Source organism: Gluconobacter cerevisiae (genome assembly GCF_015244675.1).
Taxonomy (GTDB): domain Bacteria; phylum Pseudomonadota; class Alphaproteobacteria; order Acetobacterales; family Acetobacteraceae; genus Gluconobacter; species Gluconobacter cerevisiae.
This window is the reverse complement of sequence record NZ_JABCQO010000004.1, coordinates 1-111,887: the sequence shown is the minus strand read 5'-3', so window position 1 is coordinate 111,887 and position 111,887 is coordinate 1. Positions and strand designations below refer to the sequence as shown.

The window sequence follows — 111,887 nt, the reverse complement described above, 5'->3', positions numbered from 1 at the left end:
CACCAGCCCATTGCGAGGAAAATCAGCGTCGCAAGCAGGGCTCCCCATGCCGGAACGAGGTCTGTTGTCCGTGTTTCGCCTGCGACGGCCGCCGTGGTGACAGGCAACCCCATCCAGTCCGAGCCGCTCATGGCTGAACCGACGGAAACCTGTTTCAGACGTGGCGTGTGCTCCGCGACCCACGCCACAGTCCCTCCCGATGCCTGAGCGCTAGCACCCATAACGGTTGCGGTGGCGCGCAGATCCTGCCGTTCGACCGGATCGTGGGAGACGGGACTGGCGAAAGCGACCAAGCCATCCTGCCGAACACTCCAGATGCCGGGTGTCGTGGCCGCCAGCGTGGCGTGCCAGACGCCGTCAGTCTGTTTCAGGGTAACGGGCGTGCGCTTTCCGTCCGGCGCAGTGACGAAAGCTTCAGGCGAAACAGTCTGTCCCGCCGCATGGCGTTCGACATCAAGTTGGCCGTTTTCGATCCGGGCAGTGAGGCGGTTTTCCTCAAGATCCGGCTCTTTCATGAGCCAGTGTGACAGGCGCCGCAGAAGCTCGGCCTGCGGGCCGCCACCGCCTTCACCCCGCGACCACAGCCAGAGCTGGTCCGACATGAGCATGGCCACGCGCCCGCGATTCACCCGGTCCAGAAGCAGAAGCGGCGCACCGTCCGGGCCATGCATCAGGTCTTCGCCATGCGACTGGTCTGGCCGGAGGGCACGATACCAAGGGCCCCAATCCTGCGTCAGACCTGCTGTGACAGGATGGGTTTTGCCCAGATCGGTCAGGGCTGGTCGAAAAGCGCGCGTGGCCACTCCGTCCGTCCCCACATGGGCCGGAAGAATCTGTGCGAGGCTCGTATCCTGAAGCGTGCCGTCCTGCGTGAATTCCGGTCCTGCCGTCACCAGCAGGCCGCCGCCGTTACGGACATAATCGGCGATATTGGTCAGGTATTCGTCCGGAAGGATGTTGCTGTTGCGAAAACCGTCCAGAATGATGAGATCGAAGCTGCGGATCTTTTCCTGAAACAGTTCCCGGATCGGAAACGGAATCAGCGCCAGATCCGATAGCGGCGTGCCATCATCGGTGTTGGGAGAGCGCAGAATGGTGAAGTGCACGAGATCCACGGACGGATCGGCCTTCAGCAACCTGCGCCAGACGCGCTCTCCCTGATTGGGAACGCCGGAGACCAGAAGCACCCGCAGCCGGTCGCGCACGCCCCGGATCCGTACAACGTCGCTGTTGTTTTCCGTAGAGGCTTCCCCGGCTAGCGGAGAAACAGACAGGCCGACAAGCGTTTCGCCGGGATGTTGTACGGGAACCGTGATGTCCTGCGGCGTACCGGTCCGGATCGGGCGGGTCTGCGACGGGGCATCGCCCGATCGGATCGTGAGAACGGCGTCGGCGGCATCCGGAGCACCGAGATCGTCCACCTGCACGCGGAGCGTGGCGTTCTGCCCAACGATGGCATAAGGCGGCGTGCTCAGGATGCGCAGACGACGGTCCTGTTCTTCCCCGCGAGCTGTCAGCAGAAGATGCAGAGGCAGTTTCTGCCCATCCGGTCCCTGAAAGCGCGCCGGGAGATGGGCTGGAACGTCATGATCCATACCGTCCGTCACGACGATGGCACCTGCAAAACGGCCCTGCGGCAGATCGGCGTGGTCCAGCGCTTCGAACAGGCGTGTGCCGTGGCCCATGCCACCCGGAACATCGACGCGATGGAGCGTCAGGCCCGGAAGATGGGCCGCGTCCTGCATGATCTGCCGTGCGGTCTGGTCCGCGATAGCCGTGCGGGGGCCGACCTGCATCGAGGCCGAGCGATCCACGACCAGCAGCGCATCCTGCGGCACCGGGCGGAGCACCGGATGAAGCGCACGCGGTCCGGACAGCCACCCCAGAAGGGCTAGAACAGCGAGAGCGCGCCAGATCATCCCGCGCGCTCCGCGCAGTGCGCCGTAAATTGCGCCTGCAACACTGAGTGCGGCCAGCGTTGCCAGCAGCCAGATGGGAAGCATCGGAGAAAGATCGAACATCATGGCGCGTCCCCCTCGTCGGCAGTGTCGGGGCTGGTTGTGGCAGGTGTCGCATCCGGGCTGCCGAGGCGGCGGAGCATTTCAGGATACTGGGCCTGATCGTTCTTGTAGTTTCCGGTCAGGGCGTAGAGCACCATATTCACGCCGAAACGATAGGCCTGCGTGCGCTGGTCTTCGCCCCCGGGAATGACGGCAAAAGGATGGTTGCCCGACCCGTCCACGGCCCAGGCATGTGCCCAGTCGCCATTGCCGATGATGACGGGGCTGACGTCATCATTCGCCTCGTCCCCGTTGCGTGCCACATAAACCGGCTGCCCGGCAACGCGACCGGGAAAGCCGCTATGCAATAGATAGAAGGTGTGGGCCAGAACGTGCTTGTCCGTCAGCTTGGCAAGCGGCGGCACGACGAGACCATCGGTCACGCGCTGCAACGCGGCCCGGGCGGCGGCGCTTGTGCCAGAATCGGTGTCGGTGCCAGCGCCCTGTTCGTCGATCAGCAGGATCCCGCCGTGTTCCATGAACGTATTGAGCGCTTTCGTGCGTTCGGGATCAGGCTGCATGTCCGGCGTAATTGGCCAGTACAGAAGCGGATAGAACGCCAGATCGTCCTTGCCCGGAACAACGCCGTCAGGGTGGCCGAGCGTCGCGGAACTGCGGGCGCTCGTATAGTCGGAAAGGCCCTGAAGCCCTTCGCGGGAGACGGCATCGATATCGTCATGACCCGTGAGAACATAAGCCAGCCGCGTTTCGAGCGCGGCCTGCGGCACGGTTGCCGGAAGAGGAGCGGGTGTCTGCGTCTGGGCGTGAGCCATCGGCAGAAGCAGCAGACCTGCGATCGCCAGAGCGCCAAGCAGACCGCGCCGTCGTAGGGACAGGATCAGATCCAGCAGCAGCAGCAGCAGACCCGCCGCCATCAGCGCAGGACCAACCGGACGATCCGCATGCGCGCCATCGGGCAGAATCCGGGTGCCGAGCAAAGGCTCCTCCACCATCGGCGAAGCAGCATCGCCGAGATTGAGCGCGCGCGTTCCACGGGCAGGACCATAGAGCCCGGCAGGATGCGTAACGGAAACATCCATATGTGCCAGATCCGAAGCGCGGATTGAGCGCGCAGCCTGTGGCGGCATGACGAGTCCACCATCGCTCCCGACAATACGCCACGGCGCCAGTTCCGAAGGGCCACCGCCCGCCACACCAGCGGACCGTTGGATCAGACGTTCCAGCATGTCGGGAAAAAGACCCGAAAGCGGCACATTGGACCAGTCGGGCGAGGGCGTGACATGGAACAGGACGATCTCTCCATTGCCTTCGGCGCGCGCGGTCACGAGAGGGGTGCCGTCGCTCAGGGCCGCCCAGACATGATCCGTCAATCCTGTCTCGGGCTTGGCCAGAACCTGTCGCGAGACGGTGACATCGGGCGGAATCGTCAGGTCCGAAAACGGCGAGGCTTCGGGGAAGGGTGCCAGCGTCTGGGGTTTCCCCCATGACATCGGGCCGCCTAACTGACGCATCCCGCTCATGAGATGGACGGGAAGAAGCGCATCGGAGGTCGCGTCGGACGTGGCGGTCTGATCGGCCGCGAGACCGGAGCCTGCGAAGCGGACGAGCATTCCGCCATGACGCACCCAGTCCAGAACGCGATGGCGCGTCTGCTCGCCCGAAAGCGCCCCATCCGTAGCAATCAGAACCGACAGGGGCGCGCCCAGCAGGGCCGTGGCATCGCCGCTATGCAGGTCCGCAATCGGTTGCAGGGCGCGATTGAGGAAGAACGCCGAGCCGACAAGAGGCGTGGCGTCGCCGGGCGTCTGGAGAATACCGACCGGACGGCGGTGGTCAGCTTGTCCCATCAGATGCACAGCAGCAGGACCGGTCGCGCCTTCAAGTGTCAGACGATCGAGCTGGTTCCGCAGCAGAGCCGGGAGGGAGAGCGTCTGGTCTTTTCCGGTCGTGAGGGGATAGGCCGCAAGCGTGCCGCCATTGGCGTTGACAGCATGCAGCGTCACGGTCCGGGTCGGGCAGGGCAGCGTGTCGACTGTCGCATGAAGCGCGCCGTCCTGACCTGTCGCGGCATCAAGGCGCAGGATGTCACAGCCGTTCCAGCGCATATCCTGAACGGACCGCGCCTTCGCAAGCGCGCCACGCAGCGCATCGTCTCCCGTCGCAGCCAGACCGTCCGAGAGCACCATCACGCGCTGGCCGGACAGATCCCGGCCCCCGAGCAGCGCGGCCAGCGCCTGACGGTCCGTCGGCCAGGGCTGCGGACGTAAATGTGAGAGATGCTCGGACAGCGCATGGGGGTCATGCGTCGTGAAGGCTTCGGGAATCGCGCCGTCCGGCGCGCGCGCGGCATGGAGGAACGTGACGTCCTGACCGTTGCGGATCGCGGTTTCGCCAAGTGCGAGCGCTGCGGAAATACGGTCAGTCCAGTGTGGAATGGCGGCCCAGCCATCATCGAGGATGAGGGTCAGCGGTCCGTTGCCGGTTTCGGTCTGATGCGGCGTCAGGATGGGGCGGGCCAGCCCGAAAATGACGAGGGCCACGGCCACCATGCGCAGAATCAGAAGCCAGAGCGGGGAACGGGCGGCGTCCTCCCGCCGGGCCGTGAGCCGGTTCAGGATGAGCAAGGACGGAAAAGACTGTTCCTGCGGAGCAGGCGGCGTCGCCCGCACCAGCCACCACAGCGCAGGCAGTGTAAGCAGACCGAGCAGTAGGAACGGGGCAAGAAGAATCATCGGCCGCCTCCGAGCGCCATGTGCAACGCCAGAAGGGCCGGAAGCGGATTCTGTGACGTGTCATGCACGATGCAGTCGGCATGGAGCGACGCCGCACTCTGTTTGAGGGCCGCGAGATGCGCGTTCATCGCCTGCTCATAGGCCGGACCAAGGCTTTCCATGGCGGGAAGGGTCAGAACACCCCCCTCAAGCCCTTCGAACCGGATACGCCCGGAGCGTTTCAGCTCTCGTTCGGCTGGGTCGAGAACACAGAGAAGATGGGTCCGCACCGGACGGCTGGCGCAGGCTTTGAGGAACGTGTCGATCCGGTCTTCGTCCCACAGGAAATCGCTGATCACCACCAGATCGGACCGTGGCGGAACTAAAGACATGCGGGGAAATTCGGGCTCATCTGCATCCTGACGCAGAAGGGATGCCGCCAGTCTCGGGAGAACTTGACGTCCGGCAAGGGCGCGTCCGGCCTCGATTCCGGTCAGCAGACCCGCGCGTTCGCCGCCGCGCAGGGATGCGGACGCCAGCGCCAGCGTGCAGAGTTGTGCGCGTTCCGCCTTGGTCGGCAAGGCATCGGACGAGCGCCACTGCATGGAGGGCGAGGGGTCACACCACAGCATCAGCGACTGGGCGTTCTCGCGCTCGCGCTCACGGACCCAGAACGTGTCTTCAACTGGCGAACGGGCAGACTGTCGCCAGTCGATGGATGTTGCGGGCTCGCCGACATGATAGGGCCGGAACTGCCAGAAATCCTCGCCCGGTCCTGAACGTCTGCGGCCATGAACACCGCTTTGCAGGCTGGCGGCGATCTTTTCGGCTTCAAGAACAAGCGCGGGCAGGGGTAGGCTTTCCGCCTGCGCGGTCGGAGCGCCGGAGCTGGCGCCCCGGTTGCGGCGGAAAAAACTGCGCAGGGTATCGGACGGACTTTTCACGGCGATCAGAGGAGGGCCTGAGCCTGCTTGCGGATCAGGACTTCGCTGTCCGTTCCTGCGGCGCGGGCGCCAAAGCCCAGCCCGATACGATGGGACAGGACCGGGCTTGCAAGCGCCACGACGTCATCAAGGCTCGGCACCAGACGGCCATCAAGCAGCGCGCGGGCGCGGGTCGCGATCATCAGTGCCTGAGCTGCGCGAGGGCCGGGGCCGAAGGACACGGCGTCCCGGACTTCCGGCGATGCGGACGGATCTTCCGGACGCAGCGAACGCGTCAGGCTCAGGATTGCATCCACGATCTGATCGCCGACCGGCAGACGCCGGACGAGGTTCTGGGCCGCGAGCAGACTTTCGGCATTCATCAGGGCGGAGACCGTCGGCGTCGTGGCGCCTGTCGTCTGAAGCAGCATCTGCCGTTCCGCGTCCCGGTTCGGAAAACCGAGGCTGATCTGAAGCATGAACCGGTCGAGCTGGGCTTCGGGCAGGGGATAGGTGCCTTCCTGCTCGATCGGATTCTGGGTCGCGAGAACATGGAAGGGGCGCGGCAGGGCATAATCCTTGCCCCCCTGTGTGACCCGACGTTCCGCCATGGCCTGCAACAGCGCGGACTGGGTGCGGGGGCTGGCGCGGTTGATTTCGTCAGCAAGGACCAACTGGCCGAAGATCGGGCCGGGCAGGAAGCGGAAGGCGCGTCGTCCGTCAGCATCCTGATCCAGAATTTCCGCCCCGGTGATGTCCGACGGCATCAGATCGGGCGTGAACTGGATGCGCGTGGCGTCCAGACCCAGAACCTGTGAGGCCGTGTTGACCAGCAGGGTCTTGCCCAGACCGGGCGCGCCCATCAGAAGTGCGTGACCACCTGACAGGATCGTGACAAGAACCTGTTCGATGACGCTGTCCTGGCCCAGAACAATGCTGCCGATGGCCTGACGGACATGATGGAGAACCGGAGCCAGACGATCGGCTTCAGCCACGTCCGCCTCGCCCCGCAGGGTGCCGGCGGAGATGCCGGAAGAATATTGCTGCTCGCTCATAACACCAGTCTGACAGGTGTGGGGGTTTCATCAAGGCTCGATTGCACCCAAGTTGGTGTGAGAAGAGAGTTTTTATGCAGTTGGAGGGAAAATTGAGCGATCATCAGTTCCGGCAGGCGGCCCGGCCTGACGTCTTCGCGGCTCCAGATCCGCTGGTGCCACCGTCTTCCTTTCCCGACTGCTCGTCCACGAGCCCTCGAAAGCTGCCCTTCCTGATCCAGCGCGACGGCACGTGGCTGTATCGTGGCTCGGCGGTGAAGCGCAAAGCCATGCTATGCATGTTCTCGTCCATGCTGACCCGCGACCCCGAAGGAATCTACTGGCTGAAAACCCCGATGGAGCAGGGGATCATTCAGGTCGAGGACGTCCCGTTCGTAGCGGTCGAACTGGATTTTCGTGGAACCTGCGGTCGCCAACAAAATCTCTGTTTCCGCACCAATATGGACGAATTGATCTGCATTGGCCCCGAACACCCCCTGTCGTGTGACTGGGACCGGCCTTCGGAAGAGTGTGCCGGTGTGCCTTACATCCATATGCGCGACGGCGAAGGCGCCTTTCCAATCCAGGCTCGGGTGACGCGCGCGGTCCATTATGAACTCGCGGCTCTCGCCGTTCCCGGTCATGTAAAAGGAAAGCCCTGTCTCGGTGTCTGGAGTCAGGATTGCTTTTTCCCGCTTTCGCGGCCTGTATGATACAGAGCTCTGGTCTGCTGGAGCGTCTGCCGGATCGGAAAGGTCTGGACCGGATCTGGAGTGTCCTGCCTGAAGCGCGTCTTGTCGGCGGTTCGGTCCGTGATTTGCTCGCAGGGGTTCCTGTCCATGATCTGGACCTTGCGACTCCGGAGCCTCCCGAGGAAGTTCAGCGTCGGCTGGAAGGTGCGGGAATCCGTGTGATCCCGACTGGCCTGTCCCATGGAACGGTAACAGCGGTGCTGGATAGTGTTACATATGAGATCACGACCCTGCGCCGGGATGAAGAAACGGATGGACGTCACGCGGTCGTAGTCTGGACGCAGGACTGGACGGAAGACGCGGCTCGACGCGATTTCACGATCAACGCCATGTCGTTGGATCGTCATGATCGTCTCCATGACTACTTTGGAGGACAAGAGGATCTGAGAAGCCGTCAGGTCCGTTTTGTCGGAGACGCATCCCGCCGGATTGCAGAAGACGCTTTGAGAGCACTGCGTTTTTTCCGGTTCGACGCGCGTTATGGAAGTGGACGTCCTGACACGGCAGCATGTGAAGCTGTGTCCGAACAACTTGGGTTGATTGGGACGCTTTCTGCCGAACGGGTCGCGTCTGAACTCTTTAGAATCCTATCGGGGCCGCGCCTTGCGGAAACAATCGCAGCAATGGCGGCGGTTGGACTGTTGCAGGTGATCCTGCCGAACCCGGACCCTGCTGCTTTGAATCGGTTGCTGAACTGCGGTGCTCCGGGAAAGCCTTTGCTCAGGTTATTCGCTCTTTGCCACGAGAGCAGCCGGGTGTTGTTCGGACGACTAAAACTTTCCAATGCGGATGCGGCAAGAATTGCAGTCTGGGCCTCAGACAAACCGGCCTTGTCTCCGGGCATGTCTGACGATGACCTGAGACGACTGCGCGCGGAGCAGGATCTGGACCCGCTTGTGGAACGGAGCTGGCTGCAACAGGCCCGTCTTACGGGCGGACCTGACAGAATTTGGGACGGTTTTCGCTCCAGATTGCAGGCGCTGCCACAGCCGCAGTTCCCATTATCGGGCAAGGATGCCCTTGCTCACGGCATTCTGCCGGGACCGGGCATAGGGCAGTGGTTAAAAAAAGGCCGGGACTGGTGGATGGCGCAGGGATGTCTGCCGGATCGGGCGCAGTGTCTGGCCTATCTTGTCGCGCATCCGTGAGATCGCGGTTTCGTCCTTTTCGCAAGGTTTGCTAAACCCCCGGACATGACGAAAACCACAGCCCTTGATACGGATAGCCGCGTCCTGATGAAACGCATCTGGCGCGAGGAAATGCGCCAGCATGTCGGACGGATCATTTCCGTTGTTGTCCTGACCGTTCTGATGGCAGCACTGACCGCGCTTTATCCTGCCGTCATCAAACGGGCTGTGGATATGTTCGCGGCGCATGATTCCCGAATTTTGTATCAAATTCCGGCGCTTGTTGTGATCGTGACCGGACTTAAGGCCGCTTCCCAGTATGGACAGACTATTGCCGTACAGGGGCTGGTTCTGACGGTGATTCGCGGGCTGCAATCCCGCATGTTCGCCCATTCGCTTCAGGCGGATGTCTCGACGATCGAAAAGGACGCGCCCGCTAAATGGGCGGCCCGCTTCACCACGGACGCTATTTCGATCCGCGAGGCCATGATCCGTGTGGTCAACGCGCTCGGAGACGCCGTAACGGTAGTGGGGCTGGTGATTTCCATGATCGTAACGGACTGGGAACTGAGCCTGATCGCGCTCGTGCTCTACCCTATCGCGGCTGTTCCTATCCAGAAGCTGGGCAAAAAAGTGCGTCGTGCTTCGGGCGGTATGCAGGAGCAGATTGGCGAGACCTCGGCGCTGCTAAACGAAAGTTTCGCTCTGGCCCGACAGATCCGTATCTACCGCATGGAAGACCGAGAAAGCACGCGGGTCGATCATTCTCTTGATCTGCTCCATTCTGCATTTCTGCGTATTGCCAAAGGTCGTGCTCGCGTTGATCCAGTGCTTGAAGTTCTGGGTGGTGCAGCGGTGGCTGCCGTGCTGGGGTTTGCGGGATGGCGGGCAGCGCAAGGCGGCGCAACACTCGGAGACTTTACGGCTTTTATCGCAGCCCTTTTGACTGCATCCCGACCCATCCGCGCGCTGGGTTCTCTTAACACGGCTCTTCAGGAAGGTTTGGCCGGACTATCGCGTGTTTTTGCTGTGATTGACGAACCCCCGGCCGTGATGGAGCGGGCGGGGGCGAAACCTCTTCCAGCAGGCAAGGGGCACTTGGTTTTCGAACAGGCGGGGTATCGTTATGAAGACGGCCGGGTCGCGTTGCGGGGCCTGACTTTCGACGTGCAACCCGGAAAAACCGTGGCGCTTGTCGGCCCCAGCGGGGCTGGAAAATCCACGGCACTGTCTCTGATCCCGCGCCTGCATGACGTGAGTGAAGGGAGTATCCGGCTGGAAGGCGTGGATCTGCGCGATCTGACACTCTCATCCCTTCGCGATGCCATCGCCTATGTCAGTCAGGATACGACCCTGTTTGATATGTCTTTGATCGAGAATATCTGGATCGGGCGTCCTTCTGCATCGCGGGATGACGTCGAAAAAGCATGCGCCATGGCGGCGGTCGATTTTCTCGATAATCTGCCTGCGGGACTGGAAACACGGGTGGGACCGGGTGGACGTCGACTGTCGGGCGGCCAGCGTCAGCGTGTGGCACTGGCCCGTGCCCTTTTGCGCAATCCGCGGGTGCTGCTTCTTGACGAAGCAACGAGTGCTCTGGATTCTGAAAGTGAGGCGCGGGTTCAGAAGGCCTTGGCCAATCTGCGTTCAGGCCGCACGACCGTGATTGTCGCACATCGGCTCTCCACGGTGCAGGCGGCAGATCTCATCGTCGTCATGGATCACGGCGCTGTCGCCGAAGCGGGGACACATGCGGAACTGCTCAGGCAAGATGGTCTTTATGCACGGCTGGTACGAACCCAGTCTTTGGCGGCGGCCTGAAACAGGGCCGTCAGTTCTGGGATTAATGCGGCATACAGGTCTTTCTTGAAGCCCAGATCGCGTTCCAGAACATCATTCGGCTCAACCCATTCCCAACAGTCGAATTCTGCTGGCTCATGAAGATCCAGCCGAATATCGGAATCCTGTCCTTCATATCCCATCACGAACCACTTCTGGGTCTGCCCCCGGAAGCGGCCACCCAGAGCCTTGCCGATCAGGGCAGATGGCAGATCATAGGACAGCCACCCCTCACGTTCGGCAAGAATGCGGGCGTTGCTTGTGCCGATTTCTTCACCCATCTCTCGTATGGCGGCTGTTTCGGGCGTCTCGCCCTCATCAATGCCGCCCTGTGGGCACTGCCAGACACGGCCCGGAAGATCCGTCCGGCAGGCGATGAACAGCTTGCCCTCCCGATTAAAGAGCGCAATTCCGACATTCGGACGATAGGGCAGGGTCATGCAATCGCTCATAAAGGGGCAACCGGGCTGGAAGACAGCAGATTGGTGGCCTGATCATTTCCAATGCCGCTATCGACGAAACTGGACGGCGGCACCAGAACAAAGCTGCCTGCTGCCGGGCCCTTGAGCCAGTTTGCAAGACGGTCGATCATGACGGGGGTGACAGGACCGACCATCAGCAGAATTTTCGTGGGCTTTCCGTCCTGGGGCAGTAGAGCGGCAAGGCGGCTGTCTACAGTGGCAGCATCCGCATCGCCATCAATCCAGGACGTCGCGGTCATGCCGCGCGTGCGGCGACCATCCTGTGCAGAGCCAGCCAGATAAAGAAGCCCTTTATTGCTAATGATGCTGGCAATCGGAGCAAAATCCGGCGAGGTCGCGTAACCGCCGCCCGGTTGATCGTCTCCGTTTTCAGAAGCATCCGTCAGGCCTTCCGCGCCTGTGGCCCGTGAAAGACACCATTCCAGTTCACGCTGATCATCGGCGGCGGAGTTGCCATATCCCAGTGCGTGCGAGCCCTCATCCACGCGTTCGGGATGCGCGCTCTGCATCGGAAGCGTGACATAGACTTCACGATGGCTGGCATGGGCGCGGGCAGCAATGTCGCCGATATTGCTCACATAAGGCGAAATCCCGACCGCGACCGGGGCTGGAATGCGCGAAAGAACATCGTAGGTCAGCGCGTCGGAATAGCCAAAACCCTGAAGTACGATTGCAATGGCGGTTTTGTCGGCTGGAACTGCGGGTGAAGGCGGTCTGACGACGGCTGCTGAACTGGCGGCGGCAGACGACGACACCGACGGCAGGGCCTGCTGCGTCACGGCAGTTGAAGGTGCTGTCGGTGTGGGCGGAACGGCTTTGGCGGGAATAACTGTCGGTGCCGCAACCGGCGTTGCAGGTTGCGGCACCTCAGATGGACTGACAGGGCGTGCCGCCTCTTTCGGCACCGGTGTGGAGACGATTGAGGAAGCGTTTTGTGCAGAGGGCACTTCCGGTCGCGCCGAGGGAGTAATTGTTGCCAGAACGACAGGTTTCTGATGATGGAACAGGAACGCCGCTGCTCCGGCCCCTCCTGCGAGAAGGACGGCCCAGAACGCGATCAGAAGGCGTCCGATAACGGGAAGTCGTTGCCAGAGCCCTGCACGGCTGGAGGCGGGACGGTTCTGCACGATCCGGGATGTCCTTGTCAGTGATGTGCTTCAGGCGGTTTGGGGGTAGCAGGAGTGGCAGCTTTGACTTCGGTTGCCGGTGCTGTCGCCGGAGCCGGATTTGAAATACCTGCCATGGCGTTGATGACCTTGATGGCCTGCTGAAGCTGGAAATCCGTCGCAGGCTTCGTCACGTCAAATGCGGGCCAGTTGGCATCCGGCATCTTGGGAATGGATTTCGCAATCGGCGGAATATCGGTGCGCGGCGTTTCGGTTGTCCGGTTGCCGCCGATATTCGTCAGAATGTGGGACAGATCCGCTTCACGATATCCGAAAGCGTCGTCATCCTTCGTTTCGGAGACGGGAATATCGGGAGTGATCCCAAGGCCCTGAATGGAACGCCCGGATGGCGTGTAGTAGCGGGCTGTCGTCAGGCGGACTGCGCCCTGATCTCCGATCGGGATCAGGGTCTGGACCGAACCCTTACCGAAAGTCTTTTCGCCGAGGATAATGGCGCGGTGATGGTCCTTCAGTGCGCCAGCCACGATTTCACTGGCCGAGGCTGAGCCGCCATTCGTCAAAACGACGATCGGAAGGCCGTTGGTAATGTCCGTGCCTTTCGCATCCCAGCGCTGGTTATTTTCCGCATGGCGACCACGAATGGAGACGATTTCTCCGTCCTTGATGAAGTCGTCCGCAACCGCGATGGCCTGATCGAGCTTGCCGCCCGGATTGGAGCGCAGATCGAGGATGATTCCGGTCAGCTTGCCGCCGGGAGTTTTGGCGGCTTCTGCCTTGAGTTTGTCGAACGCGGCATGCATGGCGCCTTCGAGATCGTCATCGAATTCGGTCAGACGAATATAGCCTGTGCTGCCATAAAGTGCCGACTTTACGATCTGAACATGGACGATTTCACGCGTCATGTCGAAGGTCAGCGTCTTGCCGGTCTTGGGGCGCACGACTGTCAGGCTGATTTTGGTGCCCGGATCGCCACGCATCTTGCGGACGGCCTGATCCAGCGTCAGGTCGTCGATGCTCTTGTGGTCGACCATCGTGATGAAATCGCCCGGCTGGATGCCAGCGCGCGCGGCCGGGGTGCCGTCGATCGGGGAGACGACGCGGACATGACCGGATTCGCCCTGAACCTGAAGGCCTAGACCGCCGAACTTGCCCGAAATCTCGGTCTGCATGTCGTGGAACTGGGCTGCGGTCATGTAGGAGGAATGGGGGTCGAGGTTGCCGACCATGCCATCCAGCGCGTTATTGATGAGGTCTTTGTCAGACACGGGGTGGACGTATTCCGCCTTCACCACGTCCATGACCGTTCCCAGCAACGTCAGCAGGCGGACGGTTTCCGCGCTGTTGTCATGAGAAATCTCACGGGCGAAGGCTGCGCCCGGAAAGTCGCTGGAGCCAGCAAGACGCAGGGCGCCCGGTCCGACAGCCAGTCCGGCCAGAAAGGCGGTGCCCAGCAACAGGCCACTGCGAAACTTCATGTGATCTCCATCCTCGGGCACGAAGGAACCTGCTGGCCGACGGTGCTCCGTGGGGAGACTAGGCCGGTTCAGGTTGCCAAATTACTAAGATATGATCCTACAAGGTCAGACGCGCTCGGCAAACCGGCTCAGAGGAAAGGAGCCGGGCTGACCACCTGTGCGCCGTGGCGGAGCTGGACAAAAAGCATTCCTTCCGCCGCAGGCATCTGGCCGAGTGTGGCAGCTTTCCTGATGCTTTGGCCACCCGAAACAGTCAGCTGGCCTAGCCCGGACAGCACGAAACGATAGTTGCGCCCGCAATCAAGGATCAGCATCTGTCCGAAAGAGCGGAAAGGACCGGCAAATTCGACTCGGCCTGTACACGGAGCTTGCACGGGAGCGGAGGAGAGGGCGGCGTAGGTGATGCCGGTGGCCGGACCGGCTTCTGTTGCCTGCCCCCAGCGGATCGCAACATGGCCCGGAACCGGGGCGTGGCCGCCGGTGCTGGAAACGCCCTGTCCGGCGGAGGAGAGAGACTGGGCCTGCGAGCGCGCATGACGGGCACGTTCGAACTCGTGCTGGCGGGCGAGGGCTGCGGCTTCTTTTTCAAGTTCGGCGCGGGCCTGTGCTTCCTGCCGTACCAGACTGGTGATTTCCGCAGACAGATCCGCTGCGGCCTGCATGGCATCGGCAACGGCTTTGCGGGCTTTTTGCGCGCCCTGATCTGCGACGGCTTCCTGATGCGCTGCAATTCGGGTCCGGGTGGCAGCGGTATTGCGTTCATGCGTCTGTTGCGTCAGCAGGGTCGAAAGCTCCTTCTGGTGCTGTTCCAGATCGTTGCCGATGGCATGGAGTTCGTCTTCGCGGGACTGAAGGGTCTGGGCGCGCTGCCGAGTGAGCTGGGAAAAGCCGCCGAGAATGGACAGGGCGGTGACGCTTTCAGATGCCGTTTCCGGCGATGCCAGCAAGGCGGCGTCAGGTGCGATGGACAGGCGCGCTGCGATGGGGAGCAGGGGTTGCAGGGCGGCATTCTGCTGACGGATGTCTGCCTGAACGGCCGTCCGTTTGTTTTGTAGTTCTGCAATAGTGTTTCGCAGGGTTTGGATGCGGCTCTGAGTGTTGTCCAGAGCAGACTGGGCCGTATGAGTCTGGGCGGTGTAGGCGAGCGTCCGGGCTGTGTCCTGCTTGGCTTTTGCTTCGGCCTGTGCCGACGCGATCTGCTTGGCCCGCAGGGTTGCGGCTTCAGAGGCCTGTTGTTGTTCCAGCGCGCGACGCGCGGCCTGTGCGCGTGCGAGGGCTCTCTGCCCCGCGCTTGGTGCTGTCAGCGTTGATTTCGCGGCATGATGGTGTGCCGCATGATGCGCTGCCGCCCAGTGGGACGACAGGAGCAGGGCAAGCGGCAGAATGTGTCGTGAATCAGGGGCTTTCAAGCAGGGAGACACCCGTCATTGCGTCAGGCTGCCTGATGTTCATGAGGGCCAACATGGTTGGAGCGAGATCTGCCAGACGACCGTCATGAATGGTTTTGCCATGAGCATGGGCCAGAATGACTGGGACGACATTCAGTGTGTGGGACGTATGAGCGCCGCCCGTCACAGGGTCTCGCATGGTTTCGCAGTTACCATGATCCGCCGTGACGAGCAGGGCCCCGCCGGCTTCGGCAATGGCGGTATTGATGCGGCCCAGCCCCTGGTCGACCGTTTCGCAGGCCTTGATGGCGGCGGGCAGGGAGCCTGTGTGGCCGACCATGTCCGGATTGGCGAAATTCAGGACGATCATGTCGAATTTGCCGCTCTCGATGGCGGCAACAGCCTTGTCCGTCAGTTCGGGTGCGGACATTTCGGGCTGGAGATCGTAGGTCGCTACCTTGGGGGACGGGACCAGAATGCGCTCCTCACCCTCGAACTGGACTTCGCGGCCTCCGTTGAGGAAGTAGGTGACGTGCGGATATTTTTCTGTCTCCGCCATGCGAAGTTGCGTTCTGCCCGCTTTGGCTACCACATCCCCCAGTAGATCATCGAGCGGCACCTTGGAGAACAGCACACTCATGTAAGGGGCCAGATGGTCGGAATAGCGGGACATGCCGCAGACAGACGCGAACTTTATCTTCCGTCCGCTCTCATATTCTGCGAAATCCGGAAGGACCAGAACGTCCAGAAGCTGGCGGATACGGTCTGCGCGGAAGTTGCAGGAGAGGATGCCGTCTCCGTCCTTCATGCCAGCGTAGTCGCCCAGCACGGTGGGAAGCACGAACTCATCACCCTTATCGCTGTCGTAACTGGCCTGAAGCGCGGAGAGTGCATCCGTGGCGTGAGGCCCCTTCGCATCCCGAATGGCCGCGACGGCCAGCCCAACACGTTCCCAGCGGCGGTCCCGGTCCATGGCATAATAGCGGCCGCTGAGTGTGGCGATTTTTACGGTGGCTGGCAGATCCGTGAGGAATTTTCCGATGAACTGTTCACCGGAGCGCGGAGCCGTATCGCGGCCATCGCTAAAGATATGAACGGCGACGGGAACGCCTGCTGCGTTGACAATTTTGGCCAATGCAACGACATGGTCCTGATGGGCATGCACGCCGCCGGGCGAGATCAGACCCATGAGATGGCAGGTTCCGCCCGAGGCTTTCAGCGCTGCGATGTGCTCCAGCAGGACAGGGTTCTGAGCCAGGGAGCCATCCCGGGCGCTGCGGGAAATGCGAGGCAATTCCTGCATGACGACGCGACCGGCACCGATATTCAGATGTCCGACTTCGGAATTGCCCATCTGTCCGTCAGGAAGACCGACATCCTCGCCTGATGTTTTCAGAAACGCATGAGAGCTTGTGGCCCAGAGCGTGTCGAATGTTGGGGTATTGGCGAGGCGGACTGCGTTGTCTGATGCATCCTCGCGCCAGCCGAAGCCGTCGAGAATGACCAGCATGACGGGGCGGGGCGTTGAGGATGCAGACATGGCAGTCTCCTGAAGGGAAGGAAGGAGTGAACTGTCGTTCATCATGCCACCATTCCCCGCAAATGCGAACGCCCGCCGTGAAGGCGGGCGCTGCATTGTGATCGGGAGGCTGGCTTCAGAGTTTGTCGACGCCGCTCTTGACCGCATCCTTGGCGTCTCCGACGCCCTTCTGGACTTTGCCCTTGAGGTTCTGGGCAATGCCTTCAGCCTCAAGCTTCTCATCGTTCGTCACGTGGCCGACTTCTTCCTTGATCTTACCCGTCACCTGATTGGCAACGCCTTTGATCTTGTCTTCGATGGAACTCATGACCGGATCCTTCCGTCTTGATGTTGTGCAGATATTAACGGGTTTCGCCGTGCCGGGTTGCGTCGTGACAGTTTAAGATGCGTGACAAAATACGGCCGCGCTTTCATACATCCACCAAGATCCATTCCCAGAAGACGTCCCTCAGAGTTTCCGGAGAACCAGTATGACCCAGAGTTGCGACCCGAATGGGCAGACCGGCAGTGGTTGCGGCGTTGGCCTGACACCCGAGCAATGGCGTATTCTTCACGAGCACGGCACGGAACGCCCTGGTTCCAGCCCGCTCAATGACGAGAAACGCGCGGGAATCTATGCCTGTGCGGCCTGTGGACGCCCGTTGTTCTCCTCGGAGGCCAAATATGACAGCGGCAGTGGCTGGCCGTCATTTTTCCAGCCTCTCTCCGGCGGTGTCGAAACCACGCAGGACAGCCGCTATGGCATGGTCCGCACGGAAGTTCACTGTGCGAACTGCAAGGGTCATCTGGGGCATGTCTTTCCCGATGGGCCGCCGCCCACGGGGTTGCGTTATTGTATGAACGGTCTGGCGCTCGATTTCCGCCCGGCCGAAGGAGAAAAAGCATGAGCAAGGCGCTGCCGCCTATCGTTCTCGACCATCCGCTGGTGCGCCACAAGCTGACCCGTCTGCGTGACCACAACACATCCACGGCAGGTTTCCGTCGTCTGACGCGCGAACTCAGCCTGCTGCTGGCTTATGAAGCCACACGGAACCTGTCGCTGGCTCCGCGTCATATCGAAGCGCCGAGCGGACCGATGGAAGGCGAAGAGCTGGACGGCAAGAAGCTGTGTTTTGTCTCCATCCTGCGGGCAGGAAACGGTCTTTTGGACGGGATGCTGGATCTGGTTCCGTCCGCGCGTGTGGGGCATATCGGGTTGCGTCGGGATCATGAGACGCTTGAAGTGAGTGAATACTACTTCAATATGCCGAGCGATGTTCCAGGCCGGACCTGCATCGTGCTCGATCCGATGCTCGCGACAGGGCACTCTGCTGCGGCTGCGCTGACCCGCGTAAAGGCTGCCGGGGCAACGAACCCGATCTTTGCCTGCCTGCTGGCCGTTCCGGAAGGCATTGCCCATATGGCGGAACTGCATCCTGATGTGCAGATCGTGACCTGTTCGATCGACAGCCATCTGGATGAGCATGGCTATATTGTTCCGGGCCTTGGAGATGCGGGCGACCGTCTGTTCGGAACGCGCTAAAGCACGGGCACACGGTCTTGTGTGCTGAAATGTCAGGCGTTTTGTGGCGGGTATGGGGGCTCATCCTGTGGAGAGCATTTCATGCCTGCCTATGCCCTGTTCATTCGTGAAAAACTGGCCGATCCCGCTGAATTCAAGAAATATTCGGAGGTCGTGGCTGAAACCTTCAAAGGGTTTCCGGCCAAAATCCTCGCCGCCTATGGCAAGCAGGAAAAACTCGAAGGCACCGAGCCTGATGGTGTGGTGATTATCGAGTTCCCGGACGCGGCTTCGGCCCGCGCGTGGTACGAAAGCCCGGCCTACCAGAAGGCTGCAGAGCATCGCTGGAAGGCCGGGCCGTATAATGTCGTGATCGTGGACGGGGTCTGAGGATCAGTCCCGCCGGACGATGTAATGCCGCGCCAGATCGGTCTCGATCTGGTGGGCATGTTCGGTATCGCGAGCTTCTACCATCACTAGTAGTTCGGCCGTCTGAACAGACGGGGAGGCGAACAGGCGGTGATGAGAAACCTCGATGATGTTCCCGCCGTAATTGCCGATACGGGTGGAGATATCCGCCAGCATGCCCGGACGATCGGGGATCTGGAAGATCAGCCGCAGGATCCGTCCATCCCGAAGCAGGGAGCGAAGGATCGTATTGGCGAGAATGCGCGCGTTGATGTTACCGCCAGAAAGCGGCAGGGCGACGTGGCGGCCCCTGAACAGTTCAGGATAGGCCAGAACGGCAGCAAGGCCCGTGGCGCCTGCGCCTTCGCAGACCTGCTTGGCTTTTTCAGCCAGTGTCGTGACGGCGCTTTCGACCTGAAGCTCGCTGACGACGAGAACTTTGGAAATCCGGTTACGGAACGCACTCAGGCAGTGGTCGCCGAGTTTTGTAACTGCGATGCCTTCCGCAATGGTCGATCCGCCCAGTGTCGGGCCGTCTTCCTTGGGATAGCCGGACAGTGAGGCATAGGCCTCGACCTGCACGCCGATCACCTCAACGTCTGGGCGCAAGGCTGCCATGACCGTGGCAAACCCACCAATCAGGCCGCCACCACCCACGGGAACGACAACTGTGTCGATATCCGGTGCGTCCTGCAGGAGTTCAAGTGCCGCCGTACCCTGACCGGCAATGACGGCAGGGTCGTTGAACGGATGCACGAGAACGCGTCCGTCCTGCTTCTGAAGCTCGGCGGCTGTTTCGCTGGCCTGCGCGAAGTCGTCACCTGCGAGCACAACGTTCGCGCCCCAGGCCTGCGTTGCCGCGACCTTGGTGGCGGGCGTGAAGCGCGGCATGACGATGGTGGCATCAATACCGAGAAGACTGGCCTGACGGGCCACACCCTGTGCGTGATTGCCTGCCGAGACGGTAATCACGCCGCGTGCCCGCTCTTCCGGCGTCAGGAGGGCCATTTTATTGGCCGCTCCGCGCTCCTTGAAGGAACCGATCGCCTGAAGGTTTTCGAGCTTGAGCGTAATCTCCGCGCCTGTCAGTTTGGACAGGGCAGGGCAGGAAATCGTCGGTGTGCGGACCACCGTGGAGGCGATGCGCTCGTGGGCGCTCTCGATATCCGCAATGGTCACGACAGGGGTGGTGGACGTCAGGACGTCAGACATCAGCGATATGCGACCTTGAGGATTTCGTAAGTCCGGTCTCCGCCGGGAGCGGGGACAGACACGGTATCACCGACATCCTTGCCGATCAGTGCCTTGGCGAGCGGCGAGGAAATCGAAATCAGGCCCTGCTTGATGTCAGCTTCATGGACGCCGACGATCTGGTACAGGGCTTCCTTGTCGGTTTCTTCGTCCACGAGTTCGATATGTGCACCGAAACGGACGCGCGTTCCTGTCAGCGTGGACGGGTCGATGACTTCAGCACTGGAGACGATACTTTCCAGTTCCAGAACGCGCCCTTCGATGAAGGACTGGCGGTCCCGTGCTGAGTGGTATTCGGCATTTTCGGACAAATCGCCATGCTCGCGGGCTTCTGCGATGGCGCGGATGACAGCAGGGCGTTCAACGCTCTTGAGATTCCGCAGTTCGTCTTCGAGACGCTGCAGTCCCTTTGCGGTCATGGGGATTTTCTGCACTCTGCAATCCTTGGGAAAAATCATTGCGACTAAATGCGCATAAGTACCAAATAATAAGGTTTTTTAGCGATTTTTGCAAGAGTTGGAAAATTTGTTATTGAAAAGCGATAAATCTGTTATATGCGCAGAGCAGATATTCTCTTATTGAAAAACAATAATAATTTCACTTCCGCTTTTCAGCGCCGGGTTGGGATCGGACGTGATCTGGACGAAAGTCAAGAACTGGACGAGGTCCCCTGAATGCCCATTGCCATTAATCTGGACGCATTATTGCGTGAGCGCGGCATGACCCTGACGGAACTGTCGGAACGGGTTGGGCTGACACTGGCCAACCTGTCCATTCTTAAAACGGGGAAGGCCAAGGCCGTCCGGTTTTCAACGCTTGAAACGCTGTGTCGTGTGCTGGAGTGCCAGCCGGGGGATATTCTCGGATTTTCCGAAGAAGAATAGCCCCGTCGAAAGTCGCTCCGACGGGGCTGATACCGGGTTCTTCCTGTTAGAATGTGCCCTTGAAGTAGGACTGAAGCGGGGCAACACCCAGATCGTCTTCTTTGAGGACCGCAATCGCGTAGGTCGCCGCACGGGCACCTGCGATCGTGGTGTAGTGCGGGATCCCCATGGTCAGGGCGCTGCGACGGATCTCGTAGCTGTCCTGCGCGGCCTGACCACCCTGCGAGGTGTTGATGACCATCTGTACGTCGCCCGAGCGGATGGAATCCACGCAGTTCGGACGGCCCTGCATCACCTTGTTCACGCGCTTTACGGGAATGTCCGCGTCTTCCAGACGGGACGCCGTGCCGCTGGTGGCGAGGATCGTGAAGCCCATGGCGACCAGTTTGCGAGCCAGTGGCTGGACGTGCGCCTTGTCGCTGTCACGGACGGACAGGAACACCGTGCCTGCAAGCGGCAGTGTTACGCCAGCGGCAAGCTGGGACTTGGCAAAGGCGCGCTCGAAGCTGGAATCTAGACCCATGACTTCACCCGTGGACCGCATTTCCGGGCCGAGGATCGTGTCGGCATTGGCGAAGCGGTGGAACGGGAACACCGCTTCCTTGACAGCCACATGCGGCGAGACCGCACCTCCATCGAGCTTGAACTCGGTGAGTTTCGCACCTGCCATGACGCGTGCGCCGATCTTGGCGACCGGAACCCCGGTAGCCTTGGCGACGAACGGTACGGTTCGCGAGGCGCGCGGGTTTACTTCGAGAACGAAGACTTCCTGATCCTTGATGGCATATTGCACGTTCATCAGGCCGCGGATGCCCAGTTCGCGGGCCATGGCTTCGGTCTGCGAGCGCAATTCCGTCACCAGCGCGGGGGAGAGCGTGTAGGGCGGCAGGGAGCAGGCAGAGTCACCGGAATGGATGCCGGCTTCTTCGATGTGTTCCATGACGCCTGCGACATAGACGTTCTCGCCGTCGCAGATGCAGTCCACGTCCGCTTCGATGGCGTCGTTGAGGTAGTGATCGAGCAGGACCGGGCCGGTCGAGACTTCGGGACCGGCGGCGCGCAGGACGCCGTTGAGGTAGCGCTTGAGGCCTGGCTTGTCATAGACGATTTCCATCGCGCGACCGCCCAGAACGTAGGACGGGCGGGCGACGACCGGGTAGCCGACGTCTTCCGCGATGGCTTCGGCTTCCGCCGGGCTGCGGGCGATGCCGTTGCGCGGCTGGCGCAGGCCGAGCTTGCGGAGCATGGTCTGGAAGCGCTCGCGGTCTTCGGCGCGGTCGATCGCGTCCGCAGGGGTGCCGAGGAGCGGGATACCAGCTTCTTCAAGGGCGCGGGACAGCTTGAGCGGAGTCTGGCCGCCATACTGCACGATGCAGCCCAGAACCTTGCCGCCCTTGGCTTCGGTGCGGATCAGGGCGATCACGTCCTCAGCGGTCAGAGGCTCGAAATACAGGCGGTCCGAGGTGTCGTAGTCGGTTGAGACCGTCTCGGGGTTGCAGTTGACCATGACCGTCTCGAAACCGGCTTCGCGCAGGGCGTAGGCGGCGTGGACGCAGCAATAGTCGAACTCGATGCCCTGACCGATACGGTTCGGGCCGCCACCGAGGATGATGATCTTGTCGCGGTTCGTCGGGCGGCTTTCGCATTCAGGCGTGCCGAACCCGCCTTCATAGGTGGAATACAGATAGGGCGTGTCGGAAGCGAATTCGGCGGCGCAAGTGTCGATGCGGCGATAGACAGGCGTGACAGCCAGCTTCTCGCGCAGGTCTGCAACATCCGTGACGCTCTGGCCGGAGAGGCGGGCGAGCTGGACGTCGGAGAAGCCCTGGGCCTTGAGGCGGCGCAGATTGTAGGCGTCTGTGGGCAGGCCGTTCTTTTCGATCTCGCGCTCGGACACCACGATGTCTTCGAGCTGGCGGAGGAACCAGGGCTCGAACTTGCAGGCTGCGTTGATCTGTTCGACCGACAGTCCGGCGCGGAGGGCCTGCGCGGCCATCAGGATGCGCTCGGGGCGCGGTTCGGCCAGAGCGGCGAGATAGGCGTTGTGCGAACCGTCGCCGGGAGCTTCGACCGGATCGAGACCGGTGAGGCCCGTTTCCATAGAGCGCAGACCCTTCTGGATGGCTTCGGCGAAGGACCGGCCCACCGACATGGCTTCACCGACCGACTTCATGGACGTCGAGAGGAGCGCCGGGGAGCCGGGGAACTTCTCGAAGGTGAAGCGGGGGATCTTGGCGACGACATAGTCGATCGTCGGCTCGAAGGAGGCCGGGGTCGTTTTGGTGATGTCGTTCTTGAGTTCGTCCAGCGTGTAGCCCACAGCCAGCTTGGCGGCGATCTTGGCGATCGGGAAGCCGGTGGCCTTTGAGGCAAGCGCGGAGGAACGCGACACGCGCGGGTTCATCTCGATAACGACCAGACGGCCATCGGCGGGGTTGACGCCGAACTGCACGTTGGAGCCGCCGGTCTCGACGCCGATCTTGCGCAGGCACGCGATCGAGGCGTCCCGCATGCGCTGGTATTCCTTGTCGGTCAGCGTCAGGGCGGGGGCGACGGTGATGGAGTCACCGGTATGGACGCCCATCGGGTCGATGTTCTCGATGGAGCAGATGATGATGCAGTTATCCGCAGTGTCGCGGACCACTTCCATCTCGTATTCTTTCCAGCCGAGGACGGATTCTTCGATCAGGACTTCGGTCGTGGGCGAGGCATCGAGGCCACCTGCGACGATCTGGTCGAACTCTTCGCGGTTATAGGCAATGCCGCCGCCAGCGCCGCCCATTGTGAAGGACGGGCGGATGATGGCGGGCAGGCCGACATCGGCCAGGGCCGCGCGGGCTTCTTCGAGCGTATGGGCGATGGTGCTGCGGGGGCTTTCGATCCCGATCTCGTCCATGGCTTCGCGGAACTTCTGGCGATCTTCCGCGCGGTCGATAACCTCTGCGTCCGCGCCGATCAGCTCCACGTTGTGCTTTTTGAGGAAGCCGGACTTGTCGAGCGCCATGGCGGCGTTCAGGGCTGTCTGACCACCCATCGTCGGCAGGACGGCGTCGGGCTTTTCCTTGAGGATGATGCGCTCGACGAATTCCGGGGTGATCGGCTCGATATAGGTCGCATCCGCCAGACCGGGATCGGTCATGATGGTGGCGGGGTTCGAGTTGATCAGGATGACGCGATAGCCTTCCTCACGCAGGGCCTTGCAGGCCTGTGCGCCGGAATAGTCGAATTCGCAGGCCTGTCCGATAACGATCGGGCCAGCGCCGATGATCAGGATGGACGAAATGTCTGTCCGTTTTGGCATGGCTCAGGCTCCTGCTTTAGCGCGACGGTCCATGACCGCGACGAAACGCTCGAAAAGATAGAAACTGTCGGACGGGCCGGGGCTCGCCTCGGGATGGTACTGGACGGAGAAGGCGTCCTTCGTGGTGGAGGCGATGCCTTCGTTGGAGCCATCGAACAGGCTCACATGCGTCACCTTCACATCAGCCGGAAGGGACTTTTCGTCCACTGCGAAGCCGTGGTTCTGGCTGGTGATTTCCACGCGGCCGGTCTCGACGTCCTTGACCGGCTGGTTTGCGCCGCGATGGCCGCGCTCCAGCTTGTAGGTCTTGCCGCCCAAAGCCTGCGCGAGAAGCTGGTGACCGAGGCAGATGCCGAAGACGGGGACGTTCGCGTCCAGCACCGTGCGGATCGCGGGGACGGCATAGGTGCCGGTCGCGGCCGGATCGCCGGGGCCGTTAGAGAGGAACACGCCTTCGGGCTTGAGTTCCAGAATTTCTTCGGCGGTGGCCGTGGCGGGCAGGACGGTGACGTCACATCCGGCGGTCACGAGGCAGCGCAGGATGTTATCCTTGGCGCCGTAATCCATGGCGACAACGCGGCGGCGGTTTTCGGTCCGGGCCGGGCGGGTGGTTTCCCATACACCCTGTGTCCAGACGCGCTTGGGCTGCGTCACCTCTTTGGCGAGGTCCATGCCTTCGAGGCCGGGCCACTGGCGGGCGCGGTTCAGCAGGCTGTCCGTGTCGATGCGACCATTTTCCGGAAAAGCGAGGATGGCGGTCTGCGGGCCGTTGTCGCGCAGGGTGCGGGTGATGGCGCGGGTATCGACGCCGCTGATGCCCGCACGATTGTGCTGCTTCAGCCATGCCGCGAGGGGCTCGTTGGAGCGCCAGCTTGCGGGGGCGGTGATGTCTTCCTTCACAACGGCACCGAGGGCGGCCATTTTCGGGGCCTCGTTGTCATCGACGTTCGTGCCGACATTGCCGATATGCGGGAAGGTGAAGGTCACGATCTGTCCGGCGAAGGACGGGTCTGTCAGGGTTTCCTGATAGCCGGTCATGCCGGTGGAGAAGCACAGTTCACCGACGGCGCCTTCCGTATGGGCGCCGAAGCCGCGGCCCCACAGGACTGTCCCGTCTGCAAGGACAAGGGCGGCGTTGGCGCCGGGAGGGCAGGGATTGGACACGTCCGTCTCTCTTTCTTGTTCTTGCGGGGCTTGTTCTTGTGGGGTTTGAGGTGCGGTGAGATCCGCTGTCAGATCCTGAAGGGCGATTCCCGGCACGCGCAGCAGGGCTGGCCAGTGTTTGGTAGGGACCATGCGGGACTGGCGCCATTTGCGCACGGCCTCCAGCCCAACGCCGGCGAGAGCGGCGATTTCGTCCGCGCCTCCGGCTTTTTCAATGATTCTGTCGATGTCCATGGTCGCCCCGTTGCTGACTGTCGGATAGGCTCTGGAGCCTCTGAATACGGGATCGGAAACGGAATGGGAAGTTTTTTCCCACTGCCCGTTTTGCGTCATCGGAAAGGGTGGGAAGTTTTTTCCGAATGGCTTGTTTTGGAGCCACAGGGCCTGCCGGATTGTTGCAAACCGGCTTTTGTGCGATTTTGCCGCCATTCACGGAATGAGGGACGGCTTCATGCGGGCTGTCCGATGAAGGAGAACGGCGATGTCGCTTCGCAAGCAGATCATGGATGACCTCAAGACGGCGATGAAGGCCGGTCAGTCCGAGACGGTGGCACAGATCCGCGGGATTACGGCCAAGATCAAGGATCTGGATGTCGCTGCCCGTGCCAAGACGGGCGAAGTGACGGATAAGGACATCATTTCCGCCCTGCGCTCCATGATCAAGTCCCGCACGGAATCCGCCACGATGTATCGTGAGGGTGGCCGTCCGGAACTGGCGGAAAAGGAAGAGGGCGAGATCGCCACGATCAAGTCCTACCTGCCGCCGGAACTTGATGAGTCCGCGCTGAAGGCCGGGATTGCCGAAGCAGTTCAGAAGACCGAAGCGGCGGGCATGAAGGATATGGGTAAGGTCATGGCGGCTCTGAAAGAGCGCTTCGGCGCGGATCTGGACCCGGCGAAGGCCAGTGCGCTGGTGAAGGCGCATCTTTCGGCCTGATTCGTCGATCAGAATACGATGATGCAAAAAGCCGCTCCTTCAGGGGCGGCTTTTTTGTTGGGCGGACGTTTGACAGCAGGGCGTCGAGGTCATCAGTCTGATCTCTGGATTTTACGAATGAGGCCAGAATGTCCGCAGGTGGTTCAGCGAAGGTCGTTTTTATTGCCCTGGGGGTGAATTTCGGGATTGCCTGCGTGAAGGGGGCTGCCGCGCTGCTGACCGGTTCGGCGGCCATGCTGGCGGAAACGGTTCATTCGTTTGTGGATTGCGGCAACCAGATCCTGTTGCTGGTGGGGATGAAGCGGGCAGCGGCTCCGGCGACGAAAGAGCATCCTCTGGGGCATCACCGGGAGCTTTATTTCTGGACGCTGGTTGTGGCAGGCGCGCTGTTTGTCGGCGGTGGTGTCGCCTCCCTGCATGAGGGCTGGGAAAAGGTGTGGCATCCGACCGCGATGGAGCCTGTTCACATTCTGGGACATGTCCTGCCCGGCTGGTGGCTGAATGTCACCATTCTCGGGATTTCGGGATGTCTGGAAGGGTATGGTTTTCTGGCGGCCATGAAGTCCATGCCATCGGGCAAGGGATCGCTGTGGACCATGATCCGGCGCAGTACCGACCCGGGGTTGTTTGTCGTGCTGTTCGAAGACGGCGCGGCGCTGGTCAGTCTTGTGATCGCGCTGGTCTTTACCGTGCTTTCCGTCGTGACGGGATGGCATGTGTTGGATGGAGTGGCGTCGCTGCTGATCGGAATGGTTCTGGTGATCGTGGCGGTGCTGCTGACGAACGAGACGCGCTCTCTGCTGGTCGGGGAGAGCAATCCGGAAATTGACGCATATGTGCGTGTGGAGGCGATGAAGCTGCCGGGCGTGGTCGGGGTGAACGAGGTTGTGACCGAAACGCGGGGGCCGGGGAGCATCATCGTTTTGCTGTCGCTGGACTGGGACGATACGCTGACGGCCGGGCAGGTCGAGCAGGGGGTTTCGGCGCTGGAGCGGGTGACGCGGGCGCGGTATCCGTCGGTCATGCGGATGTATGTCGAGGCACAGGACCACAAGGATGGTGTGCCGGTTCCGATTTAATCAAAGCAGGCCGGCCTTCCGCTAAGGAAAGGCCGGTGCAGGATATTTTACTCGGGCTGTGCGGGAGCTGTCGCGTTCGGTGCAGAGGTTGCAGGTGCTGTGCTGTGCATCTGGCCGGGGCTTGTGGAGTGTTCCACGTCGTAGGCCGTGGCTTTCTGTTCGTAAGAGCCCTTGGCGCCCGGATGTTCTTGATCGTACAGGGCAGCCTTGGCCCGGGCTTCCTTACGGTAACGGTGACGCACATACATGCCGGTCACGCAGCCGCCCATGGCGCCCAGAACGCCGTGGTGGTTGGCAACATGGCCGCCGACGGCGCCAGCGGCCCCATATTTGAGGCATCCGCCCGGTTCGGCCTGTGCTGTCGTGAGTGACGTCGCCAGCAGGCCGGTTGCGGCTGCAAGCATCAGATACTTTTTCATGAACACTTCCTGTTTTTCAAAGCTGTCGGAGTACCCGGCAGCAGAGAGATGGCTTTAAGCATGCCTTAACCTCGCATCTGGAACAATGGGAACAGCGGTCCGATGTGACGGGTGTGGATTTCGGTGGAAAGTTTCCTTTAAACAAGAGCGCTGGCGCTGTATGCGCTCGTGGATCTTTTCTCTCTGACGCGCATGAAAGGCTCTTTCTGCCCATGGCAATTGATGCGGCCTTTCTGGATGAATTACGGAACCGGACGCCGCTTCCGTCGCTGATCGGGCGGCGCAACAAGCTGGTGAGGTCCGGGCGGAACTGGAAAACCTGCTGCCCGTTTCACGGCGAAAAAACGCCGTCCTTCTATATTTACGACGACCATTTCCATTGTTTCGGCTGCGGTGTGCATGGAGATGCGATCTCGTATGTGATGCAGAGCGAGGGGCGCAGCTTTCCAGAAGCTGTCGAGCAGCTTGCCTCCGAAGCCGGGCTTGAGGTTCCGAAGGCGGACCCTCGAACCGAGGCACGTGCGCGGGAAGCGCAGTCTCTCGGGGATGTGCTGAATCTTGTGCAGGAGAGCTATCGGCGTCGTCTGTATCGTCCGGAAGGACGGGAGGGGCTGGCCTATCTGCGTGGACGGGGCCTGACGGACCAGACAATCGAACGGTTTGGTCTGGGATGGTCCGGGGACGGGCGGCAGTTGCTGGACGAACTGCGCCCGCATGGCGTGAACGTCGAAATGCTGATGCGTGCGGGTGTCATGCGGGTGGACGAGCAGGGTGCGCCGAAGGGGGAACTGTTCTTCAACCGTGTGACGTTCCCGATCCGGGACCGGCGGGGGCGGATGATGTCCTTTGGTGCGCGGACGCTGGGAGACGGGCAGCCCAAATATCTCAACGGACCGGAGACGGCGCTGTTCTCCAAGCGGCGGACATTGTTCAATCTCGATCTGGCGCGGGAGGGGGTGCATCGCGGGGCGGATCTCGTGGTGGTCGAGGGGTATATGGACGTGATCGCCCTCGATCAGGCCGGATTTGGCGGGGCGGTCGCGCCGCTGGGCACGGCGATGGGCGAGGAGCAGCTTGAACTACTGTGGCGTATGTCGCCCTCGCCGATCCTGTGTCTGGATGGCGATGCGGCAGGGGCCCGGGCGGCGCTTCGGGTGTGTGAAGTTTCGCTGCCGTTGCTTTCGCCGGAACGGACGATCCGCTTCTGCCGACTGGATGCGAAGGACGATCCGGACAGCCTGATCCGCAGTCGTGGCCCCCGAGCCATGAAGGAGGCTCTGGCAGGCGCGACGTCCATGGCGGAGGAACTGTTCGGACTTCTGACTGCGGGGTTGGTTGATCCGGGGCCGGACCAGCGGGCGGCGCTGCGGGAAAAGCTGGTGGCGCTGTCGAAGCTGATCCCAGACCGTTCTCTGGCCTCGGAATATCGCAGTACCCTGCTGGACATGTTCTTCGAGCGTTTCAGGCGGAAGAAAACTTTCCAGCGTAAGGCCGGAGAGAGTCTGAAGCTGTCCACGCAGGCCCCCGGCGCGATGCGCGATGTGGAGTCGGGGAATGGGGAGCGGCTCAACATCATGACGACGATGCTGCTACTGCATCCCGATATCCTTCCGGAAGTGGAACAGGCTTATGCGGGGCTTTCTCTCCCGTCGGATCTGGATCGTTTGCGGGCAGCGCTTCTGGACTGGTCCTGTCAGGAAGATGGGCGCGATGCCCTGACGGAAGAAAGCTGCATGGCGTGGCTCGAAGAGCATGGGCTGGCGGATCTGGCTGGTGCGCTGAAGAGCGGACCGCTGCCGCGCGGCGTGGGAGACGGGAAGGTCCGGGATGAGATCCTGAAGGTGGATGTCATTGAAAGCTGGTGGCATTTTTATGCTTTGGTCAATTTCCGGGCGTTCGAGCGGGCTCTTGAAGAAGATGTGACCAAAGCTGTTGTGAATGGTGACATGGAGTCTTTTGTGGACGAGACTGGTCAGAGTGGGTTGCGCTTTCCCAGTGCGCTCATGACCCGTCTGCGTGTTCGTGGTGCCCTGAAAAGTGGAGAGAAGGTCGGCGAGTGAATGTGAGGGCGTAACTGTTCGGTCTGTCATAAAGAAACGAAATCGGAATGACTTTTATTCCCGAAAGGTTGCATTCTTTGGGGTGTTAATCTTGACTTCGGGCGAAGGATCGACCACCTGCACGCTGCCGGATTGCTAACTCGCGGCGGAGTTGACGGAGAGACGAATGGCGACGAAAACAGCCTCTGGAACGGATCGGAACGCGCAGGAACAGGAGGGGGATACCACTCTCCTCGACACGCAGTCCGCTGCCGTCAAGCGGCTGATCGCCAAAGGGCGTGAACGCGGGCACATCACTTTTGATGAACTGAATGCGGTCCTGCCGCAGGACCAGATGTCTTCCGAGCAGATCGAAGATGTCATGGCGGCCCTGTCGGAAATGGGCATTCAGGTTCTCGAAAACGAGGATCAGGACGAAGCCGAGGGGCCGGCTGAAAAGGAAAGCGAAGCCGAGACTGAGGAGGCCGAAGGTCCTCAGGGCGGTAACGTTGACGCCGAGGCTGCCAGCCGCACGGATGATCCGGTCCGGATGTATCTGCGCGAAATGGGCTCGGTCGAGCTGCTGTCGCGTGAAGGCGAAATCGCAATTGCCAAGCGCATCGAGGCTGGTCGCGACGAGATGATCGGCGGTCTGTGCGAGAGCCCGCTGACGATTCGCGCCATCATTTCCTGGCATGAGCGCCTCAAGGACGGCGAGATGCTTCTGCGCGACATCGTCGATCTGGAGGCTAGTCAGGGCGGTGGTCCCGATCCGGATGCGGTCGAAGGCGAAGAAGGCGATGAAGCGTCCGAAGAGGACGACAAGGCCGAGGACGAGAGCGAAGAAGGTGACGGCGAGCAGCAGGAAGGCAGTGGCCTGTCCCTGTCCGCGCTGGAAGAAAAGCTGAAGCCCGAAATTCTCGCCCGTTTCGAAGCCATCGAGCCGCTGTACCACAAGCTGCGCAAGATCCAGATCAAGCGTATTGAGGCCCTGACGGGTGGCGAGGATCACTCGGACAAGTCCGAGCAGACCTATGAGAAGCTGCGTCACGAACTGGTCAGTCTGGTTGAGCAGGTTCATCTGCACAATAACCGGATCGAGGAACTGGTCGCGCAGATCAAGATGCAGGTCCAGAAGCTGAACGGCGTTGAAGGCCGGATGATGCGTCTGGCTGAGAGCTGCAAGATTTCGCGTGATGACTTTCTCATCAAGTATCGCAGCCGCGAACTGGACCCGACCTGGCTGGAGAGTATTTCCGCGCTGCCTGGCAAGGGCTGGAAGAACCTGACGACCAAGCACATGGACCAGCTGCGCAACCTGCGTGGCGAGATTGCGGCTCTGTCGCATGAGACGGGTCTGCCGGTTGGTGAGTTCCGTCGCGTTTATGCGACCGTTTCCCGTGGTGAGCGTGATTCTACGCGCGCCAAGAAGGAAATGATCGAAGCGAACCTGCGTCTGGTGATCTCGATTGCCAAGAAATACACGAACCGTGGGTTGCAGTTTCTGGATCTGATTCAGGAAGGCAATATCGGCCTGATGAAGGCTGTGGACAAGTTCGAGTATCGTCGTGGCTACAAGTTCTCGACCTATGCGACCTGGTGGATCCGTCAGGCGATCACGCGCTCCATCGCGGATCAGGCCAAGACGATCCGTATTCCGGTCCACATGATCGAGACGATCAACAAGCTGGTCCGGACGTCGCGCCAGATGCTGCATGAGATCGGGCGTGAGCCTGCTCCGGAAGAGCTGGCTGAGAAGCTCGGTATGCCGCTGGAGAAGGTCCGCAAGGTCCTGAAGATCGCCAAGGAGCCGATCTCGCTTGAGACGCCGATCGGTGATGAAGAAGACAGCCATCTCGGTGACTTCATCGAGGATAAGACGGCTGTTATTCCGTTGGATGCAGCGATCCAGACCAACCTGCGTGAAGCCACGACCCGCGTTCTGGCGTCCCTGACGCCGCGTGAAGAGCGCGTGTTGCGGATGCGCTTCGGCATTGGCATGAACACGGACCACACCCTTGAGGAAGTGGGCCAGCAGTTCAACGTGACACGTGAGCGTATCCGTCAGATCGAGGCGAAGGCGCTGCGCAAGCTCAAGCACCCGAGCCGTTCGCGCAAACTGCGCTCCTTCCTCGACGACAACTGAGCCGTCTGAGAGCGCGTGGCAATGTTGCCCGACTGGCTCAGGCCGAAAGGGGCATCCACCCGTCTTGCGGTGGATGTTACCTTTTTGGAGACGTCTTTTTCCCGTCCGTCTCCAGTTTTGCCGGAAGGATTTTCCCTGTCTCGTGTGACGGGGGACGAAGCTCTTTCGCTTTACCGTTTTCTGTATTTGACAGTCGGGCAGGAGTACTGCTGGTGGATGCGCCGGTCGATGCCGGATGCTGAACTGGGAGAAATCCTCCACGATCCTGCTGTTCACTTCATGGTTCTGCGTGACAGCAGCGGCGAGCCAGCGGGTTTCTATGAGCTGGATCTGCGGCAGGGGGGGGATGCCAATCTGGCCTATTTCGGTCTTCTGCCGCAGGCGATGGGGCGCGGGCTGGGGCGGGCGCTTCTGGACCATGCCGTTGCGCGGGCGTTCGGGGCGGGAAGCTGGCGGCTGCGGGTCAATACCTGCACACTGGACCATCCCAATGCGCTGCCGAATTATCGGAAGGCGGGGTTTGCAGTCCGGCATGTCGTGTCTGAAACCTGGGACGTTCCGGACGAATATGTGCCGGAAAGGCTGAGACGACTCTGAGTTAAGGCTTGCTTTTGGGGGCGGTGCGTGATTAATGCCGCCTTTCCCTGCCGGGCGATGTGGCATCGCGCCGGCTATACCCGCGCCCTGAAACATGGGCCCTGTTTCCGGCATGGGTCGGAGCCAGTTGCGGGTTGACCCAATCCGAAGGGAGTCTTCATGCCATTGTATGAAAGCGTGCTCATTGCACGTAATGATGTGTCGCAGGCTCAGGTGGAAACCCTGGTCGAGACCATCGAAACCCTGCTCAAGGACAACGGCGGTTCTATCCAGAAGCGCGAGTTCTGGGGCCTGCGTTCCCTCGCATACCGCATCAAGAAGAACCGCAAGGGCCATTACGTCCTGCTGGGTCTTGACTGCACCCCCGACACGCTGCGTGAAGTAGAGCGTCAGCTCGGCCTGAACGAAGACGTGCTGCGCGTTCTCACGCTGCGCGTTGACGAAATCGACGAGAACCCCTCTCCGGTTCTGGCGCGCAAGAGCGACGATCGTGGCGATCGCGGCAACTTCCGTGGCGGCTCCAAGCCGGCTGGTCGTTTCGAGAGCGGCCGTGGCGGTCCCCGTCGCAGCAGCGAAGACCGTGAAGAATATCGTGCACGCGGCGAGCATGACGATGTTCGCGAGACGGCTGGAGCGGAGTAAGAATCATGTCCGAGACAAACACTCCTGACGTCGGCGAAGTGAACCCGGCTGCCCGTCGTACGGCAGTTGGCGCACGTCGTCCGTTCTACCGTCGTCGCAAGTCCTGCCCGTTCTCCGGTGCCAATGCGCCGAAGATCGACTACAAGGACGTGCGCCTTCTGAGCCGCTTCCTTTCGGAGCGCGGTAAGATCGTGCCGAGCCGCATCACGGCCGTTTCGGCCAAGAAGCAGCGTGAGCTGGCACAGGCGATCAAGCGCGCCCGTTTCCTCGCCCTGCTCCCCTACGTTGTGAACTGAGGAGAGCATCATGTCCCAGACCGCACTGATCCTGCTGCAGCGGGTCGAGCATCTCGGCCAGATGGGCGACCTGGTGCACGTGAAGCCGGGTTATGCCCGTAACTTCCTGCTGCCCCAAGCCAAGGCCATGCGCGCCACGGTTGCCAACAAAAAGCGTTTCGAGACCGAGCGCGCGCAGCTTGAGGCTCAGAACCTCAAGAAGCGTGAAGAGGCCGAGCGCCTTGCCGAGCGCATGCATGAGCTGTCCGTTGTTGTCATCCGTCAGGCTGGCGACAGTGGCAGCCTGTATGGTTCCGTCAGCACCCGCGACATCGCAGTTGCTGCTACGGATGCCGGCCTGACGATTTCGCGTCAGCAGGTTGTTCTGGCACACCCGATCAAGCAGCTTGGCCTGACGGAAGCGCGCGTTGTGCTGCATCCGGAAGTGTCCATTCCGCTGACGGTTAACGTTGCCCGTTCTGCTGAAGAAGCCGAGCGTCAGGCTCGTGGCGAAGAGATTGGCGTGCAGGACGAGGATGAGAACATCCTTGGTGACCTGCAGGCTGAGAACGCCGCCGAAGAGGCTGCTGCCGAAGCTGCCGAGGTATCGGAAGAAGCGTAAGGCTTCTAGCGCTGACCTCGTTCTAAAGAACCCGGCCGGGATTATTCCCGAGCCGGGTTCTTTTATGTCCATTTGACTGGCAGGATACAACTACAGGCCCGTTGAGGGTTTTTCCCGGTATTGGAAACAGGAGATCGGAATGAAGCGGATTCTGGATTTTGTCTTGCGGAAATTCATTCAGACGGGACGCCTGCGGGTCACATTCAGTGATGGTATTGTCCGGACGTATCGCGGATCGAAACCGGGACTTGAAGCAGGCTTGCATCTTCGGACGAAGCAGGCCGAGCGGGCCCTGATCGTCAATTCCGGCCTTGCCTTTGGCGAAGAGTACATGGCGGGCAGTATTGTGCCCGACGGATGTACGCTTGAGACGCTGCTGACGGTGTTGATGGAAAACATTAACAGTCATGGGCATGTCTTTGAGGAAATCGAGGACCGTCTGCGTTATGTCACTCGCGCCTGGAAGACGCTGAATTCTCTCAAGACATCCCGAAACAACGTGGCGCATCATTATGATCTGAACGGCACGCTTTACGATCTGTTTCTCGACAAAGACCGGCAGTATTCCTGCGCGTATTTCGAGCGTGAGAACATGACGCTGGAGGAGGCGCAGATTGCCAAGAAACGCCACATCGCGGCCAAGCTCAATCTGGATCGCCCGGGGCTGGACGTGTTGGATATCGGCTGTGGCTGGGGCGGAATGGCGCTAACGCTGGCGAAAGATTACGGCGCACGGGTTCTGGGTATCACGCTGTCACGCGAGCAGCTTGCTGTGGCGCGGCAGCGGGCGAAGGATGAAGGGCTTGACGGGCAGGTCCGGTTTGAACTGATTGATTATCGTAATCTGCATCAGCAGTTTGACCGGATTGTTTCGGTAGGCATGTTCGAACATGTGGGGCCGCCGCAGTTCGAAGCTTTTTTCCAGAAGGTCAAGGCCTGTCTCAAGCCGGATGGCGTGGCTTTGATCCATTCGATTGGGCGGATGGACGGGCCGGGAACGACCAATCCCTGGATCCAGAAATACATTTTTCCGGGCGGGTATTCACCTGCTTTGAGCGAGACGATGGCAGCGATCGAGCGGTCGGGGCTGTGGATGACCGACTGTGAGGTGCTGCGTCTGCATTATGCGCGCACTCTGGCGGAATGGCGCAAGCGTTTTGATGCCAACCGTGAGAAGATCCGCGCGCTGTATGACGAGCGGTTTGTCCGGATGTTCGAGTTCTATCTTGTGGGGGCCGAGCTGTCGTTCCGGGTTCAGGGGCACATGAATTTTCAGCTTCAGCTGACCCGGTCGATTGATGCTGTGCCGTTCACGCGGGATTACATGCTCGCGCGTGAACGGGAAGGCGTAGCCTAGTAAGGGCTTTTAGCGGCTGGCGAGATTAAGTTCCGCCAGTCGTGCGAATTCGGCGACTGAGAGGGTCTCCGCCCTGCGGGTCGGCTCGATTTCGGCTTTTTCCAGAAGCCGTTCGCCGCCAATGGATTTCAGCGACGAACGAAGCATTTTGCGGCGCTGCCCGAAAGCGGCGGCTGTGACCTGCTCCATGGCGCGGAACAGTTGCGGAGACGGCTGCTCGGCATGTGGGATGATGACAGCTACCGCGGAATGGACTTTGGGTGGCGGAAAGAAGGCTTCCGGCGGGATACGCAGGGCGACCGAGCATGTGGCGCACCACTGGGCCAGTACGCCGAGGCGACCATAAGCCGAGCTTCCCGGCGTCGCGCAGATCCGCTCGGCAACTTCGAGCTGGAACATCAGGGACAGACGTTCCCACTGTGCCGCCTGCCGTAGCCAGCCCACGAGGAGAGGCGTGGCAACGTTGTAAGGCAGATTGGCGACGATCTGTCGTGGCGCGGGAGCGAGGGTTGCGGCGTCCAGCTTCAGGGCATCTTCACGGACGACGTGAAGGCGGCCTGGATAGTGAGTCGCCAGTTCGTCCAGCAGGGGCCAGGCGCGTTCGTCGATTTCCACGACATCGACGCGGCTGGCGGGCGTGTCGAGTAACGCGCGGGTCAGGCCGCCAGGGCCGGGGCCGATTTCGACGACGCTGCGTCCGGTCAGATCGCCGCCGAGGGCTGCGATCCGGGCGCAGATGCCCGGATCGAGAAGGAAGTGCTGACCGAGGGATTTCTTGGCATCCAGACCATGGGCCTGGATGGTGTCGCGCAGTGAGGGGAGGGACACGTCAGTTGGTGGCCTTGGCGGCAGGGCGCATCTCGATGATGGCACGGCGCTGGAGGTCGCGCTGAAGCTGGCGTGAAGCCTGCTCGACATGCTCGTTCATGAGCTGGTCGGCGATTTCGCTTGGGCTCTGCTGTGCCAGATTTTTCTGCTGCCGATCGCAGACCATGAGCAGGGCGATGCCGTCCATCGAGACCAGCGGGCGGCTGACCTGGTTGGGCGGGAGTGATTCGAGAACTGACTTCATCTGCGGCATCAGGCGTTCCAGAATCTGCGAGCCGGGATTGCTGGGGCGTTTTTCACCCAGAGACTTGTTGAGCGCTTCCATGGCATCGCAGCTATGGATCGTCTGAACTGCGGTTGTAGCTTTTTGCAGGGCCGCACGTTGCTGTTCGGTCGGGTTCTGCGGGTTCAGAGGGGCGTCGAACGGGAAAAACGCCTGTCTAAGTTCAAGCATCGTGCCCATCTGCTTGCCGACCACGCGCTTGGCCTGAACGGTGGCGATTACGAAACCGCCCGCGACCTGGATGGGGTTGGAGATGGCACCGATTGGCATCTGGCGCACGATGTTGACGACCTGCGGATCGAGGTTGTCTTCCTGCACCCAGCCCATGGAGCCACCATCAAGGGCGGACTGGGCCTGCGAGAACTGCGCTGCCACGATCGGGAACGGCGCGCCTTCGCGGAGCTGGGAAATGATTGTTTTGGTGAAGGCGAGTTCGGCTTCGTCATGGCGCGGGTCGGCCACGGGAACGAAAATTTCGCTCATGAAATACTGCGCACGTCCCTGTTCTGCCTGAAGCGCCTGTTCGCGCTGGCTGATCTGGGTTGCGGTGATTCGTCCTTCTTCACCGAGTTTTTCACGCAGAACCTGCATCCAGCCGATCTGGACGCGGATCTGATCGATCAGCGTTGTCAGCGAGACGCCGTCCGAAGCCAGGCGGTTGCGCAGGGCGTTCTTGGGCATCCCGTTGCGCTGTTCGATATTGGCGATGGCGCCTGCGATCTGATCCGGTTCCACGTTGATGTGACGCTTGAGGATTTCCTGCGTTTTCAGGCGCTCATCGATCAGCTGATGGATGATCTGGCCACGCATGCGTCCCATGATTTCCGGGCTGATGGGCAGGCCGGTCGAAAGCACGAAGAGCTTTGCCCGGTTGTCCACGTCACGCTGCGTGAGAACCTGTCCGTTGATGACGGCCAGAATCTGGTCTTCGGGGGGCTTGACCGGGGCTGCAGCCTCTTTGGTGGCGGCAGGTTTCGCGGCCGCCTTGTGATGCGGTGCGGCCATGGCCGGGACAGTGGCCGAGAAAGCCAGAAGGACAGCCAGGGCCGTGGATGCGGTGCAATGGGTCTTGGACATGCTCAACCGTTGATTCCGAAGGTGCCGATCGTCTTGAACGTGAAGTTGAAGAGGATCGTCTCGTTACGCTGTTCGCCGCCGATACGGGTGTATTGTTTGATATACATGATATCCAGCCCGAAACAGTCATTGGAATAGCCGATTGTGCCGCCGTTGGCGACGAACTGTTTCCGGGACAGGCTGCGGCGGAAGAAACCCGATGCATGGTAATTGCGCCAGTGGGTTGAAAAACCGCCTGTCACTTCGCTGGTTTTGACCATGTAGGGAGCGTTGGGGCCTGATTCGCGAAAGTCCGTCGCGTAATAATAATACGGCGTCACGGGAGCATAGACGTAGCCGCCTGTCAGGCGGAACATCGGAACGCCTGTGCTGATCAGGCCTTCGCCGTAATCGAACTGGTGAGTCCAGGGGTTGTAACGGCCACGGGCTGTGACATCGACATACTGGTTCGGGCTGACGCGCAGGCGGGCCACCGGGTCTGACAGGTGATGGTCGAGGCCGGAATAGGGCAGGCGGTTACGGGTGATGTGTTCCTGAAAGCTCTCGCCGACGAGCATGTCGATCGCATGGCCGTTCCATGACCAGTTCTGATGGATGCCCACGTTGGCGCGCAGGCCGCCATCAAGGCGATCGGTCCCGAGATAGCGGTTGAGGGAAAACAGCGTCGTGTCCGTGAATTCGTAGGACAGACTGTCTTCGTTAGGCAGGTGGCGGTTCTGCGAGTTGCCGGTATTGGGTGAGGCGATGATCTGGGCGATGGGTTCCAGGATCTGCGAGCCGTGGCCCTTGGCGAAGCTGCGCAGGAACGGCCAGTTCATGCGGAGGGCAATGGTCGGCTGGACCTGCCCCACGAGGTGGTTGCCGCCGGCGTTCATGTAATAGGTCGGCTGCTGGTAGGCCTGCGTGGCGTGATAGACCATCGAATCGATCCGCGCCGTCAGCAGGAACTGCTGGCCAAGCTTGTTGTGGAACGGACGATCCCACTGGATGGCGGCCTGACCACGCTGATCGTTGATGCCGTTCTTTCGATACAGGTTGAAGTTGGTCGTCTTCACACTGAGACGGCCGCCGAACATGTCCGGCTGTCCCTGAAACGCGTAGGTCAGTCGTGGCAGTGCCCAAGGCAGATCCGAATTGCGGATGACGCCCTGGTTCAGGCCCTGATAGGCCTGTCCGTCAAAGCGCAGGTAGGAGCCAACGCCATAGCCTTCGAGGTACAGGTTGGAGTTCAGCATTTCCTGACCGTAGCCGGGAACGCGGTAGTCACGCATGTAGTTGGCGGAACTGGCGACGTTGATATTGGCGCCGAGCTGCCAGTTGCGGTTGAGGGCGAAATTGCCGCGGCCGAACACATAGCCCTGAATACCGTATTCGTTGGACGAACCGACATTGTTGCCAAAGGTGTTGGTGTAGCGGTTTTCGTTATGGGTGTCGTAAGCGACACCGCCCGTCACGTCGATGGAGCCGAAGTTGAGGCGGTTGCGGTACTGCGCAGTCAACTCGGGGCCGGTTTTTGTGGAGACCAGGCCACGGACCGTCAGATCCTGCTGTTCGTCGATCGCCCAGAAATAGGGAAGTGTGAAATAGGTTCCGAGATAGCGGTCATGCGGGCTGATGCCCGGCATCAGGAAGCCGCTCTGACGTTTCACGGACGGATCGGTCATGGAGAAGAACGGGAAATAGAAGACCGGCAGGCCGAGCATCTTGAGCCAGGCGTGATCGAATTCGAGCCGCTTATGCTGCACGTCCTGTGTCGCGTCGAAAGCCTGAAACTGCCAGAACGGCGGTAGATCCGGGTTCTTTTCGCAGATTTTGCAGGCCGTATAGACGGCATGCGTCAGGTCGTTCAGCATTCCGTTCGTGCGGCGCATGCCGTTGCCGGCGAGCTTGGCGTTGTCTTCCATGCGGATGTAGATGCCGCTGCCAATACCGTCATGCATGCCATGGCTGAACTCGACATAATCGGCATAGGTCGTGCTGCCGTCGGGCTCCACGACTGCGACATTGCCTTTCGCTGACAGGATGCCGGTGCTGCGGTCATAGGTCACGCGGTCCGCGCGCAGGGCGTGATCCCCCTGCCAGACGCGGACATTGCCGTCCCATGTGACCAGGCCGTTTTTCGCGTAGCTTTCGCTATCGGCGAGATAGGTCAGGGGATCGGTCTGTGACGTAGGTTTTCCGATGACGATGACATGGGAGTTGTCGCGCTGCATCGTGTTGGCAGACATCTTCTGCGGCGCCACGAGCGCGGTTCCAGCCATCAGCGTGGCACCGACGAACGAAGCGCGTCTGCGGGCGCGCGTTGGGAGCCACAGGGGCACCGTCATCAACCATCCTCCATGTGCAGCAGAAGCGCCACGGCGAGGCAGAGCCCCGCACCCGTCGGCGCCCATGCCGCAAGAACCGGTGGCAAGGCACCGGATTCACCAAACTGTTCGGCCACTTTCGAGATGGTGAACAGCGCAAAGCCTGCGGCAATTCCCGATCCCAGCATCCGGGCTACGCCGCCGCGCCGTGTCGGACGCATCGAGAAGCCTGCGGATACCAATGCCATGGTCCCGGCCAGAATGGGAAGGGCCAGCAGCGACTGGAAATGAAGTCTGTGTCGGATCGAAGGAAATCCCGAGCGTTCAAGAAGGTTGATGAACCCCGGAAGCGCGAAGACCGACAGCGTGTCGGGCGATGCGAAACTTTCCTGCACACGGCCGACTGTCAGGTCGGAGGGGAGGGTCATGTCGCCGACCCGCTCGGGCAGATGATCGGGATGCAGCACGGATGTGTCGTGCAGGAGCCACTGATGATCACCCAAAGCGCCATTGGGAGATTCGACACGGAGGATCAGGCGGTCCCGGTCGTCGAGGCGGAAGATCGAGACGCCGGAAACTTTCAGCGCGCCGTCAATGAGATGGACGTCCTGGGCGTGCAGGATGGCAACGCCGTGAGGGACCAGCCCGTCATCGGACTGCCTGAGCCACAGGGCGCCCCCGTTGAGCGTCAGGGGGCCTCCGCCGGTGCGCAGATAGGTCTGATCCAGCATTTCCGCACTGCGGAACATGCTCGACGACAGGGAGGAAATGCCGGTTGTGGTCAGCAGGCCTGTGAGCAGGGCGCAGGCCAGGGGGCTGGCAAGGAACTGCCAGGCGGAAATGCCGGCGGCGCGGGCGACGATGAGTTCGGACGAGCGTGTCAGGCGCGAAAAACAGACGATTCCGCCCAGCAGGATGCCGAAGGGCAGGACGTAAATGATGTAGTACGGCACATGCAACGCTGCGATTTTGACGACGAGACTGGCCGGAACATTGGGCCGTGTCGCCGCGCGACGCAGGAGATCGATGAAATCGAACAGCGAGACCAGTCCGGTCAGGGCCAGCACCATTGACAGGGTACTGAGCATGAACTGGCGGGCGATATAGATGGCCAGCGTCGTGGAGAACCCGGCATGATCATCACGGGTGCTGAAGATCTGAAACAGCGAGGTGAGCCACGAACCCGGTCGCGGAGAGGTGGCGGTTCTCATCGGGAGGCCTCCGGCGACGGCGTCATGGGGACGGGCTGCTTCACGCTTCCGGTCCATTGTTCAAGGAACAGTAGGACAGCGCAGACGACTGCGGGCAGGAGGGCTTCAAGCCAGATGAGCGGCACCAGCGCTAGATGCCGTCCGGCGAGGTTCTGGAGCATGAGCGAGAGGGCCAGCAGTCCGACGACCGTGAGGATCGCGGTCAATGGGCGGGTAATGTTTCCATGACGGGAGAAAGCGCCGCGCAGCACCGTGACCAATCCGATCATGGCAAAGGACAGGGCGGTCAGTGGAGAGGTGAGCCGTCGCCAGCCCACGACGATGTTCTTGCCGCGATCGCGTTCGGAGACTTCATGAGGGTCGGGATGGAACAGTTCATGAAGCGACATTTCGTCCGGGTCGCGGTCTTCGTGGCTGTTGCGTCGTCCTGATGTCAGGTCGATGGTGTTGCGTCCGAAGGTCAGGACGTTCAGCCGTCCGGTATGGCGGTCGATTTCTTCGCGCGAGCCGTCGTAGAGAACAACGCGGGGCTGGTCGTTCACCACGACCATGGTGCCGCGCTCGGCGAGGATCGTGGTGTGGGAATCGGGGTTGCGGTCGTCTTCGACCAGAACGCCGTGAAGCTGGCCGTCACTGGTGCGTCCGCGGACATAGACGGTCATGTCTCCCGAAAGACTGGTGAAGACGCCGTCCTGAAGCAGGAAGGCTGCCATGCGGTTGCGGATCTGGAACTCGTAGCGGTGAAACGCATGATAGGACACGGGCGCAAGCCACAGTGTCAGAGTATAGCACAGCGCCACGGAGAAAAACGCGCAGAGCAGCCCCGGTCGGGCCAGTTCCAGCGGGGAACGCCCAGCGGCGCGCATGACCGTCAGTTCCCGGTCGCCGACCATCCGCTGATAGGTGAACAGCACGACGAGGAATGTCGTGATGGGAAGAATGACGGCAATGAAAGTCGGCAGCATCAGCGAGGTGAGCTGGATGAACACGCGCAGGGACAGGCCGTGCTGGACCACCATCGAGACGAAATGCAGCGACTGGGTCAGCCAGATCAGGGCTGTTGCACCTCCGGTCAGCGCCAGCAGGGCGATGAGGAGCTGACGGAGGATGTAGCGGTCGAGCAGAGGCAGGATCTGCCGCCCAGAAGTACCGGAGGATGAGGCCATAACCCTTCATCTATCCCTAGCGCGTGGCGGGAGGAAGGCGAAAAAACGAAACAGTTTTCTATCGCAGATAGGCAGCCCGGTCGACGACTGCCTCTGGGGGCGACAGGCTGTGATAGAATTGGGTTCCGGCAATGCCGACCAGAAGACCCGCGCCTGTTGCAAAGGCCACGGCTGCATAACGCCAGGGTTTCTGCATGCGGAACGTGGCCACTTCCATCTGGAGCAGCCCCATGTCCATCTGGCATCGCCCCAGCCGTGACTGGGCTGTGCGGGTATCGCTTTCGCTCTGGCTGAGGCGGCGTTCCAGATCGCGGACGCGATCACGCAGTGCTTTTTCTCGGGCGATGACGTTTTGTGAGGAGACTGTTCCGATGCGCGTGATGAACAGGTTTTTCAGCGCACCACCTGTGACGACGTCACGCCGGGCCATCTGGCGGATCCGTTCCAGCGCCGTGGCGGCGTGGCCGGGCTGCTCATCCAGCACAAGAGCCAGAATATCGGAAAGAATCTTGATTTCCTTGGGGTCTACGTCCCTTGGGTCCGGCGTGCGTCCCATACTCAGGACGCTGCCATCGTGTCTGTGCGGGGTTCGGCCGCGCGGCGCAGGCGGTCACGGATCGCGAGGCCAAGCCCATGACGGGGGATTGTCTGGGCCGCAATGGTTTTAAGGCCGCGCCGTGTGCCTTCCGCGTCCAGAAAGCGCAGTCCGGCGAAAAGACGGGCGGCTGCTTCTTCAAGATTGCCGCTTTCGCTCAGGTTCCATGTCAGGCCCGCGCCGGGGAATGGACGGCCGAAAGCAAGCTGCGCCTCGTCGGGCGCAATGGAGGTGACGTCCAGCCTGACGGGCAGGCTAGGGGCATAATGTGAGGCCAGTCTGCCGGGGGAGGCGGGCGCGATTTCAGCGAAATCGTCCGGATGGCGGATCGGGCCGCAGAGATCGTTCAGTTCTTCGAGCGTAACCCCTCCCGGACGCAGAAGAACGGGCACGTTTCGGGTCAGATCCAGAACCGTGCTTTCCACGCCGATGGAGCAGGGGCCAGAATCCAGAACCGCGTCGATCCGGCCATCAAGCGAGCGCAGGACGTGGAACGCATCGGAGGGGCTGACGGTGCCCGAGACATTCGCTGATGGTGCGGCGACCGGCGCGCCCACTTCGCGCAGGAGGGCCAGTGCCGTTCGTCCGCGGGGTACGCGCAGGGCGAGCGTGGAAAGCCCGGCGGCGGCGAGGTCCGAGACGGTCGAATTTGGAGAACGGGGGAGCACCATCGTTAGCGGGCCGGGCCAGAACCGCTCGGCCAGCGTATGGGCGATTTCTTTCATCCTGCCGCTGAGGGACGCTTGTGCGAAAGCGCTTTCGGCATCGGGGAGATGACTGATGAGGGGATTAAAACGCGGGCGCCCCTTGGCGGCGAAAATCCGGGCGACGGCGGTGTCGGACGAAGCGATGGCCCCAAGGCCGTAAACAGTCTCGGTACCGAAGGCGACCAGCTTTCCGGCTTTCAGAAGCTCCGCCGCGCGGCGGATGCCTTCGGGCGTGGCAGTCAGGCGTTCGGTATGTGGCGTGTCGCTCAAGATGCACCTCCCGTGCAGTAAAAGGACGAATTCAGTCGGCCCGGCTTGCCATAGCACAGGGGCTGGCTGTCCGCGTCCAGAAGGGCGCCGCCTGCCGCTTCGAGAATGGCTTGCGGGGCGGCGGTGTCCCATTCCATGGTGGGGCCAAAGCGCGGGTAGAAATCCGCCGATCCCTCTGCAATGCGCATGAATTTGACCGAAGAGGATAGTTTGTCGATGGACACGACTTTTCGTCCCGCCAGCCAGCGTTCTAGCAGTTCCGGGTCGCCATGATGGCTGGAGGCCAGCACGCGCAGGCCTTCGGCGGACGGCATTGCGGTCTGGATCGGGGTGTTGTGGGTGCCGTCCCAGCGATGGGCGCCAAGGCCCTGACCACCGCTATAAATCAGTCCGTAGCCGGGAAGCGCGACAACGCCCAGAACCGGTCGGTCATGGCGGACGAGGCCGATATTGACCGTGAAATCCCTGCCACCCGATGCAAACCCCCGCGTGCCGTCCAGCGGATCGACCAGCCAGTAGGCGTCTCCTGCGGTGACCCTGATCCCAGCCGACATTTCTTCCTCGCCGATCGCGGGAATGGACGAGCAGGCGGCGCGCAGGCCGGAGAGGATATGATGTTCGGAGGCATGGTCCGCTTCCGTGACGGGGGAGGCGTCGTCCTTGATGTCCGTGCGAAAGCCGCGCGCGCGGATGGCGTTAATGATGTCCGAGGCTTCGGAAGCAAGCCGGAACGCCAGATCCAGCAGGGCACGGTCATCGCTCGCGGAGACGGTAAAGGGGAAAGCGGAAGTCATTCGGTCAGACTACTCCAAGATGGCTTTTGCGTCATGTGCTGATACGGGCGGTCTCACTGCGGACAGGTCGGCACAGGTTCATGAGGGCCGTTCCATGTTGCGAACGGGATTTTCGTTGCGGCGCTGAGGCCGATGTCCGCATGGCAGGTCGTGACCGGGGAGGCGATTGTGGACAGGAGCCTGAAGGTGAACGCCGTTGTGCCGGGCTCGCCGTCTTCCTGTGTCAACTGATAGATCCGGACATGCGCCGCGCTAGGCTGTGGGACGGGCTGGGGACCCATGTCGCGTGTTGCGATGAACAGCAGAAAACCGGGTTTTCCGTTCACGCGGGCCGTGGCGAAATGGACGGTCTGGATTGCGTCTTCGCCGGTGTGGGGACTGTCCGCAAGCATATCGGTGAGTGGACCGTTAGGGGTTGCGTTCTGCGTATCCACAAGGTCGGCCTGATCGGGCTGTTCGACGTCGGGTGTGGTGACGGCATACAGATGATAGCCCCATGCGTTTCCGTTCCCGCGCCAGAATGGCGTGATCGTTACAGTGGGAAAGCCGGTTGGGTGCAGGGTGACGGGGCTGTTGCCGATCAGAATGGGCGCGATGTCTGTGATCCGAGGCGCTGTGGGAGCGGCATGTCCTTTCGGGAGGCCGAGCATGACGGCGGAGCAGAGCAGGATCTTCAGGGCGATGCGGCGCATGGAAGGTCTTTCTCGGGGGAGGGCTTGTATGCCGGGGCGGTGTTTCCGATAACGGAGCTGACGATTTCATGTTCCAGACGACAGGCCCATCATGCTTTCAGTGATTTTCGATTCCCTTCCTGCTTTTTCCGCGGATGCGCCCAAGGCGGTCGTGCTGCTGTGCGAGACTGCGGGTGGCGAGGCGTTCTCGACGTTAGACAAGGCGACGGCAGGTGCGGTGTCGCGCGCTGTTGCTCTGAAGGGGTTCAAAGGAGAGGCCGGACAGAGCGTGGTGCTGCCCGCTCCGGCTGAAGGGCTGTCGCAGATCGTTCTCGCCGGGGTGACGCCGAAGGGCGGCGCGGCTGTGGATGCTGTGGCGGTTGAGAATGCTGCGGGTCGGGCTGTGCGACTGCTGGATGGCGTTGAAAGCGCGGTTCTGGTCGTGTCCGGGGCACTGGAGCAGTTTGCTCCAGAAGCGGGGCTGGGTGCGCGTCTGGCGTCTTATGATTTCGATCTGTATCGCAGCAAGAAGCCCGGTGCGCGTCCGGTTCTGAAGTCGCTGACTGTTGCAGTCTCGGACGTGGCGGCAGCCCAGGCGCGCTGGACAGCTCTGGATGCGGTGTCCCAAGGTGTGATCCTGACGCGGAACCTCGTGAGCGAGCCGCCGAATGTGCTTTATCCTCAGAGCTTTACGCAGCGGATCGAAGACCTTCGTGAGCTTGGCCTGACGGTTGAGGTTCTTGACGAAAAAGCCATGACAGAGCTTGGGTTCGGTGCGCTTCTGGGCGTGGCGCAGGGCAGTGTGCACAAGCCACGGACGGTGATTGTCCGTCACAATGGCAGTGGCAGTGAGGCGCCTCTGGCGTTCATCGGCAAGGGTGTGACGTTCGACAGTGGTGGCATCTCCATCAAGCCTGCGGCTGGCATGGACGAGATGAAGACTGACATGGGAGGGGCCGCGACCGTGATTGGTCTCATGAGTGCGCTGGCCCGTCGCAAGGCGCCGGTTAATGCGATCGGTGTGGTCGGGCTGGTTGAGAACATGGTGTCGGGCGGGGCGCAGCGTCCGGGCGATATCGTGCGGGCCTATGACGGGCAGACGATCGAAGTCCTCAATACCGATGCGGAAGGGCGTCTCGTTCTGGCGGATGTGCTGTCCTACACGCGCAAGCGGTTCAGCCCGAAGCTCATGGTCAATCTGGCCACGCTGACGGGCGCGATCGTGGTCAGCCTGGGCTATGAAAACGCCGGTCTGTTCAGCAACAGCGATGCGCTGGCCAAAGGGCTTTCGGAAGCTGGAACGCAGGTCGGCGAGGGGCTGTGGCGGATGCCGATGGGCGAGGCTTATAACCGCGAAATTGATTCCGATATTGCCGACATGAAGAATATCGGCGGCCGTCCGGGCAGTGCGATCCTGGCTGCGGAGTTCCTCAAGCGCTTTGTGGGCGACACGGACTGGGCGCATCTCGATATCGCCGGGACGGCTTGGAAGACCAAGGCGTCTGCCATTGCGCCGAAGGGTGCAACGGGTTTCGGTGTGCGTCTGTTGGACCGGTTTGTGAAGGCGCATGAAGCCAGCGTCTGAAGATCGGGATCACGCTGTGGATGTCGGGTTCTATCATCTGACGCGCACGCCGCTTGAAGAAGCGCTTCCGGCCCTTCTGGGCCGGACGCTGGATGCGGGAGAGCGCGCGCTTGTGCGTTGTCCCGATGCGGCGGCGGTTATGGCGCTGGATACGGCGCTCTGGGCGTGCCGGGACCCGGTTTGGCTTCCTCACGGGAGTGCAAAGAGCGGTCATGCAGTCCGCCAGCCGATCTGGCTGACGGAAAGCGGAGACGTGCCGAATGGGGCGCGTTTCCTGTTTCGGGTCGATGGCGCGGGGGATGATGATTTCGCGCCGTTCACCCGGATTTTCGACCTGTTCGACGGCGGCAATCCGCAATCCGTACAGCGGGCAAGAGAGCGCTGGGTTGCGATGAAATCCTCGGGTCACAATCTCGTGTATTGGAAACAGGAAGAGCGGGGCTGGAAAAAGGCCGGGTAAGGTTTCAAAGTATGTCTGAAGCCATTGGTGGAAGACGCTCGATAACGGGGGCGCCTTTCATGTCACTGGAGAGGACGCCTGACTGTGCCGGACCCCACGAATTCTTCCCCTGATCCTCTGAAAACCGATCTGCGTCGCGTCGATATTAATCCGGACTTCTGGTATCCGCTGGCGTGGTCGAAGGATCTCAAACGTGGAAAGACGATCGGGCGTCGGTTCGGACGCCATCCGATAGCATTGGTCCGCCCTGAGGAGGGCAGCGTTTTTGCGCTGGAGGATCGCTGCGCCCATCGTCAGGTCCCGCTCAGTTTGGGCAAGGTCAGCGGTGAGGCTGTGCAGTGCTGTTATCACGGCTGGGCGTATGGCCGCTCGGGGCGGTGCATTGACGTGCCATATCTCGGCAAAGGCAAACTGCCGAACGGTGTGAGAACCTATCCCTGTCGTGAAGCAGGCGGGATGATTTTCATTTTTCCCGGTGATGCTGCGAAAGCGGAAAGCGTGCCCCTGCCGCCACTGGCGCAGGTGGACAATCCGGCATTCAAGACGCGGCATTTCAGCCCTGTCGTGAAATGCCATTACACGTTCATGCATGAGAACCTGATGGATATGAACCATCAGTTTCTGCACCGTCGCCAGATGGGGCAGATCAAGGCGCGTTTTCTGGGGCAGGATGAGGGCGAAGGCTTTATTGAGGCGCGCTACAGTTTCGCACGAAGCGGGAGCCAGCAGCCACTGGCGGAGCGGCTGATTTTCGGCAAGCACCACGATGATCCGGGTCGGGAGCAGCCGGTTGAGGAAATCGTCAGTATCCGTACGACTTACCCGTATCAGAGCCTGAAAATCCATGACAAGGACGGTGATCTGATTATGGAGCTGTTCAGTGTTTATGTCCCCAACAGTGCTGATGGCGCGAGTACGCAGACATTCGGTCTGCTTTCAGTGCTGCGTCCGAAAACGCCATTCCTGATTGATGTGATCTGGCCTGCGCTGGGCATTTTCACGAACCGGATCTTTGAGGAGGATCGCGAGATCATGGAATTGGAACAGGCTGCGTGGCGCGAACTGGGTGGCGATCATAACATCGAAGTTTTCCCCATCGTGCGGAAGTTGCGAGACCTTCTGAAGGTCAATGGCATTGTGAAGGAACAGACTGCCGATCCTGTCGTTGTTTGAGGACATGGGTCTGAAAAAACGGGTCTGAGGACAGGAGACGGTCATGAAAACAGTCACGCTCAGGAATGGTGTTACGGTTCCTGCACTGGGAATGGGAACTTGGAGTATTGGCGATAGTGCCTCACGGCGCAGCAGCGAAATCGAGAGCCTGCGCAAGGGGCTGGAGGCCGGTCTGCGGGTTATTGATACCGCTGAGATGTATGGAAACGGGCGTTCGGAAGATCTGGTGGGTGAGGCGATCACGGATGTGCGAGAGGATGTTTATCTCGTCAGCAAGATCGTGCCGTCCAATGCGTCTTATGACGGGGTTCACAAGGCGTGCCGGCGTTCTCTGAAGCATCTGGGAACGGAGTGGCTGGATCTGTATCTGCTGCACTGGCACGGGGGGACGCAACTTGAGGAAACGATCCGCGCCTTTGAAGATCTGAAGGACGACGGTCTGATCCGGGGCTGGGGGGTGTCGAACTTCGATGTCGATGACATGGAAGAGATCGAAAGCCTGTCCGAAAACTGTCTGGTTAATCAGGTTCTGTACAATCTGGAGCACCGGGGGACGGAGTTCGATCTTCTGGACCATGATCTGAAATCCGGGACGGTGACGATGGCTTATTCGCCGCTTGGGCAGGGTGGGGAGCTTCTGGAGCATCCGGCACTAAAAGAGGTGGCATCACGGCATGAAACGTCGCTTGGGCCTGCCGATCCGGCCCAGATTGCTCTGGCCTGGGTGTTGCGTCGGCCAAATGTTCTGGCCATTCCGAAGGCCGCGTCTGAGAAGCATGTGGCGGGAAATCTGGCCAGTCTGGAGATCAGCCTGACGGATGCGGATCTCAAAACGCTTGACGGCGCTTTCCCTTCTCCGAAACGCAAGCTATCTCTCGCCATGATCTGACGGTCGTGATGGTTGCGGTCCGTTTTTCCTAACCTGCGGACCGCGCCCTGCATATTTTCACGTCCCTGTTCCATACTGATCCGGTTTCCCTCTGCCTTGCGGTTCTGGTGGTGCCCGCCTGTGTGCTGGCGATCCAGCCGGGGCGGCTCGGGAAGGCCGTAGTCGTGTGTCTGGCGGCTCTGGCTGCGGTACTGGCGCTTTCGCCTGCCGTGCTGGCTGTGGCGCTGGGTGTGATTGCGGCGCAGGAGCGGGATGGCTGTCCGGCGGTGTGGAGCGTTCCGGTTCTGCTGCTGAGCGTTCTGTTTCCCGCCCAGACGCCTGTTCTGCTGGGGCTGCTGCCTGTTCTGTTCTGGCCTGCGCTCGTGCGTCGCAGAGACGGGGGCTGGTCCGCCGTTATGAGCATTCTGGGCGTGTCGCTGGTGTGGCATGCTCCGGGGGCGGTATCGGTGGAGCTGGTTGCGGGTCTGGGCGTGTGTGTGCTCGGGTTGATCGGATGGTCCGTTCTGGGAGCGCATCGGCCGGGAAATCTGGGGCTTTTGCGTCCCGTTCTGTTGATGGTTCTCGTGGTGGCCGCGCAGAATGAGGGGCTTGCGGTCTGTGCCCGGATTGCGCTGGAAGCCGCGCTTCTTGATCTCGCAACGCTGGTTTTGATGGCATCACTGGAGCCTCGGTTTCCGGCACTGACCGTATTGCGGCTGCCGTTTCCGCCTTTGCCCGGACTGGTTGTGTTGTGGCTTGGGATTCATGCGGCCTTGGGTATGGCGGCGGGTGTCGAGGGCTGGAGCGTGCTCGGCGTGATTGTGGCGTTGCTTCTGGGCGTTCTGGCGCTGTCCGATCTGCTTGTTGTTGGGCGGCAGATGTCTGGAGGACAGGCTGCCATATCCGGCGTTTCCGTATTGCTGGTGGGTGCTGGGAGTCTGCTGCTGCCCGTGCTGGTGTTCGGGCTGACAAGCCCTGCGCTGCATGGTGTGGGAGGGGAATGGGTCTGGCCCGTCTGGAGTATAGGTGCAGGCGATGGCTCCCATTTCCGGCTGATGGCCTTTGTGATGGTTGGAGCCCTGATCTGGATTGTTCTCGTGCGTCCCTGGCGCATTATGGGGGGGATCGTTCACGCAGCCTCCACGCTGGCTCCGGCATTGATGACACTGCTGGCATCAGGCGATGCCCTGTTTGAAGAGGCGCCGTCTCTGGGCTGGAGCCTGCGCCGTTTTGTCGTGTCGGGGCGAGTTCGCTTGAGGGGGCTGAAGGGGATGAAAGCACCAGTTCTGCCCGACCTGCGTCATGGGGCCGTGGGGCTCTGGCTTGTTCTTCTCGGCCTCGTTCTCGCGGTGCTGGGAGTGATGACGTAATGGCGCATGACGCGGGGCTGATTGCGTTGTCTGTGCTGGAAGCGCTGTTCCAACTGGGGCTGCTGTTGGTTCTGGCACCTGTGCTGGGATGGTGTTTGGACAGTCTGCCGTTCTGGCTGGCGGGCCGCGCGGGGGGGGCAGTGCGGTTTCGTCTTTTTGGTGCGGGTCGTTTCTGGAAAAACCTGTTTCAAAAACCGCTTCCAGGGCGTCCTGCGCTTGCGTTGACGGTGGGTGTGCTGACGCTTGTGTGTCTGCCTGCGGTGACGACGGGGTCGGTGTTGTCCTCGCAGGCGGACCCGCTCGTCATGGGCCTGATGCTGTTGATGGGACGTGGATTTCTGGGGCTGTGCGCTCTGTCAGGAGAGGCTTTGCGTCTGGTGCCGGCGATTCTGCTGTTGTGTTTGACGGAAGCACTGATTGCGCTGGCCGCTCCGGGGACGGATGGCCTTGGGGGCTTGTGTGCGATGTTGCATATCGAGCCTGAGCCGGGTCTGGAAGGTGCGCTTGCGGCCTGTGCGCTGGCTCTGGGAATTGCATGTCCGCCGCTTCGTTCCGAGGATGTGACGGGTATGTTGTCCGGGGTGCGGGACCGGCAGGAGCGTGAGGCGGCGCGCAGTATTGCGGATGTGCTGAATTGTGGCTGGCTGCTGCTGCTGGCTGATCTGGCATGGCCGGTGAGTGTGGGGCTCGCGCAGGGAGGCGTTCAGGGCTGGTGGCTCGGGTTGGTTGCGCTTGTCGCACGGCTGGCGCTGGCTGTGGGCGTGGCGGTCGGGCTGAGACTGATGGCGCAGGAACGGAGCGCGCGGCTGACGGCGCTGTTTGCGGGTGTGGCGCTTCTTCTGGCTCTGGCGGGGAGGTTTGGCACATGATTGTAGGGTTCGGACTGCTTCTGCTGCTGGCCCTTGCAGGGTTGGGGAAAGATGGGCGGGGGTTGCCGCTTTATGGGGCCGTTTGCGCTTTTGCCGGGGCGACGGTTTGTTCGGGGTTGATGGCGCTGCTGACGTCCGTGGCGCTGATCGGGCTGAACGTTCTGGCATGGATCTGGCTGCGACGGTTTGCGCCGGAAGCGCCGGACAAGGCGGCTGTTCTGCCGGTTGTGGGTACGCTTGTTCTGCTTCTGGCACTTGGTTTGTCGGGGGCTGGTCTGGGACTTGCGCCGGTTCTGGGCGCGGGGGCGGTTTTGGCCGGGTTATGTGGTGCGGCGTGGGGAACGCCGCTGGTTCAGTTTACTGGGCTGATCCGGGCGGCGGACGGGCTGGTTGTTGTGGCGTGTGTTCTGAATTCATGGCCGCTTTTTGTCGCGGCTCTGAGCCTGTGGGGCGTTCTGGCGGCACTTGGCGTCACGCTGCTGCCCCGTCTGGCGTGGCGACGGGTGGAGGACGTCTGATGCATCCGCTCGCACCCGTCGGTACGCTGTTTGCCGTTACTGTCTGGCCGCTTCTGGCAGCATTTCTGCTGTTCCTGACGCCTGAAAACCGGCAGTCCGCCAGTAGCCGGACGTTTGCCGTGGCCGGGCTTGTCATCACTCCGCTGGCTGTGTGGCTGATGCCGGGGACGGATGCGCTGGCTGCGGCGTGTTCCTGCATCGTGACGGCCATTCCGTTGCTGCTGCCGCAGGCCCGGGACCGGACGGGGCGGATTTTGCCGTTTCTGGTGACGGGGTGTGCGCTGCTGGCGCTGAACGTCCATTCGGCCTTTGCAGTGACGATCCTGTGTGGCGCGGGAACGGTGCTTCTGGCGTGGCGCGAGGGGCGTGGCCCCCGTCAGGCTGCGATTGTGTGGGACATCGCACGCAGTCGGCTTGGAGGTGTTGTTCTGGGGCTTCTGGGCGCATCGCTTCTGCCGATGCAGCAGTCATCGCTGGGGGCAGTTCTGCTTACGGTCGGGCTGTGCATGGTGGCGGGTCTGGGACCATCACCAGCACCTGCGCCGGAGGCGGCGCTTCTGGATACGGGCCTGCGGTTTGCAGCGCTGATGCTGATGTTCCGCCTGAGTGCGTATCCGCTGGTCCATCTGCTGATGCTGATTGCGGGTTTTGGAACACTCCTCATGCTGGTGTTGTCACGTTCGACGGGACGGACAATCTCCTTGCCGATGCTGTCGGCGCTGGGTGCTGTTGCGGCCGCGACCGGTGAAGGTCCGGCGATCGTTCTGTTGCTTCTGGGGGCGTTGGGACTGGCCGTTCTGGATCTGCACGAGGCTGAGGGAGCGGAGGTCATCGGGGCAGGAGCCGCACCATGGCCGGTGTTCTGCGCGCTGGTCGGGATTGGGCGGTCGCTTGATGCCGCACAACTCGTTCTGCTGGTGCTGTGTCTGCTGCCTGCTTTGTGGTCCGTACGCCCTATGACGCTGCTGCCAGCCTTCGGAAGGGGAGAGCGGGGTATCGTCGCTGTGACGCAGGCCGTTCTTCTGCTGGGCGGTTTGTGTGGCCCGCTGTTTCTTGCATGGCATCCGGCGACGGGGTGGCGACCATGAGAAGTATGGGGCGGATCATCCGCAGTGGCGAGCGTGTGGCGCTGTCGCATTATCATCTCGATCCTATGCAGTGGAGCGATATGCTCTGTGTTCCGGGCGCGACGCTGCCGCTGATCTCGTGTTGGGCTGATGATGCGCGCGCCTATGTCCTGTTGCTGGAGGGGGATCGCCCGCTTCTGGCGAGTACGGTTGTGGAAGAGCGTCGGTATCTGGCGCCGTCGTCGCGGTTTGCCGGGGCGGAATGGGGCGAGCGCGTGTCGTATGATCTGTATGGCGTGGAGGCGATGGAAGCGCGCGAGAATGGCACGCCTGCGCTGGATGAAGGCGGCTGGACGTCCACATGGCCATTGTCGTCCCGTCCGGGACCGGCTTCGGGGGGGCTGCGTCCGCTCGGGGGGAGCCGCTTTCTGCGTCCGGAGCAGACGGGGCTGAGTGGTCCTCTGGACCTGTCTTTCGAGGTTCTGAAAGGGAAAGTCCGCACTGTGGATGTCTGTGCGGGCGGGGCGCATCGGGGTGTGGTGTCGCGTCTTTTGGGGAAGACGCCGGAGGAGGCCATGTTCCTCGTAGCACGGATGACGGCGGGCGGTTTCGTGGCGCATCCTCTGGCATTTGCGCGTGCTGTGGCGCAGGCGCGCGGGCAGGTTCCGGGGCCGGGAATTCGGGATGTGTGGATGATCCTTCTGGAGATCGAGCGGATATCGCTCCATCTGTTTGATATGGCGCGGACGGCCCGAGGTGTGGATGCGGAGCTTCTGGCGACGCACTGCGATCATGCACGCGAAGCGATTGCGCAGGCCTGTGCGGAGCAGGGTGTGTCGCGCCGTCTGATGGACACGGTGAACTGTGGCGGCTTTCGCGAGGGGCTGGAAATCGTCCCGCTGGCGCAGGCGGTTCATGCGACGATGCAGCCACGTCTTGCGGCGCTGGAGGAGCTTCATCGGGTCTTTGCGTCCCGTCTGAACGGTTTTGCGGTTCTGGATGTACGACTGGCGGAGCGTTTCGCTGTTGGGGGCGTGGCGGGGCGGGCGAGCGGTCGCAGCATGGACATGCGGCGGCGGGAATCCGGAATGCGGCTGGAGGCGCTGCGGGCGACGGGATCGAGCCGTGGCGATGCCCGGGCGCGTGACGGGCTGCGGCTTGCGGAAATCAGGGATTCGCTGAAGCTGATGGAACGGATTTTGGGGAGCATCGGTCTGGATGATGACGAACCCGCGCCGGACCGCACGGATGAGGGCATTGGCGTGGCCGAGGGGGCGCGCGGAGACGTGTGGTACTGGGTGCGGCTGAAAAACGGACGGATCGAAAGCATGCATGTCCGTGATTCGGGTGTGTCGGTTCTGCCGGTTCTGGGGGCGATGCTGCGGGACTGTCCCGTGGAGCGTGTGCCTGCGGCTCTGGGGTCGATCGGCCTGTCTCCGGCGGGGATTGCGTTGTGAAGGGGTTGCAACGGACAGGGCCTCTGAGCCTGCTTTATGCGTTCATGGATGCGCGGCGCTGGTGTCCGTCCTCGGAGGAATTGCGTCCGCGTCGTGAGCGTCCCATCGGGCTTTATGTGCTGGAGACGGGCGGATGCGAGGGCTGCTTCATGGAGATCGAGTCCCTGAAAGGCAGTGCTTTCGCTCTGGAGCAGGCGGGGTTTGTCTGTGTGAACGATCCGGCGGATGCGGACTGGCTGCTGCTGACCGGTGCGGTGACGCGGGTCTGTGCCGAGATGGTAGACCGGGTCTGGCGGGCGATGCCGCCGGGCCGGAGTCTGATTGCGGTCGGGGTCTGTGCGGTCGACGGAGGGCCGTTTCCGGCCAGTTATGCGACGCTGGGTGGGTTGCAGGCCCTGACGCCGGTGCGGCGTGCGATTCCGGGCTGTCCACCCGCGCCGCAGGAGATCCTCCAGGCCCTTCAGGAGCTGGCGCGGGTCTGATCGCGATATTCTGAAACTGGAAATTGCCTGAAACAACGAAGTTTTGTCTTCGGACGGCTTGTCGTGACACGGTTTCGCGTTAAAGCAGACGGACGCACTGGATGCGTTTTCCCATGAGGTCCGGCCACCTGTCGTTCAGGTCGCCGCACAGAGCACAGGGCTTGAGATGGCTGATTATCGCCTTGGAATTGATCTTGGTGGCACGAAGATCGAAATCGCAGTTCTGAATCGTTCGGGCGATCTCGTCCTGCGTGAACGAATTGCCAATCCCGGTATTTATAACGAGGCCGTTCTGGCGATCCGGGATCTGGTGGCGGATGTGGATCATCGTCTGGGTGCGGTGCCGAGCCATCGCGTTTCGGCAGGGCAGCATACCTCCACGCTGGGTATCGGGATTCCGGGATCAATCTCGCCAGAGAGCGGGCTGATCAAGAATGCCAATGCAACCTGGCTGAACAACCAGCCTTTCGGGCACGATCTGGAAGCCGCGCTGGCCCGTCCGGTCCGGACGGAGAACGACGCCAACTGCTTTGCGCTGTCTGAAGCTGCCGATGGTGCGGCCAAGGGCATGCTGACCGTTTTCGGTGTCATTATCGGGACGGGCATGGGCGCGGGCATCGTCAATAATGGCCGCGTTCTTGAGGGGCGTCATCATATTGCTGGTGAATGGGGGCATCTGCCTCTGCCCTGGCCGACGGAAGAAGATGCGCCGCCGCGCGAGTGCTTCTGTGGAAATAAGGGCTGCATGGAGCGCTATCTTTCGGGCCCGGCACTTGCCGCGGACTGGAAAGGACCGGGGCATCGCAATACGGCCGGAATCGAAGAGGCTGCGGCCAATGGCGATCAGGCTGCGATTGCAGCACTCGGCCGTTACACCGAGCGTTTCGCGCGGGCCTGCGCCATGGTCATCAACTTCCTCGATCCGGATGTGATCGTTCTCGGTGGCGGCGTCTCCAACCTTCACACGCTCTATGAGCGCGTGCCGCCGCTTCTGGCCAAGCATGTCATCACGCCGGTCTGCACGACGCCGATCGTGAAGAATAAGCATGGTGACAGCTCTGGCGTGCGTGGTGCGGCATGGCTGTGGGACGTGACGGAATAAAACCAGCCGTTTGCTGGATATGAAAAAGGCCGCCCGGAGAACCGGGCGGCCTTTTTTGTTGGCGTTTTCTGTATTCAGGCAGGTTCTTCTTCTACCGTTTCCGACATCTCTTCCGCCGCCAGTTTCAGGCGATGGTAGGAGCGGCGGGAGAAGGGCAGGATCGCGATATAGAGCAGTCCCGCACCGGCGAGGGCGCCCCAGGGGTCTGCGACCAGAAGGGCCGCATACAGGCCGGTTCCGAGCATCAGGGGCAGGACGTAGCGGGCCGGAACCTTGAAGTTCTTGAAGGACCAGACCGGAAGCGTCGAGACCAGCAACAGCCCTGTGACGATCAGACAGACGGCCGAGACGAGGGGCAGGCGGGCGAATGCGGCCAGACCTTCAGCATGCAGGCGGTCGGCTTCAAGGCCGAGGAAGACCGGGAACAGGACCAGTCCGGCTCCGGCAGGAGCCGGAACGCCTGTGAAGAAGCTGTAGGAATAGTCCGGCTTGTCGTCGTCATCGAGGCTGGCGTTGAAGCGGGCCAGACGCAGCGCCATGCAGACCGTGAACAGGATGCACGGGACGAAAGAATAGCGTCCGGCATGTTCGAGCGACCACATCAGCAGCACGAAGGACGGTGCGACGCCGAAGCAGACGAAGTCTGACAGACTGTCGAATTCCGCGCCGAAGCGGGTGGCGCCCTTGAGGAGGCGCGCGATGCGTCCGTCCAGTCCGTCAATGCAGGCTGCGATCAGGAGCGCTACGGCAGCGGGTTCAAACTGGTGTTCGAGCGCAAACCGCATGCCGCTGAGCCCAGCGCAGAGGCCGAGCATTGTCATGATGTTGGGGATGAGGCGGTTGAACGACGGCCCGCGCACACGGGTGCGGGGGTTGCGGCCCATGCGGCGGAGTCTGCGTCGGATGCGGCGCTTTCGTCCAGAGGCGTTCACAGAGGCGCCAACAGATTGGGCGGGTTCGCGGGTGGGTTCAACCGTCGGAGGCGTGGTCATGTATGGCGTCTGGCTCAGAGCGTCGCCAGGACAGTTTCGCCACCAACCATGGTCTGCCCCTCCACAACCAGAGGTTCGACACCTGGCGGCAGATAGACGTCGGTGCGGGAGCCGAAGCGGATCAGGCCGAAGCGCTCGCCTGCTTCCATGCGGTCGCCTTCTTCAACGAAGCACAGGATGCGGCGTGCGATCAGACCGGCGATCTGGACGACGCCGATATTGCGGCCATCCGGCAACGTCAGGCACAGTTCGTTGCGTTCGTTGTGTTCGGAAGCCTTGTCGAGGCTGGCATTGAGGAATTTGCCTGCGTGATAGGCGATCTTCGTCACTTCACCGGCTGCGGGCATCCGGTTGATATGGACGTTCAGCACAGAGAGGAACGTCGAGACGCGCCAGACCGGCGTGTGTCCCATTTCCAGCGCGGGCGGCGGCGTGACGAGGGCGACGGATGTGACGCGGCCATCGGCGGAGGCCAGCACCAGATCGGCGCGTGGCGGCGGGGTGCGCTTGGGATCGCGGAAGAAGTACAGGCAGAACGCCGTGAAGGCGATGCCCGCATTGCCCAGCAGGCGCGTGGCGCGCCAAGGCGTGGCCCGTCCGATCAGTCCGACGAGCGAACCTGCGAGGAGGAAGGGAGTCGCGGCGCGGTGCGGCGGCGACAGGACAAGCTTGAAGGACTGGATCAGCGACATGGAACGCACTCTTACGGCACACGGCGGGAGGGTCAAGAATTCGCCACAAAGAAGGCGTTTTTCGGGCAGGTTTTCTGCTTCAGGCGGGTCTGGGCACCTGTTGGGGGATCGGAGGAGCCAGTTTGTCGCCGATCATGGGTATTCCAGCATAGGCGTTTTTGCGAGCCGTGACGAGGTGAACACCTCCACAGGGCAGGCGTAGTCCGCGTCCGATCCGCTCCACGAAGCGTCCATGTGTGGCGGAAAGAGCAGCGGGTGGCGCCATCAGCGCCCCTGAGTGATGCTCGATCCGGAACAGTGTCTGGTCGAGCAGGCGGGTCAACTGGCGGCTGCTGTAGGGGATGCCGTGGCCGAAGGGGGTGGCATCGGTATGCGCCCAGTAGCCTGAACGATTGGGAACGATCAGGATCAGAACGCCGTCATCGGTGAGAGTACGCCAGATAGCCCGTAGGAAATCCGGCGCGATGCGCGTGAATTCGAGGCCGTGAACCACAAGCACCGCATCCATTGAAAGGTCGTCGAAAGGGAGGCGGGCGCTGTCGACGATGCAGTCTCTTGGAGAGGGGCGAAGTGTTTTTTGCGTTTGGGCGTGAAGCAGGCGCGCGGAGACTGCGAATTCGGCACTTTCGGGAAGATAGGGGGCTGTGTAGCCTACGCCGAGAATGCGTCGCCCCCGCATGGGGGGCATGAGACGTCTCAGACGCTCGTTGAGGAGCAGGGCTGTGCGCTGTCCCTGTCGGCTTTCATAGAAAGTGGCGGCATCATCGGAACGGAGGCGGGCCAGAGACGTCAGCATGCAGCTACCTCATCAGCGGGACAGTCCAAGGGGAACAGTCATGCCACTTGATATCAAGCCGATTCCGGTTCTGTCGGACAATTATGCTTGGATGCTGACCACGCCGAAGGGAATGCGCGCCATCGTGGACCCCGGTGAGGCCAGGCCAATATGTGATGAAATCGGGGACGGGCGGCTCGATATGATCCTGCTGACCCATCATCACGCCGATCATACGGCTGGGACGGAAGCATTGCGGGAACGCTATGGCGCGCAGGTTTATGGGCCGCGTCAGAAGCAGGACTGGCTGCCCCGGCTGGATCATGCTGTTGAGGATGGGGACGTCGTTTCTCTGGGGAGTACACAGATTCAGGTCCTGTCCACTCCGGGTCATGCGGTTGGGCATGTGTCATATGTCGTGGCCGAGGTTCCGGCGCTGTTCTGCGGGGATGTGCTGTTCAGTCTGGGGTGTGGGCGGTTGCTGGAAGGTACGGCGCAGGAGCTGTTCGACAGCCTGCACCGGTATGACAGTCTGCCGGACAGCACGCTTGTCTGTGCGGGGCATGAATATACGCGCTCTAACCTTGCTTTCGCATTGCATGTTGATCCGGAGAACGCCGCCCTGAAGGCTCGGGCCGGGGAAGTCGAGCGTTTGCTGGAAGCCGGGCGGCCGACGCTTCCGGTCACGCTGGGCGTGGAGCGCAGGACCAATCCGTTTCTGCTCGCACCGGATGTCGCGACTTTTGCGCGGCTGCGCAGGGAAAAGGACACGTTCTGAAGGCACAAAAAAGCCCCGCTCGAAAGAGGCGGGGCTTTTTTGTGTGAGCAATCGTCAGGCCATTACCAGCCGAAGATAACCTTCTTGAGCAGTTCGGCGCCGAGGCCCACGACGATAACGCCGCCAGCCCAGATCGCCACGAACCAGCCCACACGCTTCATCCAATTCAGGAAGCCCGGTTTCTCGTCCGGCTGACCGTATTCGATGCGCATGGGGTCTGGTCCTTCGCCGTTAGTGGTAGTGATGTCCGGCGGACATTTTTCCGCGGAACACATAGTACGAATAGGCGGTGTAGGAGAGGATCAGCGGCAAGAGGAACATCGTACCGACCAGCAGGAAGGTCTGGCTCTCCGGTGGAGAGGAGGCCTGCCAGATGGTGATGGTCGGCGGCACGATATAGGGCCACACATTGATACCCAGACCGCTGAAGCACAGGAAGAACAGGCCCAGTGTCGCGATGAACGGCAGCAGATGCGAGCGCGGGTTGCGCAGTCCGAAGAAGAGCGCTCCGGCAAGAACGACCACTGCAACCGGGACCGGCGCCACCAGAGCGAGCTGCGGCATGTCCAGCCAGTGCTGCATGTAGGTGGTGTGGAGCATGGGCGTCCAGATCGAGACGAGCGCGATCGTCACCAGCATAAGGCCGCCGAGGACGAAGGAAATCCGGCGCATCGCATCGTGCAGTTCACCTTCGCAGCGCCACAGAAGCCAGGTCGCGCCGAGCAGCGCATAGCCGATGACGACCGCAAGGCCGCAGAACAGGGCGAAGGGGGTGAACCAGTCAAAGCTGGACCCGACGAACACATTATTTTCGACTTTGATGCCCTGAACGAGCGTTCCGAGAATAACACCCTGCATGAAAGCCGCCACGAGGGAGCCGCCGCAGAACGACGTATCCCAGAAGAACTGGCTCATGGGCGATTCCGACTTGAAGCGGAACTCGAAGGAAACGCCGCGCAGAATCAGGGCCAGCAGCATGAACAGGATCGGCAGGTAAAGAGCCGGAAGGATCGTGCCATAGGCAACGGGGAAGACGCCGTAGAGCGCGGCTCCACCGAAGATCATCCAGGTTTCGTTACCGTCCCAGACGGGGGCGACGGTGTTGACCATGAGGTTGCGGTGATCGTGGTCCTTTTCCTTGAGGAAAAGGATGCCGATCCCGAGGTCGAAACCATCAAGACAGACATAGAGGAAGATGGCGGTTGCTGCGAGCAGCGCCCAGACCACCGGGAGCCAGAAGCCGGCTGTTTCTGTCATGGTTCTTACTCCGCCATGCCAGCGCCAGCTGTGGAGCTGGACGGGGACTGATGGGAGACCTGTGTTGTACCTGCGGCACGCTGGGGCTGATCCTCGGCCGGGCCGTGTTCGCCCGAATGGGGTTCTTCGGCGAAGGTCCGCAGCAGGATAGTGATGCCGCCCATGAACACGATGAAATAAACGATGATGAAGGCAATCATCGACGTTGCGATGCTCGGCAGGGCGATCGGAGACACGCTGTCGGCGGTCCGCATCAGGCCATAGACTGTGAAGGGCTGACGGCCCACCTCAGTCGTGACCCAGCCACAAAGCAGGGCCAGAAATCCTGCCGGCGACATGAACAGCGCAACACGATGCAGGAGCGGCGTGTCGTACAGTTTGCCTTTCCAGCGCAGATACAGCGACCACAGACCGACCAGCACCATCAGCATGCCAAGAGCAACCATGATGCGGAAGGAGAAGAACAGCAGCGGAGAATAGGCGCGGTCTTCCTTCGGGAAGTCCTTCAGACCCGGGACCTTGCCGTCGAGGCTGTGCGTCAGGATCAGCGAGCCCAGATAGGGGATGGCAATCTTATAGTGGGTCGTCTCGTTTTCCATGTCGGGAATGCCGAACAGAATTTCCGGGGCGCGGCTTTCGGATTCCCAGTCGCCTTCGAGGGCGGCGATCTTGGCGGGCTGATATTCCAGCGTGTTCAGGCCCTGCGTATCACCGGCCAGAACCTGAATCGGGGAGACGATGGCGGCCATCCACATGGCCATGGAGAACATCAGGCGGACCTGTTCAGACGCCTGACGGCCTTCACGACGCGCCTTGAGCAGATGCCATCCGGCCACGCCTGCCACGATGAAGGCCACGCACAGGAAAGCTGCGAGGCCCATATGGACGATGCGATACGGGAAAGACGGGTTGAAAACGATCTGCCACCAGTCGACAGGCAGGAAACGTCCGGTGGCTTCGTCAATGCGATAGCCTCGGGGCGTCTGCATCCAGGAATTGGAGGACAGGATCCAGCTCATGGAAATCAGCGTACCGATCGAGACCATGCAGGTGGCTGCGAAATGCAGGCCCTTGCCGACGCGATTGAGGCCGAACATCATGACGCCGAGGAACCCGGCTTCAAGGAAGAACGCCGTCATGACCTCATAGGCCAGCATCGGGCCGAGGATCGGTCCGGCTTTCTGCGAGAAGGCCGACCAGTTCGTTCCGAATTCGTAGGACATGACGAGGCCGGAGACCACACCCATGCCGAAGACGACGGAAAAGACCTTCAGCCAGTATTTGAAGAGGTCCAGATAGGCGCTGCGGCCTGTCTTGAGCCATAGCCCTTCCAGAACAGCCAGATACGCTGCAAGACCGATTGAAAACGCCGGGAACACGATGTGAAACCCGACCGTAAACGCGAACTGGAACCGCGCCAGGAATAAAGCCGAGAGGCCAAACATTTCGGTTGCCTTCTGCATAGATGGCGAGTGGCAGATACCGTCAGAAGCAAGTCCGCTCCCTGAGGAATCTGACGCACGCAGAACGAGAATAACGAAGTTGTGATCGTTTCGTGTGTCGCCGTCTTTTGAACCCCTAGAACGTGTTTGGCTAGAGAAAGTTCTGTGTCCGGGCGGGGTTTTTGACAGAAATCAACTGGGATTTTCTGGCTTTGACAGCTTTTAGGGGGGAGAGAATTTTCCGCTGAAAAGCGCAGAAATCGCCTGTGTATCCGGGAGGATCTGCCCGTTGGTGACGGGGAGTGCCACCGAAAGAGGGTGCCCGCTTCCATGCTGTGAGGTGGAAACTTTTTCCAGCGCCTTACGAAGAGCGGCCTGAAAGTCTGGTGCGAGGTGCGACTCTATTTCCGGATGGTCCAGAAGGCGGGTTGCGAGTTCCTGCCAGTGGATCAGAGTGAGGGTGAGCGTTCCGGTTTGATTGGGGAGGGTGATGCTCCCTGACAGCGTGATGTGACTGTCTGTGGACGCTGGTGAGGCTGAGGCGTCCTGAAGCAGGAGCCGTTCGTATGAGGCCGGGTCGAGAAATGAGCGGTCTGTGGAAGATCCGGATGCTGTCAGAGCGAGCGCAAGATGCGTCTGATGCAGGTCGGTGGAGGTCCCGTAGGGTAGTGGAAACCCGGACAGTTTTGCGGCCTTTGCCTCTACGCCAAGCCGTGTCGCACCGGCGGGAGCTTCAGGAGAGCGGATGAGGCGTCCGGAGAGGTTTTTCGCGAAAATATGCCTGTCTGGCCAACGCCCGGAAAAAGCAAGTTGAAGCTGTGACGCTGAAAATCGCAGATCTTCGGGACTTCTGAAGCGGATCTGAACACCCGACGTCAGAACAGTCAGGATTCTATCATTCAGGACAAGCCGTGCAGCCTGATGTCCCTTCAGGGAAACGAGAAGTCCCGCGTGAAGCAGGGAGGCCCAGGATCCCCCAAGGCGAAGATGCTCTCCGGCCCAGCCGGCATCATAGGGCGCGTCGGAGAACGTCGGGTGCGTGGCGTCCAGATGGTCCAGCTCTACCCATGCGCCGAACGGCCAGCCTCCTCTGTGGAACGGAGTCGCATGAACGGACCAGCCGTTTTCGCGTGCGGTGGTGATGGCAGTTTGAGCGGTGGCTTCCAGCCTGTGGATCGTGTGATGCCAGCAGAGTGTATCGAGTAAGGCCGATATTGCGAGAATGGCAATCAATACCACAGCATATCTGCTGTAACGGACAGTAAAGAACGGACGATCCATTGAGCATCTCTTTTCGGGAGTGGCTGCGGGATTGGTCAACCCCTGTCTGTTTTATCCCCAGCCGTAGAGAGTGCTTCGGGAATGCCGGAAAATGCGTCCACGGGCCGGTTTGTGAGAAAAGCTACGGAGGTTATGAGGTAATGAAAACCGCAGAAAATCAAAGAATCTGGAGATCTTGTTAATGGTCGAATGCTGGAAGCGCGCAGTTTTTGGAAGGCTATTGAAAGATTTCAGTTTTTTGCAGCCAGATTATACGTTTTCCGGGTCCACAGAGTTATCCACAGGATCTCTGGGTAAGGCGTGGGTTGTGCACATTTCGTCCCACGCGCTTTCCAGTGCCTCGGTAAAGGCTCTGCGTTCCTGTTGGGGCGGGAGGGGCTGACCGATCACGACGTTAAGAGTTCCAGGGCGTTTGAACCAGGGGTTTCGGTCCCAGAAGAGCCCTGAGTCGGTTGCGACAGGCACGACGGGGACGTTGGTCTGCCGGGCCAGAGCGATGATACCGGGCTGGATCGGCTGGCGTTCACCGGGCAGCGTGCGGGTGCCTTCGGGGAAGATGATGATCTGGCGACCCGCGTCATGAGCTGATTTTGCATCCTGCATCATGGTGCGCAGGGCTTTTGAACCGGCTTTCCGGTCAACGGAGATCATGCCGGTCAGGAGCAGCATCGGGCCTACGACGGGAATGCGCGTCAGTTCCGTTTTGATGATGTAGTCGGGGCGGTCAACGAGGGTCATCCAGATGAAGCCATCGAAGAAGGACTGATGCTGCGATGCGATCAGCAACGCTCCGGGCGGCAGGTTCTCCTGGCCGGTGATCTCGATGTGGACCGAAGAGATCCGGGTGAAGCCGAACAGAACGGCGCGTGCCCAGAGTTTTGCGTAGAACAGGGCCAGGTCCTGATTTTTCATCAGGCGGATCGGGATGGTCCCGAGGCCCATGAACAGGGTGATCCAGAAGAGATAGAGGTTGAACAGGACGCCGCGCAGAATGCTCATCATGGTGTTCTGCACACCAGAAAATCCTGTCCGGCACAAGGGCTGTCAGGCGCCATCCAGTCCTTCACGGCCATCTGGAAGACCTGTCAGGACGCCGATCTCGGCTCCGAGGAGCTTGTTGTATTCCCGAAACATCAGGAAGAGCGTTCTGCGCGAAAGGGGGCCTTGCAGGGCGAGAGGCACTACCGGATAGGCGATGAGGTCCAGATCGGGGGCGGTGCGGTGGATTTCGAGAATAGCCCGGCGGATATGATAACCGGAGGTGACGACGAGAAGGCGGTGGAGCCGGTTGTCTCTGGCCCACTCGGCCGTCTCGTGGGCGTTACCAATTGTGCTGGTAGCGCGGCGGCCCAGCGTGATGCGTGCTGCCAGAGGTGAGGATAGGGTTTCCTGCTGAAGGTGCAGGATGTGTTGCAGCGTGACATGGGGGCCGACCCCCGAAATCAGTAGCAGAGGTCCGTATCCGCCCCGCAGAAGCGTAATAGCCGTATCGACGCGCTGTTCTCCACCGGTCAGCGCGACGATGCCATCGCAGACAGTGGCGGTGACGGGAGGGCTGATGGCGTCCTGAACAAACCATGCGAATCCTGCCAGCCAGAGACCTCCCAGCGCCACACATGCCTGCAAGAGGCGTGTCATGGCAGACGCCGGAGCCAGACGAGCACGACGGTCTGTGCGGTGAGCCAGCCCAGACAGGCGGCGATCAGGGGCAGGGCGCCGAGTTCTTCAAGGAGCATGCGAGGCAGGACGTGCAGGGTGCCACACCATGTTGCGAACAGGGCGTCCCATGTGTTGGTGGGAGAGGCGGCTGGAGGTGTGCCATGTGAAAAAGGTGTGAGCCTCTGGGCCAGCATGGTGATGACCGGGCTCAGGAGCAGCAGGCCGACGAGCCCTCCGGCGAGACTGAGCAGCGCTGCCCGTCCTGCGATCCTGCTGGAGATGGTCAGGTCTCCTGCTCCAAGGAAATGGACGATTTCGACAGCCTTGCGCTGGGCCATAACGGAACGGCGCACGGTCATGCCGACTGAAAGAACCGCAATGGCCGCGATGAGGCTTACGGCCAGCCATGCACAGGCGATCAGGCTGTTTCCCAGGCCGTTGAGGCGTTCCCCCCAGCGGCGGTCTTCTTCCACAACGGCTTCAGGCAGCACGCTGTGTACGATCGCACCCAGATCAGGGGTACCGGTATGGGCAACGATCAGAACAACAGGCAGTGAGAGGCCGGGAAGACCTGCGCTGTCAGAGACCTGTCCCAACCACGGTGCGAGAAGAGTCTGGACCTCCTTAGCGGAGAGTTCGCGGACTGTCGTGACATCGGGCGTTTTGTTCAGGGTCTGGACTAAGGAGTGGGTGCGGTCTTCAAGCTGGGGCGTGTCGGCCGGGATCTCGATTGTGGTTGCGTTGCGGGCGGCGCCGGACCAGCTTTCGGCCAGGGTCTGCACGCCGGAAAGTCCGGCAAGGGCGAGGCCTGCGAGCAGGGTCATGAGCGCCACGAGAAGCGGTAGGCTGCCTGAACGCAGTCCGGGGGAGACCGGGGCACTCATGAGTGTTCTGTCCGTCGGGTGGAAGTTCCGTTCTGAGCGTCAGTATTTGCGATCGTGCCGTCCTGAAGGACGATCGAGGCTGCCGGAGCTTCGCGGACCAAGGCCTCGTTATGGGTGGCGACGATGACGGTCGTGCCCATTTCGATCAGTTCCTGAAATGTCATCAGAAGCCGTCGGGCTTGTGCGTCTTCGAGCGCATTGGTCGGTTCATCGGCGAGCAGGAGTTCGGGACGACCGATCAGGGCGCGGGCAATGGCCGTGCGCTGCTGCTCACCGCCGGACAGGGTGCCGGGGCGCTTATCAGCGAGATGTGCGACATCCAGCCACTCCAGTACGGCGAAAGCCTCGCGTCTGGTGTCGCGTTCGGAGGCCCCCCGCAGTCTGAGTGGGAGAGCCACATTGTCGAACACCGTCCATTCCCCGATCAGCCGATAGTCCTGAGGAACAAACCCGATTCTTCGACGCAGGTTTCGCAGCGTTGCGCGGCTGGCGTGGCTGACGGACACACCGAGCATGTCCATCTGGCCGGCAGATGGGCGTGTTTCCAGCGTCAGGAGGCGCAGAAGACTCGACTTGCCAGCTCCTGATGGTCCGAGCAGCCAGCGAAACTCTCCCTGCGGCACGGAAAGAGTCAGGTTCCGCAAGACCGGCTGTCCTACGCCGGGGGGCATCATCGAGACATTCAGGAGGCGAATCATGACGCTTTCATTGAAAACTGGAGCAATTTATTAACCATTTAATAACGATCATTTCGTCATAACAGGCAAGTACATCGATCAGGCTAGGCCGGATCGGAGCTGGCTGTCGAAGGGATTGATTGAATGCGCATTGAATGCCCCCACTGTCATGCGGTCTTTGAAGTACCGGAGGCGATGGCAAAAGGGGTTAAGCGTCTGCGCTGCGCCAATTGTGGAGACAGTTGGGAAATGACTGGCTCTGCGGCGGCTCAGGAGTCTGTCCCCGAGGTCGCGCCGACTGTCTTTGAAGTTTCGGAGGAGGAGAACGACAGCAAACCTGCTGTGGTGGAGGTTTCTTCGACTGGTTCCGAGGGAGCTTTCCTGGCGACCGGGGCGATGGCGGGGCGAAACGCTGAGCGCCGTTCGGCTGTCCTGCATTCCCGCTCAGCCGGTGACGTGCAGGCGCGGGCTGAACTGGAAGGGCCGTCGATGATCGGGTCTGCCGGTCTCTGGGTTGCGGCTTGGGGGGCCAGTCTTGTCTTGGCAGGCTCCGGAGTGGCTGCGTTGTGGTACTGGAAGGGAGCGGGCGTGTTCGGTTTTCTTCCGGGGATCGGACATTTTTCCTGAACCCCGTTTCGGTCGGCCCCCGCGGGTCTTACATGTTGCGGGCGGCGAGTGCCGAGAATGTGGCACCGATGGCGGCTATGGCCATAAGCACGATGCCGTCGAAGATGAGGGAGCCCGGTGTGATGAGGTGGCTGCCGATCTGAAGATGGTTCGGAAGGGTTCCGGCGACATGATTCATGATGTCGCGTGCCTGTGGGTCGGCACTGGCTGCGCTGGTTGTGATCGCATTGACGATATGCGGAAGAATATACCAGCCTAGGCCCAGAATCAGCAGGAGAGGTGCCATGAGTTCGGCAATCTGCTGGGCCAGATAGAAGGCAAAATAGCAGACGGACCACACGCCCATCCGGATCATCGACGATGTTGTGAGCGATGACTCGCTTCGGTTTCTGTTACCGAGGAGGCGGTCCGTGATATGGGGCGGGGGCTGCATGTCCATGAGATATGGCTTCCAGTGGTCCGGCAACGGGAGTTAGTGTTCGTCCCCGAAAGCGGACGAATGGTTCACTTCGGACTAGCTGCAAGAGATCGCCAATGCAAACTTTCCCGTGCCGTCATGCCTTTTCCTGAATTTGAGATGCCGATGGTGACGTCGAATATGCCCCGGGTCGTTCTGGTGGAGCCTGATTGCGACCATGCCCGGCAGATTGCCCGGATTCTGGTCAATGAAGGGTTTGCGCTCACCTGCGCGACGAGTGGTGAGGAAGGTTTGGGCACGATCGAGGATACGATGCCCGATCTGGTGGTGGCTTGTACCGAACTGCCGGGAATGAGCGGTGGCCAGCTTGCGCGGCGGCTGCGGCTGGATGCGCTGACCCGCAATATTCCGATCCTGATGCTGACGGAAGATGCGTCGCCGGGCGTGGAGCGTGAAGGGCTGGAGAGCGGGGCTGACGCCTATATTTCCAAATCGGCTCATCCTGACCTGATGGTTCTGCGGATGCGGGCGTTGTTGCGGGAGGGGCCGGAGCTTCTTCAGGTCGATGAGGCGTCTCGCTTGCGTCGGGCACGGATCGTGATCGTCAATTCTCCACGTGAGGAGGAAGACGAAGACGATACGGTCGAGGAGGCGCCCGAAACGACGTTGGGGGAGTTGCTCTGGCGTGACGGGCATACCGTGACATCCATTGAACGTTCGGACGATCTGATCGAGGGTGGGTGGCTGCGCGGGGCCGACAGTCCAGATTGTCTGGTGCTGGAACTTGGGAGCGGAGACGAGGATCTGAAATTCTGCCGTCTTCTGGATGCGCGGCGGCAGGCTGTGCTGGAGGCTGGCGGAATTCCGTTTCGGACACTGGGGATCGTGGAGGCGTCACGGTTCAGGCGGCAGTCTTCCGGGGAGTTTTTCGAGGCCGGAATTGATGATTTGGTGCCGAGCGATATCGCGCTTGAGGCTCTTGCGATGCGAATCCGGACACTGGCCCAGCGCAGGATGGCGCAGGATGAGTTTCGCCAGCAGGAGATCGAACGTCAGCAGAACGCTCTGACTCTGGAGGCAGCGCGGGCCAAGGCGGAAATGGCGGAAGCGCTTGCACAGGCCAATATGGAGCTGGCGCGCACGAACGAAAGGCTTCTTCAGGCGCAGTCCAAGCTCGTGCAGACGGCAAAAATGGCCTCGCTGGGCGAACTGGTGGCGGGGATCGCACATGAGATCAACAATCCGCTGGCCTTCACGATCGCGCATGCCGATACGGTGGCGCGGACGCTCAAGCGCCTGCAAGGCGTTAATGCGACCGACGAAGCAACGTCGCTTACTAAAAAAGGCCTGTCGCGGCTGGAATCCATGAAGCTCGGATTGCAGCGTATTCAAAATCTGGTGCTGAGCCTGAGGCGGTTTTCACGCTTAGACGAAAGCTCGTTCCAGAAAGTCGATGTTCCGGCCGCTCTGGAAACGGCGCTTGCCCTGCTGGCGCATAAGCTGGGGCCGGGGATCGTTGTACGGAAGGATCTTCAGGCTCCGGCCGAGCTGGTCTGTCAGCCGGCTTTTCTTAATCAGGTTGTCATGAACATCATTTCCAATGCGGCGGATGCGCTCGCGGATCTGTCGGTGGATAGTGATGTGGTGCGCGGTACGATCGTCATTGCTTCCCGGCTGGAGAATGGTCGCTATGAAATGAGTGTGAGCGATGACGGACCGGGTCTGCCACATGATTTGCGAACACGGATCTTTGACCCGTTTTTTACGACTAAACCCGTGGGAACCGGCACGGGGCTGGGGCTGGCCATTGCCTATAGTGTCATGGAAGCGCATGACGGGACGATTGAAGTAATGGACGCCAATCTGCCGGGTGGGCATGGCATCGGGGCCTGTTTCCGGCTGAGTCTGCCCATTCGCATGACCGAGGAGGGGCCGGTGGCGACCGGCCGCGCAGCATGACTTTCTGGAGCGCAAAAGGGCCCTCGCGCCCTCTGATACTGCTGGTTGATGATGAGGAGGAAATCCTCGTTGCCTTGACGGATCTGCTGGAAGACCAGTACGAAATCCTGTCCACGACGGACCCGCTACGAGCGCTGGATCTGTTGCGGGAACATCGGGATGTTGCGACCATTATTTCCGACCAGCGGATGCCGGGCCTGACCGGAGATCAGTTGTTGATGCAGGCGCGTGCGTTTTCAGACGCACGAAGCATCCTGTTGACGGGATACGCAGATCTGGAAGCTGTTGTGTCGGCGCTTAATCAGGGGCAGGTGCAGGCTTATGTGCATAAACCCTGGGATTCGGATGCGCTGCGGTCTCTGGTTGGGGAAGTCACACAGCATTGTCTGGCACAGCGGGCGTTAAGAACTGAACAGGCGCTGTTGCGTGGTTTGATGGAAGCGCTTCCGATCGGACTGGTCTTTTCTGATCGGGACGGGCGGTGCATCCGGAGCAATGTGCGGGATGAATCCGAGAGCGGTGCCGAGATCGAGCAGGCTCATTTCCCGGAAAGTCTGTGGCCGGATGTCGTGGCCATGCGAGAGAGCGTTCGCAGGTCCGGGCAGGAAGAACGTCTGGTTGGGGAAGTTCTTGCGGAAGAGGGCGGCAAGACGTCCATGCGCTGGCATGAACTGACGCGACTGGCGCTGGCGTGGCCGGAAGGTGCGTCTTCGGAAGACGCCTGGCAGGTCAGCATGGACCGGGATGTGACATCGCGCGTTGCTATGGAATCGCGGCTGCGACAGGCGGAAAAGCTTCAGTCCCTTGGGACGTTGGCAGGAGGAATCGCCCATGATTTCAATAATCTGCTCGCGGCGATTTCAGGATCTCTCGAGTTGCTGGAAGATATTGCCGATCTTGATGAGGCGTCTGTAACGCTGCTGCGCAATGCGGCTGATTCAGCGCAGCGTGGGGCAGTTCTGACGCGACGGCTGCTTCAGTTCGGACGTCCGCGCGAGGCGCGTCTGTCGGCGGTGTCGCTGGAGCAGCTCCTGCCCGGTTTGACGGATCTTCTCCGCCAAAGTCTCAAGAAGCGTGGTGCGCCGGCGGTGGCCTCACCCTGTGCGCTGTGTGTCGAGGACTTTTCACAGGATCTGCCGCTGGTCTGGTCGGATGCCGACCAGCTTGAAATGGCGCTTCTGAATTTGTGTGTGAATGCACGCGATGCCATGGCGGATGGTGGAACGGTGCGGATCAGCGCGCGGGTTGTGACACAAAAGCGGACGGATCTGCCTGCGGAGTGTTGTCCTGACCGGGCGGTGGCGCTGGACGTCGTGGATGAAGGCGCTGGTATGACACCCGAAATTGCGGCGAGAATTTTTGATCCGTTCTTCACGACCAAGGATGTCGGCCGCGGAACGGGACTGGGGCTGTCGAGCGTTTATGGATTTCTCAGTCGTAGTTACGGGGAGATCGTTGTCGAGAGTGTCGTGGGTAAGGGAACGCGCATGACGCTGATTCTGCCGGTAGCGCAGAGCGGACAGCAGCGGGTTAGTCAGCCGGAAAGACCTGATAGGAAAGTTGAACGGTCGCTGAAAGTTCTGGTGCTGGACGATGAAGCGCCAGTACGGATGGTGACGGCAGGTTTCCTCACGCAGGAGGGACATAAGGTGACGGCTGTTTCTTCGCTAGAGGAAGCGCTGAACTCTGTCGATCCGGCATCTCCGTTTGATCTGGCGATCGTCGATATGCGAATGCCTGAATATGATGGTCTGACCTGTGCGACAGCATTACTGAAAGTGGTGTCGGGAATGAAGGTCCTGTTTATCAGCGGCCATACAGATGATATGCCGACGCCTGAAAACGGTCTGCTTCTGCCAAAGCCTTTTACGCAGGACGCCTTGCGCAGAGCCGTTGCCGAAACCATGCGTCATGGCAGGGGGAGCACGGACTGAAGCCTGTAACGGAGATTATGACGCGTGAGTGATGCCTATCTTGTTCCCCCGGAAGACACGGCTGCTGCTGCCATTGAGGAGATCGAGGCTGAGTTGGGTCTGTTTGATGACTGGATGGAGCGGTATCAGTACATCATCGAGATGGGACGCAAGCTGCCGCCCTTTCCGGAGGCTTGGCAGGATGATGCTCATCGTGTGCCGGGCTGTCAGAGTCAGGTCTGGCTTGAGGCGGCTGAGCGCGACGGGAAGCTGTTTTTTGCCGGCGCGTCCGATGCTGCGATCGTCCAAGGGCTCGTGGCGCTGTTGCTGAGGGTTTACTCTGGCCGACCCAGTGCGGAAATCTTGGGGACAAGTCCGGTGTTTTTGCACGACATGGGGCTGGTCAAGGCGCTTTCGACCAATCGTGGCAACGGGGTCGAGGCCATGGCGCAGGCCATTCAGAAGCGGGCCGCCCTTCAGGCGTGAAAAACCCCCGTTGGCTGAGGCCTTCGGGGGTATGACGTGTTACTTCGGTGCTGTTGCAGGAGCTGGGCTGCTGGCAGGTGTGGGGCACTTGGTGAACTTGCCTTTTGCGTCCCGGCAAGGCTTCGGCTTCTGCGGTGCTTCGCATTTGACGAACTTGCCCTTGTCATCACGGCAGGGCTTGGCATGGGCCATCTGGGCACCCAGGGCCATAATGGCAAAGGCGGCAACGGACAGGCGGCGGAATGACATGATGCTGGTCTCCAGAGCGGGGCCGGGTCGTGGATGCCGCGCCCCGGATTGGCGGAAATCATGCAATATGTTGCATGCGGGACGCAAGTTGCGTCATTTCCCACAAAATTAGCGGAATCCCTTTTGGTCCACAGGATGAGACGCATCCCAGTCGATATTGCCATGATACTGCGCAGACACAGGCTGTCCGTCCTTTAGAGCGGGATAGTATCTTGCGAGACTAAAATAGGCGAGCGAGGCGCGTTGCAGGATGGTGGGGCCGTCGCTGGCAGTGCAGTCATGGGCGGTCCCGATCTGATCGATCTGGCAGATGACAGTGATACGCGCGCCGATAGAATCAGCATCCGCTGCTTCTGGATAATGAGGGGGGGCAGAGTGCATTTTATCGAGTAGCGGATGCATCAAGTCGGCGGAGGTGTGGAAAGTGTACGTGTACTCCCACGTGCTTTGGACGGCTTTGCCATTCTCGTAAGCTGGAAGGAATTTTGAGCTATAGGCCAGATTTTCGGCGGCGATTGCGAAGTCCGGCTGTGATGCGGTTGTCTCACACTCTGTAGGAAAACCCGTGGGACTGATGGTGCAGCGGATATGCGCCGTTCCGTTTTTGCGTTGTTCGAGTTCCGCCGGGGGGTAGATAAGCTGGCTATAATGGTGCGGGTCCAGCATGGCGCCGAGGGGATGGTCTTCGGCACGGGCTGCCGTCATCATACTGAGAACTGCAGCCGTTATGGCGAGTGCGGGACGAATGGCGGGCAATGTCATGGCATGTCTCTACGTCTGCGACCGAAGTATTACCATATGTAACGAACGCTTCTCTGGCCAGTCAGCTGCCACCAAAAAAGGGGAGATGCCGGATGGCACCTCCCCTTTTTTATAACCCGTGTAGTCCTGTCAGATCATTTCTGATCGGGCAGAGCGTAGGCGATGATGTCGTCGCCCATGCGGGTCGGGAACGAGTTGTGTCCGCCAGCATAGGTTACGATGTACTGCTTGCCGTTGATGGCATACGTCATCGGAGTGTTTTGGGCACCAGCCGGCAGACGATCCTGCCAGAGGACCTTGCCCGTGGTCAGGTTGTAAGCCCGGATGTAGTAATCCATGGACGACGTCAGGATGCCGATGTTGCCAGCTGTGGAGAGCGGGCCGCCAAGGCTCGGAACACCGATCTTGATCGGCGGCAGCGGGATCGGCAGGGAGCTTCCGTACATGGAATCCCGCAGAGTGCCGTTACGGTGCTGCCAGACGACCTTGTTGGTCTTCAGGTCAATACCCGCGACATAGCCCCAGGGCGGTGTGCGGCAGGGCATCTTGATGCCGAGCGGCAGCAGCACCGGATCCAGGAACGGATGCAGGTTGACGGCGTACGGAATGCCATAATTGTGCTGCAGGCCGGTTTCGCCGCCCGTGCCCTTGGCGTTTTCGTCAGGCCAGAGCGGGTTGCCCGGTCCGCGAGGAACCAGCTGGGAGACGAACGGCAGGGAGATCGGATTGGCGAAAGCGACCTGACGCTGCGGATCGACGGCCAGGCCGCCCCATTCGAACATACCCAGATCGCCCGGGAAGATGAGCGAGCCCTGAAGCGACGGCGGCGTGAAGGGACCTTCGTAGCGCAGGCTGTGGAAATAGATGCTGCAGAACATCTGATCGAAGATCGTGCCGCCCCAGATATCGGAGTCGTTCAGCGGGTTCTTCGGACGCAGCGTCAGCTTGGACATCCGCTGTGTCGGGTTGGTGTAATCGCCAGGAGCAGCGCCGCCGGGGACCGGTGTTTCCGGAGCTGCGACAATTTCCTTGCCGGTGCGACGGTCGAGGACAAAGATATCGCCGGTCTTGGTCGGGATATACATGGCCGGAACAAGTGTGCCGTCCTTTTGCGTAATATCCACGAGGCTCGGCTGGGACGGAACGTCCATGTCCCACAGATCGTGATGAACCGTCTGGTAGAACCAGGCGAGCTTACCCGTGTCTGCGTTCAGTGCGACGATGCCCGGAGCAAAACGCTCGGAATCCTTCGTGCGATATCCGCCCCACTGATCGGGAGTGCCCACGCCCATCGGAATGTAAACGAGGTTCAGGGCCTTGTCGTAGGACGACACGATCCAGGAGTTTGGGGAGTTCGGATGGAAGACAGGATGGTTTTCATCCGGAAGCTGGTTCGGGTCGGAGTTCGAGGCATCGAAGACCCAGACGCGCTTGCCGGTATAGACGTCGAATGCCTGCGTGGCGCCTGAAGCCTGCTTGACCGAACCGTTATCGGTGATCGCGCTGTTAGCGATGATCAGCTTGTCCGTGATGACCGGCGGGGACGTCGGCTCGTACTGGCCGGGCGTCGTGTAGGGCTGGTTCGGAACGCGCAGATCGATTTCGCCATTGGTGCCGAAGCCCGAGCAGGTCTTGCCCGTGTCTGCATCGACTTCAACCAGACGGCCATCGTTGACCGGCAGGATGATGCGCTTGGCGCAGTCCGTCGGAGCGAGGTTGCCATCGGAATCGGTCGCATTGACCGGCGTTTCGTGGAAGCTGACGCCACGGCAGGTCAGATGTTGGAAGCCCGGGTTGATCTGGAGTTTCGGATCATAGACCCATTTGACGTTGCCGGTCGCGCCGTCGATCGCAAACAGCTTCTGGTGCAGGGAGCACATGTAAAGCGTGTTGTTGAATTCGATCGGGGTGGCTTCGTTCGTCGCTTCACCCGGATCGTTCGGCGTCATCATATCCCCGGTGTGGATATGCCATGCGACCTTGAGGTTGCTGACGTTCGATGCGTTGACCTGATTCAGCGGGGACCAGCGGTCACCGGCCTGCGTGCGACCGTAAGCGTGCCATTCGCTGGCCGGGACGTTGTCCGGGTCGGCGGGGGAGGCGTTTGCGATCTGCGTCGGCAGTTCGCCGCTGATGTCGTGCGGGTCCGTGAAGAGGCTGGCGAACAGGGCCAGAACCGCAACGCCAACGGCCCCTGCGAGCGGCAGAATGGTCGTGCGTGTTCCGCCGATCTGGCGGGAGACGAACGGTAGCAGCAGCCAGATGCCGAGGATGATGACGATGTCCGAACGCGGGATCAGGGCCCAGATGTCGAGACCGACAACCGTAAGTTCCCAGATGACCGTTGCGAAAACGACGACTGCAAAGAGATAAAGTGCAGCGGGATTGCGCCGGAATGAGAGGAAAGCCGTGGCAAGGAGCGCCAGGCCAAGGATGACGTAATACAGTGGGCCGCCGATAGCGGCGACCCATGCGCCGCCTACGGTAAGGATCGCGCCGCAAAGCGCGAAGACCGCGGCCGTTATCAGGGCCCAAAGCCCTGGCCGGGATGATGTGCTCATGATGTTCCTGAAGATGTTGTTCTGGTGCAGCACGGTGACTTCCGGACAAAGCACATGGAAGGATATCAAGGGTCAAGATGTCAGAAGGTTCACTTTGCTCACGTCACTGTGAGGGCATTCACGTCGTCGTGACTTGAGGAAAGGAGACACTTATGATTGAGCGTTCAAGAAAATAATGCGCTTGCAGAATACTTTGGCCTCCGATAAGGACACCGCTTCCGCGCACGCGTCCGGGCCACGAGTGGCATGCCCGGCCGTGCAGAGTCCCTACTGTGTGAGGGACCAATCGTTTACGGCGAGGGAGACCGAAATGCCCAAGATGAAGACCAAATCGTCGGTCAAGAAGCGGTTCAAGATCACCGCGACCGGCAAAGTGATGTGCGGCCCGGGCAACAAGCGCCATGGCCTTATCAACCGTCCGCAGAAGATGAAGCGCACCAACCGTGGTCCCCAGACCATGACGGACATGGATGCGAAGACAATCAAGCAGTGGGCGCCCTACGGGCTCTGAGGAGATAAGGTACTATGGCACGTGTCAAGCGGGGCGTAACGTCGCACGCCCGTCACAAGAAGGTTCTCGGGCTCGCCAAGGGCTATCGCGGCCGTTCGTCCACGAACTATCGCATTGCTCTCGAGCGCGTCGAGAAGGCGCTGCGTTATGCGTATCGTGACCGTCGCAACAAGAAGCGTGATTTCCGTGCCCTGTGGATCCAGCGTATCAACGCTGCTGTCCGCGAGCATGGTCTGACGTATAGCCGCTTCATCAACGGTCTGGACAAGGCTGGTATCGAGATCGACCGTAAGGTTCTCGCCGCCATTGCTTTTGACGATAGCGCCGCTTTCGGTGAAATCGTGAAGAAGGCCCAGGCCGCTCTCGGCTGAGCTTTTCCGGCTTGACCCCTTTCTTGGGGTCTGGTGACTGGCGGGCCGTCCTGTTATCAGGACGGCCCGTTTTGTTTTGTGCTGCAGGAGATGGGCGGTATGGCTGACGATCTCGATATACTCAGGAATGACACGCTGGCGGCGCTGGCCGGAGCGCAGGATCGTGCGCAGTGGGACGCGATCCGCGTCGGAACACTGGGCAAATCCGGTGCGCTGACCGGTCTGCTCAAGCAACTCGGCAAGCTGGAGCCTGAGGAACGCAAGGAGCGTGGTCAGGCGCTGAACCGTCTTCGGGACGAACTGACGGCGGCTGTCGAGGCACGTGGTCGCGACCTTGAGGAAGAGGCACTTCAGGCCCGTCTGCGTTCCGAACGCGTCGATGTGACGATGCCCGCGCCTGCGGTTGTGACCGGCACCATCCATCCTATCAGCCGTACCATTGAAGAAATGACGGCCATTTTCGGCGCGATGGGTTTTTCCGTTGCCGAAGGGCCGGATATCGAAAGCCAGTGGCACAATTTCTCCGCACTTAACACGCCGGACCATCATCCCGCGCGGACTGAGCACGACACGTTCTATCTTCCGCCGGAAACGGAAGGCGGGGAGCCGCGGGTGCTGCGGACGCAGACATCCGGCGTGCAGATCCGCACGATGCTCGGCTCACAGCCGCCTATCCGTATTATTGCACCCGGCCGGACGTATCGTGCCGATCATGATGCAACGCATTCGCCGATGTTCCATCAGTGCGAAGGTCTGGTGGTGGATCGCAATATTACGCTGGGCCATCTCAAGGGCTGCCTGATCGAATTCCTGCGCGTCTATTTCGACAAGCCAAACCTGCCGGTCCGTTTTCGTGCCTCTTACTTTCCGTTTACCGAGCCTTCTATGGAAGTTGATATCGGATGGTCGAAGGCGACGGGCGAGATCGGTGGCGGGTCTGACTGGCTTGAGGTTCTGGGTTCGGGGATGATCCATCCGCGGGTTCTGGCGAATTGTGGACTGGACCCGGCTGAATGGCAGGGCTTTGCGTTCGGAATGGGAATCGAGCGTCTGGCGATGCTGAAGAATGGCATCCCCGATCTGCGCTCTTTCTATGAAAGCGACCTGCGCTGGCTGCGTCATTATGGATTTTCGGCGTTTTCGCCTGCCACGCTGACGGAGGGCGTGTGACATGAAGTTCTCTCTCTCATGGCTGTGTGAACATCTTGATTTTACGGCTTCTGTTGAAGACATCTGCGCCCGGCTGAATGTCATCGGGCTTGAGGTCGAGGGTGTTGAGAATCCTGCCGACCGTCTGGTGGGTTTCCGGACCGCTAAGATTGTCGAAGCGCACCGTCATCCTGATGCAGATCGCCTTCAGGTCTGTCGTGTGGCGGCTGGCGGTGGTTTTGAAGACGTGCAGGTCGTGTGTGGTGCGCCGAATGCGCGCGCGGGTCTGCATGTGATTTTCGCGACGCCGGGGACATATGTTCCGGGGCTCGACATCACCATCAAGAAGGGCAAGATCCGGGGGCAGGACAGCAACGGAATGCTGTGCTCCCTGAAGGAACTGGGGCTGGGCGAGGAAAGCAACGGGATTGCCGAACTTTCCGAAGCGGCTCCGATCGGAGAGTCTTACGCGGCCTATGCGGAACTGGATGATCCGGTTATCGAGATCGCGATTACGCCCAACCGCGGCGATGCGCTGAGCATTCGTGGCATTGCGCGCGATCTGGCGGCGGGGGGCATCGGACGTCTCAAGCCCTGGCTCACGGAAGCCGTGGAAGGAGATTTTCCGTCTCCGTTGTCGTGGAAGACCGAGCATCCGGCCTGTCCGTATATTGTCGGTCGGGTCATCCGGGGTGTGAAGAACGGCCCGAGCCCGGACTGGCTGCGGCGCCGTCTGGAAGCTGTTGGGGTCAAGCCGATTTCGGCCCTCGTCGATGTGACGAATTACCTCACATACGATCTTGGTCGACCGCTGCATGTCTTTGATCTTGCGAAACTTAAAGGCGACACGCTGACGGTGACGCATGCCGCCCGTGAGACCTTTACCGGCCTTGACGGGCGCGAATATGTGCTCGGAACAGAGGACATGGTCATTGTCGATGAGGCCGGGGTGCAGTCGCTTGCCGGTCTGATTGGCGGCGAGAGCAGCGGCGTTGATGAGAACACGACGGATGTGTTCGTGGAATCCGCCTTGTTCGATCCGGTGCGGATTGCCCTGACCGGGCGCCGTCTGGCTATTCACACCGATGCGCGCCAGCGTTTCGAGCGTGGGATTGATCCGGCACAGGTTCTTAACGGGCTTGAAGCCGCCACGGTCATGATCCGCGATCTGTGTGGCGGTGAGGTCAGCGAGATTACCGAAGGGGGCACTCTGCCGGACTGGAAGCGGACCGCGACGCTGCGTTTCGAGCGTCTGAAGACGTTGGGTGGCGTAGATATCGCGTCTGCAGATGCCGTACGCGCTCTGGAACATCTCGGCTTTGAGGTGACGGAGCAGACGGCAGACGCTGCGACCTTCCTGGTGCCGTCCTGGCGGAATGATGTCGCTTCGGGGCAGGTTCTGGCGCAGGCACCGACGTTGGATGAGGCTGTGGCGGCGAAAGCTGCCGATCATGTTCGGGCCATGGAGGCGGAGTGCGATCTTCTTGAAGAAGTGCTGCGTCTTTACGGGCTGGACAATGTCCAGGCGGTCGCGTTGCCGCAGGCGACGGTGGTTCCGGCTCCGGCCGTGACGGCTCTTCAGGCCCGTGCGGCTCTGTTGCGGCGGATCTGTGCGGCGCGAGGACTGACCGAGACAGTCGGCTTTTCCTTCGTGGCGCAGGACGATGCCGCACTGTTCGGAGATCTGCCAGAGACCCAGCATCTTCTGAACCCGATCGCCACGGATCTGGATCAGCTTCGCCCGACCCCATTGGTCAATCTGGCGCGGGCGCTGTCCCGTAATCTGGCGCGTGGCCTCGGCGTTTCGGGAGAAGGCGCGCTGTTCGAAGTCGGGCCGTGCTTTGATGCCGCGGGGCAGCATCTGCGTCTTGCCGGGCTTCGGGCCGGGCAGACGGCTCGTGAGCCGGGTGTGGCTGCGCGTGACGCGACATTGTGGGATGCGAAGGCGGATCTGTCGGCGGCTCTGGTGGCGCTTGGCGTGCCAGAAGTCGCACTCTCCGTGACGGCGGATGCACCGGGCTTCTATCATCCGGGTCGGTCGGGGCAGGTGCGGCAGGGGCCGAAGACGGTTCTGGGCAGTTTTGGTGAACTGCATCCGCGTGTTGCGCGGGCATTGGGCCTGAGCGGAACTGTGGTGGCCTTTGAAGTCTATCTGGATCAGGTGCCGCAGCCGAAGGCCAAACGGAAATCCGTCCCTGTCCTGTCGGCGTTGCAGCCTGTCCGGCGTGACTTTGCTTTCGTCGCGGGACCGGATGTCGAAATCCAGGCCGTTCTGAAAGCAGTGCGGATGGCGGATCGCAATCTGGTGCAGGATGTGCGCCTGTTCGATGTGTTCGAAGGAGGCAGTCTGCCGGAGGGACATCGCTCGCTCGGTGTGGAAGTGGTCTTGCAGCCACAGAGCGAGAGTCTTACGGATACGCAGCTTGAAGCGGTTTCCAAATCGGTGGAAGCTGCGGTTCTCAAGGCAACAGGGGCAGTATTGCGTCGATGAACTCTCTTCCAGAATCCGGATCTGACGGACAGTCCACAGCGGACCCTTCCCAAAAGACCACGCCTTTGCCCCGGTATGGGCGGGTGATCTGGATTCTGGCCGGTGAGGCCAGTGGAGACGTGATTGGAGCGCGCCTAATGCAGGCGCTCCATGCGCAGGACCCGTCGTTGGTTTTCGCAGGCGTCGGCGGAGGGCGCATGGAAGCGCTGGGGCTTCACAGCCTGTTTCCGATGAGTGATCTGGCGGTGATGGGGCTTGTCGAAGTGCTGCCTCGTCTGCGGCATCTGTCGCAGCGGCTTCTAGAAGCCGTGCAGGATATCGAACTACGCAAACCCGATCTTGTCGTGACGATCGACAGTCCGGGTTTTGCGCTGCGCCTATTGCAGAAAATCGAGCGTTCCGGGATCAAGCGCGTTCATTACGTGGCACCGCAGGTCTGGGCCTGGCGGGAAAGCCGGGTCAAGGAATTCCCCGGTCTGTGGGACAGGCTCCTGTGCCTGCTGCCGTTCGAACCGGAATGGTTTGCAAAACGGGGTCTGGAAGGTCGGTTTGTCGGGCATCCGGTGCTTCAGTCCGGCGTACGGCAAGGTAATGCCCAGCGGTTCCGGCTGAGACATAACATTCCAGCCGATGCGCCGGTCGTGATCCTAATGCCCGGCAGTCGACGTTCGGAAGCCCCTCGGCTGTTGCCAGTTTTTCGTAAAATGCTGGATATTCTGCGAGTACAGTATCCGGATATCTGTCCTGTCATTCCGGTTGCACCCGTCATTGCGCCGACGATCCGTCAGTTGATCCGTAAATGGCCGATCCAGCCCCATATCGTCACGGATATCCATGACAAGCACGACGCCTTTGCGGCAGCGCAGTGCGCCCTGACCAAGTCAGGGACATCCACGCTGGAACTTGCGATGGGCAATGTGCCTATGGCGGTGACGTATCGGGTCAATCCGGTGACGGCGACGATTGCGCGGCGTCTGATCAAGGTGCCTCATGTGGCGATGGTCAATCTGCTGGCAGGGCGCGAGGTTGTGCCCGAACTGCTTCAGGAAGACTGCACGCCACAGAAGCTGGCCGAGATGGTCTCAAGGCTGTTGAGTGATCCGCAAATGGCGGAAAAACAGCGTATGGCGTTTGCCGAAGTGCTTGAGATGCTCGCCCCACCTGTGGGGACGCCTGCCGATGCGGCAGCGGCCGAGATCATGGATCTGCTGAACGAGCCGGTTTCCCGGTCGTCCAGCCACTGAAATTTTAGCGCAGGAAGCCAACGAGCCGTTCGGTTTCCTGAACGATCGGTTCCGAAACACTGTTGGCGCGTTCGGCACCTGCATGCAGGACCGAGAGCAGATGCGCTTCGTCCTGAAGCAGGCGCTGCGTTTCGCTGGCGACCGGAGCGAGACGTTCCACCAGAAGGTCTGCGAGCGCGTTCTTGAACGGGCCAAATCCCTGACCGCTGAAACGGCTGAGAATGTCTGCCGGTGTTTCGTCCGACATGGCGGCATAGATGGAGACGAGGTTCCGGGCTTCAGGACGTTCGCTCAGACCGTCCATTTCGCTGGGAAGGGGTTCAGAATCGGTCTTGGCGCGGCGGATCTTCAGAGCGATATCGTCTGCGGTATCGGTCAGGACGATGCGGCTCTGCTCTGACGGGTCGGACTTGGACATTTTCTTGCTGCCGTCGCGCAGGCTCATGACGCGGGCTGCGGCGGGGGGGATAAAGGCTTCCACCTGCGGGAAGAACTCCACGCCCATGTCGTGATTGAATTTCTGGCCGATATCGTTGGTGAGTTCGATATGCTGGCGCTGGTCTTCGCCGACGGGAACGCGCGTGGCATGGAAAGCCAGAATGTCGGCTGCCATCAGGTTCGGATAGACGTAAAGTCCCGCCGAATGGTTCTCGCGGTTTTTGCCGGCCTTGTCTTTGAACTGGGTCATGCGGTTGAGCCAGCCGAGGCGTGAGACGCAGTTGAAGATCCAGCCAAGACGGGCATGCGCGCTAACGGCTGACTGGTTGTACAGGCGTGTGGGTTCGATCCCGGCTGCAAGAAGACACGCTGTCGAGCCGAGCGTCTGTTCACGTAAGGTCTGCGGGTCCCAGGGCATCGTGATGGAATGCAGGTCCACCAGGCAAAAGACGCAGTCATGGTCTTTCTGCAGCGTAACCCAGTTGCGGATCGCACCGAGATAATTGCCCAGATGGGGAATGCCGGTTGGCTGAATGCCGGAAAATACGCGCTGCATGGGTTCTGTCTTCATTTGCTGAGAAAGGGGAAGCGAACGGCTTCAATGAACGGGTGTTTGCAGGTCCAGCCTCTGGCGTTCCTGCAGGACATCCGCCGCCGACATCGGATGGGCCCGTGCGGCTGCGATTTCGGCGGCGGTGAATCTGGGTGAGTCTGTGGGCATTTCCTGACTTGCGACGAATGTCAGGATGCGGGCGATCTCGTCGTTAGAGAGGCGATGAAAAGACGGCATGGAGCTGTTGTAATGGCCGTCTCCCGCCATGATGGGGCCGTTTAGTCCGTAAAGCAGGACATCCACCAGATAGTGATGACCTGCAGGAGTCTGTGCGATCGGGCCGACGCGACCGAAAATGGGGGCGACTTCAGAAACCTGACCATGACCGCCATGGTGGCAGGTGCTGCATTCATTGGCGTATTCGCGCGGGGCCTGAGCACGATTTTCCCAAGCGTGACCGACAACGAAGACCGCCACCATGAAAATGGCGAGAAACAGAGGCAGTCGGACGGCTGGGTCAATTCTGATCACAGTGTCGTTGTCGCATTTTCAGAGCCGTTTCAGCAAGTCCGGGGCTTGGCAAATCGGCTGTAATAGGGCTCATGGCGCTATCGAAAGGAGAAGCCATGACCGTCAGAGGCCGTCTTGTAGTGTATGTGGGGCCGATGTTTGCCGGAAAATCCGCGCATCTGATTGCTGCCGCGAAAAAGCAGATGGATGTTCTGGCTCTCAAGCCCGGCTTTGATACGCGCGATGGCGCAGAGCTTGTCAGTCGGGATGGATCTCATCTTGCTGCGATATCGGTGAACACATGGCCCGAACATGCGGACCGGTACGGCCATATCGTTCTGGATGAAGGGCAGTTCTGGGTCGCACCACATTACCAGGGCGATATCGTTGAAGATATCCGGGACGTTCGGGCACAGGGTGTGGATGTGACTGTCGGAGGGCTGGATACCGATTACCGGCGCGTTCCGTTCGACGTCATGGAGCGGCTGAGGGAAGAGGCAGACGAGGTTATTGTCCTGACGGCGCGCTGTCATGTCTGTGGTGCGCCCGCCGCATGGACCGCGAAAACCCATGATACCGGTCATCTTCTGGAGACGGGCGATCAGGAGCTTTATGAAGCGCGCTGCCAAGCGCACTGGACTCTACCGGAACGACCCTGAGGGTGGCTCCGGCAGGGGTGACGGCTCTTATTGCTGGCCGCCGCCGCCATTATTAACGCCCAGAAGGCGGATCTTGAAAATCAGCGGGCTGTTGGGCGGGATGATGCCCATGGAGCGCTTGCCGTAGCCGAGATTTGGAGGCAGGTAGAGCATCCATTCATCGCCCACATGCATCATGGGAAGGGCTTCAAGCCAACCCTGCACAAGGCCGTCGAGCGGCATTTCCATGTAGGCGCCATTGCCGTGCTGGTCGGAGCTGTCGAAAATGCCACCATCGGGAAGGCGACCCTCGTAGATGACCATGATGGTGGAGCCATGATGCGGGCTATCACCATCCTTAGGGCCTGACTGGAGAACCTTGTAGGCCAGGCCGTCCGGCAGGGTCTTGACGCCGGGCTGGGCATGGATTTTCGCCATGAACTGCGCCGGTGTCAGGTCGGAATCATCCACCGGCTTGGGAGCGCCCGAGCAGCCCGCGAGGGCAAAGGCGCCGCACAGGGCGAAAGCGGATGTAAGACGGATCAGACTGGTCATGGTCCCCCGGGGAGTCAGTTGAGAAGTCAGAGCGTGCCACCGCGACGGCCGATCTGACCGCCGAGCCGCAGGCGCAGGGCATTGAGCTTGATGAAGCCCTGTGCATCCTGCTGATTATAGGCGCCTTCGTCGTCCTCGAAAGTCACGACGCGGGTATCATACAGGCTGTTCGGGCTTTCGCGTCCGACGCAGGTCACATTGCCCTTGTACAGACGCATGCGGACACGCCCGGTAACAGAATGCTGGCTGGTGTCGATGAGGGCCTGAAGCATCCGGCGCTCGGGCGAGAACCAGAAGCCGTTATAGATGATTTCGGCATAGCGCGGCATGATGCTGTCTTTGAGATGGGCAGCTTCGCGGTCGAGCGTGATGCTTTCGATGGAGCGGTGCGCGGCCAGCAGGATCGTGCCACCCGGCGTTTCGTAGATGCCGCGGGACTTCATGCCGACGAAACGGTTTTCCACGATGTCGAGACGGCCGATGCCGTTGTCGCGGCCCAGTTCGTTCAGACGGGTCAGCAGGGTGGCCGGGGTCATTTCGACGCCGTTGATGGCGACCGGGTCACCGCTGACGAAATCGATGGCAATTTCCGTTGCGACGTCAGGAGCAGCTTCCGGCGAGATCGTGCGCTGGAAAACGATTTCTTCGGCTGCGATCGACGGATCTTCGAGCAGCTTGCCTTCGGATGAAGAGTGCAGAAGGTTTGCGTCCACGGAGAACGGGGCTTCGCCGCGCTTGTCCTTCGTGACGGGGATCTGGTTCTCTTCAGCGAAGGCGAGGAGCTTTGTGCGCGACGTCAGATCCCACTCGCGCCAGGGTGCAATGACCTTCACGTCCGGCTTGAGCGAATAATAACCCAGTTCGAAACGGACCTGATCGTTGCCCTTGCCGGTCGCACCATGCGCCACGGCATCGGCACCGACGGCTTCGGCGATTTCGATCTGGCGCTGTGCGATCAGCGGACGGGCGATAGACGTGCCCAGCAGGTACTGGCCTTCATAGAGCGTGTTGGCCCGGAACATCGGGAACACGAAATCCTTGACGAAGGTTTCGCGCAGATCCTCGACGAAGATTTCCTTGACGCCGAACATCTCGGCCTTTTTGCGGGCCGGCTCCAGTTCTTCACCCTGTCCGAGATCGGCAGTGAAGGTGACAACCTCACAGTTATAGGTTTTCTGAAGCCAGCGAAGAATAACCGAAGTGTCCAGGCCGCCAGAATAGGCGAGCACAACTTTCTTGACGTCCTGGTGGGCACTCATAACGGTGTGGTCCTTGGTGTGTTTCGTTTGAGAAGCGTTTCTAGCAGTTCAGCCGACAGAGGGAAACCGGGCGCGTGTCAGGTATCCGATGCGGCTGTACGGCGCTGGCGTTCGCTTTCGGTTTTCAACTGACCGCAGGCTGCGAGGATGTCCTGTCCGCGTGCTGCGCGGATGGGAGAGGCGAACCCTGCGTCCATCACGATATTGGCGAATTTGGCGATCTGGGCGCGGCTGGACGGCTGGAAATCCGAGCCGGGCCAGGGATTGAACGGGATCAGGTTCACCTTGGCCGGCAGATCGCGGATCAGACGGACCAGTTCGCGGGCATCGGCTTCGCTGTCGTTCACGCCGCGGAGCATGATGTATTCGAAGGTGATGCGCCGCGCGTTGGACGCAGCCGGATAGCGGCGGCATGCGGCGATCAGCTCTTCGATCGGGTATTTGCGGTTCAGCGGGACGATCTGGTCGCGCAGTTCGTTCGTCACGGCGTGTAGGGAGATGGCTAGATTGATGCCAAGTTCCTCGCCGCAGCGATCCATCATCGGGACGACGCCGGATGTTGAGAGCGTGATGCGGCGGCGGGAGAGGGCGATGCCTTCACCATCCATGATGATCCGCATGGCTTTTGCGACATTTTCGTAATTATAGAGCGGCTCACCCATGCCCATCAGCACGATCGTGGACAGGTAGCGTGGCATGTCCGCGCTGGGGCTGGGCCATTCGCCGTAGCTGTCACGGGCGGCCATGAACTGACCGACGATCTCGGCAGGGCCGAGGTTACGGACCAGCTTCTGGGTGCCCGTGTGGCAGAAGGTGCAGGACAGGGTGCAACCGACCTGCGAGGAAATGCAGACAGCACCTCGGTCTTCCCGACGATCCGGAATGTAGACGGTTTCGGCTTCCTGACCGTCGCGGAAGCGGAAGAGGAACTTGCGTGTCTCGTCTACGGAGGTCTGTTCGGTTGCGGTCTCGGGGCGGCTTACGACGAAATGTTCGGCAAGTTTGGCCTGCATCGGCTTGGCGATGGTGGTCATCGCCGAGAAATCGGTGGCGCCCTGGTGATAGATCCAATGCCAGAGCTGCTTGGCGCGGAACGGCTTCTCGCCGATATCCGTCATGAGTGCTGCCAGTTCCTCGCGTGATAGGCCCACCAGATCGCGCCGCCCGTCTGCGAGACGCGCCTCGGGCGGCGCGAACAGGGCGGATTTCGCGTGAATGCGCTCGCGCTCGGCAGCGTTCAGGTCGTCGGAAGCGACGGAATTGATTCGGGGGCGGATGTCGGGATGGATTACGGCTGTCATGACGGCGGAGCCATAGCACGGAGAAGACCCGCAGTTCCAAAGGAAAAGCGCGGTCTTTCCGGTAAAACTGTTTTGGAAAACTATTCTGCTTCTGGCTGGGCCTGCGCCGTTTTTCTGGCAGCGATCAGGAACTCGCGATTGCCTTCGGGGCCGGTGATGGGGCTGGCTTCGATCCCGAGGACGTCCCAACCGGGGAGGGCTGCGAACCATTCTCGGATTTCTTCGCAGACGCGTTCATGGACCGCCGGGTCGCGGACGACACCTTTCGCACCAACTTCGCCGCGCCCGGCTTCGAACTGTGGCTTGATGAGCGCGACGGCCCAGGCATCCGGGGTGGTGAGTTCAAGCGCTGCGGGCAGGACGGTGCGCAGGCCGATGAAGCTCGCATCGCAGACGACAATTCCGGCGGGTTCGGGAATCTGTTCGACCGTCAGGGCGCGGGCGTTCGTCTTTTCCATGACGACGACGCGTTCGTCAGAGCGGATTTTCCAGGCGAGCTGTCCGTGTCCAACATCCACGGCATAGACCTTTTCGGCGCCATGGGTCAGCAGGACGTCCGTGAAGCCGCCAGTCGAAGCGCCAACATCGATGGCGATACGGTCTTTCGGGTCCAGGCCGAAATGCTCGATGGCGTGAATCAGTTTGAGGCCGCCGCGCGACACCCAGGGATGGTCCTGCCCCTTGAGGGCAAGGGGAGCATCCTCGGGAAGCTGGTCGCCAGCCTTCGCGATCCGGCGGTCACTGGTATAGACGAGGCCAGCCATGATCAGGGCCTGAGCCCGTGTCCGGCTTTCGACCAGTCCCCGGTCAACGAGGAACTGGTCGGCGCGGCGTTTGGCCATCAGTCGCTCAGGCGGACTGCTGGGCGACGTCGACGCCCAGAGCAGCGGCTGCGACATGCACGATGTTCGGCGCTGTCAGACCTGCTTCTTCGTACTGGGCGTCCTGCGTGTTGTGGTCGATGTAACGATCCGGCAGGGCCAGCGGGCGGAACTTGACCTTATCCAGCAGGCCGGTCTCGGCAAGGTGCTGCACGACGAGGCTGCTGAAGCCGCCAATGGCACCTTCTTCAAGCGTGATGAAGACTTCGTGCTGGTTGGCCAGATCTTCGACAAGCGCCTTGTCGATCGGTTTGGCGAAACGGGCATCGGCGACCGTGACCGGAACGCCCTGTGCGGCCAGAAGGTCGGCCGCGCGCAGGGCCTCGTGGATACGGGGGCCAAGCGACAGGATGGCGACGCCACCACGGGCATTCGGCGCACGACGGGCTTCGCGGACGATCCGGCCCTTGCCGATTTCCAGAACTTCGCCCTTTTCAGGCAGATCAAGGCCGATGCCATTGCCACGCGGATAGCGGAAGGCGATCGGGCCAGCGTCATATTCACAGGCCGTGGCCGTGGCGTGCAGCAGTTCGATCTCGTCGCACGGCGCCATCACGACCATGTTCGGTAGGCAGCACAGGTAGTTGAGATCGAACGATCCGGCATGAGTGGCGCCATCGGCACCGACCAGACCGGCGCGATCGATGGCGAAGCGGACCGGGAGGTTCTGGAGCGCAACGTCATGAACGACCTGATCGTAGGCGCGCTGCAGGAAGGTTGAATAGATCGCGCAAAACGGGCGCAGGCCTTCGGACGCAATACCGGCTGCGAAAGTGACGGCATGCTGTTCGGCAATACCAACGTCGAAGAAGCGGTCCGGATAAGCTTTGGCAAACGCGTTCAGTCCCGTGCCTGACGGCATGGCGGCCGTGATCGTCACGAGCTTGTCGTCAGTTTTGGCGCGGCGCATCAGTTCGCGGCTGAAGATGGACGTGTAGCTCGGCGGACCGGCCGGAGCCTTCTTCTGCTCACCCGTAACGACGTTGAACTTGCTGACAGCGTGATACTTGTCACCGGCGGCCTCAGCGGGTTTGTAGCCGCGGCCCTTCTCGGTGATGATGTGCAGCAGGATCGGGCCCTGATCATCGGCATCGCGCAGGTTGCGCAGGATCGGCACAAGCTGGCTCATGTCATGGCCGTTGACGGGGCCGACATAATAGAAGCCGAGTTCTTCGAACAGGGTGCCACCGGTGATCAGGCCGCGGGCATATTCTTCGGCGCGCTTGGCGGTGCGCTCGATCTTGCCCGGAAGGCGCTTGGCGACCTTGCCGGCGAGATCGCGCAGGCTGAAGAACTGGCGCGAGGACATCAGACGCGACAGATAGTCCGACATCGAACCAACCGGGGGTGCGATCGACATTTCGTTGTCGTTCAGCACCACGATCAGGCGGTTTGCGCCGGGGCCTGCGACGGCGGCGTTGTTCATGGCTTCATAGGCCATGCCAGCCGAAATCGAGCCGTCGCCGATGACGGCGATGACGTTACGCTCGTGATAGCTCGGGTCTTCTTCCGCGCGCAGGTGATGCGCAACGGCCATGCCGAGGCCCGCCGAGATGGACGTCGAAGAATGGGCTGCGCCGAACGGGTCGTATTCGCTTTCCGAGCGACGGGTAAAGCCGGACAGGCCCTCGGGCTGACGCAGGGTGCGGATACGGTCGCGGCGGCCTGTCAGGATCTTGTGCGGATAAGCCTGATGGCCGACGTCCCAGATGATGCGGTCGTCAGGCGTGTTGAAAACGGCGTGCAGAGCGACGGTCAGTTCGACAACACCGAGAGACGCGCCGAGATGGCCGCCTGTGGTGGAGACAGCGTCAACGGTTTCCGAGCGCAGTTCATCGGCAAGCTGCTTGAGCTGGTCGACGGACAGGTTCCGCATGTCGGCAGGGAAGCGGACGCGATCCAGTTCGGGATAACGGCCATAGGTAGGAATCGTGGAGGAATTCTTGCTCATGGGATCAGTTCCTGCGCTCGACGACATAATCTGCCAGTGCCCTGAGGGCGTCGGCCTGTGCACCGAAAGATGAAAGAGCCTCCCGTGCCCGGTCGCTCAGGCGACGAGCCTCGGCGCGGGCACCATCGATGCCAAGCAGGGAGACATAGGTTGATTTGCCGCTGGCTTCGTCTTTGCCCGCGGTTTTACCGAGTTCCTCGGCGGTAGCGGTAGAATCCAGAACGTCATCGGCGACCTGAAAGGCGGTGCCCAGATCGCGGCCATAGGCGACGATGGCCGCACGACGTTCATCGTCCACATCAGCCAGAATGGCGCCGGACTCGGCGGCATAGCGGATGAGGGCGCCGGTTTTCAGGGCATGCAGACGACGCACCTGATCCAGCGGCAGGGCGCGGCCTTCGCCACGGATATCGATGACCTGACCACCGACCATGCCAGCCGATCCCGAGGCCTGCGCAAGGGCAAGGGCCAGATTGGCGCGGACGGTCGGGTTGGTGCTGGTTTCGGGCTCGACGAGAATTTCGAAAGCGCGGGTCTGAAGAGCGTCGCCTGCCAGAATTGCGATCGCTTCGTCGAACTGCTTGTGCGTGGAGGGCTGACCGCGTCGCAGGTCGTCGTCGTCCATGGAGGGCAAGTCGTCATGGACCAGAGAATAGGCGTGCAGCAGTTCGACCGACGCGGCGACACGCAGGGCGGCCTCGCGGTCTGCGCCAAACAGTGTCGCGACTTCGACGGCCAGAAAACCGCGCAGACGCTTGCCGCCGCCAAGGGCGGCATAACGCATGGCGTCCAGAAGAACGGACTCGTCCCCCGGAACCATGGGCAGAAGAGCGTCGATCGTGCTTTCGATTTCAGAACAGGCGCGTGAGAGCGCGTCCTTCAGGGAAACAGACGGGGTAGGGGCATTCATCGGCCGGAGTCTCCGGTATCGGCAAGAGGCTCCGTGCCTGTCGTGCCGTCATCGTTCTGCACGATGGCACGCACACGCATCTCGGCCTCTCCCAGCTTCGCATCGCAATGTCTGCGCAGGGCAGCACCACGTTCATAGGCGGAAATAGCGTCCTCGAGTTTCATCTGGCCGCCTTCAAGGCCACGGACAATCCTCTCCAGTTCGGACAGGGCATCCTCAAAAGACAGGGCATCCATGGGGGCATCAATGAGTTCGGGCATGAGAAGCCTCAAGGCATACTTTGGAACAAGGTAGCGAGGGGATTACAGGCAGAAGACAGTTTTTGCCAGCCCCGCGCGCGGGAACGCTGGAGTTTCCTCAGGAAGGTGACGTTTCTGCACGTCGCCGGATTACGAAGGAAAGCATGCCTGCGGTTTCCGTGAACGCAATGAGCGCATGGCCGGTTTCGCGGCAATAGGACTGAAAATCCGCCACTGAAGCGCGGTCTGTGGCGAGGATGCGCAGCTTCGCGCCAGGGGCCATGTCACGCAGGGCGCGATTGGCCTTGAGGACGGGCATGGGACAGGCCAGACCGCGCAGGTCGAGAAGTGTTTCTGTCGGAGGAACAGTCATGGGGCCCGACTATGCGCCTATCCCCGAAGGTGGCCAAGTCGGCTTTTGATACGGTTGACTGAAGGTTTCAGGTTTTCGTTGATAAATCAGGTGTTTGTTTCTATATTAATGGCTTAATGCCACAAAAGCGTTCCCTTCGGGGAGCGCTTTTTTTATTGGGGGAACGGCATGTCGGACGGGGAAGGCCAACTAGTCAGTCTGGCTGATGGAAATGAGAGACGCGCCTATACGTTGCGGATGCTCGAGGATCGGGTTCTGCGACTGGAGACGATCGCGGGGGGGCTTTCGGATCGATATGAAGAACTGCGCAACGAGATGCGGCAGGAAATCTCGTCGCTTCGGGATCAGATGAAGCTTCTCGAGACGAAGGTTGAAGAGGGGAATCGTGTGGTCAACGGGAAGCTCGACCGTCTGATCGGGGGGCGGGCGGTCATTACTGGGATCATCACGCTGGTCACATCCATTCTGGGGACCGGCATGGTGCATGTTGCCCTGTCCTTGACCACGAAATGAGAAATACCATGAGTGGAATTGATGCAGGCCAGCGCAAGTCTCTGGCTGCCAGCTTTGGGTTTGTGGCAGGTGGATACGCGGCACACGATGACTGTCAGGTCAACTTTCCGTGTTATCCTGATGTCAGAAAGTTCGGGTGGTTTCTGAAAGGACGCTCTCGCAGGATCTGCACGGAAATATGCGGTTTATTTTTCCGTCAGGCGATTATGACCTGAAGCGAGAGGGAGCGGTGTCGGGGAATGTATGCATCACGCTCCCGACACCGCATGAGTGTTTAAACCGGTTTAATATGACGGAATAGTGGCAGATGACGCCGGAAAACAGGTCGTTTCAGGTCTGAAGAGTAGAAAGTGGCAGCGTTCGCGCGGAAAGGTCGCCTTTGAACGTCGTGCTGCCCGTATGTGTCAGGGACAGGCCACGGTGGAGGGCGACTTGTCCGCCGATTGTGATCCAGCGGCGGCAGAAGGCGAAATCTTCGGAAAGATATGTCCGGGTTTCCGGGTCGATCAGACAGTCGAACAGGGCATAGGCGTCTGACGACGGTGCTTGCGAAGTCTGGCCTTCGGACTTCGCGTCGATGCGGCTGTATCGGGTTTCCGGATAGTGGGCGATCATGTCGAGCACCATCTGGCGGGTCATGAGCATGAAGCCTGTGCCGATATAGGAGACGTCCGCAATTTCGCCCGGTGCGCTGTCATCGTGCAGGGCGGCGCAGTCTCCGACATAGCGCAGGCTGGCTGTTCTGGACTCTTCGCCAGCGGCCATAAAACGGTCCGTATCGTGGTCCCAGTAGTGGGATTTCAGGGGGTAGGCCCCTCCGATCAGAGGGCGGTCCGCATCAAGCAGAGCGAGGATATCGGTAATGGAAAAGCCGATGTCGCTGTCGATGAAAAGAAGATGGGTGGCATCGGTCATGGTCACGAACTGATGCAGGAGCGTGTTTCTGGCCCGTGTGATGAGGGCGTCACTGCCGATCGTGGACAGGGTGAGTTGTAGATTATGAGCTGGTGCTGTGGCCATGCAGCCAATGAGGGACTGCATGTAATCCAGCGTGATGGTGCCGCCGAAGCAGGGCGTGGCGATGAAGACGTGGCGCGGACTGGGGGGGCAGGAAGTCATGCGAGGCAGCCTGCCCGGAAATTATGAAGAAAGAGTCAAAAACCGCGCCGGAAAGTCTTCATGCTCCCATATGTGCTTGTAGGACCATGTAAAAGACGAAGGCGGCGTCCAGACCGAGGACGATTGGCGTTAAGCGCTGGAACTGACGTGTGGCGATGGCGAGCGCCGTGTAAATCAGCAGGCCGCAGGACAGACTCAGCATGAAATTGCCGGTTACGCCTGCGATGAGCAGCATCATCAGAGGCGGGATGGCTTCTGCGGGTGTTTCCGCGACGCGGCTGAGGCTACCGAGCATGTTCAGGCCCACGAGAATGAGGACGGGCGCTGTAGCGATCGCGGGAATGGCGGTGATGAGCGGCCAGAAAACGGAAGACAGGGCAAACAGGACAGCGACGACCAGTGCGCTCAGGCCCGTGCGGCCACCGGCTTCCACGCCTGCCAGACTCTCGACATAGGCGGAGACCGTGCAGGTTCCGAGCGAGGCGCCGATGATGCTGGCCGCTCCATCTGAACCGAAGGCGCGGTGATCGAGCGCAGGTTTTTCGACCGTTCCATCCAAGCCTGCGCGGTGCGCGACGCTCATCATGGTCGCAGTTGCGTCGAAGAAATCACTCAGCAGAAAATAGAGCGTGATGGGGACGAGAAGTCCGAGATGGGAAAAATATTCGTGGAAATCGAAGGGCAGGAACAGGTTGGTCGGATAATGCGGCCAGTCCAGAAGTTGGGCTGGAAGATGCGTGATCGGGCCTGAGGGCGTGTGGATGAAAAGTCCGACGATGGTGATAGCGAGAATGGCGAGGAGCAGTCCGGCCGGGACGCGCAGGACCACGAGAATGGCGCTCAGGACGACGCCAGCCATGCTGAGCAGGACGGACGGGTTGCTCAGAGACCCGAATGTCAAACCTTCGGGCGAAGGAACGGCGATGCCCCCAGTCATCAGGCCGATCCGGGCAATGAAAGCGCCGAGTGCGATCTGGATCCCGAGGACAATCGAGGGCGGAAAGCCACGGATGATGCGCTGGCGGATCTGGCTGAGGGAGAGGGCGGTGAAGCACAGTCCGCTGAACAGGACGACCGTGAAGGCTGTGCGCGGGCTGACATGGGCCTGCTGCACCACGACCTGCGCGAACAGGACATTGCTGCTCATGGCGGGGGCAAGGGCGATGGGCAGTCTGGCCCAGAGCGCCATCAGCAGCGTTCCGGCGACGGCGCCCGCGATCGTGGTCATGACCATGTCGTGACGGTCCAGACCCGCCGCCGAAAGGATGGCCGGGTTGACGGCCACGATATAGGCCATGGCCCCGAAGACCGTCAGTCCGGCAATGACCTCACGCGGGATCGTTGAACCGCGGGCCGTAATGTGGAACCAGCGGTCGAGTCTGGATAGCAGCAAGCGGACACTCCGGGGGCAGGGGATGGCTGGGCCAAGCTATAGTCAAAAAAGCTGTCCGTGCCACGGTCCGGAGCGTATCTTTTCATTTCGGATTCGATTTTTTCTCCCATGCCTTGTGGATCTCTGCCGGAGACAGGCGGTGATGTGAGGCTTTCGTGCGCTTTTCGGCTCCGGGATGGGCCGGGTGCGGGATGCTGCTGGGACCTAAGCCTGTGGTGGCGCCGGGTGCAATTCCGGCGGCAGGGTGTTCATTGGCTTCCAGAATGGCTTTTTCGCAGGCTGAGCCCTTGCCAACACCAAGCTGGATAGTCGGGATAAGCGCTGCGGGCGGGAAGACGATTCCAAGCCCGACGGAGGCCGCGACGCGGCCGATCAGTTCCGCACCGGGCAGAATTGTGGGGCTGTTGATCGGTCCGAAAATATGGACCGCGCCGGGCAGGGACAGGATCTGTGGCCCGATCGAACGGGTGGTCACGGCGTAATCCAGTGTGTCCTTGTGGAAATTGACGGTTCCGGTGCCGCTTGTCCGGGTGGTGCCGGTTTGCAGGAGCATCGCATCGGTATGCACAATGCCGTCCTTGAGCGGCAGATCGGCCACGAGGCACTCCAGCTTCGAGCGATCCGGAATTCCAAGTGCAGACAGGATGGCCGAGCCGAGCTTGAGCCCCAGCAGATCAGGAAGAAGGGCCGTTACATCACCCCCGCGGTCCAGCACCAGTGTCGTCCCGCCGTTGCCGTTTTCGACCAGCGTTGCGACCGAATTGCCAGTCGAATTAAGCGTCACATGACCGCCAATGGTGCCTTCGCCCTGGAACATGTCCTTGGATGTCATGATGCGCGAGAGGGGAAGGCGGGAGACGTCCAGACGGAAGCGGGTGTGGAACTGCGCGTTTTTGGTCGGCTCAAGTGTGGCGTTCGCGGAAATGGTTCCTGTCCCGGTGGCGAAGGTCAGGTGTTTGAGGTTTATGGCGCCGTCGTGGATGTCGAGTTCGGTATCAATATTGTCCAGAGGCCAGTTTTTATTGCGGATGTGATCGCCGTGATATGTCAGATGGACGTTCGCAGCGTTGAGTTTCGGCACATTGATTGTCTTGTCAGGCAATACGCGCTTGCTGGCTGGTTCAGTTTTTCTCGTATCACCGGGTTGTGCACCGATGAAGCCACCCAGATCGGCCAGATCCACCGAATGGGAATGCAGGGCTGCGTCGACGAAAATCGGCTTCTGGTGCGGATCAACGTTGATGTCTCCGCCGATATCCGAAGAGCCCATACGGCCTTCGAATTTCTGAAAACGGATCGCCCGGTTGGAATAGGCCAGATTACCGGTCACGCTGTAAGGCGGCGTCTGGGGAATGGGTACGCCCGTGAGAGGGTAAAGCAGGGACATGTCTGGCCCTGCGAAGTGCAGCGCCAGATTGGTGCCCTGAAAATGGATCGGATCATCCACTGTGCCACGCAGGGTGACATAAGTTGGCCCGTTGGCGAGGCGTCCGTCGATCGGATAGGGATGTGTAGTGTCTGTCAGGTCCAAAAGAGCGCCACCGACGATATGGCCCGTGATCGGCGCGCGGGCATACCGTCCTGCGAGATCGATCACGATATGCCCGTCGTCGCCGTCTTTCGGGAGGACGGTATGAATGAGGACGTGCATGTCCGTCTTCAGTTTAGCCATCGCCACATGGATATTGCCGTCATTGATCTCGATCTTGCCGAGCTTCGGCAGGGGGGTTGAGGATGACGCTGTCTGGGATGATGTGTCGGACGATGAGGGGAACGTATAATTGTTCGTGCCATCGGCTAGCGAGACAATGTCGCCTTTGGGAGTATCAACGCGGATTAGTGGCACGGAGAGGCCACCGCCCGTCAGATAGCGCCAGGCATCGACTTTGACGGTTATGGCATGAGCGGAGGCGAAGTCGTCTTTCTCTTTGCTGAAACCCTCGGGCTGGCCGATTTTCAGATCATCGACTGTAATTGTTGGCTTGAAGCCAAGATGAACATGCAGATGTGCAATGCTGACGGGGCGCTGCAGGGCTGCTGTAGCCTTGCGATTGATGTACGGAACAAACCAGTCCCACTGCCAGATCAGGACCAGGACGATGAGGGCGGTCACCAGCGCTCCGAAAACACCGCCCGCGGTTTTCAGACCACGGTGCTGCTTTTCCCGCCCAGCGAGAGGTTTGTCAGAAGGGGAAGGCGCTCGGGGCGGTGCGGTGCTCAAAGGGGGTTTCTCCGGAATTTGTGGTGTGTCGGAACAGATCTGGTCGTTGCAAGTCACTCTAATTACGGACAGAACCGGAAACGGTTTCACCAAGGACGGGAAGATCAGGACGAATGGACACGGTTGAACGCATCGGCAGCCAGAATGGATCAGGCCTTGCGGACCTGCGGCGTGTCAGCCGGCAAGCGCATGAAACCGTCGATGAGGCTTTTTCACGTTTTGATCTTGCCGATCGGGAATCCTACGGTGCGTTCCTGACAGCTCATGCAGGTGCGCTTCTGACTGCCGAGGCATATCTGGCGAGGCACGCTGATGCCGTGCCAGCATGGCGTTCACGCTCAGAGTTGTTGAAAGACGATCTGCGGCATATGGAGCTTGAAATTCCTTCTGCGCGTCAGGACGTTTTTCCCGAGCGTGATGGCACGGCGCTTGGTGTGCTGTATGTTCTGGAAGGTTCTCGGCTTGGCGGTCGTGTGCTTTCGGCCCGGGTGGCGCAAGGTTTGCCTCGGGCGTATCTGTCAGCCTTTCATCAGAAAGGGGAGTGGCCGGAGTTTCTGGCGCATCTGGAGCGCTCTTTGAATGAGAGTGATGCGGCCCGGCGGCAGGCTGTTACGGCAGGAGCCATCATGACGTTTGACCTGTTCCGGACCAGCACTGGCTCTCAGGACTGAGAGGGGCGGGCCGGCCGCACGTTTCTCGGAACCACACCCGGAAAAGCGTCGGACAGGCGCTCGGCTTCCTCGAACGGCAACATTGCAATCGCGCAGCCCAGAGCACTGGCATCGGGTGCGGGAAGTCTGTCGATCCCGCGCAGGAGGCCTGCGAGATTATGGCCTTCTGCCGTCAGAACCATGAAGGGTGTCATGCGGCTGTAGAGGCTAACTGTGGAGTCGATTTCCGTCAGGGCATGATCGGGGATGGCGATATGGATTTCGTCACCGCTGACGGGGGACAGGACGGTATTTTCCGCAATCCTGATACGGAGCGGCACCATAGGCAGGAGCGTCGGTGAACCTGCGAGCGGGAGATATCGGCCGGGTAGTGGGTTTTCCACGAACAGGCATGCGTTCCAGATATCAGTGTCCGATACTTCCAGAGCCATGACGAGCGGATTGTAGCGCCCGAAATTCGTGTCAGTTGTTCCGATAGGCACCAGAGAACCGCTCTGCATGTCCAGCATCAGGCGCTGCGATTCTCCGAGCGTACAGAAACGGAACTGCGGTTGTAATCGGGAAGATAAAGACACGGAAAGCTGGGCAGGTGTCAGGCCGAGTTTTTGCAGAATGGGCTTGTCTGCATGGGTCATGACGGCCTTGAGGCGCCAGTAAAGATCGGTCAGCGACGCCTGTGTCATGAAAGAGGCGATTCGTCGGCTTTCGGGTAGCCAGCGGCTTGCGCCGCCATATTCAGCATCATTGCGGTCGAAATTCTGCCAGGCCTGTTCGGGCGTCGCGCTTGAATCCCGCTTGAAGAAACTTTCCCGGTCACTGGCGGCAAAGTGAAGAATCCGCGCTTCGTCCCAAACAGCATTTCTATCCAATGCTGAAAAGGGGTCAGGCAGGCTATTATCTAGATGGCGCGGTTGCACAAGATGCCGGACAACGCGGTGATCCGGCAGACTGAGAAGTCCGTGCCGGGTGAAGGTCTCGACTGGGGAGAAGGCCGAGGGCGTCATGCGGCCGGAAGAGCCGAACAGGCACCAGTTTATCGCCATTGTCGCTTCGGTCGCACCCGCCGTAAATTCGGCGACGGATCGGGCAGTCTCGAAATGTAGGTATTCATCCGCCGCCAGAATCATCATCCAGTCGAACTCATCGCGGCCCTGTGCGAGCGCGTTTTTGTGGAATCGGGTCTGACGTTCCAGTCGCGTGGGAAGCGTCGTATCGGCGGACTGGACCCGGATGTCGTAGAGGGTGGCGGCATTTGAAAGTGCCGCCCGCGTTCCGTCTGTCGAATGGTCGTCACAGACAATCAGGGTCGAGAAACCGATTGTCGCGTGATGGGCTAGCCACCATCCGATCGTATCAACCTCGTTGTGAACGAACAGAATGGCGGCGCTTTTCGACATGGGGCAGGGATCAGTCCATTTTCAGGGCGGCGAGGAAGGCGCTCTGCGGGATTTCGACCTTGCCGAACTGCCGCATGCGCTTCTTGCCTTCCTTCTGCTTGTCCAGAAGTTTGCGCTTACGGGAAATATCGCCGCCATAACATTTGGCTGTCACGTCTTTGGACAGTGCGCCAATTGTTTCACGGGCAATAACCTTGGAGCCGATGGCCGCCTGAATGGCAATCTTGAACAACTGCTTGGGGATCAGATCCTTGAGCTTGCCGCAGATCGAACGACCGCGCTGCTCGGCAACGGTGCGGTGCGAGATGAAAGACAGGGCATCGACAGGCTCGTGGTTTACGAGGATGGAGATGCGGACTAGGTCGCTCTCCTCGTAACCGTCCATCTGATAGTCGAAGGAGGCGTAGCCGCGGCTGATGGATTTCAGGCGGTCGTAGAAATCGAATACCACTTCATTCAGCGGCAGACGATAAACGGCCATGGCACGGTTACCGACATAGGTCAGATCCACCTGCACGCCACGACGTTCGGAACACAGCGTCAGGACCGGGCCAAGGTACTCGTCCTGAACCATGATGGTCGCCTTGATCCATGGCTCCTCAATGGTTTCGATCTTGCTCAGTTCCGGCATATCGGCCGGGTTGTGCAGGTCTTCGGACGTACCGTCCGTCATATGCATTTTGTAGACCACGGACGGAGCCGTCGCGATCAGGTCCAGATTGAACTCGCGGGACAGGCGTTCCTGAATGATTTCCAGATGCAGCAGGCCGAGGAAGCCGCAGCGGAAACCGAAGCCCAGCGCAGCCGAGGTCTCGGCTTCGAAATGGAACGACGCATCGTTCAGACGCAGCTTACCGAGGCTGTCACGCAGCTTTTCGAAATCGTCCGCGTCAATCGGGAACAGGCCACACCAGACCACCGGAATGGAAGGCTTGAAGCCTGGCAGGGCCTTGGGAGCAGGGCGCCGGTCCAGAGTAACGGTATCACCGACATTGCAATCCGCGACGGTCTTGATGGCGGCGTTGATGTAGCCCATCTCGCCCGGACCGAGGCTCTCGACCGTCTGCATTTTGGGCAGGAACACACCGACCTGATCGACATGATAGGTCGCGCCGGTCTGCATCATACGGATACGGTCGCCGCGTTTAAGGCGACCGTCCTTGATGCGGACGAGAATGATGACGCCCAGATAGGCATCGTACCAGCTATCGACCAGCAGGGCCTGAAGCGGCGCTTCAGCATCGCCCGTGGGGGCGGGGAGGCGCTGGACGAGGGCTTCGAGCACGCCTTCGATATTGATGCCGGTCTTGGCGCTGATTTCGACGGCGTCATCGGCGGGGATTCCGACAACTTCTTCGATCTGGGCGCGGACGCGCTCTGGTTCAGCAGCCGGAAGGTCGATCTTGTTCAGGACCGGGACGATCTCGTGATTGGCGTCGAGCGCCTGATAGACGTTCGCCAGTGTCTGGGCTTCCACGCCCTGTGAAGCATCCACGACCAGAAGCGAGCCTTCACAGGCAGCGAGCGAGCGGCTGACTTCATAGGCGAAGTCGACATGGCCCGGCGTGTCCATGAGGTTCAACGTGTAAGTCTGACCGTCTTTTGCCGGATAGCTTAGACGCACGGTCTGCGCCTTGATGGTGATCCCGCGCTCCTGTTCAAGTTCCATCGAATCGAGAACCTGATTTTTCATCTCGCGAGCGGTCAACGCGCCACAGGCCTGAATCAGGCGATCGGCCAGCGTCGATTTGCCGTGGTCAATGTGGGCGATGATCGAGAAATTGCGGATAAGGGAGAGCGGGGTATCGGTCATGGCTGCTACATACGGGATTATTGCAGAAATGTCAGTAGATCTGCGTAAAAGCCTGCCTTCGTCAAAAGGCAGGCTGGAGTGGGATCAGCGGTCCGTCAGACGGAACTCGATCCTGCGGTTTCTGGCATAGGCCGCCGGTGTGGTGGCCGCGTCCAGAGGCTGGTAGTCGGCAAAGCCTGTCGCGGCTAGATGACGCGGGTCCACGCCTTCGGCGATGAGCAGTTTGACCACCGTGATTGCGCGCTCGGAGGACAGCTCCCAGTTACTGGGAAAGGCGCTATGGATCGGCTGACGGTCGGCGTGGCCGTCCACGCGCAGAATCCATGGAAGATCTCTTGGGATCGTTGAGGCAACCTGCTTGAAGGTGTGGGCAAGGGTTGTGATTTCCTTGCGGCCTTCCGGCGTCAGATCGGCACTGCCCTGCGGGAACAGGATTTCCGACTGGAAGACGAAGCGGTCTCCCACGACATTCACGCCTTTCTGGTTTTTCAGCAGATCGCGCAGGCGCCCGAAGAATTCTGACCGGTAGTGTTTGAGCTGATTGACCTTATCTGCCAGCGCCAGATTTAGCTTGTTACCAAGATCCGCAATCTGGGCATCTTTGCCCTGCTCGTTCTTTTTTTCGAGGTCGAGGGCGTTGCTGATCGCCTGAAGCTGGCGGGTCAGTTCTTCAACCTGCGCCTGAAGGTCAGAGATCTTGCTGTTCTGCTGTTTGCTCGTGTCGTCTGCCGAGGCCAGAGCCTGATCTTTCGACTGGAGCTGGCCCGTCAGGGTCGCGATCTGGGTCGAAAGGGTTTGGAGCTGAGCCTGATTGCGCTGTTTTTCGTCAGACAGCGTGGCGACGGTGGAGGACAGACTTTTGTTCTTGTCTTCCGTCATCGACAGCATGTGTGACAGCTCGGCCAACTGCTTTTGCAGGGCATCAAGCGTATGTTCGCGCCTTGAGAGTGAGACTGAAAGGAACTGCTGGCCCACGACGAAGACGAGCAGAACGAAAGTGACGACCATCAGCAGGGTGGACAGGGCGTCCACATAGCCGGGCCAGGCATCAAGGGCGTTGTGAGATCCGCGTCTGCGCCGGGCCATGGATCAGTCCTGCCTGCCGGGGGAGGGCGTCGTGCTGCCAGAGGCCGCGGCAATCGTGCGGGCCAGAACACGGAGATCGTTGCGAAGCTCCCCGATTGTCTGGGCGCGGCCTTCATGAAGCTCCTGAATCAGACGGCTGAGATGCGTCTCGATCCGCAGAAGCGCTGTTCCCTGAGAGCCCGGACCGTCATCGCCCATATGGCGCAGAAGGGCGGTCTGGGTTTCGGCCGTACGGGTCATGAGTGTCTGGTTGGCGGCGAGCAGATCTGTCATGCCGCGCAGGCGTTCCTGAAGGCTGTCGAGCATGTGCAGTTCGCGGACGCGGTTCTCTTCGCTGCGGGAGACGGCGTTCTGGAGCGTTTCCAGATTTTCGGCGGTCTGTTCGAGCAGAGCCTGAACATAGGCCGGAACAGGGGCGCCGTCGCTGTCGATGGACGTGCTACCCGTGACGCGTGTGACGCCAGCCAGCCATTCTTCCAGTTCGTTGAAGAAGCGGGTCTGGGCCTGTCCTGCTGTCAGGTCCAGAAAGCCGAGGACCAGTGCGCCGGCGAGGCCAAACATAGAGCCCGAAAACGCCGTAGACATTCCGGCAAGCGGTCCGGCAAGGCCCGTCTTGAGCTGGTTGAACATGACGTCCATGTCACCGCTGCCTGCGGACATGCCACCGATGACACCGGCGATCGAGCTGACCGTTAACAGAAGGCCGTAGAACGTGCCCAGCAGACCGAGAAAGATCAGGAGCTGCGTCATGTAGCGGGAAATTTCCCGGCTTTCGTCCAGACGAGAGGACAGGCTGTCGAGCATGGCCTGTGTCGTCTGCGTGGAAAGCGTCAGGCGGTCCGTGCGGTTGCGGGCCGCCAGCATGCTGGCCATGGGCGCGAGCAGACGGGGAGCCTTGGGCGCGGCCAGACCGGCGCGCGGCTGGCGCAGGAGTTCAACCCAGTGCACTTCCGGCATGAGGCGCTGGACGACATGCAGGTTCCACAGGATGCCCAGCAGGAGCACGCCAAGGATGATGGCATCGAGCTTCGGGTTTGCGCTGAAGGCCTGAAGCAGGGTTGTACCCATTGTCGCGGCCAGAAGGCCGACCGCGACAAGGAAAACGGCCATTCGGAGCAGATAGGTCGTAGGACGTGTCACGGCGTGTCTTTCCTGATGTTATTTCGGCAGGCCGTTTGCGGAAGGTAAGGGTGGGTCGACGGGATTTGTCTCAATGACAATATCCAACCGGTCGGCAGGCGCGCTGTCTCCGGCGTCAGGACGTCCGAGCGCGCGGGGATAAAGACGGGTCGTGGCGACGCCTGCGTGAATGAAGATCGAACGGACGGCGAGCGCGCGGGCCAGCGCGATGCGGCGTGGCATGGACACGTCATCGCCGGGCAGGGTGGCATGGGCGATCAGCACGATCCGCTCTTCCGGATGATGGGAGAGTTCGGTTCCGTAAGCCTGAAGCGTTTTAAGGCTGTCGGCGTTCAGCGCGTCGCTTCCGGACGCGAACAGAACGCGCAGTCCACCGTCGGGCAGCGATTCCGTATGGCTTGCGGCATCGGCAACGGCCGTCACGTCCGTCGGAGGAACCGGCGGATGAAGCTGGACCGGGACAAATGGCGGAGGCAGTACGACGGGCGGTGGCGGTGCGGGAGGGACGCCCGGAACTGTTTCATGCGCCGGAGCCGATTTGACTGGAGTAGTCGTCGGGGCGGGCGCGGGTGTCGCAGCGGATTTCTGGGAAGCCGACTTTTTGCTGCCATGTGCGGCAGACGTGTGGGCCGTACGTTGAACAGCAGCCGGTTTTTTCGCGGCAGGAGCAGGGCTGGCCTGGGGCAGATCATCCAGATTGCTGGTGACCTGTGCCTGTGCGGCGGGCAGCGGGAGGCAGGCCAGAAAGGCCGCCAGAGAAAGGGAGGAGAGGATCGGCCTGTTCATGTCAGGCCGATCCTAGACGACGCCTCACGACTCCCGCAATGGGGCGTGAGGACAGTTTCGTCAGCTCCGGTAGATCAACCCCGATTCAGGGCTTCATGCACGAGCGCGCGCAGGGTGCCGTGAAGGTTGGTGTTGCCGGCAACGACGTTGACGTCGTCGGGAAGGTCGTGAAGTTCGTTTCCGTCCGGATCGGTCGCATAGCCACCGGCTTCGCGAACGAGAAGCAGACCTGCTGCGCAGTCCCACGGCTTGATGCCGAATTCCCAGTAGCCTTCGTAGCGGCCTGCTGCCACCCATGCGAGATCGAGGGCAGCCGCACCGAAGCGGCGAATCCCTGCGACCTGCGGCATCAGTGCGCCCAGAACGCGGGCGAACGGCAGGCGGCTGCTGCTCGGAACCTTCGCAAAAGGAATGCCCGTCGCGAAAACGGCTTCCAGCATGTTACGGCGCCCGGAAACGCGGAGGCGGCGTTCGTTAAGGAACGCGCCCACGCCCTTTTCGGCCCAGAACATCTCGTTGGCAGCCGGGTTGTAAACAACCGCAGCAACCAGTTCGACCGATCCGTCCTGAAGTTTGCGCTGAAGACCGATGGAAATGGCCCAGTGCGGAATGCCGTGCAGGAAGTTCGTCGTGCCGTCCAGCGGATCGACGATCCAGCGCCAGGTCCAGTTGTCCCCGCCCGAAGCGCCGCTTTCTTCCATCAGGAAGGCGTAGCCCGGCCGTGCACGGCTCAGTTCTTCGCGGAGGATGGTTTCGGCGCGCAGGTCGGCCTGGGAGACGAAATCTCCCGGGCCCTTGATGCTGACCTGAAGCTGTTCGACCTCTGCAAAGTCACGGAGCAGACGGCGCGAAGCCTTCTGCGCGGCGCCCTGCATGACGGCCATGTGCGGGGAAAGACGCATGGTGGATCAGTCCTTCGCGCGTTCGACGTAGGACGCGTCTTCCGTGCGGACAACGATACGCTCACCGGCTTCGATGAACGGCGGAACCAGTGTCTTGACGCCGTTGGACAGGACGGCGGGCTTGTAGGACGAGCTGGCCGTCTGGCCCTTGACCACCGGATCGGCTTCCGTGATTTCCAGCGTCACATGCGGCGGCAGTTCCACGCCCACCGGGTCGCCTTCGACCAGCTTGACGTTCAGCGCCATGTTGTCCTGAAGGAATGCGAACTGGTCGCCGAAGATGTCCTTGGCGAGGATCAGCTGCTCGAACGTCTCCGGGTCCATCAGGACGACATTGTCACCATCCATGTAGGAATAGGTGTAGTCCTTGTCTTCCGTCATCAGGCGCTCGACGGAATCTGCTGTTCTCCAGCGCTCGTTGGTCTTGTTGCCCGTCTTGAGGTCGCGCATTTCGACCTGAATGAAGGCGCCACCCTTGCCCGGGGTGATGATCTGCTGCTTGAGAACCGTCCAGCGGCGACCGTCGTGCTCGATGACTTGGCCGGCCCGGATAAGGTTGGCTTGCTGTTTCATGCTTGTGTCCTGATGACCCTGAAGGAGGGATTTTCTGTCACGTCTGTGGGCTTCTAGCGCCGCACGGGGCCTCTAAGCAAGGCGCAAGGGATGTGTGGGCTGTGTGGATTTCAGGAAAGTGTGAAGGAAAAGGGGCTTGGGGCCGCGCGTCGGGCAGGTCATGTCAGACTGTGTGTGCGTCCTGAGGGTCAGGGCGAAACGCAAGGAGAAGACGCATGTACGATATGAAGAACCTCTCGCGCATTTCCCATCTCGAAGCCAATGCCTCCAAGGGCATGGACGCTTTCTGGCAGTTTGATCGCGCGGCTTTCGAGGAAGGGGCTGTCAGCGCCCTGACCAAGCAGCTTGCGGCAGTGGCGGTCGCCCTGACGACCCAGTGCCCGTATTGTATTGAACTTCATGTGAAAGCGGCGCGCGAAGCGGGCGCAACGGACGCCCAGCTTTCCGAAATCGCCCTCGTGGCCGCTGCCATCCGCGCAGGCGGTGCGATCACGCACGCCACGCATATGTTCGAAGCGAAGTAAGCGTTTCTTTCGTCTCAGATGAAGTCGCACGTCTCTCCGTCCGGTGTTGCAACCGTCCCTGGAGAGCCGGGCTTGAGATATTCCGGGCCGATCGGGACTTTGCCCCGGCCGCCCGGAATATCCAGAACATAGGTTGGCCAGGCGAGACCCGTCACCCGCCCGCGGAGATGCCTCAGCAAAGCCTGCCCTTCTTCGACCGGAACATGGAAATGCCCGGTTCCGGCGGCAGCATCCAGATGATGCAGGTAATAGGGTTTGACCCGCGCTTTCAGGAATGCCCGTAGAAGGGCTTCCAGACTTTCCACCGTATCGTTGACCCCGCGCAGCAGAACGGACTGCGACAGAACCGGAATGGCACGCGACAGAACGGCGCGGATGGCTTTCGTGGCCTGCGGGGTTAGTTCGCTGGCGTGATTGGCATGGACCACGAGCCACATCGCGCGATCGGTTTCTATGGCATCCAGAAGCTCGTCCGTCATGCGAGCCGGGTCGGCGACCGGCACGCGGGAATGGATGCGGATGGTTTCGATATGGGGAATGTCGGACAGGGACTGCACGATGTGCTTCAGTCGGCGCGGCGCCAGCATGAGCGGATCGCCACCCGTGAGAATGATCTCGCGGATATCGGGATGCTGCCGAACCCAGTCCAGCGCGGTTTCGAGTTCCGCATCGTTCAGAAGGCCGCCGCCGGGCCCGACATGTTCGCGACGGAAGCAGAAACGGCAATAAAGTGGGCAGACCAGAAGCGGCTTGAGCAGGGCCCGGTCGGCATAGCGATGCACAATTCCGAGGACTGGCGAGAGCGCATCATCACCGATCGGGTCCGTATCTTCGTGCGGCAACGTGACGAGTTCACGCGCATCGGGGATGACCTGTCTGGCGATTGGGTCGTCCGGATGGGTGATCAGGTCCTGAAAGGCAGGCGGAATGGCCATCGTGAAGCGTTCGCCTACCGCTTCGAGCGTTGAACGGTCCGCCTCGTTCGCCAGCCCCGCGTCGATCAGGTCCGACGGTGTGCGAAGGGTGGCGCGTTTTGCGGAATGCTTTTGGGCTGTCTTGACCATATCGTGCATGTGATGCCTCTAGCGGTGCGGGTCCCCGTTTTGCAACAGGAGCGATAGACGTCATGACCGTATTATCCGCTGGATTAGCCGCTGATTCGGCCCGGATTGCTGAGCGCTTGCCATTGCTCGAGCGGCGTTCGCAGATGGTGAAATCCGTTCGGAGCTTCTTTGAAGGACGGGGCTATCTGGAAGTCGAGACGCCCTATGCCGTTCCGGTTCCGGGAGAAGAGGTCCATCTGCGGTGTTTCAGAACGGAGCTTGAACGCCCCGACGGCTCCTGCGAGCCGCGTTTTCTGCATACGAGTCCGGAATTTGCGATGAAGCGGATTGTGGCGGCGACGGGAAGGGCCGTGTTCCAGCTTGCACGCGTCTGGCGCAATGGTGAGGCGAGCAACACACATGCGCCAGAGTTCACCATGCTGGAATGGTATCGTCCGGGTGCGGATCTGTCGTCCCTGATGGATGAAACGGAAGATTTTCTCCGGGCGCTTCTGCCCTCTGTGGTGCATCGGGGGATGGATGTCATTGATCTGTCACTCCCCTTTGAGCGTCTGACGATGCAGGCTGCGTTTGCGCGCTATGTGGGAGCGGATCTGCTGGGAACGGCTGGAAACGCCGAAGCCCTTGCCGAACAGGCGCGTGTTGGCCTGCGGAATGGGGAGACGTGGGAGGATCTGTTTTTCCGGCTTCTGCTGGAGCGTGTCGAACCTGTGATCGGGCGCGAACGTCCCACATTCCTGACGCACTGGCCCGCTGAACAGGCCGCTCTTGCGCGACGGGACCCGACGGACGGGCGCGCGGCGCTACGGTTCGAGCTGTATGTGGGGGGGCTGGAACTGGCGAATGCGTTTGAAGAACTGACGGACCCGGTCGAGCAGCGGGAGCGTTTTGTAACGGATCGCAAGCGCCGTATCGGTCTGTCACCGGATCAGGACTGGCCGGTGGACGAAGTTTTTCTGGCGGCGTTGCCGGACCTGCCAGCCTGTTCAGGGATTGCGCTCGGGTTTGACCGGCTGGTCATGCTGGCGACAGGTGCGCCGAGGATCAGTGACATTTTGTGGTTGGCCTGATCTTTTCGGAACTTGCAGGAGTTTTAATCCTTCTTTTGCGTCAGAAGGGCTAGAACGTGTCGAAAGAGGAACATGACCGCGTTGCAGCGGCACAGTCGGGGAAGATGATGATGAAAAAAATTGGCGTGCTGTCCGTCCTGGTGCTGCTGGGCCTTTCCGCCTGTGAAGTCCCGACCCTTCAGCAGCGCAAGGTGCTGGATTCGATGGTAGGCCGTTCCGAGGTGGATGTTCTGCGCCAGTTCGGTGTGCCGACACGTAACTACGATGCACAGGGCCATACCTTCCTCGCCTATATCGATAACCAGACGCAGTATTCTCCCGGCGGTGGCTGGGGCTGGGATGGCTGGGGCGGCGGTATGGGCGGCTGGGGCGGTGGGTGGGGTGGTATGGGCGGCTGGGGTGGCGGCTGGGGCGGCATGGGGGGATGGGGTGGCGGTTTTCCGTCGACCTATTACAACACGAGCTGTCAGACGACATTCGAGCTGGTCAGCGGTCGGGTCGTCGGATGGACCATGCGCGGGGACGGGTGCTGAATCACCCGACCTGCTCTATGGTCGTCTCTCCAGCTCACAGGATGGTGCGATCAGGCATGGATGTGCGACTCGATATTTTCCCTTCAGGACGGTTTCCGGGTTGGGGGAAGGGGCTGAAACTCGGCGTGGGGCTCCTTCTCGGGGCCACGCTGTCCGCCTGTGGCGATCCTGACTGGCAGGGCACAGACTGGACGAAGAACTATCAGGATAGTTTCGAGACCCAGATCAGCGCCCGCGCTTCCGCCATGCCGGGAAGCACCGATGGCGCTTATCAGCCAAGTGCGGACGGGACGCCTAACAGCCCGATCGCCTATCACTCGCCTCCGATGCTTTCTTATGAGGATCGCCCGCTTGATGAAAATATCGCGGGTTCTCTGGAACTCAGCGACTACGTCAAAGCGATTCAGGTGGCGAAGCTGGAGCCTTGGATCAGCGGTCCGGGGCCGTACACGCTTTTTGCGATTCCCAATGCAGCCTTTGAGCGTCTGAGTGCGCGTTGGCCCGGTGGGCTTCTGGCTCCGGCCAATCGTGGGCAGCTCGTCCATATTCTGGGCTACACGATTGCTTATGGAAAATGGAACGAAGTCGCTTTGCGCCGGGCAATCCATCGTAACCATGGACATGCGATCGGCTTGAAGACCCTGTACGGCGATCTTCTGGGCGTGGAAATTTCTCCGCGTACCGGTGAACTGCTGCTCGAAAATACAGCGGGGGAGACCAACCGTCTGTGGGGCAAGTCTTTCCCGCAATCCAATGGTGTTCTTTACTTCACTCAGGACGCGCTTCTGCCGATCCCGACTGAAAAGGTTTCAACCGGCCGCAAGCACGGCCATCGCTGAAAACCGCTCTTTGTCCTTGCCGTCAAACTGAAGGGGGATGGCAAGGAAATCGGCACCAGCAGCAACCGCGGAGGACGCTTCCGCCGTAGTCGTGACGTTCTCCGTGATGCCCGGAAGCTCCATGACGGAACTCCACCATTTCATCAGTTCCAGATCACCCGCAGGAAACGCGACATAATCGGCGCCCGATTCGCCAGCTTTCATGGCATCATCACGGTTGTCACAAGCACAGCCGATCGGCATATCGCTCCCGACAGTTTTGCGAAGGGTGACCAGATCTTCCACACAGGCGACATGAAGCCCATCGCAGAGTCCCAGAAGGGATTCCGGCGTATTGGAAAGCGGAACGCCGACTTCAGGGATCATGGCGACACCATTGGCGTGAAGCAGGTCCACCAGTTTTGAAAGCTGCGCTTTCTCTGGCGTCCAGCCGCAGGGCAACCGAAGAGCGGTGACTTCAGGCAGCGGCAGAATATCGCGGAGCACCTCCAAAGCGGCATCCATATCAAAACCAGCGGGTAAAACGGGGTAAAGATCACAGGCTGTCATGGGGATGTTCTCGCAGATTGTCGTGGTGGGAGCTAGGCGGTCTGAGCGTCAGGATCCGTCCGCGGTACTGATCATAGGATTCCAAAGTGCGAAATTGTGCCGCATTGACCCGGCATATCGCCCAGCCAACCCTGGCATCCAGCGCCTGCCGTGCCACCGCCGGGGAGTCGCCGCAATCCAGAATAGACAGTCCTGCATGGTCGTTCATGATGTTCAGCCACCAGGGAACGCCAAAGCTGCTGCCTGCGCTTTCGACGGAAAGGGCAAGGAAATGCTTCCCTTTAAGCCGAACAATCCGATCCATCTCATGGCGCGACGAAATGACGAAAACAGGATAGTGAATGGGTAGGGACGTCCTTGACCCCGCAACGGGATCGGGTCTTTCCTGAGGAACGGGCCGGAGTGGGTCTGTATTGGGCATCTGACTGGCGCAATGATTACATGAACGGGAAGATCGTGGCGGTAAACGAGACAGGTATTACGCAGGACGATAAGGCGGTTGAGCGTCTTGAGGAAGCGATGATGCGGATTGCCGCTGCTTCCGAACGTCATGTTCTAGCAAAGGAAGCCTGTGAGCGCGCCCTTCATTCCGCGCCGGATCTTTCGGAGTTTGCGGCCAATATCGATGCATTGTGTGCCCGCATCCAAGGCGTGCTGAACAGGAAAGAGGGCTGACCGATGGGACAGGTATCCATTCGTCTTAATGGCTACGTCTATAGTGTCGGATGTCAGGATGGCGAAGAAGCCCATCTCTATGACATGGCCCGTCATGTCGAAGGCTGGCTTCAGCGGGCCCGGAGTCTGGGTGGGGCTGCAAGCGAATCCAAGACGCTCATGATGGCTGCACTTCTGATGGCTGATGAAATCTTTGAGCTGAAACACCGGCAGATTTCGCCTCAGGCGGAAGCGCAGATCCAGCAGGCCGGACATCTGCTTCAGCGGGAGGGCGCGCGCCAGGAGCGTCTGGCCCGACTGGCGGGGCAGGCAGAGCTTCTTGCTGCAGAACTTGAACGTGCCTCCTGATTTTTCAAGGTTTGCATTGAACATCGGGCCGGACAGTCTAATATAGCTTTTGGAGCTGCCTGGTGCGTCAGGCAAATCATCCCCCGGGCCGATAAGCATTCCTACGGGAACTGGCTCTGTCGTGGCCCTGGTCACGTTAACCGGTGCCCACCTGCACTTGCAGGTCTAGGAGGGCTGAAAAGACCAACGGCTTTGGCGGCTCCACATACTTCCGAAATCGATACTCTCAAAAAAAGCCTGCGCCGCAAAATGGCCGAGTGCTGGCAGACGCTTTCTTCCGCTGACGAGGAAAGGCTGCGCGCTTTCCTTCTGAAAGAAATCCTCGCGCAGCCGGCTCGAAAAATTGCTGCTGTTTGGCCTTTGGCTGGAGAAGTCGACCTTCGCCCGTTGTGTCATGCTGTGTCGGAAGTCGGGCGTCAGGTTCTGTTGCCGGAAACCACCTCCAAAGGCTTTCCTCTGATATTCAGGCGCTGGTCGCCGGCGTCTGCCATGATTTCAGGTCGTTTTGGAACGTTACATCCCGAAGGGGACATTGACGTTCCAGATCTGATTCTCGTGCCATTTCTGGCATTTGATCGTTTCGGTTACCGGCTTGGATATGGCGGCGGTTATTATGATCGCACTCTGGCCGCACTGAATGTTCCGGCGATCGGCTTCGGCTTTTCCGGTCAGCAGATCGATTCCGTACCCACAGGGCCTTACGACGTTCCATTAAGAACGATCGTGACTGAATGCGGAATTATCCGGACCGATATCCCAAAACCATTATGAAAGACTGACTGTTGAGACTGCTGTTTCTGGGTGACATCATCGGGCGTAGCGGGCGTGAGGCCATTATTCGCAATCTGGCCGACTGGCGCCAGAAACTCTCGCTGGACCTGGTGGTTGCCAATGGTGAGAATGCTTCACACGGCTATGGCCTGTCCCCCGATATTGCCAAAACTCTTCACAATGCGGGTGTTGACGTGATCACGCTGGGCAACCATGCGTGGGACCGTCGTGACATGATCGGCTATATCAATCAGGCCCCCTATATCATCAGACCCGCCAATTATCCTGCCGGAACGCCGGGGCAGGGGAGCCATATCGTAGAAATCAGCCGCGGACGTAAGGCTCTGGTCATCAATGTGATGGGCCGTATCTTCATGGACCCGTTGGATGATCCTTTCAGAGTTGTCAGCGAAATCCTTTCCCGGCACCGGCTTGGTGTGACGGTGCATGCCATCCTGATTGACGTTCATGCCGAGGCCACCAGCGAGAAAATGGGCTTTGGAGCTTATTTTGATGGGAGAGCTTCCGTTGTGGTTGGAACTCATACGCATGTTCCAACCGCGGACCATCGCATTCTGCCGGCAGGCACGGCCTATCAAACGGATGCGGGGATGTGTGGCGATTACGATAGCGTCATAGGAATGGGTAAACCTGCCGCACTTCATAAGTTGGTTCGCAAAATTCCTGGTGATCGCCCGCAACCGGCAGAAGGGGAGGCGACAGTCTGCGGACTTATGGTGGAAACGGATGATGCGACCGGTCTGGCCAGAAAGGTGGCTCCGCTGCGGATCGGCGGGCATCTGGCTCCGAACTGGCCGGATTTTTGAGAAAAGCAGAAAATTTGAGAAAAAACCGCTTTTTTTTCGAGTTCGATTCGCAATGAATGATGGGGGTTAGTCTTTTTTTTCGCAGAAAACCGGGATTTTATCTGTTGATAAGTGCCTTGTGAATTCTGTTTGACACTATGGGGTGTCCCCCGTATAAGCCCGTTCACCGACGCAGCGGGGCTCACCTGAGGGGCTCTGGAGTGGCGGGGATGACGGTCTTTGAAAATTGAATATGGAATTGGAAGGGATATGTTGGCGGCGTTTTGGTGCTGGTGGTCTGGGATTAAGTTCCTGGGTCTAAGTATCGGGATGTTGGTTGATGTATTCTTTAATTAGATGCTTCGAATAGCCTAACGTTTTTGATATTTGGGTTTGTGGGATTGAACC

General features: G+C 60.7%; 110 protein-coding genes, 1 other RNA gene and 1 pseudogene (1 of these 112 running past the window's edge). 50 read left to right on the top strand and 62 right to left on the bottom strand.

The genetic code is table 11. From position 1 onward, the window contains the following. The 4 genes in view from HKD21_RS06920 to HKD21_RS06905 are tightly spaced (at most 5 nt apart) and all read right to left on the bottom strand, a layout consistent with a single transcriptional unit that may run on beyond the window. Positions 1 to 2,024, bottom strand: the 5' portion of a protein-coding gene (locus tag HKD21_RS06920; RefSeq protein ID WP_194254928.1) for a VWA domain-containing protein. It extends 16 nt beyond the left edge of the window; only the first 2,024 of its 2,040 coding nucleotides appear in the window; the start codon lies at positions 2,022 to 2,024; its stop codon lies beyond the left edge, outside the window. Next, positions 2,021 to 4,753 carry a DUF4159 domain-containing protein gene (locus HKD21_RS06915; RefSeq protein WP_194254927.1) on the bottom strand — a complete coding sequence of 911 codons (2,733 nt, stop codon included), beginning with the start codon at positions 4,751 to 4,753 and terminating at the stop codon, positions 2,021 to 2,023. The genes HKD21_RS06920 and HKD21_RS06915 overlap by 4 nt, the downstream gene beginning before the upstream one ends. Then, positions 4,750 to 5,676 carry a DUF58 domain-containing protein gene (locus HKD21_RS06910; protein ID WP_194254926.1) on the bottom strand — a complete coding sequence of 309 codons (927 nt, stop codon included), beginning with the start codon at positions 5,674 to 5,676 and terminating at the stop codon, positions 4,750 to 4,752. The genes HKD21_RS06915 and HKD21_RS06910 overlap by 4 nt, the downstream gene beginning before the upstream one ends. Positions 5,677 to 5,681: 5 nt before the next feature. After that, entirely contained in the window at positions 5,682 to 6,710 is a 1,029-nt protein-coding gene (locus HKD21_RS06905) for an AAA family ATPase (protein WP_194254925.1), read from the bottom strand. Positions 6,711 to 6,865: 155 nt separating this feature from the next. Between HKD21_RS06905 and HKD21_RS06900 the strand changes: the two genes are divergently transcribed. The 3 genes from HKD21_RS06900 to HKD21_RS06890 are packed head-to-tail and all read left to right on the top strand — an operon-like array spanning position 6,866 to position 10,389. Further along, positions 6,866 to 7,402: a DUF1285 domain-containing protein gene (locus tag HKD21_RS06900; RefSeq protein ID WP_194255032.1), complete on the top strand. Its 537-nt coding sequence runs from the start codon at positions 6,866 to 6,868 to the stop codon at positions 7,400 to 7,402. After that, complete coding sequence (locus HKD21_RS06895; protein WP_194254924.1) at positions 7,399 to 8,589, top strand: CCA tRNA nucleotidyltransferase; 1,191 nt, start codon at positions 7,399 to 7,401, stop codon at positions 8,587 to 8,589. Before HKD21_RS06900 ends, HKD21_RS06895 begins: the two co-directional genes overlap by 4 nt. Before the next feature lie 45 nt (positions 8,590 to 8,634). Beyond that, positions 8,635 to 10,389, top strand: a complete 1,755-nt coding sequence (locus tag HKD21_RS06890) for an ABC transporter ATP-binding protein (protein ID WP_194254922.1) — start codon at positions 8,635 to 8,637, stop codon at positions 10,387 to 10,389. Here the strand turns inward: HKD21_RS06890 and HKD21_RS06885 are convergent. The 6 genes from HKD21_RS06885 to HKD21_RS06860 form a co-directional block, all read right to left on the bottom strand. Next, positions 10,347 to 10,859, bottom strand: a complete 513-nt coding sequence (locus tag HKD21_RS06885; RefSeq protein WP_194254920.1) for an RNA pyrophosphohydrolase — start codon at positions 10,857 to 10,859, stop codon at positions 10,347 to 10,349. The two genes, HKD21_RS06890 and HKD21_RS06885, sit on opposite strands and share 43 nt — an antisense overlap. Continuing rightward, positions 10,856 to 12,016, bottom strand: coding sequence for a divergent polysaccharide deacetylase family protein (locus HKD21_RS06880; RefSeq protein ID WP_194254918.1), 1,161 nt, complete (start codon positions 12,014 to 12,016; stop codon positions 10,856 to 10,858). Before HKD21_RS06880 ends, HKD21_RS06885 begins: the two co-directional genes overlap by 4 nt. Positions 12,017 to 12,033: 17 nt before the next feature. Continuing rightward, on the bottom strand, positions 12,034 to 13,491 hold the full coding sequence (locus tag HKD21_RS06875) for a S41 family peptidase (RefSeq protein WP_194254916.1): 1,458 nt from the start codon (positions 13,489 to 13,491) through the stop codon (positions 12,034 to 12,036). A 128-nt stretch (positions 13,492 to 13,619) separates the two neighbouring features. Then, positions 13,620 to 14,900 (bottom strand): murein hydrolase activator EnvC family protein, encoded by a 1,281-nt coding sequence (locus tag HKD21_RS06870; protein WP_194254915.1) that lies wholly within the window; start codon positions 14,898 to 14,900, stop codon positions 13,620 to 13,622. Then, entirely contained in the window at positions 14,887 to 16,419 is a 1,533-nt protein-coding gene (gpmI, locus tag HKD21_RS06865; protein WP_194254913.1) for a 2,3-bisphosphoglycerate-independent phosphoglycerate mutase, read from the bottom strand. Before gpmI ends, HKD21_RS06870 begins: the two co-directional genes overlap by 14 nt. Positions 16,420 to 16,534: 115 nt before the next feature. Next, on the bottom strand, positions 16,535 to 16,726 hold the full coding sequence (locus HKD21_RS06860) for a CsbD family protein (RefSeq protein WP_194254911.1): 192 nt from the start codon (positions 16,724 to 16,726) through the stop codon (positions 16,535 to 16,537). A 163-nt stretch (positions 16,727 to 16,889) separates the two neighbouring features. Between HKD21_RS06860 and msrB the strand changes: the two genes are divergently transcribed. The 3 genes from msrB to HKD21_RS06845 all read left to right on the top strand — a co-directional run bounded on the left by msrB (position 16,890) and on the right by HKD21_RS06845 (position 18,310). Next, on the top strand, positions 16,890 to 17,306 hold the full coding sequence (gene msrB / locus HKD21_RS06855) for a peptide-methionine (R)-S-oxide reductase MsrB (RefSeq protein ID WP_194254909.1): 417 nt from the start codon (positions 16,890 to 16,892) through the stop codon (positions 17,304 to 17,306). Further along, the gene (upp, locus tag HKD21_RS06850; protein WP_099286883.1) at positions 17,303 to 17,941 is read left to right on the top strand and encodes a uracil phosphoribosyltransferase; all 639 of its coding nucleotides are present in this window, start codon (positions 17,303 to 17,305) and stop codon (positions 17,939 to 17,941) included. Before msrB ends, upp begins: the two co-directional genes overlap by 4 nt. A gap of 81 nt (positions 17,942 to 18,022) precedes the next feature. Continuing rightward, positions 18,023 to 18,310, top strand: a complete 288-nt coding sequence (locus HKD21_RS06845) for a DUF1330 domain-containing protein (RefSeq protein WP_146859768.1) — start codon at positions 18,023 to 18,025, stop codon at positions 18,308 to 18,310. A gap of 3 nt (positions 18,311 to 18,313) precedes the next feature. On the opposite strand, the gene HKD21_RS06840 is transcribed toward HKD21_RS06845, so the two are convergent. Together HKD21_RS06840 and greA are read right to left on the bottom strand one after the other, a co-directional pair. Beyond that, on the bottom strand, positions 18,314 to 19,540 hold the full coding sequence (locus HKD21_RS06840; RefSeq protein WP_194254907.1) for a threonine ammonia-lyase: 1,227 nt from the start codon (positions 19,538 to 19,540) through the stop codon (positions 18,314 to 18,316). Next, complete coding sequence (gene greA / locus HKD21_RS06835; protein WP_194254905.1) at positions 19,540 to 20,013, bottom strand: transcription elongation factor GreA; 474 nt, start codon at positions 20,011 to 20,013, stop codon at positions 19,540 to 19,542. Before greA ends, HKD21_RS06840 begins: the two co-directional genes overlap by 1 nt. A 240-nt stretch (positions 20,014 to 20,253) precedes the next feature. Between greA and HKD21_RS06830 the strand changes: the two genes are divergently transcribed. Then, positions 20,254 to 20,463 carry a helix-turn-helix domain-containing protein gene (locus HKD21_RS06830; RefSeq protein ID WP_194254903.1) on the top strand — a complete coding sequence of 70 codons (210 nt, stop codon included), beginning with the start codon at positions 20,254 to 20,256 and terminating at the stop codon, positions 20,461 to 20,463. Between the two features lie 46 nt (positions 20,464 to 20,509). Here the strand turns inward: HKD21_RS06830 and carB are convergent, their stop codons facing one another. Both carB and carA read right to left on the bottom strand, forming a co-directional pair. Beyond that, the gene (gene carB, locus HKD21_RS06825; protein ID WP_194254901.1) at positions 20,510 to 23,764 is read right to left on the bottom strand and encodes a carbamoyl-phosphate synthase large subunit; all 3,255 of its coding nucleotides are present in this window, start codon (positions 23,762 to 23,764) and stop codon (positions 20,510 to 20,512) included. Between the two features lie 3 nt (positions 23,765 to 23,767). Next, entirely contained in the window at positions 23,768 to 25,162 is a 1,395-nt protein-coding gene (carA, locus tag HKD21_RS06820; RefSeq protein WP_194254899.1) for a glutamine-hydrolyzing carbamoyl-phosphate synthase small subunit, read from the bottom strand. 247 nt (positions 25,163 to 25,409) lie between these two features. On the opposite strand from carA, the gene HKD21_RS06815 reads away from it, so the two are divergent. Continuing rightward, positions 25,410 to 25,865: a GatB/YqeY domain-containing protein gene (locus tag HKD21_RS06815; RefSeq protein ID WP_194254897.1), complete on the top strand. Its 456-nt coding sequence runs from the start codon at positions 25,410 to 25,412 to the stop codon at positions 25,863 to 25,865. Positions 25,866 to 25,993: 128 nt separating this feature from the next. Continuing rightward, the gene (locus HKD21_RS06810) at positions 25,994 to 26,944 is read left to right on the top strand and encodes a cation diffusion facilitator family transporter (RefSeq protein WP_194254895.1); all 951 of its coding nucleotides are present in this window, start codon (positions 25,994 to 25,996) and stop codon (positions 26,942 to 26,944) included. 47 nt (positions 26,945 to 26,991) lie between these two features. On the opposite strand, the gene HKD21_RS06805 is transcribed toward HKD21_RS06810, so the two are convergent. Then, the gene (locus HKD21_RS06805) at positions 26,992 to 27,363 is read right to left on the bottom strand and encodes a hypothetical protein (protein ID WP_194254893.1); all 372 of its coding nucleotides are present in this window, start codon (positions 27,361 to 27,363) and stop codon (positions 26,992 to 26,994) included. Positions 27,364 to 27,575: 212 nt separating this feature from the next. Here HKD21_RS06805 and dnaG point away from each other — a divergent pair, with 212 nt between their 5' ends. The 7 genes from dnaG to HKD21_RS06770 all read left to right on the top strand — a co-directional run bounded on the left by dnaG (position 27,576) and on the right by HKD21_RS06770 (position 35,041). Continuing rightward, entirely contained in the window at positions 27,576 to 29,423 is a 1,848-nt protein-coding gene (gene dnaG / locus HKD21_RS06800) for a DNA primase (protein ID WP_194254891.1), read from the top strand. A gap of 166 nt (positions 29,424 to 29,589) precedes the next feature. Then, positions 29,590 to 31,548, top strand: coding sequence for an RNA polymerase sigma factor RpoD (gene rpoD / locus HKD21_RS06795; RefSeq protein WP_194254889.1), 1,959 nt, complete (start codon positions 29,590 to 29,592; stop codon positions 31,546 to 31,548). A 21-nt stretch (positions 31,549 to 31,569) separates the two neighbouring features. Then, positions 31,570 to 32,145, top strand: coding sequence for a GNAT family N-acetyltransferase (locus tag HKD21_RS06790; protein WP_194255030.1), 576 nt, complete (start codon positions 31,570 to 31,572; stop codon positions 32,143 to 32,145). Between the two features lie 159 nt (positions 32,146 to 32,304). Further along, positions 32,305 to 32,787, top strand: a complete 483-nt coding sequence (gene rpsF / locus HKD21_RS06785; protein WP_062033192.1) for a 30S ribosomal protein S6 — start codon at positions 32,305 to 32,307, stop codon at positions 32,785 to 32,787. A gap of 5 nt (positions 32,788 to 32,792) precedes the next feature. Further along, positions 32,793 to 33,083: a 30S ribosomal protein S18 gene (gene rpsR / locus HKD21_RS06780; protein WP_194254887.1), complete on the top strand. Its 291-nt coding sequence runs from the start codon at positions 32,793 to 32,795 to the stop codon at positions 33,081 to 33,083. A gap of 10 nt (positions 33,084 to 33,093) precedes the next feature. Continuing rightward, complete coding sequence (gene rplI, locus HKD21_RS06775) at positions 33,094 to 33,684, top strand: 50S ribosomal protein L9 (RefSeq protein WP_194254885.1); 591 nt, start codon at positions 33,094 to 33,096, stop codon at positions 33,682 to 33,684. Positions 33,685 to 33,823: 139 nt separating this feature from the next. Continuing rightward, the gene (locus HKD21_RS06770; protein WP_194254883.1) at positions 33,824 to 35,041 is read left to right on the top strand and encodes an SAM-dependent methyltransferase; all 1,218 of its coding nucleotides are present in this window, start codon (positions 33,824 to 33,826) and stop codon (positions 35,039 to 35,041) included. 9 nt (positions 35,042 to 35,050) lie between these two features. Here HKD21_RS06770 and rsmA read toward each other — a convergent pair whose 3' ends face one another. The 9 genes from rsmA to HKD21_RS06725 are packed head-to-tail and all read right to left on the bottom strand — an operon-like array spanning position 35,051 to position 44,970. Continuing rightward, positions 35,051 to 35,869, bottom strand: a complete 819-nt coding sequence (gene rsmA / locus HKD21_RS06765; RefSeq protein ID WP_194254881.1) for a 16S rRNA (adenine(1518)-N(6)/adenine(1519)-N(6))-dimethyltransferase RsmA — start codon at positions 35,867 to 35,869, stop codon at positions 35,051 to 35,053. 1 nt (position 35,870) lies between these two features. Further along, complete coding sequence (locus HKD21_RS06760) at positions 35,871 to 37,229, bottom strand: peptidylprolyl isomerase (protein WP_194254879.1); 1,359 nt, start codon at positions 37,227 to 37,229, stop codon at positions 35,871 to 35,873. 2 nt (positions 37,230 to 37,231) lie between these two features. Next, positions 37,232 to 39,556: an LPS-assembly protein LptD gene (locus HKD21_RS06755; RefSeq protein WP_407646537.1), complete on the bottom strand. Its 2,325-nt coding sequence runs from the start codon at positions 39,554 to 39,556 to the stop codon at positions 37,232 to 37,234. Beyond that, on the bottom strand, positions 39,556 to 40,746 hold the full coding sequence (gene lptG, locus HKD21_RS06750; protein WP_194254877.1) for an LPS export ABC transporter permease LptG: 1,191 nt from the start codon (positions 40,744 to 40,746) through the stop codon (positions 39,556 to 39,558). Before lptG ends, HKD21_RS06755 begins: the two co-directional genes overlap by 1 nt. Further along, positions 40,743 to 41,912 (bottom strand): LPS export ABC transporter permease LptF, encoded by a 1,170-nt coding sequence (lptF, locus tag HKD21_RS06745; RefSeq protein WP_194254875.1) that lies wholly within the window; start codon positions 41,910 to 41,912, stop codon positions 40,743 to 40,745. The genes lptG and lptF overlap by 4 nt, the downstream gene beginning before the upstream one ends. Positions 41,913 to 41,970: 58 nt before the next feature. Next, a complete protein-coding gene (locus HKD21_RS06740) occupies positions 41,971 to 42,468 on the bottom strand; it encodes a hypothetical protein (protein WP_194254873.1) in 498 nt (165 codons plus the stop codon). A gap of 2 nt (positions 42,469 to 42,470) precedes the next feature. Further along, positions 42,471 to 43,484 carry an L-threonylcarbamoyladenylate synthase gene (locus HKD21_RS06735; protein ID WP_194254871.1) on the bottom strand — a complete coding sequence of 338 codons (1,014 nt, stop codon included), beginning with the start codon at positions 43,482 to 43,484 and terminating at the stop codon, positions 42,471 to 42,473. After that, positions 43,481 to 44,278: a 3'(2'),5'-bisphosphate nucleotidase CysQ family protein gene (locus HKD21_RS06730; protein ID WP_194254869.1), complete on the bottom strand. Its 798-nt coding sequence runs from the start codon at positions 44,276 to 44,278 to the stop codon at positions 43,481 to 43,483. Before HKD21_RS06730 ends, HKD21_RS06735 begins: the two co-directional genes overlap by 4 nt. A 53-nt stretch (positions 44,279 to 44,331) precedes the next feature. Beyond that, positions 44,332 to 44,970, bottom strand: coding sequence for a hypothetical protein (locus tag HKD21_RS06725; protein ID WP_194254868.1), 639 nt, complete (start codon positions 44,968 to 44,970; stop codon positions 44,332 to 44,334). A gap of 91 nt (positions 44,971 to 45,061) precedes the next feature. Between HKD21_RS06725 and HKD21_RS06720 the strand changes: the two genes are divergently transcribed. The 11 genes from HKD21_RS06720 (at position 45,062) to HKD21_RS06670 (ending at position 55,900) form a co-directional block, all read left to right on the top strand. After that, complete coding sequence (locus tag HKD21_RS06720; protein ID WP_194254867.1) at positions 45,062 to 46,534, top strand: leucyl aminopeptidase; 1,473 nt, start codon at positions 45,062 to 45,064, stop codon at positions 46,532 to 46,534. A gap of 16 nt (positions 46,535 to 46,550) precedes the next feature. Continuing rightward, positions 46,551 to 46,994 (top strand): DNA polymerase III subunit chi, encoded by a 444-nt coding sequence (locus HKD21_RS06715; protein ID WP_194255026.1) that lies wholly within the window; start codon positions 46,551 to 46,553, stop codon positions 46,992 to 46,994. A gap of 84 nt (positions 46,995 to 47,078) precedes the next feature. Then, on the top strand, positions 47,079 to 48,167 hold the full coding sequence (locus HKD21_RS06710; RefSeq protein WP_194254866.1) for a Rieske 2Fe-2S domain-containing protein: 1,089 nt from the start codon (positions 47,079 to 47,081) through the stop codon (positions 48,165 to 48,167). Positions 48,168 to 48,210: 43 nt separating this feature from the next. After that, positions 48,211 to 49,056: an aldo/keto reductase gene (locus tag HKD21_RS06705; RefSeq protein ID WP_194254865.1), complete on the top strand. Its 846-nt coding sequence runs from the start codon at positions 48,211 to 48,213 to the stop codon at positions 49,054 to 49,056. A gap of 110 nt (positions 49,057 to 49,166) precedes the next feature. Continuing rightward, entirely contained in the window at positions 49,167 to 50,405 is a 1,239-nt protein-coding gene (locus tag HKD21_RS06700) for a hypothetical protein (RefSeq protein WP_322782912.1), read from the top strand. Then, entirely contained in the window at positions 50,405 to 51,274 is an 870-nt protein-coding gene (locus HKD21_RS06695; RefSeq protein WP_194254864.1) for a hypothetical protein, read from the top strand. Before HKD21_RS06700 ends, HKD21_RS06695 begins: the two co-directional genes overlap by 1 nt. Further along, a complete protein-coding gene (locus HKD21_RS06690; RefSeq protein WP_194254863.1) occupies positions 51,271 to 51,792 on the top strand; it encodes a hypothetical protein in 522 nt (173 codons plus the stop codon). The genes HKD21_RS06695 and HKD21_RS06690 overlap by 4 nt, the downstream gene beginning before the upstream one ends. After that, positions 51,792 to 52,880 carry a hypothetical protein gene (locus HKD21_RS06685; protein WP_194254862.1) on the top strand — a complete coding sequence of 363 codons (1,089 nt, stop codon included), beginning with the start codon at positions 51,792 to 51,794 and terminating at the stop codon, positions 52,878 to 52,880. The genes HKD21_RS06690 and HKD21_RS06685 overlap by 1 nt, the downstream gene beginning before the upstream one ends. Further along, the gene (locus tag HKD21_RS06680; protein ID WP_228121102.1) at positions 52,850 to 54,316 is read left to right on the top strand and encodes an NADH-quinone oxidoreductase subunit D-related protein; all 1,467 of its coding nucleotides are present in this window, start codon (positions 52,850 to 52,852) and stop codon (positions 54,314 to 54,316) included. The genes HKD21_RS06685 and HKD21_RS06680 overlap by 31 nt, the downstream gene beginning before the upstream one ends. After that, positions 54,313 to 54,798: an NADH-quinone oxidoreductase subunit B family protein gene (locus tag HKD21_RS06675; RefSeq protein ID WP_194254861.1), complete on the top strand. Its 486-nt coding sequence runs from the start codon at positions 54,313 to 54,315 to the stop codon at positions 54,796 to 54,798. Before HKD21_RS06680 ends, HKD21_RS06675 begins: the two co-directional genes overlap by 4 nt. A 166-nt stretch (positions 54,799 to 54,964) precedes the next feature. Continuing rightward, positions 54,965 to 55,900: an ROK family protein gene (locus HKD21_RS06670; RefSeq protein ID WP_099286853.1), complete on the top strand. Its 936-nt coding sequence runs from the start codon at positions 54,965 to 54,967 to the stop codon at positions 55,898 to 55,900. Positions 55,901 to 55,974: 74 nt separating this feature from the next. On the opposite strand, the gene HKD21_RS06665 is transcribed toward HKD21_RS06670, so the two are convergent. From HKD21_RS06665 to HKD21_RS06655, 3 genes are all read right to left on the bottom strand, one after another. Then, entirely contained in the window at positions 55,975 to 56,892 is a 918-nt protein-coding gene (locus HKD21_RS06665; RefSeq protein WP_407646536.1) for a CDP-alcohol phosphatidyltransferase family protein, read from the bottom strand. A gap of 14 nt (positions 56,893 to 56,906) precedes the next feature. Further along, positions 56,907 to 57,584, bottom strand: a complete 678-nt coding sequence (locus HKD21_RS06660; RefSeq protein WP_194254860.1) for a phosphatidylserine decarboxylase — start codon at positions 57,582 to 57,584, stop codon at positions 56,907 to 56,909. A 79-nt stretch (positions 57,585 to 57,663) separates the two neighbouring features. After that, complete coding sequence (locus HKD21_RS06655; RefSeq protein ID WP_194254858.1) at positions 57,664 to 58,380, bottom strand: methyltransferase domain-containing protein; 717 nt, start codon at positions 58,378 to 58,380, stop codon at positions 57,664 to 57,666. Between the two features lie 40 nt (positions 58,381 to 58,420). On the opposite strand from HKD21_RS06655, the gene gloB reads away from it, so the two are divergent. Beyond that, on the top strand, positions 58,421 to 59,137 hold the full coding sequence (gene gloB / locus HKD21_RS06650) for a hydroxyacylglutathione hydrolase (RefSeq protein ID WP_194254857.1): 717 nt from the start codon (positions 58,421 to 58,423) through the stop codon (positions 59,135 to 59,137). A gap of 62 nt (positions 59,138 to 59,199) precedes the next feature. Here gloB and HKD21_RS06645 read toward each other — a convergent pair whose 3' ends face one another. The 8 genes from HKD21_RS06645 to HKD21_RS06610 form a co-directional block, all read right to left on the bottom strand. Beyond that, on the bottom strand, positions 59,200 to 59,349 hold the full coding sequence (locus HKD21_RS06645) for a DUF2474 domain-containing protein (RefSeq protein WP_194254855.1): 150 nt from the start codon (positions 59,347 to 59,349) through the stop codon (positions 59,200 to 59,202). A gap of 19 nt (positions 59,350 to 59,368) precedes the next feature. Next, positions 59,369 to 60,394, bottom strand: coding sequence for a cytochrome d ubiquinol oxidase subunit II (cydB, locus tag HKD21_RS06640; RefSeq protein WP_194254853.1), 1,026 nt, complete (start codon positions 60,392 to 60,394; stop codon positions 59,369 to 59,371). A gap of 5 nt (positions 60,395 to 60,399) precedes the next feature. Then, a complete protein-coding gene (locus HKD21_RS06635; RefSeq protein WP_194254852.1) occupies positions 60,400 to 61,839 on the bottom strand; it encodes a cytochrome ubiquinol oxidase subunit I in 1,440 nt (479 codons plus the stop codon). A 219-nt stretch (positions 61,840 to 62,058) separates the two neighbouring features. After that, entirely contained in the window at positions 62,059 to 63,117 is a 1,059-nt protein-coding gene (locus HKD21_RS06630) for a DUF2125 domain-containing protein (protein WP_194254851.1), read from the bottom strand. Positions 63,118 to 63,366: 249 nt separating this feature from the next. Beyond that, entirely contained in the window at positions 63,367 to 64,116 is a 750-nt protein-coding gene (locus tag HKD21_RS06625) for a lysophospholipid acyltransferase family protein (protein ID WP_194255019.1), read from the bottom strand. A gap of 45 nt (positions 64,117 to 64,161) precedes the next feature. Then, positions 64,162 to 64,755, bottom strand: a complete 594-nt coding sequence (locus tag HKD21_RS06620; protein WP_194254850.1) for a YdcF family protein — start codon at positions 64,753 to 64,755, stop codon at positions 64,162 to 64,164. After that, complete coding sequence (locus HKD21_RS06615) at positions 64,752 to 65,660, bottom strand: cell division protein FtsX (RefSeq protein ID WP_194254849.1); 909 nt, start codon at positions 65,658 to 65,660, stop codon at positions 64,752 to 64,754. The genes HKD21_RS06620 and HKD21_RS06615 overlap by 4 nt, the downstream gene beginning before the upstream one ends. After that, positions 65,657 to 66,358 carry a cell division ATP-binding protein FtsE gene (locus tag HKD21_RS06610; RefSeq protein WP_194254848.1) on the bottom strand — a complete coding sequence of 234 codons (702 nt, stop codon included), beginning with the start codon at positions 66,356 to 66,358 and terminating at the stop codon, positions 65,657 to 65,659. Before HKD21_RS06610 ends, HKD21_RS06615 begins: the two co-directional genes overlap by 4 nt. 123 nt (positions 66,359 to 66,481) lie before the next feature. Between HKD21_RS06610 and HKD21_RS14625 the strand changes: the two are divergent. Next, positions 66,482 to 66,574 (top strand): annotated as a pseudogene (locus tag HKD21_RS14625) (zinc-ribbon domain-containing protein); the annotation flags it as partial. Between the two features lie 12 nt (positions 66,575 to 66,586). Further along, positions 66,587 to 66,964 carry a hypothetical protein gene (locus HKD21_RS06605; RefSeq protein WP_228121100.1) on the top strand — a complete coding sequence of 126 codons (378 nt, stop codon included), beginning with the start codon at positions 66,587 to 66,589 and terminating at the stop codon, positions 66,962 to 66,964. Between the two features lie 28 nt (positions 66,965 to 66,992). Here the strand turns inward: HKD21_RS06605 and HKD21_RS06600 are convergent, their stop codons facing one another. Then, positions 66,993 to 67,403 (bottom strand): hypothetical protein, encoded by a 411-nt coding sequence (locus tag HKD21_RS06600; RefSeq protein ID WP_194254846.1) that lies wholly within the window; start codon positions 67,401 to 67,403, stop codon positions 66,993 to 66,995. A 138-nt stretch (positions 67,404 to 67,541) separates the two neighbouring features. On the opposite strand from HKD21_RS06600, the gene HKD21_RS06595 reads away from it, so the two are divergent. The 3 genes from HKD21_RS06595 to HKD21_RS06585 are packed head-to-tail and all read left to right on the top strand — an operon-like array spanning position 67,542 to position 71,740. Then, a complete protein-coding gene (locus HKD21_RS06595) occupies positions 67,542 to 69,341 on the top strand; it encodes an ATP-binding protein (protein ID WP_407646543.1) in 1,800 nt (599 codons plus the stop codon). After that, positions 69,338 to 71,275, top strand: coding sequence for a response regulator (locus HKD21_RS06590; protein WP_194254845.1), 1,938 nt, complete (start codon positions 69,338 to 69,340; stop codon positions 71,273 to 71,275). The genes HKD21_RS06595 and HKD21_RS06590 overlap by 4 nt, the downstream gene beginning before the upstream one ends. Positions 71,276 to 71,299: 24 nt before the next feature. Then, positions 71,300 to 71,740, top strand: coding sequence for a SufE family protein (locus HKD21_RS06585; RefSeq protein ID WP_194254842.1), 441 nt, complete (start codon positions 71,300 to 71,302; stop codon positions 71,738 to 71,740). 39 nt (positions 71,741 to 71,779) lie between these two features. Here the strand turns inward: HKD21_RS06585 and HKD21_RS06580 are convergent, their stop codons facing one another. The 3 genes from HKD21_RS06580 to HKD21_RS06570 form a co-directional block, all read right to left on the bottom strand. Next, a complete protein-coding gene (locus tag HKD21_RS06580) occupies positions 71,780 to 71,989 on the bottom strand; it encodes a hypothetical protein (protein ID WP_194254840.1) in 210 nt (69 codons plus the stop codon). Positions 71,990 to 72,097: 108 nt separating this feature from the next. Then, on the bottom strand, positions 72,098 to 72,751 hold the full coding sequence (locus HKD21_RS06575) for an energy transducer TonB (RefSeq protein WP_228121097.1): 654 nt from the start codon (positions 72,749 to 72,751) through the stop codon (positions 72,098 to 72,100). Between the two features lie 134 nt (positions 72,752 to 72,885). Continuing rightward, positions 72,886 to 75,312: a glucose/quinate/shikimate family membrane-bound PQQ-dependent dehydrogenase gene (locus tag HKD21_RS06570; RefSeq protein WP_194254838.1), complete on the bottom strand. Its 2,427-nt coding sequence runs from the start codon at positions 75,310 to 75,312 to the stop codon at positions 72,886 to 72,888. Between the two features lie 310 nt (positions 75,313 to 75,622). Between HKD21_RS06570 and rpmI the strand changes: the two genes are divergently transcribed. The 5 genes from rpmI (at position 75,623) to lpxB (ending at position 81,078) form a co-directional block, all read left to right on the top strand. Further along, the gene (rpmI, locus tag HKD21_RS06565; protein WP_046901279.1) at positions 75,623 to 75,823 is read left to right on the top strand and encodes a 50S ribosomal protein L35; all 201 of its coding nucleotides are present in this window, start codon (positions 75,623 to 75,625) and stop codon (positions 75,821 to 75,823) included. Between the two features lie 14 nt (positions 75,824 to 75,837). Then, positions 75,838 to 76,194, top strand: a complete 357-nt coding sequence (rplT, locus tag HKD21_RS06560; protein ID WP_062033041.1) for a 50S ribosomal protein L20 — start codon at positions 75,838 to 75,840, stop codon at positions 76,192 to 76,194. 99 nt (positions 76,195 to 76,293) lie between these two features. Next, on the top strand, positions 76,294 to 77,364 hold the full coding sequence (gene pheS, locus HKD21_RS06555) for a phenylalanine--tRNA ligase subunit alpha (RefSeq protein WP_194254837.1): 1,071 nt from the start codon (positions 76,294 to 76,296) through the stop codon (positions 77,362 to 77,364). Position 77,365: 1 nt separating this feature from the next. After that, positions 77,366 to 79,834, top strand: a complete 2,469-nt coding sequence (gene pheT / locus HKD21_RS06550; protein ID WP_194254836.1) for a phenylalanine--tRNA ligase subunit beta — start codon at positions 77,366 to 77,368, stop codon at positions 79,832 to 79,834. Continuing rightward, positions 79,831 to 81,078 (top strand): lipid-A-disaccharide synthase, encoded by a 1,248-nt coding sequence (gene lpxB, locus HKD21_RS06545; protein WP_194254835.1) that lies wholly within the window; start codon positions 79,831 to 79,833, stop codon positions 81,076 to 81,078. Before pheT ends, lpxB begins: the two co-directional genes overlap by 4 nt. Positions 81,079 to 81,082: 4 nt before the next feature. On the opposite strand, the gene trpS is transcribed toward lpxB, so the two are convergent. Then, positions 81,083 to 82,072 (bottom strand): tryptophan--tRNA ligase, encoded by a 990-nt coding sequence (trpS, locus tag HKD21_RS06540; RefSeq protein WP_194254834.1) that lies wholly within the window; start codon positions 82,070 to 82,072, stop codon positions 81,083 to 81,085. Positions 82,073 to 82,114: 42 nt separating this feature from the next. After that, positions 82,115 to 82,600: a c-type cytochrome gene (locus tag HKD21_RS06535; RefSeq protein WP_322782911.1), complete on the bottom strand. Its 486-nt coding sequence runs from the start codon at positions 82,598 to 82,600 to the stop codon at positions 82,115 to 82,117. Positions 82,601 to 82,695: 95 nt separating this feature from the next. On the opposite strand from HKD21_RS06535, the gene HKD21_RS06530 reads away from it, so the two are divergent. Continuing rightward, the gene (locus HKD21_RS06530; RefSeq protein ID WP_194254833.1) at positions 82,696 to 83,238 is read left to right on the top strand and encodes a thymidine kinase; all 543 of its coding nucleotides are present in this window, start codon (positions 82,696 to 82,698) and stop codon (positions 83,236 to 83,238) included. A 27-nt stretch (positions 83,239 to 83,265) separates the two neighbouring features. On the opposite strand, the gene HKD21_RS06525 is transcribed toward HKD21_RS06530, so the two are convergent. From HKD21_RS06525 to HKD21_RS06490, 8 genes are all read right to left on the bottom strand, one after another. Next, positions 83,266 to 83,772 carry an FKBP-type peptidyl-prolyl cis-trans isomerase gene (locus tag HKD21_RS06525; RefSeq protein WP_099286833.1) on the bottom strand — a complete coding sequence of 169 codons (507 nt, stop codon included), beginning with the start codon at positions 83,770 to 83,772 and terminating at the stop codon, positions 83,266 to 83,268. Between the two features lie 26 nt (positions 83,773 to 83,798). Then, complete coding sequence (locus HKD21_RS06520) at positions 83,799 to 85,031, bottom strand: argininosuccinate synthase (RefSeq protein ID WP_099286832.1); 1,233 nt, start codon at positions 85,029 to 85,031, stop codon at positions 83,799 to 83,801. Positions 85,032 to 85,108: 77 nt separating this feature from the next. After that, positions 85,109 to 86,332, bottom strand: coding sequence for a 23S rRNA (adenine(2503)-C(2))-methyltransferase RlmN (gene rlmN, locus HKD21_RS06515; protein ID WP_194254832.1), 1,224 nt, complete (start codon positions 86,330 to 86,332; stop codon positions 85,109 to 85,111). Between the two features lie 80 nt (positions 86,333 to 86,412). Beyond that, entirely contained in the window at positions 86,413 to 87,174 is a 762-nt protein-coding gene (locus HKD21_RS06510) for a TlyA family RNA methyltransferase (protein WP_194254831.1), read from the bottom strand. 7 nt (positions 87,175 to 87,181) lie between these two features. Beyond that, complete coding sequence (gene dxs, locus HKD21_RS06505) at positions 87,182 to 89,164, bottom strand: 1-deoxy-D-xylulose-5-phosphate synthase (RefSeq protein ID WP_194254829.1); 1,983 nt, start codon at positions 89,162 to 89,164, stop codon at positions 87,182 to 87,184. 4 nt (positions 89,165 to 89,168) lie between these two features. Further along, entirely contained in the window at positions 89,169 to 90,074 is a 906-nt protein-coding gene (locus HKD21_RS06500; RefSeq protein WP_194254827.1) for a polyprenyl synthetase family protein, read from the bottom strand. After that, positions 90,071 to 90,334 carry an exodeoxyribonuclease VII small subunit gene (locus HKD21_RS06495; RefSeq protein ID WP_194254825.1) on the bottom strand — a complete coding sequence of 88 codons (264 nt, stop codon included), beginning with the start codon at positions 90,332 to 90,334 and terminating at the stop codon, positions 90,071 to 90,073. The genes HKD21_RS06500 and HKD21_RS06495 overlap by 4 nt, the downstream gene beginning before the upstream one ends. A gap of 97 nt (positions 90,335 to 90,431) precedes the next feature. Further along, positions 90,432 to 90,686: a sulfurtransferase TusA family protein gene (locus tag HKD21_RS06490; protein WP_099286826.1), complete on the bottom strand. Its 255-nt coding sequence runs from the start codon at positions 90,684 to 90,686 to the stop codon at positions 90,432 to 90,434. A gap of 168 nt (positions 90,687 to 90,854) precedes the next feature. On the opposite strand from HKD21_RS06490, the gene HKD21_RS06485 reads away from it, so the two are divergent. Beyond that, positions 90,855 to 91,199 (top strand): hypothetical protein, encoded by a 345-nt coding sequence (locus tag HKD21_RS06485; protein ID WP_194254823.1) that lies wholly within the window; start codon positions 90,855 to 90,857, stop codon positions 91,197 to 91,199. Positions 91,200 to 91,529: 330 nt separating this feature from the next. Here HKD21_RS06485 and HKD21_RS06480 read toward each other — a convergent pair whose 3' ends face one another. From HKD21_RS06480 to HKD21_RS06470, 3 genes are all read right to left on the bottom strand, one after another. Then, positions 91,530 to 92,318: a hypothetical protein gene (locus HKD21_RS06480; protein ID WP_194254821.1), complete on the bottom strand. Its 789-nt coding sequence runs from the start codon at positions 92,316 to 92,318 to the stop codon at positions 91,530 to 91,532. A gap of 58 nt (positions 92,319 to 92,376) precedes the next feature. Next, entirely contained in the window at positions 92,377 to 93,708 is a 1,332-nt protein-coding gene (locus HKD21_RS06475) for an NCS2 family permease (protein ID WP_194255015.1), read from the bottom strand. An 85-nt stretch (positions 93,709 to 93,793) separates the two neighbouring features. After that, a complete protein-coding gene (locus HKD21_RS06470) occupies positions 93,794 to 95,857 on the bottom strand; it encodes an AsmA family protein (protein WP_407646542.1) in 2,064 nt (687 codons plus the stop codon). Positions 95,858 to 96,045: 188 nt separating this feature from the next. Here HKD21_RS06470 and HKD21_RS06465 point away from each other — a divergent pair, with 188 nt between their 5' ends. Next, a complete protein-coding gene (locus HKD21_RS06465) occupies positions 96,046 to 96,603 on the top strand; it encodes a biliverdin-producing heme oxygenase (protein ID WP_194254816.1) in 558 nt (185 codons plus the stop codon). On the opposite strand, the gene HKD21_RS06460 is transcribed toward HKD21_RS06465, so the two are convergent. From HKD21_RS06460 to efp, 7 genes are all read right to left on the bottom strand, one after another. Beyond that, positions 96,594 to 98,000 carry a glycosyltransferase family 2 protein gene (locus HKD21_RS06460; RefSeq protein WP_194254815.1) on the bottom strand — a complete coding sequence of 469 codons (1,407 nt, stop codon included), beginning with the start codon at positions 97,998 to 98,000 and terminating at the stop codon, positions 96,594 to 96,596. The genes HKD21_RS06465 and HKD21_RS06460 overlap by 10 nt on opposite strands. Before the next feature lie 10 nt (positions 98,001 to 98,010). Beyond that, a complete protein-coding gene (gene lepA / locus HKD21_RS06455; RefSeq protein ID WP_194254814.1) occupies positions 98,011 to 99,813 on the bottom strand; it encodes a translation elongation factor 4 in 1,803 nt (600 codons plus the stop codon). Between the two features lie 84 nt (positions 99,814 to 99,897). Further along, positions 99,898 to 100,899 carry a peptidoglycan -binding protein gene (locus HKD21_RS06450; RefSeq protein ID WP_194254813.1) on the bottom strand — a complete coding sequence of 334 codons (1,002 nt, stop codon included), beginning with the start codon at positions 100,897 to 100,899 and terminating at the stop codon, positions 99,898 to 99,900. Between the two features lie 3 nt (positions 100,900 to 100,902). Continuing rightward, entirely contained in the window at positions 100,903 to 102,039 is a 1,137-nt protein-coding gene (locus HKD21_RS06445; RefSeq protein WP_194254812.1) for a flagellar motor protein MotA, read from the bottom strand. Positions 102,040 to 102,057: 18 nt separating this feature from the next. Next, on the bottom strand, positions 102,058 to 102,825 hold the full coding sequence (locus HKD21_RS06440) for an OmpA family protein (protein ID WP_194254811.1): 768 nt from the start codon (positions 102,823 to 102,825) through the stop codon (positions 102,058 to 102,060). Positions 102,826 to 102,899: 74 nt separating this feature from the next. After that, a complete protein-coding gene (locus HKD21_RS06435; protein ID WP_194254810.1) occupies positions 102,900 to 103,727 on the bottom strand; it encodes an inositol monophosphatase family protein in 828 nt (275 codons plus the stop codon). Between the two features lie 6 nt (positions 103,728 to 103,733). Next, positions 103,734 to 104,300: an elongation factor P gene (gene efp / locus HKD21_RS06430; protein WP_062110196.1), complete on the bottom strand. Its 567-nt coding sequence runs from the start codon at positions 104,298 to 104,300 to the stop codon at positions 103,734 to 103,736. Positions 104,301 to 104,515: 215 nt separating this feature from the next. On the opposite strand from efp, the gene HKD21_RS06425 reads away from it, so the two are divergent. Next, entirely contained in the window at positions 104,516 to 104,824 is a 309-nt protein-coding gene (locus HKD21_RS06425) for a carboxymuconolactone decarboxylase family protein (protein ID WP_077803075.1), read from the top strand. A 14-nt stretch (positions 104,825 to 104,838) separates the two neighbouring features. Here the strand turns inward: HKD21_RS06425 and HKD21_RS06420 are convergent, their stop codons facing one another. Continuing rightward, positions 104,839 to 105,897 carry a lysine-2,3-aminomutase-like protein gene (locus tag HKD21_RS06420; RefSeq protein WP_194254809.1) on the bottom strand — a complete coding sequence of 353 codons (1,059 nt, stop codon included), beginning with the start codon at positions 105,895 to 105,897 and terminating at the stop codon, positions 104,839 to 104,841. Positions 105,898 to 105,950: 53 nt separating this feature from the next. Between HKD21_RS06420 and epmA the strand changes: the two genes are divergently transcribed. The 3 genes from epmA (at position 105,951) to HKD21_RS06405 (ending at position 108,330) form a co-directional block, all read left to right on the top strand. Next, positions 105,951 to 106,958, top strand: coding sequence for an EF-P lysine aminoacylase EpmA (epmA, locus tag HKD21_RS06415; RefSeq protein WP_194254808.1), 1,008 nt, complete (start codon positions 105,951 to 105,953; stop codon positions 106,956 to 106,958). Between the two features lie 107 nt (positions 106,959 to 107,065). Then, entirely contained in the window at positions 107,066 to 107,491 is a 426-nt protein-coding gene (locus HKD21_RS06410) for a hypothetical protein (RefSeq protein ID WP_407646541.1), read from the top strand. Positions 107,492 to 107,547: 56 nt separating this feature from the next. Then, the gene (locus tag HKD21_RS06405; RefSeq protein ID WP_194254806.1) at positions 107,548 to 108,330 is read left to right on the top strand and encodes a fasciclin domain-containing protein; all 783 of its coding nucleotides are present in this window, start codon (positions 107,548 to 107,550) and stop codon (positions 108,328 to 108,330) included. On the opposite strand, the gene HKD21_RS06400 is transcribed toward HKD21_RS06405, so the two are convergent. Continuing rightward, positions 108,301 to 108,879, bottom strand: a complete 579-nt coding sequence (locus HKD21_RS06400) for a thiamine phosphate synthase (protein WP_194254804.1) — start codon at positions 108,877 to 108,879, stop codon at positions 108,301 to 108,303. The two genes, HKD21_RS06405 and HKD21_RS06400, sit on opposite strands and share 30 nt — an antisense overlap. Continuing rightward, positions 108,866 to 109,183: a hypothetical protein gene (locus HKD21_RS06395; protein WP_228121095.1), complete on the bottom strand. Its 318-nt coding sequence runs from the start codon at positions 109,181 to 109,183 to the stop codon at positions 108,866 to 108,868. Before HKD21_RS06395 ends, HKD21_RS06400 begins: the two co-directional genes overlap by 14 nt. A gap of 98 nt (positions 109,184 to 109,281) precedes the next feature. Here HKD21_RS06395 and HKD21_RS06390 point away from each other — a divergent pair, with 98 nt between their 5' ends. The 5 genes from HKD21_RS06390 to HKD21_RS06370 all read left to right on the top strand — a co-directional run bounded on the left by HKD21_RS06390 (position 109,282) and on the right by HKD21_RS06370 (position 111,500). Then, positions 109,282 to 109,554, top strand: coding sequence for a hypothetical protein (locus HKD21_RS06390; RefSeq protein ID WP_322782909.1), 273 nt, complete (start codon positions 109,282 to 109,284; stop codon positions 109,552 to 109,554). 3 nt (positions 109,555 to 109,557) lie between these two features. Further along, positions 109,558 to 109,902 carry a cell division protein ZapA gene (locus HKD21_RS06385; RefSeq protein ID WP_062027026.1) on the top strand — a complete coding sequence of 115 codons (345 nt, stop codon included), beginning with the start codon at positions 109,558 to 109,560 and terminating at the stop codon, positions 109,900 to 109,902. Positions 109,903 to 109,951: 49 nt separating this feature from the next. Next, a non-coding RNA gene (gene ssrS, locus HKD21_RS06380) (6S RNA) lies at positions 109,952 to 110,108 on the top strand. 43 nt (positions 110,109 to 110,151) lie between these two features. After that, positions 110,152 to 110,673 carry a 5-formyltetrahydrofolate cyclo-ligase gene (locus HKD21_RS06375; protein WP_265588977.1) on the top strand — a complete coding sequence of 174 codons (522 nt, stop codon included), beginning with the start codon at positions 110,152 to 110,154 and terminating at the stop codon, positions 110,671 to 110,673. 11 nt (positions 110,674 to 110,684) lie between these two features. Continuing rightward, positions 110,685 to 111,500: a TIGR00282 family metallophosphoesterase gene (locus HKD21_RS06370; RefSeq protein WP_194254800.1), complete on the top strand. Its 816-nt coding sequence runs from the start codon at positions 110,685 to 110,687 to the stop codon at positions 111,498 to 111,500. The last annotated feature ends 387 nt before the right edge of the window (positions 111,501 to 111,887 follow it).

Excerpts from the sequence above, each read along its gene's own strand:
- HKD21_RS06915 (WP_194254927.1), bottom strand. The coding sequence starts at position 4,753 with ATGATTCTTCTTGCCCCGTTCCTACTGCTCGGTCTGCTTACACTGCCT.
- HKD21_RS06905 (WP_194254925.1), bottom strand. The coding sequence starts at position 6,710 with ATGAGCGAGCAGCAATATTCTTCCGGCATCTCCGCCGGCACCCTGCGG.
- HKD21_RS06895 (WP_194254924.1), top strand. The coding sequence starts at position 7,399 with ATGATACAGAGCTCTGGTCTGCTGGAGCGTCTGCCGGATCGGAAAGGT.
- HKD21_RS06890 (WP_194254922.1), top strand. The coding sequence starts at position 8,635 with ATGACGAAAACCACAGCCCTTGATACGGATAGCCGCGTCCTGATGAAA.
- HKD21_RS06885 (WP_194254920.1), bottom strand. The coding sequence starts at position 10,859 with ATGAGCGATTGCATGACCCTGCCCTATCGTCCGAATGTCGGAATTGCG.
- HKD21_RS06875 (WP_194254916.1), bottom strand. The coding sequence starts at position 13,491 with ATGAAGTTTCGCAGTGGCCTGTTGCTGGGCACCGCCTTTCTGGCCGGA.
- gpmI (WP_194254913.1), bottom strand. The coding sequence starts at position 16,419 with ATGTCTGCATCCTCAACGCCCCGCCCCGTCATGCTGGTCATTCTCGAC.
- HKD21_RS06860 (WP_194254911.1), bottom strand. The coding sequence starts at position 16,726 with ATGAGTTCCATCGAAGACAAGATCAAAGGCGTTGCCAATCAGGTGACG.
- msrB (WP_194254909.1), top strand. The coding sequence starts at position 16,890 with ATGACCCAGAGTTGCGACCCGAATGGGCAGACCGGCAGTGGTTGCGGC.
- upp (WP_099286883.1), top strand. The coding sequence starts at position 17,303 with ATGAGCAAGGCGCTGCCGCCTATCGTTCTCGACCATCCGCTGGTGCGC.
- HKD21_RS06845 (WP_146859768.1), top strand. The coding sequence starts at position 18,023 with ATGCCTGCCTATGCCCTGTTCATTCGTGAAAAACTGGCCGATCCCGCT.
- HKD21_RS06840 (WP_194254907.1), bottom strand. The coding sequence starts at position 19,540 with ATGTCTGACGTCCTGACGTCCACCACCCCTGTCGTGACCATTGCGGAT.
- HKD21_RS06830 (WP_194254903.1), top strand. The coding sequence starts at position 20,254 with ATGCCCATTGCCATTAATCTGGACGCATTATTGCGTGAGCGCGGCATG.
- carB (WP_194254901.1), bottom strand. The coding sequence starts at position 23,764 with ATGCCAAAACGGACAGACATTTCGTCCATCCTGATCATCGGCGCTGGC.
- carA (WP_194254899.1), bottom strand. The coding sequence starts at position 25,162 with ATGGACATCGACAGAATCATTGAAAAAGCCGGAGGCGCGGACGAAATC.
- HKD21_RS06815 (WP_194254897.1), top strand. The coding sequence starts at position 25,410 with ATGTCGCTTCGCAAGCAGATCATGGATGACCTCAAGACGGCGATGAAG.
- HKD21_RS06810 (WP_194254895.1), top strand. The coding sequence starts at position 25,994 with ATGTCCGCAGGTGGTTCAGCGAAGGTCGTTTTTATTGCCCTGGGGGTG.
- HKD21_RS06805 (WP_194254893.1), bottom strand. The coding sequence starts at position 27,363 with ATGAAAAAGTATCTGATGCTTGCAGCCGCAACCGGCCTGCTGGCGACG.
- dnaG (WP_194254891.1), top strand. The coding sequence starts at position 27,576 with ATGGCAATTGATGCGGCCTTTCTGGATGAATTACGGAACCGGACGCCG.
- rpoD (WP_194254889.1), top strand. The coding sequence starts at position 29,590 with ATGGCGACGAAAACAGCCTCTGGAACGGATCGGAACGCGCAGGAACAG.
- HKD21_RS06790 (WP_194255030.1), top strand. The coding sequence starts at position 31,570 with ATGTTGCCCGACTGGCTCAGGCCGAAAGGGGCATCCACCCGTCTTGCG.
- rpsF (WP_062033192.1), top strand. The coding sequence starts at position 32,305 with ATGCCATTGTATGAAAGCGTGCTCATTGCACGTAATGATGTGTCGCAG.
- rpsR (WP_194254887.1), top strand. The coding sequence starts at position 32,793 with ATGTCCGAGACAAACACTCCTGACGTCGGCGAAGTGAACCCGGCTGCC.
- rplI (WP_194254885.1), top strand. The coding sequence starts at position 33,094 with ATGTCCCAGACCGCACTGATCCTGCTGCAGCGGGTCGAGCATCTCGGC.
- HKD21_RS06770 (WP_194254883.1), top strand. The coding sequence starts at position 33,824 with ATGAAGCGGATTCTGGATTTTGTCTTGCGGAAATTCATTCAGACGGGA.
- HKD21_RS06760 (WP_194254879.1), bottom strand. The coding sequence starts at position 37,229 with ATGTCCAAGACCCATTGCACCGCATCCACGGCCCTGGCTGTCCTTCTG.
- HKD21_RS06755 (WP_407646537.1), bottom strand. The coding sequence starts at position 39,556 with ATGACGGTGCCCCTGTGGCTCCCAACGCGCGCCCGCAGACGCGCTTCG.
- lptG (WP_194254877.1), bottom strand. The coding sequence starts at position 40,746 with ATGAGAACCGCCACCTCTCCGCGACCGGGTTCGTGGCTCACCTCGCTG.
- lptF (WP_194254875.1), bottom strand. The coding sequence starts at position 41,912 with ATGGCCTCATCCTCCGGTACTTCTGGGCGGCAGATCCTGCCTCTGCTC.
- HKD21_RS06740 (WP_194254873.1), bottom strand. The coding sequence starts at position 42,468 with ATGGGACGCACGCCGGACCCAAGGGACGTAGACCCCAAGGAAATCAAG.
- HKD21_RS06730 (WP_194254869.1), bottom strand. The coding sequence starts at position 44,278 with ATGACTTCCGCTTTCCCCTTTACCGTCTCCGCGAGCGATGACCGTGCC.
- HKD21_RS06725 (WP_194254868.1), bottom strand. The coding sequence starts at position 44,970 with ATGCGCCGCATCGCCCTGAAGATCCTGCTCTGCTCCGCCGTCATGCTC.
- HKD21_RS06720 (WP_194254867.1), top strand. The coding sequence starts at position 45,062 with ATGCTTTCAGTGATTTTCGATTCCCTTCCTGCTTTTTCCGCGGATGCG.
- HKD21_RS06705 (WP_194254865.1), top strand. The coding sequence starts at position 48,211 with ATGAAAACAGTCACGCTCAGGAATGGTGTTACGGTTCCTGCACTGGGA.
- HKD21_RS06695 (WP_194254864.1), top strand. The coding sequence starts at position 50,405 with ATGGCGCATGACGCGGGGCTGATTGCGTTGTCTGTGCTGGAAGCGCTG.
- HKD21_RS06690 (WP_194254863.1), top strand. The coding sequence starts at position 51,271 with ATGATTGTAGGGTTCGGACTGCTTCTGCTGCTGGCCCTTGCAGGGTTG.
- HKD21_RS06685 (WP_194254862.1), top strand. The coding sequence starts at position 51,792 with ATGCATCCGCTCGCACCCGTCGGTACGCTGTTTGCCGTTACTGTCTGG.
- HKD21_RS06680 (WP_228121102.1), top strand. The coding sequence starts at position 52,850 with ATGGCATCCGGCGACGGGGTGGCGACCATGAGAAGTATGGGGCGGATC.
- HKD21_RS06670 (WP_099286853.1), top strand. The coding sequence starts at position 54,965 with ATGGCTGATTATCGCCTTGGAATTGATCTTGGTGGCACGAAGATCGAA.
- HKD21_RS06665 (WP_407646536.1), bottom strand. The coding sequence starts at position 56,892 with ATGACCACGCCTCCGACGGTTGAACCCACCCGCGAACCCGCCCAATCT.
- HKD21_RS06660 (WP_194254860.1), bottom strand. The coding sequence starts at position 57,584 with ATGTCGCTGATCCAGTCCTTCAAGCTTGTCCTGTCGCCGCCGCACCGC.
- HKD21_RS06655 (WP_194254858.1), bottom strand. The coding sequence starts at position 58,380 with ATGCTGACGTCTCTGGCCCGCCTCCGTTCCGATGATGCCGCCACTTTC.
- gloB (WP_194254857.1), top strand. The coding sequence starts at position 58,421 with ATGCCACTTGATATCAAGCCGATTCCGGTTCTGTCGGACAATTATGCT.
- HKD21_RS06645 (WP_194254855.1), bottom strand. The coding sequence starts at position 59,349 with ATGCGCATCGAATACGGTCAGCCGGACGAGAAACCGGGCTTCCTGAAT.
- cydB (WP_194254853.1), bottom strand. The coding sequence starts at position 60,394 with ATGACAGAAACAGCCGGCTTCTGGCTCCCGGTGGTCTGGGCGCTGCTC.
- HKD21_RS06635 (WP_194254852.1), bottom strand. The coding sequence starts at position 61,839 with ATGTTTGGCCTCTCGGCTTTATTCCTGGCGCGGTTCCAGTTCGCGTTT.
- HKD21_RS06630 (WP_194254851.1), bottom strand. The coding sequence starts at position 63,117 with ATGGATCGTCCGTTCTTTACTGTCCGTTACAGCAGATATGCTGTGGTA.
- HKD21_RS06625 (WP_194255019.1), bottom strand. The coding sequence starts at position 64,116 with ATGAGCATTCTGCGCGGCGTCCTGTTCAACCTCTATCTCTTCTGGATC.
- HKD21_RS06620 (WP_194254850.1), bottom strand. The coding sequence starts at position 64,755 with ATGACACGCCTCTTGCAGGCATGTGTGGCGCTGGGAGGTCTCTGGCTG.
- HKD21_RS06615 (WP_194254849.1), bottom strand. The coding sequence starts at position 65,660 with ATGAGTGCCCCGGTCTCCCCCGGACTGCGTTCAGGCAGCCTACCGCTT.
- HKD21_RS06610 (WP_194254848.1), bottom strand. The coding sequence starts at position 66,358 with ATGATTCGCCTCCTGAATGTCTCGATGATGCCCCCCGGCGTAGGACAG.
- HKD21_RS06605 (WP_228121100.1), top strand. The coding sequence starts at position 66,587 with ATGACTGGCTCTGCGGCGGCTCAGGAGTCTGTCCCCGAGGTCGCGCCG.
- HKD21_RS06600 (WP_194254846.1), bottom strand. The coding sequence starts at position 67,403 with ATGGACATGCAGCCCCCGCCCCATATCACGGACCGCCTCCTCGGTAAC.
- HKD21_RS06595 (WP_407646543.1), top strand. The coding sequence starts at position 67,542 with ATGCCGATGGTGACGTCGAATATGCCCCGGGTCGTTCTGGTGGAGCCT.
- HKD21_RS06590 (WP_194254845.1), top strand. The coding sequence starts at position 69,338 with ATGACTTTCTGGAGCGCAAAAGGGCCCTCGCGCCCTCTGATACTGCTG.
- HKD21_RS06580 (WP_194254840.1), bottom strand. The coding sequence starts at position 71,989 with ATGTCATTCCGCCGCCTGTCCGTTGCCGCCTTTGCCATTATGGCCCTG.
- HKD21_RS06575 (WP_228121097.1), bottom strand. The coding sequence starts at position 72,751 with ATGACATTGCCCGCCATTCGTCCCGCACTCGCCATAACGGCTGCAGTT.
- HKD21_RS06570 (WP_194254838.1), bottom strand. The coding sequence starts at position 75,312 with ATGAGCACATCATCCCGGCCAGGGCTTTGGGCCCTGATAACGGCCGCG.
- rpmI (WP_046901279.1), top strand. The coding sequence starts at position 75,623 with ATGCCCAAGATGAAGACCAAATCGTCGGTCAAGAAGCGGTTCAAGATC.
- rplT (WP_062033041.1), top strand. The coding sequence starts at position 75,838 with ATGGCACGTGTCAAGCGGGGCGTAACGTCGCACGCCCGTCACAAGAAG.
- pheS (WP_194254837.1), top strand. The coding sequence starts at position 76,294 with ATGGCTGACGATCTCGATATACTCAGGAATGACACGCTGGCGGCGCTG.
- pheT (WP_194254836.1), top strand. The coding sequence starts at position 77,366 with ATGAAGTTCTCTCTCTCATGGCTGTGTGAACATCTTGATTTTACGGCT.
- lpxB (WP_194254835.1), top strand. The coding sequence starts at position 79,831 with ATGAACTCTCTTCCAGAATCCGGATCTGACGGACAGTCCACAGCGGAC.
- trpS (WP_194254834.1), bottom strand. The coding sequence starts at position 82,072 with ATGCAGCGCGTATTTTCCGGCATTCAGCCAACCGGCATTCCCCATCTG.
- HKD21_RS06530 (WP_194254833.1), top strand. The coding sequence starts at position 82,696 with ATGACCGTCAGAGGCCGTCTTGTAGTGTATGTGGGGCCGATGTTTGCC.
- HKD21_RS06525 (WP_099286833.1), bottom strand. The coding sequence starts at position 83,772 with ATGACCAGTCTGATCCGTCTTACATCCGCTTTCGCCCTGTGCGGCGCC.
- HKD21_RS06520 (WP_099286832.1), bottom strand. The coding sequence starts at position 85,031 with ATGAGTGCCCACCAGGACGTCAAGAAAGTTGTGCTCGCCTATTCTGGC.
- rlmN (WP_194254832.1), bottom strand. The coding sequence starts at position 86,332 with ATGACAGCCGTAATCCATCCCGACATCCGCCCCCGAATCAATTCCGTC.
- HKD21_RS06510 (WP_194254831.1), bottom strand. The coding sequence starts at position 87,174 with ATGGCCAAACGCCGCGCCGACCAGTTCCTCGTTGACCGGGGACTGGTC.
- dxs (WP_194254829.1), bottom strand. The coding sequence starts at position 89,164 with ATGAGCAAGAATTCCTCCACGATTCCTACCTATGGCCGTTATCCCGAA.
- HKD21_RS06500 (WP_194254827.1), bottom strand. The coding sequence starts at position 90,074 with ATGAATGCCCCTACCCCGTCTGTTTCCCTGAAGGACGCGCTCTCACGC.
- HKD21_RS06495 (WP_194254825.1), bottom strand. The coding sequence starts at position 90,334 with ATGCCCGAACTCATTGATGCCCCCATGGATGCCCTGTCTTTTGAGGAT.
- HKD21_RS06490 (WP_099286826.1), bottom strand. The coding sequence starts at position 90,686 with ATGACTGTTCCTCCGACAGAAACACTTCTCGACCTGCGCGGTCTGGCC.
- HKD21_RS06485 (WP_194254823.1), top strand. The coding sequence starts at position 90,855 with ATGTCGGACGGGGAAGGCCAACTAGTCAGTCTGGCTGATGGAAATGAG.
- HKD21_RS06480 (WP_194254821.1), bottom strand. The coding sequence starts at position 92,318 with ATGACTTCCTGCCCCCCCAGTCCGCGCCACGTCTTCATCGCCACGCCC.
- HKD21_RS06465 (WP_194254816.1), top strand. The coding sequence starts at position 96,046 with ATGGACACGGTTGAACGCATCGGCAGCCAGAATGGATCAGGCCTTGCG.
- HKD21_RS06460 (WP_194254815.1), bottom strand. The coding sequence starts at position 98,000 with ATGTCGAAAAGCGCCGCCATTCTGTTCGTTCACAACGAGGTTGATACG.
- lepA (WP_194254814.1), bottom strand. The coding sequence starts at position 99,813 with ATGACCGATACCCCGCTCTCCCTTATCCGCAATTTCTCGATCATCGCC.
- HKD21_RS06450 (WP_194254813.1), bottom strand. The coding sequence starts at position 100,899 with ATGGCCCGGCGCAGACGCGGATCTCACAACGCCCTTGATGCCTGGCCC.
- HKD21_RS06440 (WP_194254811.1), bottom strand. The coding sequence starts at position 102,825 with ATGAACAGGCCGATCCTCTCCTCCCTTTCTCTGGCGGCCTTTCTGGCC.
- HKD21_RS06435 (WP_194254810.1), bottom strand. The coding sequence starts at position 103,727 with ATGCGTCTTTCCCCGCACATGGCCGTCATGCAGGGCGCCGCGCAGAAG.
- efp (WP_062110196.1), bottom strand. The coding sequence starts at position 104,300 with ATGAAACAGCAAGCCAACCTTATCCGGGCCGGCCAAGTCATCGAGCAC.
- HKD21_RS06425 (WP_077803075.1), top strand. The coding sequence starts at position 104,516 with ATGTACGATATGAAGAACCTCTCGCGCATTTCCCATCTCGAAGCCAAT.
- HKD21_RS06420 (WP_194254809.1), bottom strand. The coding sequence starts at position 105,897 with ATGCACGATATGGTCAAGACAGCCCAAAAGCATTCCGCAAAACGCGCC.
- epmA (WP_194254808.1), top strand. The coding sequence starts at position 105,951 with ATGACCGTATTATCCGCTGGATTAGCCGCTGATTCGGCCCGGATTGCT.
- HKD21_RS06410 (WP_407646541.1), top strand. The coding sequence starts at position 107,066 with ATGATGAAAAAAATTGGCGTGCTGTCCGTCCTGGTGCTGCTGGGCCTT.
- HKD21_RS06405 (WP_194254806.1), top strand. The coding sequence starts at position 107,548 with ATGGATGTGCGACTCGATATTTTCCCTTCAGGACGGTTTCCGGGTTGG.
- HKD21_RS06400 (WP_194254804.1), bottom strand. The coding sequence starts at position 108,879 with ATGACAGCCTGTGATCTTTACCCCGTTTTACCCGCTGGTTTTGATATG.
- HKD21_RS06395 (WP_228121095.1), bottom strand. The coding sequence starts at position 109,183 with ATGGATCGGATTGTTCGGCTTAAAGGGAAGCATTTCCTTGCCCTTTCC.
- HKD21_RS06385 (WP_062027026.1), top strand. The coding sequence starts at position 109,558 with ATGGGACAGGTATCCATTCGTCTTAATGGCTACGTCTATAGTGTCGGA.
- HKD21_RS06375 (WP_265588977.1), top strand. The coding sequence starts at position 110,152 with ATGGCCGAGTGCTGGCAGACGCTTTCTTCCGCTGACGAGGAAAGGCTG.